This window comes from Stappia sp. (assembly GCF_040110915.1).
In the GTDB taxonomy this organism is placed as follows: Bacteria; Pseudomonadota; Alphaproteobacteria; order Rhizobiales; family Stappiaceae; genus Stappia.
This window is the reverse complement of sequence record NZ_CP157793.1, coordinates 226,893-340,202: the sequence shown is the minus strand read 5'-3', so window position 1 is coordinate 340,202 and position 113,310 is coordinate 226,893. Positions and strand designations below refer to the sequence as shown.

The following is a 113,310-nucleotide window of genomic DNA, read 5'->3' as shown; positions in this document are numbered from 1 at the left end:
CCGGCGCGTCCTCGCTCTCGCAGATCCGCAGGCGCTCGACGAAACTCGTCACGCGCCGGTCGATGGCGTTGAGCGTGCCGACGACCTTGGAAATGCGCTGTCCGGTGATGTCCTGGAAGGCACAGGCCTCGAACACGCCGATCATCTTGTCGTTGACCATCTCGCGATAGGCCTCGGGCGACATGTCGTCCGCGCCCATGATCGTTTCCGCGGCTTCCATGATCGTGTGGGTCGCGGATTCGGTTGCCTCGACGATGGCGTCGAGCTCCTTTCCGGCTTCCGGGATCTGGTTGTTCGTCATGTCGTGGGGGCGCAGGTGCACGATCTCGACCTTGAGCCGCGAGATCTCGTCGGCAATCGCCTTCAGCTCGGCGGTGACGGTCGGCTGCACGGCCGCGAGAAAGTCCCGCATGGAGCCGGTCATCATCTCGGCGAGATGAATCACGTCATTGAGGGTGACATCGCCGTCGCGATCGCGATTGTCTTCCAGAAACGCGATCAGCCCGGCCACGTCTTCCTTCTTCAGAGCGCCCATACCACACCTTCTTCTTTTGTTCTGGCTTCTTTGGTTCCGAACACGCGGGCGGGCTACCGCTTCCCCGTGGCACCGGCACGGCACAGCGGTGCAGGGGTGCGAGATCCCGTCTGCGTTCCATCCGCGCAATGGCCCATCGGTCATGGGCCATCGGCGACGGGCACGACATCTGCCGGCAAGCGCTCCCCCTGCCCGGGGAGCCCGCGATGGGGGCATGTCGGACCCTGGTGTCGCGCGGCGCGCACCGCTCCCGCCACCGGCGGCGGGTCCGCCGGTGCTGCGAGGGGCGCGTCGCGGCCGTGTCGCCGGTCAGTCGGCGAAGACGGCCTCGATCTTGCCCTTCAGCGTCTGCGCGTTGAACGGCTTGACGATGTAGTTGTTCACGCCGGCCTTCTTGGCCGCGATCACGTTCTCGGTCTTGGATTCGGCGGTGACCATGATGAACGGCGTCTTGCAGAGACCGGAGTCGGCCCGCACCTGCTTGAGCAGCTCGTAGCCGGTCATCGGCTCCATGTTCCAGTCGGAGATGACCAGACCGTAGCGGCGCTGCTTCATCTTCTCCAGCGCTTCGGTCCCGTCCGCCGCATCGTCGATATCCTCGAAGCCCAGCTGCTTCAGCAGATTGCGAATGATGCGGATCATGGTCTTGTAATCGTCCACCACGAGGACCGGCATCTGAACATCAAGGGCCATTGTCTACTCCATACTGTCAATCTGCCCGACCCGTTTGAACGGGCGTTTGATGCTTTCTGTTCTTCAGGAGGAAGACACACCGGGTGTCCCCGCCTCCCCACGCTGGCCAACAGTAGTCATGCGGGCCTGAAAACTCCGTTAATGTACGCAAGGTCGCATCGCCGAAAGCTCAATTGCACGGGACGGCCCCGGCTCCTAGCCTTGTGTCCGATGCCCGTCCGTCACCGAAATCGAAAGGATCCGGTTCATGCTAACGCTTCAGACACTCTACTTCGAAGACCTCGCGGTCGGGCAGAGCGAAAGCCTGGTCAAGACCGTAAGTTCTTCGGATGTCATCGGTTTCGCCGAAGTGTCTGGCGACCGGAATCCGATCCACCTGTCCGAGCATTTCGCCGCGCGCACGCCGTTTCGCACGCGCATCGCGCATGGGCTCTACACCGCCAGCCTGATTTCCGCGGTGCTGGGAACCCGCCTTCCCGGCCCCGGCGCGATCTATCTCTCGCAGACGCTCAATTTCCGCGCGCCGGTGCGAATCGGCGACGACGTCACGGTGACGGTCACCGTCGCCGAACTCCTGGAGAAGGGCCATCGCGCCCGGCTCGCCTGCAGTTGCGCGGTGGACGACACCGTGGTGCTTGAGGGCGAGGCCATGGTGAAGGTGCCCTCGCGCGCCGAGATGGAGGCCGGCGACCCGCGCGGATGACGCACGCCATGCGCGCGGCTTGACCTTTTTCGGCGGAATGGGCAGGGTCTCGCCGCTGTCGCGGCCTTTCGACCCGGCGCGGCTCCCCTGCGGCGTCGTGCGGCGGGTTTGGCCGGACGTCCCCGTTTCCTCCGGCCGCCGGCCGGCAGCTGGCCCGTACCGCATGACCGATTCCCTTTCCGCTGGTTTCCTCGCCGTCGACGATCTCGATCGCTTTCCGCCGGAGTTGTCCGGCGGCGTCGTCGCCATCGGCAATTTCGACGGCGTGCATCGCGGTCACCGGCGCGTTCTGGAAACCGCGCTGGAGGCGGCGCGGGCGCGCGGCGTGCCGGCCTTCGCCATGACCTTCGAGCCGCATCCGCGCTCGGTGTTCAATCCCGACAAACCGGTCTTCCGCCTGACCCCGCCGGCGCAGAAGGCCCGCGTGATCGCCGCGACCGGGCTCGACGGGCTGTTGTCGGTGCCCTTCACGCGCGACTTCGCCGGGATCGAGGCGGAAGCCTTCGTCGACCGGATCCTGCAGGACCGTCTCGGCATCGTTCACGCGGTCACCGGCTACGACTTCCACTTCGGCCGCGCCCGGCGCGGCACGCCGGACTTCCTGCGCGAGGCCGGCGAGGCCGACGGCTTCGGCGTGACCATCGTCGCCGCCGAGACCGACGAGGGCGCGGAGGCGATTTCCTCCAGCCGCATCCGCGCGGCCCTCGCCGACGGCGACGTGGCGCTCGCCAACGCGCTTCTGGGATACCGCTGGTCGGTGGAAGCCGAGGTGCGCCACGGCGACAAGCGCGGGCGCGATCTCGGCTATCCGACCGCCAATCTGGCACTCGCTCCGGAAACCGATCTGGCGCACGGAATCTACGCCGTGCGCGTCGAGGTCGACGGGGTCTGGCATGACGGCGTGGCCAGCCATGGTCGGCGGCCGACCTTCGACAATGGCGCGCCGCTTTTCGAGGTGCATCTGTTCGATTTCGCCGGCGATCTCTACGGCACAACGATCCGGGTGATGCTCGCCGCCTATATTCGCGGCGAGGCCCGCTTCGACAGCGCCGAGGCCTTGATCGCGCAGATGGACCGCGACAGCGCGGAGGCCCGCGCGGCGCTGGCGAGCCTCGTGCCGCTCGGGCCGGTCGATCTGGCGCTCAACGGTTTTCCGGCCTCATGACCACGTCCCTTCCGGTCGGCGCCCCGAGCGCTTCCGTGATGCGCGGCATCGGGCTGATGAGCTGCGCCATGCTGCTCGTGCCGATGATGGACACGGTCGCCAAATATCTCACCGACACGCTGCCGCCGCTGCAGATCGCGCTCGGTCGGTTCGGGTTCCAGATGGTCTTCGCCTGGCTCACGGCGGCGATCGGCCCCGGGCTCGCCGCGCTCAAGGCACCCCGGCTGTGGCCGCATCTGCTGCGCGGCTTCTTCCTGTCCGGCGCGGCCGCGTGTTTCTTCACCGCGCTCAAGACCATGCCGGTGGCCGACGCCATCGCCATCTTCTTCGTCGAGCCGATGATCCTCACGGTGCTCTCGGCCGTGCTGCTGCGCGAATCCGTCGGTCCGCGCCGCTGGACGGCGGTCGCCGTCGGCCTGGTCGGCGCGATGATAATCATCCGTCCGGGTTTCGCCGCCTTCGGCGCCACGGCGCTGCTGCCGCTCGCCGCCGCCTTCCTGTTCGCGCTCTATCTGGTGACCACGCGGCGCCTGTCGGGCGAGGGCTCGATGCTGAGCGTGCAGTTCACCGCGGGGCTCGGCGGCGTGCTGCTGCTCGGCGGCCTGTCGCTCGCCGGCACGCTCGCCGGGGTGGAGGACGCGCGGCCCCTGATGCCCAACCTGCCGGCCTGGGGCCTGCTGGCCATTGTCGGCGGCATCTCCTTCTTCGCGCACGGGCTCATCGTCAAGGCCTTCGCCGCCGCGCCCGCCTCGGTGCTCGCGCCCTTCAACTATCTGGAGATCGTCAGCGCCACGCTGTTCGGCTATCTCGTCTTCGGCGACTTTCCCGACGGACCGACCTGGGTCGGCATTGCCCTGATCGTGGGAAGCGGCATCTATATCGCGCATCGCGAACACCGGCTGAGCCGGGCCGAGCTTGCCGCCCGCGCGGCGCGCGTCGGGCCGCCGGACTGACCGCGGAACCCGTTTCGACCACCAAGGAATACCCCTGACATCGACCGCAGACATCGACCGCAAACAAGGAGCCTCAATGACCGGTCCACGCCTCTGGGGCGCCCGCCTGTGGGGGCCGCGCAGCCGCGACATCCTGATCCTCGCCCTTCTCGGCATGGCGCTCGACCAGGGCTTCAAGCTGTGGATGCTCTTCGGCTACGACATCGCCGCGCGCGGCCGGGTCGCGCTGACGCCGTTCTTCGATCTGGTGATGGTGTGGAACTACGGCGTGTCCTACGGGCTGTTCCAGCAGGACGGCGATCTTGGCCGCTGGCTTCTGGTCGCCGTCACCCTGGTGATCAGCACGGTGTTCTGGGTGTGGGGCGCGGCGAGCCCCCATCGCCTCACCGCCATCGCCTTCGGCCTCGTGCTCGCCGGGGCGCTTGGCAACGGCATCGACCGTGTCGTCTACGGGGCGGTCGCCGACTTCTTTCATTTTCACGTCGGCGACTTCTCCTGGTACGTCTTCAACCTCGCCGATGTGTGGATCGTTGCCGGCGTCGCGCTGCTGCTGTATGACAGTTTCCGCAAGCGGCCCTAATGATGCCGCAATACCGCCCTTTGTGTAGCGGGGCAGGATCGGGGTGCGCCACATCGAGGCGTCGACCCGGGGCGCCAGACGATGTCCGGACATGGAAACCTCCGAAGGCATCGTGTGCGACCGTGCCGATCCGCCGCGTTTGTGACATGCGCCGGTGCGCGCCCGACAACGGGTGCGGCCTCCGCCGGCCCCGAGCAAGGACCGCCGCCGTGCCGATCCGCCTGACCATCGACCGCCCGTCCCGCCGGACAACCGGGCCCGTGCTGGCCGCCGTCTTCGGCGCCCTGCTCCTGGCCGGCTGCCAGACCGGATCCGACGGCTTCAACGACGGCAGCGACATCGACGAGGCGCCCGACGCGGCGCTGGTGCGCGGCCTGATGGAGGGGCTGGGCGCCGTCGACGGCCGCAGCGAGGCGAAGATCGAATACAAGCCCCGTGCGCCGCTGGCCATGCCGGCCCGGGCCGATGCCCTGCCGCCTCCCGAAGAGCCGGAAACGGTCGCCAACTGGCCGGCGTCCAACAAGGATGCGGAGATCGCCCGCATCCAGGAAGTCTATCGCAACACCGGCCGCGGCTCCGCCGAACTCGACGGCGACGGACGCAGCACCACGGTCCAGTCGCGCGGCATCCAGCAGCTTGCGACAAGCGGCCGCGAGCGCGACATCCAGAACGAGATCCGCAACGAGAACCGTCTCGAGAACGGCCGGATGAACCCGGCCGACCTCAACAAGCGCGTCGGCGCGGCAAAGACGGCCTCGGCCTTCACCGCCGACGGCACGCCGGTGCGCCGCTACCTGATCGAACCGCCGGTCGAGTTTTCGACCCCCTCGGCCGATGCCCCCATCGTCGCCCCGGACCGCGTGGACCGGCGACCCGAGATCAGCGCCACCGAGCAGATCATGAACGGACGTTCGGCGCGCACGGTCCAGTAACGGATACGGACATTCCGCGGCCCGGGGCCCGGTCAGATGTCCGGGCCTTGTGCCGCCAGAGCATGCCCCTGTCTGCCGCCGTGCCGCGCCAAGCGCCCGGCCGGACGGGGCGCGCCGACACCCTGGTGGCCGCGACGGCGCGCGACCAGATCGCCCCGCCTCGCGACCGATGACACAGATGACGATCACACCGATGACCTTGTGACGGCCGACGTCGGGACGGCCGGCCTGTCGAGGGATGACCTTACGAAAATTTCACGCGCCTTTCGGCCCCGGCTTCCTATATCTGAGGCTGACGCGCTTGCATCAGGGCGGCGGCACGGTCGACGCGGCCCCGCCCGCCGCATGCGCTCCCGTTCTCGTTCAGGGTCCTGCGTCTCCTTGAGCGTGCGTTCGTGGCGGGCGTCCGATCCGGGCCTCGCCAATCCCGTTACCGGAGGTGCCCCGTGCCGCAGTCCGCTTCGCCGCAATCCGCTTCCCCCACGTTTCGCCGGCCGCTGCTCCGCCGTCTCGCTCCGCTCGGCCTGGCGCTCGCGCTTGTCGGTGCCCCGCTCGCCGGCGTGCAGGCGCAGGGACCGCTGCAGGCCGCCGACGCGGCCGCCTTCGCCGAGATCCGGATCGGCGGCGAGCTGTCGAGTTTCACGCTCGACAACGGGCTTGAGGTGCTGGTGATCCCCGACAATCGCGCGCCGGTTGTCACCCACATGATCTGGTACAAGGTCGGCGCGGCCGACGAGCCGGAAGGCATGTCGGGCATCGCGCATTTCCTCGAACACCTGATGTTCAAGGGCACGACGAACAATCCGGACGGGGCCTTCTCCAAGCGGATCGCGGAGATCGGCGGGCAGGAAAACGCCTTCACCTCCAACGATTACACCGCCTACTTCCAGCGCGTCGCCAAGGAACACCTCGGCGAGATGATGGCACTCGAGGCGGACCGGATGGAAAACCTGATCCTCAGCGACGCGGTGGTCCTGCCGGAGCGCGACGTGATCCTGGAGGAACGGCGCAGCCGCGTCGACAACGACCCGAGCGCCATGCTCGGCGAGACGCTCGACGCCGTGCTCTACGTCAATCATCCCTACGGCACGCCCGTGATCGGCTGGCCCGACGAGATCTCCAGCCTGACCAAGGACGATGCGATCGCCTTCTACGATCGCTTCTACACGCCGAACAACGCGATCCTGATCGTGGCCGGCGACGTGAGCGCCGACGAGGTGCGCCGGCTCGCCGAGGAGACCTACGGCAAGGTCGCGCGGCGCGCGGAACCGGGCGAACGCCAGCGGCCCCGGCCCCAGCGCGTGCCGGGCACGCTGGAAATCGACTACGCCGATCCGCGCGTGAACCAGCCGAACCTGCGCAAGGCCTGGGTGGTGCCGAGCTACACGACCGCCGAGGGCAACACGGCGGCGGCCCTCGACCTGCTGTCCGAGATCCTCGGCGGCGGGCCCACCAGCCGGCTCTACCGGGCGCTGGTCGTCGATCAGGGCATCGCCGCCTCCGCCGGCGGCTGGTACCAGTCGAGCGCCCTCGACGACAGCCGCTTCCTCGTCTACGCCGTGCCGAGCGACGGAACGGCGCTGGAAGACGTGGCCGAGGCCACGCAGGGGGTCATCGAAACGCTGATCGCCGAGGGCGTCACAGAGGCCGAGCTGGAGCGCGCCAAGACCGGGCTGCTGTCGTCCGCGCTTTACGCGCAGGACAGCCAGTCGAGCCTGGCGCGCATGTTCGGGGTCGCCCTGACCACCGGCTCGAATGTCGAGGACGTGCGCGACTGGCCGGCCAGGATCGCCGCCGTGACGGCGGAGGATGTGCGCGCCGCCGCCGAGGCCTTCCTCGCCGCCCGGCCGGTGACCGCCTATCTGCGCGGCCAGGCCGACGCGGATCAGGCCACCCGCACACAGTAAGCGCGCCCTTGCCCTTTCAGACCGACATGCTCAAGGAGACATCCAGCATGGGGATCTCGTTCGCCGCCCGCCGCGACGTCACGCGTTCGCGCCTGCCGCTCGTTCTCGCCGCCGCGTTTGCCTCGCTGGCGCTGCTGCTCGCACCCGCGCCCGTCCGGGCAGTTGAGATCCAGGAGGTGACGACCCCCTCGGGCCTCACCGCCTGGCTCGTCGAGGATCACACCGTTCCCATCGTGGCGATGAATTTCGCCTTCGACGGCGGGTCCACGCAGGACCCGCAGGACAAGGCGGGGCTCGCCAACCTGCTGTCCGCCACGCTTGACGAGGGCGCCGGCGATCTGGACTCCCAGGCCTATCAGGCCCGGCTTCAGGACCTGGCCGTGCGGATCGGCTTCGACGCGGGACGCGATGCCTTCTACGGCTCGCTGCGCACGCTGACGCCCAATCTCGACGAGGCCTTCGACATGCTGCGCCTCGCGGTGACGGAGCCCCGCTTCGACGCGGATGCCGTGGAGCGCATGAAGCGGCAGATCGTCGCCGGGCTGCGCCGCGAGGCCAAGGATCCCGATGCCATCGCCGGGCGCACCTGGGCGGAACTCGCCTTTCCCGACCATCCGTACGGCCGCCCCTCCGCGGGCACCGAGGAGAGCGTCGCCGCGCTGTCGCCCGACGACCTGCGCGCCCTGCACGGCCGGATGTTGGCGCGCGACACGCTGACCGTCTCGGTGGTCGGCGCGATCGACGCCGAGCGGCTCACGGCCCTGCTGGAAGAGACTTTCGCCGCGCTTCCGGAGACGGCCGACCTCGTGCCGGTGGCCGATGTGACGCCGCTGACCGGCCTGCGCGAGGCGGTCACGCTCGACGTGCCGCAGACCGCGATCCGCCTCGGCTATCCCGGCCTTCAGCGCGACGATCCCGACTTCATCCCGGGCTTCGTGATGAACCACATCCTCGGCGGCGGGGCATTCTCGTCCTGGCTCTACGAGGAAGTGCGGGAAAAGCGCGGGCTTGCCTATTCGGTCGGCTCCTACCTGGTGCCCTACGATCATTCCGGCATGCTGATGGCGGCGACCGGCACGCGCTCCGATCGGGCCGAGGAGTCGCTGGCGATCATCGACCAGCAGATCGCCCGCATGGCGGACGAGGGGCCGAGCGCGGAGGAACTGGCCAAGGCCAAGGCGTTCCTCACCGGCTCCTATGCCCTGCGCTTCGACACCTCGGGCAAGATCGCCAGCCAGCTTCTCGGCATCCAGATGGAAGAGCTCGGCATCGACTATATCGACAAGCGCAACGATCTGATCGAGGCGGTGACGCTCGACGACATCCGCCGCGTGGCGGCGCGGCTCCTCAAGGACGTGGAGCCGGTGGTCGTGACGGTCGGCGGCGGGTCGAGCTGAGGCGCCTTGCGCTTCGGATCCTCAAGCCGGGGATCCCGGAGATCAAAGATCGGAAACAGGATGCTGGGCCGCCTCGGGCGGCCCTTCTTTTTCGTCACCGTCCTGCGTAAACGCGGATCATTCGGCGGCGCGGCGCATCGTTCGGGGCGGCTGGCCCTTCAGGACTTCCGGGCGCACCGGGCGCGGCGGCGAGAACAGATAGCCCTGGCCGAAGCGCACCTCCAGATCGAGAACCTCGAGCACCTGCGCTTCCGTCTCGATGTGATCGACGATGAGTTCGATCGCGAAGCGGCGCAGGAGATCGCCGAGATCGTCCGGGTGGATGTGGCTGTCGGGCATGCGCTCGTTGCCGATCAGACGTGAGGCATGGAGCTTCATGTAGCGGAAGCCGCGCTCCGACAGCGTCTTGAAGTCGCTCTTGAGATCGGTCACCCGGTCCATCGAGAAGCGGAAACCGAGGTCGGCGAGCGCCGCCAGGCTTTCCAGCTCCAGAGCGCCCATCTCGGCGACGTCGCGCTGCGAGAACTCGAAGATCAGCTGATCGTCGAAGCCCTCGTTGGTGCGCAGGAAATCCAGAAAGCCGGGGAAGAAGCGTTCGTCGACCAGCGTCTGCGCCGACAGGTTGACGAAGAGGCCGGAGCGCCGGTTGCGGCTCGTCAGCCGGCGCAGCACCTGGATCGCGCGGAACAGCATCAGGTTGTCGATCGCCGGCATCATGCGGGCTCGTTCCGCCTCGTCGATGAAGTCGACCGGCTCCAGATAGACGTCATTGGCGTCGCGGATGCGCGTCAGCGCCTCATAAAAGCGCACCTGCCGGTTGGGCAGGGTCACCAGCGGCTGCAGGAAGAGGTCCACCCGATTGTGGTCGAGCGCGTCGCGGATGGTCTCGCGCAGGGCCGGATCCGGCGGCGCGGGACGCGGCGGGCTCGGCGGCATGGGCGCCCGAAGCCCGGCCTCGGCGCCACCTCTTCCCCGCTCGGGATGGGCCCGCTCGGGATGGGCCCGCTCGGGATGTCCCCGTTCGGACTGCCCCCGCTCGCCCGGATAGGGCGCCGCCCGCTCCGGCTCGCCTTGCGGATAGGCGTCCGCATGCGCCACCGGCTGGCGCTCGTAGCCGATCGCCCGCGGCGCCTCCTGATACTGGCCGATGCGCTCGGGCGCGGGGCGCTCGAGCAGCTTGCGATCCTGATCGTCGATCCGGTCTTCCATGCCGGCCATGGCCTCGGCCATCTGCTTGATCAGGCTGCCGAGCACCTCGACCTCGGCGAAGAGCGGATCGATCTCCTCGCGCGTGCGGCGGGGCAGATTGGTCTCCATGCCGGTCATGCGACCCTCGAGATTGCCGATGTCCTCGTCGACCTCGAGCACCCGCTCCTCGAGTTCGGCCACCCTGGCGCTGACCTCGCCGCGCTCGCGCTGCCGGGTGAACACCAGATGCACCACGATCATCGTGCACAGAAGCGCGAGCGCCAGCGACAGCGCCTCGCCGAAGGGCCGCGCGAACTGGAACATCATGATCGTGGCCACCGAGGCCGCGATCACGCCCATGCACAGGAATATGAAGATGGTCGTCGCGCGTGCCATGCTTGTCCGTCGGCCCCAGCCGAATCACCGTGTTCCCAATACTGCCTGAATAAGGCGATTCTTCCGAGTCTCCACCCGCATGGCACGCTTCGTGCCGGGATCCGCACACGTGGCCCCCTCGCCGCGCGTCCGGAGTTTCGCGAGCTTGACCTTCCCCTTGCCGGAAGGCCCAGCTTCGCAGGTAGCGTTCCCTGTTCCCGTTTCAGGAGACACACCCATGATCGAAGTGCGGATCGACGGCCTTGCCTGTGGCGGCTGCGTCAAGGCGGTGGAAAAGGCCATCGCGACAACGGACCCGGCGGCGCGGACGCAGGTCGACCTCGCCAGCGGCACCGCGCGGATCGAGACGGCGCGCCCGCGCGCGGAGATCGTCGCGGCGATCGAGGCGGCGGGCTACGACGTGCCGCAGGCCTGATCCCGGGCAAGCGTCAAGGCCCGCGGGCATCGTCCTCCGGCACGTCGAGCATGCCGTCGACCAGATGCAGGCGGCGGTCCATGCGCGCGGCGAGATGCAGATCGTGCGTGACCGCGACGACCGTCTTGCCGTGATCGTCGACCAGGCGGCGCAGCGTCTGGAACACCTGCTCCGAGGATTTGGTGTCGAGACTGCCGGTCGGCTCGTCGGCGAGGATCACCGGCGGCTCGTTGGCCAGCGCGCGGGCGACCGCGACCCGCTGGCGCTGCCCGCCGGAGAGCTGGATCGGATGCTTGTGCGCGTGATCGGCAAGGCCGAGGTCGTCGAGCAGTTCGAGCGCGCGCGCGCGCATTTCCGGCCGCGTCAGCCGGCCGAGCTTGCGCATCGGGATGGTAATGTTGTCGATCACCGAAAACTCCGGCAGCAGGAAATGGAACTGAAACACGAAGCCGAGCTTGGACAGACGGATCCAGGCGCGCGCGCTTTCCGACAGCAGATGCGTCGGCTTGCCCTCGATCAGCACCTCGCCGTCGCTGGGGCTGTCGAGCAGGCCCAGCAGATAGAGCAGCGACGATTTGCCGGAGCCGGACGGTCCGGTGATGGCGACGAATTCGCCTGCGCCGATGGCCAGATCGACATCATGCACGAGGGTGACCGGAACCGGACCGGGCAGGATGCGGGTCAGCGCGCGGGCCTCGATCAGCACGGGTGCGGCCGCGTCGCGCGGGCGCCCGTGCGCCTGTTCGGCCGCCGAGATCGGGCTCATGAGGCCCCCCGGATGATGTCGACCGGATTGAGCTGCGCCGCGCGGCGGGCCGGCATGTAGCCGGCGATCCCCGCCGCGAACAGGGCGAAGCCGCAGGCGATGGCGTAATGCACGACGCTGTAGTGGAGCGGCAGCCGCGTGAACTCGACATTCGTCTGTACATCGAACTCCAGCGAGCCGAGCACCAGACACAGCACATAGCCGAGCCCGGACCCGAGGATCGAGCCGAGCACCCCGATCAGCAGCCCTTCGGCGAGAAAGACGCGGCGGATGTCGGCCTGTTCGAAGCCCAGCGACTTGAGAATGGCGATGTCGCGGACCTTCTCGTGCACGATGGTCGAGACGATGGTGAAGATGCCGAAACCGGCGACCAGCAGGATCGCGCCGACGACGGTGTACATGATGATGTTGCGCACCATCAGCACCTCCATCAGGCTCTCGTTGGCTTCCTGCCAGGAGGTCGCGCGGTACCCGGTCATGCGCTCGACGCGGGCGGCGACGTCCCGCGCGGCGTTGACGTCGTCGAGGCGGATCGACAGGCGGTTGATCGCATTGGGCCGGCTGAACAGCACCTGCGCCGTCTTGAGCACGACATAACCGGTGCCCTCGTCGGCCTGGGTCACGCCGGTGTGGAACAGTCCGACGATCTTCAGCCGCCGCACGCTGCCTCCGGCGGTGGAGGCGGCCACGGTGTCGCCGACCGCCGCGCCGAGCTTGGATGCCGCGCCGTCGCCGATGACGATGCCGTTGAGATCGGCGGCCAGATCCGTGAAATCCCCGGTCAGCATGTCCTCGCCGATGGTCGAGACCTTCAGATGCGCCGCCGGATCGACGCCGGTGAGCGCCACCGCCACGTCCTTGCCGCCGTAGCGCAACACCGCCTGCCCCGACAGCGAGGCGGCCATATGGCCCGGCAGCCAACTTTCCAGCATCGCCTCGAGACGCACCGGATTGCGCAGGCCGCGGGTGTCGTCGTCGGGGCGCGCGCCGATCACATTGACCGCATCGAAGCGCGCGGCGGACGGCGGCGGGTCGGGCGCGCGCCGGTCGTCGGTCACCTCGACATGGGGAATGGCATCGACCAGCGTCTCGATGAAATCGCGCTGCGAGCCTTCCATCAGGGCCGCCATGGCGATGGAAAACCCGACGCCCAGCATGACGCCGAGCACGGAGACCACGCTCTGGCGCAGCCGTCCGGCGACATGGGTCATCGCGATGGCGAAGGTCAGCGACACGGCCGCCCCCCGCACAGGCTCCGCGTCCCGGCGCGCGACGGCCGGCTCATCGGGCGGCCTCCCCGCCGGACGCCCCCCGGTCTGACGCCCCCCGTTCTGACGCCACGGCGCGCCGGCCGGGCGCAAGTCCCTCCTGCCACAGGGCGACGACCCGGTCCTCCCTCGTCAGCCCGTCCAGGATCTCCACATCCGCGACCCCGCGAATGCCGACCGTGACCGCGCGCTCGGCCAGGCGGCCGTCGTCCTCCAGCACCAGCACGCGGTCACCGTCGAGCGCGGCGAGCGGCACCAGCATGGTTTCCTCCACGACGCGCACGACGATGTTGACGTCGGTGGTCATGCCGATCATTAGCGGCGGTTCCTGCGGAAAGGTCAGATACACCCGATAGGTCTTGAGCACCGGGTCGCCCTTCGGCGTGATGCGGTCGACCACCGCGTCAAAGGTCTGATCGGGAAAGGCATCGGCGCGCACCACCACCGCCTGCCCCGGTGCGACGAGCGGGATGTCTTCCTCGTTGACGTCGGCGATCACCTGCAGCGGCCGGGGCTGTCCCACCCAGAAGAGAACCGACCCGGGTTCGGCCACCTCGCCGACCTCGCCGTCGCGACGCAGGACCATGCCGTCCATGGGCGCGCGCAATTCATAGTCGGTGAGGCGCGCGGTCTGCGCGGCGACCAGCGCGACATTGCGCGAATGATCGTTTTCCGCCTGATCGAAGGCCTGCTGGGACACGACGCGCCGGTCGAGCAGCCCGGCGGCCCGCTCCATCTGCTGCTTCGACAGGCGCGCGCGGGCTTCCAGCTCGGCGAGCGTGGCGCGGGCGTCGGAGGCGTCGAGCCGGCCGAGCACCGTGCCGCGCGTCACTTCCCGGCCCTCGCAGGCGCACAGTTCGACGATGCGTTCGCGCAGCAGGCTCGTCACCTTGGCCCAGCGCACCGGCTCCACGACGCCGGTCGCATAGACCACATCGGCGGCCGATCCGCTGCGCGGCGTCACCACCTCCACGACCGCCGGCCGGTCCGTCCACCACCAGGCCGCGCCCGCGCCTGCGGCAAGAAGGCCCAGGATCACGACAAGCAGGAAAAACCGTTTCATGGAGTCTGACGCTTTCGCGGGTGCGCTTGGGAGCGCTGGCGGGAACGCTCTCGCGGGTTGCACGGCACCGTCGCGATACCGCAACGGCGGAGGGAGCCTATCACCGCCCGCCGGCCGACCCTATTCGCAAAAGACCGGAAAGGCGGAAACAGCCCCGGTTTTCAATGGAAACCGTTTGTTTACCATGTGCTCGCAGAATCCAACGGCAAATCAATTCGATGCCGATTTGCCGGCATGCAGGAAAAGGGGGTCGCCACGGCATGGAATCCATGCATGGCGCTGAGGGGCACATTCGGCTCGCCGTTCTCGACGGCGACGGCACGACGCGCAACCTCGCGGGATCTGTCATCGACGCAATGGACCATCCTTGCGCCGCGCCGATGGCCTTTCACAGTTTCGAACCGTTCTATGCCGCCAACACGCAGTCGCAGCCGGACGTGATGATCGTCGACCTCGAGGCGCTGGCGGAGGATGGCTATCTGTCGCGTCTGGCGGCCGCGCATCCGCAGGCGCTGCTGATGGCGGTGAGCAACGGCGCATCGCTCACCCGCAGCCTCGCGGCGATGGAAGCCGGCGCCCACGACGTGATCTCGCTTCCCGTGGATCCGGCGACGGTGGCGGAGAAGATCGACCGCTTCCTGGTGCAAAGCGCGCGCACCGACGCCAAGCGGCGGGCGGCGGCGGGCCGAAGCGCCGCAGGCCGCACGCCGGCCGGCGAGGCCCCCGTCGAAGCCCCGGTCGAGGCCTATGTGTTCGAGGGCTTCGTCGGCGGATCGGCGCGCATGCGCGACGTCTACGACCAGATCTGCCGGATCGCCCCCTCCGCCGCGCCCGTCTTCGTGACCGGCGAGTCCGGCAGCGGCAAGGAACTGTGCGCCCAGGCCATCCACGCCCGCTCGACGCGCGCCGACAAACCCTTCATCGCGATCAATTGCGCGGCCATTCCCGCCGATCTGATGGAAAGCGAGATCTTCGGCCATGTGCGCGGCGCCTTCACCGGTGCCACGGACGCCCGCGCGGGTGCGGCCGAGGCCGCCGACGGGGGCACGCTGTTTCTCGACGAGATCGGCGAGATGGACCTCGCCCTGCAATCCAAGCTCCTGCGCTTCGTGCAGACCGGCACGGTGCAGCGCATCGGCGACACGACCCAGCGCCGCGTCAACGTGCGCATCGTCTGCGCCACCAACCGCGACCCGCAGGCGGAGATCGCCGCCGGCCGGTTCCGCGAGGATCTGTTCTACCGGCTGCACGTGCTGCCGATCCGCCTGCCGGCGCTGCGCGACCGGCGCGAGGACATCCTGCCGATGGCGCGGATCTTTCTGGAGCGCTTCGCGCGCGAGGAGGGACGTGCCTTCTCCGGCATCGCGGGCTGCGCCGGCGAGAAACTGCTCACCTACGACTGGCCGGGCAACGTCCGCCAGCTGGAAAACAGCCTGCGTCAGGCGGTGGTGATGCACGACGGCGAGGCGCTCACCGCCGACATGCTGCCCGCCTTCCTGCTCGGCGAAGGGCTGTCCTCGCGGCTCGACCCGATGCCGGCGCCCTCCTCGTCCGCGATCCGCACCCGCCCGGTCGAGATCGAACCGCTGTGGGCGCAGGAGCGGCGCATCATCGAGGATGCGCTCGCCGCCTTCGACGGGAACATCGCCAAGGCGGCGGCGGCGCTCGAGATCTCGCCGTCCACGATCTACCGCAAGCGGCAGTCCTGGAACGAACGCCTCGCGCCGTCCGGCGGAGCGCGATTCACCGCCTTCGCCGGTTAAGCTTGTCGCCGCCCCCCGGGCCGGTCTATACGGTGCACCGCGCAAAACGCGCGCGTGCAGGGCATAGCCGGGCGGGGAGAACGATGGCCAAGCGGGATTTCACGACATCGCGACGCGAGCGGGCGCGCACGATTGCCGCGACGCTGCTGCTTGCGGCCCTGTCTCTTCCCGCCGTGGCCGACGATCGGGCAGCCGCGCTGTCGTCATCCCTGCCGCCGGCGCTTGCCGAGGCGCAGGCCCGGTTCGCCGAGGCCTGGGCGGAGGCGCCGCTCGCCATCGCGCGCGGGCTCTTCGTGGAGGGCGAGGTGACGGGCTTCGGCCAATACACCCCGCGTCCCGACGCGACCTTCGCGCAGGACGACACGCTGATCGTCTATGTCCAGCCCGTCGGCTACGGCTACCTGGAGAGCGCGACGGGCCATGCGATCCGGCTGACCGCCGATTTCGAAGTGGCCAACGCGTCCGGTCAGATCCTGGCCGCGCAGGAGCGTTTCGCCACGCTGGAAAGCGACGCCCGCGACAGGCAGCGCGAGTTTCACGCCACCCTGCGGTTTCGCTTCGACGGCTTGCGCCCGGGCGCCTACACACTGACGACGCGGCTCAGCGATACGGCGACGGGCGAGAGCGCAAGCCTCGACCTGCCCTTCACCGTGACGGCGGACCCGGCTCCGGCCGAGTGAGGCCGCGCGGCGAGACGTCGCCGGATGAGAGCCGCCATTCAGGCCCACCATTCAGGGCCGGCGTTGCCGGGACCGCGCGTGGCGATCACTTCGACAGCCGCAGCTTGCTGATTTCCTCGGCGAAGCGCTCGAAGGCATCGACCAGATCGGAGTTCGAGCGCGCGTCGATGGCCATGTTCGGGCTGCTGGCGCAGCGGCGCATCATCTCCCGCGTGTCCGGATCGTTGATCTGGAAGGCCACCGTATAAACCGAAATGCCGTCCTTCTTGGCGTTTTCGCAGGCGAGCGCGGTGCGCTGGTCCATCGCGTTCTCGATCTCCCAGGTGTCGTCGACGCCGTTGCCCATGCGCTCCTCGGTGCCATACCCATAGGCCCCGATGCTGGTGCGGTTGAACGAGTTCTGCCCCTGGTAGAAATTCTCACCGTCGGAGAGAACGATCATGATGCGGACGTGTTCGTCGTCGGAATTCGGCCGCACGACGCGCCCGCTCGTGAAAGGCGGGGTCGGCGACAGCATCCGCCAGCCCCACATCACGCCCTGGTGGATGTTGGTGCTGCCGTTCGCCTGCATCCGCTTCAGGTCGTTGAGGATCGCGTTCTTGTTGATCGTGAGGTCGGTCACCGGGCGGGTGCGGCAGTTGTAGTTCGGTCCCTTCGTGTAGCTGTTGCCGAAGGACCTGTTCTGATTGCGGTACTTGCACATGCGCTCCTGCGCATATTCCCAGAGCGGCAGGCCGAGCTTGCGGGCCTCCTGCCAGATGTTCTTGTCGCAGCCGCCGGAATAGTCGCGGATGTAATCGTTCTGGTGGCGATCCCAGCCGCGGGTGAACTGGCCGTCCGGCTCGTCGGGCGCAAACATCGGCACGAAGAGGGTGGCCGGCTTGCGCCGGTCGGGCACCTCGTCGGTCACGTCATAGGGAACGGGGCGGGATTCCACGCAGCCGAGCCACGGCGTGCGGTTGAGCTGCTTGAACAGGGTGAAGCGGCTCGGCCTGCCGTTGTAGAAGTACTGGCTCTCGAATTCGTCCGGGTCCGGCGTGCCGTCGGCCCGGGTCTCGAAATTGATCCAGTGGATGGGCGACAGTCCCTCGCGATCCATCCAGGGTTCGTTCTCCTTGTCACCGCCGATGTTGACGAAGGAGGTGAAGGGCACCAGGCCGATCTTGACCCGGTCCTTCTTGTCGCCGTTGTCGTTGAGCGCGAACAGCGTCTCGGCGAAGTCCTCGGAGGCGGTCTTGAGCGTCCTGAGCTTGCTGCCGCCCATCGAGCCGGAATTGTCGAGCACCATCACGACATCGAAGGTGCTCTTGCCGATCACCGTCTGGGACTGCACGCCGACGTCGAGCGTTTCCTTGCCCAGCACCCCGCCGAACATGGTGCCGACGCCCTGCGTCGCCTTGACCGTCACCGTGCCCTTTGACACCGAGACGTCGAGATCGACGTCGCCGCCCTTGTAGATCGCCCCGAAATAGGCTTCCGCATTGGCCTTGACCTTGGCCTCCGACAGTCCGTCGCTGTCGTAATTGGCGGCCAGCGCCGTCGCGTCCACCGCCGCCTGGAGGCTGGACTTGACGTTGTGCGCGCGCAGGAAATCGACGCCCGCGCCGATGATCAGCACCACCAGCCCCGCGACGATGGCAAAGATCACCACGATGCCGCCGCGCCGGTCGCGCCAGAACTGCCGAAAGGGATTGCGCACTTTTGTCATGCGCAAAGGATACGAGGGACCTCTTACGAAGAGGTTGACCGACGCATGCGCATTGCGAATGCGCGGCGCCCTTCGCGCCGCGGCAGGCGCAGTTTGCCGAGGTCGAAAAATCTCGCGCGAAGATCATTGACAGCGATTTGGGCGCATCCTACATCAGGCGCGCTGTTAGCACTCTCATTCAAGGAGTGCCAACGTGGTCTGCGTTCGCTCCCGCACGGCGCGTGTCCGGCGGGCAGGAGGAGTACCACGCTGGCCAGAAAAGGAAAGAGCACGACATGAAGTTCCGCCCTTTGCATGATCGCGTCGTGGTCCGCCGCGTCGAGTCCGAGGAAAAGACCGCCGGTGGCATCATCATCCCCGACACCGCCAAGGAAAAGCCGCAGGAAGGCGAAGTCGTCGCCGTCGGCCCCGGCGCGCGCAAGGACAACGGCGAGCTGATCACCCTCGACGTCAAGTCCGGCGACCGCGTGCTGTTTGGCAAGTGGTCCGGCACCGAGGTCAAGATCGACGGTGAAGACCTTCTGATCATGAAGGAAAGCGACATCATGGGCGTGGTGGGCTAAGCCGCACCCCGTCTTTCCCCCGCCCGGGCGCGACACCGCGCCGCCCGGCGCCCGCAGGGCGCCGCAGCACGCGGCAAGCGTCGTTTCGCGCCGGACGGATCCCAGACTTATCAGGAGAGTAACGAAAATGGCTGCCAAGGAAGTCAAGTTTTCCGCCGATGCCCGCGAGCGCATGCTCAAGGGCGTCGACACGCTCGCCAACGCGGTGAAGGTCACGCTCGGCCCGAAGGGTCGCAACGTCGTGCTCGACAAGGCCTTCGGTGCCCCGCGCATCACCAAGGACGGCGTGTCGGTCGCCAAGGAAATCGAGCTTGAGGACAAGTTCGAGAACATGGGCGCGCAGATGGTGCGCGAAGTCGCCTCCAAGACGAACGACGTCGCGGGCGACGGCACCACCACCGCGACCGTGCTGGCCCAGGCGATCGTCAAGGAAGGCGCCAAGGCCGTGGCCGCCGGCATGAACCCGATGGACCTGAAGCGCGGCGTCGATCTCGCCGCCCAGGCCGCGGTGAAGGATCTGGAGGCCCGCTCCAAGACCATCACCACCTCCGACGAGGTTGCCCAGGTCGGCACCATCTCGGCCAACGGCGACAAGCAGGTCGGCGACGACATCGCCAAGGCGATGCAGAAGGTCGGCAACGAGGGTGTGATCACCGTCGAGGAAGCCAAGTCGCTCGAGACCGAGCTCGAGGTCGTCGAGGGCATGCAGTTCGACCGCGGTTACCTGTCGCCGTACTTCGTGACCAACGCCGAGAAGATGATCGCGGATCTGGAGAAGCCCTACATTCTCCTGCACGAGAAGAAGCTCTCCAACCTGCAGGCCATGCTGCCGATCCTGGAGTCGGTCGTGCAGTCCAGCCGTCCGCTGCTCATCATCGCCGAGGACGTCGAGGGCGAGGCGCTCGCCACCCTCGTGGTCAACAAGCTGCGTGGCGGCCTGAAGATCGCCGCCGTCAAGGCTCCGGGCTTCGGTGACCGCCGCAAGGCCATGCTCGAGGACATCGCCGTCCTGACCGGCGGCACGGTGATTTCCGAGGATCTCGGCATCAAGCTCGAGAACGTGACGCTCGACATGCTCGGCACCGCCGAGAAGGTCGAGATCACCAAGGAGACCACGACCATCGTCGATGGCGCCGGCGCCAAGGAAGACATCGAGGGCCGCGTCGCGCAGATCAAGGCGCAGATCGAGGAGACCACCTCGGACTACGACCGCGAGAAGCTCCAGGAGCGCCTGGCCAAGCTCGCCGGCGGCGTCGCGGTGATCCGCGTCGGCGGCGCGACCGAGGTCGAGGTGAAGGAGAAGAAGGACCGCGTCGACGACGCCCTCAACGCGACCCGCGCGGCCGTGGAGGAAGGCATCGTCCCGGGCGGCGGCACCGCGCTTCTGCGCGCCAAGAAGGCCGTCGAGGGCCTCACCTCCGACAACCCGGACATCATGGCCGGCATCAAGATCGTGCTGCGCGCGCTTGAGGCCCCGATCCGCCAGATCGCCGAGAACGCCGGCGTGGAAGGCTCGATCGTGGTCGGCAAGATCCTCGAGAACCCGGACGAGAACTTCGGCTTCAACGCGCAGAGCGAAGAGTACGTCGACATGATCGCGGCCGGCATCATCGACCCGACCAAAGTCGTGCGCACCGCGCTCCAGGATGCGGCCTCCGTCGCCGGCCTGCTCATCACCACCGAAGCGATGGTGGCCGAGCTGCCGAAGAAGGATGGCGGCGCGCCGGCGATGCCGGGCGGCGGCATGGGCGGCATGGACTTCTAAGAAGTCCATCGGAACCGCCCATTGCTCCAGATGCTGAAACCGGCAACAGCCGGTTTCAGCTATGCCAGGTCGAAACCGGCAACAGCCGGTTTCGAGGGCGGCAGGGACTTCTGAGAAGTCCATCGGAACCGACATTTGCGGAAAGGGCGGCCTGCTGGCCGCCCTTTCTCGTTTTGCCGGGCAAATCCCCTCGCCGGGCGGGGCAAACCTTGACCGGCACCGTAGGCAAAGCAGTGCGAACCGGCCTATGGTTCCGATGGATCGCGACGGCCCACTCCCTTTTCGAAGACACCTGCACCATGACCAGCGACACCGACGCCCGCCTCGAAAAACTCGAAACCGATCTCGCCCATGCCCAGCTCGCCATCGACGAGTTGAACGATGTGGTGACGCGGCAAGCCGGGCAGATCGATCTGCTCACCCGCAAGCTCGCCGCGCTCGAAGACCACATGGACGAGCTGGAGGACGCCAGCGCGCGCAATGCGCCCGGCGTCAAGCCACCGCATTACTGACCCGCCGCAAGGAGCTTCCGCGCGGGGCCTCCACGCGCAAACCATGACACCGACGGTTGACGCGGGCGCCGTCGCCGCGCCATCAACGAGCCGATGACCCAGTTCCTGCCCATCGCCGCGCTTCTGGCCGGCTCCGCCCTCCTTCTGCTCGCCGGCGGGCTGCACGGCCTTTTGCTGCCGCTGCGCGGCTCCATCGAGGGCTTTTCGGACACCGCCCTCGGCCTGCTGGGAACGGGCTGGGCAATCGGCTATGTCGCCGGCTGCCTGCTGACGCCGCATGTGGTGAAGCGCGTCGGCCACATCCGCACCTTCGGCGTGTTCTGCTCCACCGCCGGGATCGTCGTCCTGCTCAACCTGCTGATCCTGCATCCGGCCGGCTGGGTGCCGCTCAGGGCGCTGTCGGGATTCTGTTTCGCCGGCGCGGCGATGGTGGTGGAAAGCTGGCTCAACGAACGCGCCACCACCAACACGCGCGGACGGATCTTCGGCCTCTACACGATGATCAATCTGGCCGCGACGACCATCGGCCAGATGCTGCTGACGCTCGGCGATCCGGCGGGCTTCGTGTTCTTCGTGGTCGGCTCGATCGTCTATTCGCTGGCGCTTCTGCCGACCGCCCTGTCGACGGCCGCCGCCCCCGCCCCGCTCGCGCAGGCCGAGCTCGACATCACCGCGCTCTGGCGCAACTCGCCGGTGGCGGTGATCAGCATCTTCCTCGTCGGCGTATCGAACAGCGCCTTCGGCACGCTCGGCGCGGTCTACGGGCGGCAGATCGGCCTGTCGGTGACCAGCATCGCCACCATGATGTCGGCCGCGCTGCTCGCCGGCGCGCTGATCCAGATCCCCGTGGGTCTGCTCTCCGACCGCATGGACCGGCGCTATGTGCTGATCGCCATCGCGGCGCTCGCCTGCGCCATCGGCGGCATGCTCGCGGCCGGCGGGCTGCTGCCGCCCGGCCTCGTCATCGCTCTTGTCTCCGCCTTCGGCGGCATGATCTACGCCATGTATCCGGTGATCGTCGCGCATGCGAGCGACCACGCCGCGCCCGGCGATTTCCTCAAGGTGAGCGGCGGCCTGCTGCTGATGTTCGGCATCGGCTCGGTCATCGGCCCGCTCGCCGCCGCGCTGGTGATGAGCGTGACGACCCCGCAGGGCCTGTTCGCGGTTACCTCCGTTGCCCATGGGGCGCTGTTGCTGTTCGCCCTGTGGCGGATCACACGGCGCGAGGCCATCGCGCCGGCGGACCGCGAGGACTTCGTGGCGATGGCCTCGGCGGCCCGTTTCGCAACGCCCGAGACCATGGCGCTGGACCCCCGCGCGGAAGCCGACACCACGGACCCGAGTGAGCCGCCGGCCGAGGACCTGGACGACGATCCGCGCAGCTGACCCGCGACAAACGTCTTGCACGGGCCGGCCGGCCATGGCACAACCCATCCGTCATCAAGAGAAGGGCTGGCGCCCTCGCCAACCTGCCCGCCGGGCAAGGTGGTTTCCCTGACGGACGGACGCAACGGATCGTTCCGATTGCGCACCGCTCACGGGGATGTGGCCGCATCTGCGGCAACGAAGCGGCTTCGAGACGATCCCCGCAAACGCGCCAGTCCTCCTCGGGAAACCGAAGGAGGATTTTTTAATGGTCACCCCCGCCGCGTCCCCAGCCGCGTCCCTCACACCGTCCTCCGCCTCGTCCGAAAGCCGCGCTGCCGACGGTTGTCCTGAGCCGCAGGGGCAGCGCCGCGAACGCGAGCCGGCACGCATCCTCCCGGCGCAAGGGCGCGCAGGCCCCACGCTGGCGGAACTGCGGGTGCTGGCGCTTGGAATGCGAATGACCGGACTCGCCGCCTCGGCTTTGCGCGAAACCGGGACTGCTCAGACCGGCAGGCTCTCCGCCGCGCAACGCTCCGCCCGACTGGCCGCCCAGTTGCGCCTGTGGGCAAGCGGCTGCCGAAAGGCGATCGACGAGCCGCTGCTGCGCGACATCGCCGCCCGGCACCCGGCGCAGGCCCTCGCGCTCTTCACCCGGTCCCGGAACGCGGCAAGACCACGTTCCGCCCGGCGTTGAGCCTCAGCCGGAGAGCAAGGCCATCTCCGGCACGGGACGCGGGCGCCCCTCGTCATCGACGGCAACGAAGGTGAAGGTGGCATCCGTCACCTTCTCGCGCCGGCCGATATTCTGGCGCAGCGCCCAGGCCTCGATCGCCACCTTCAGCGAGGTCCGGCCGACGCTGCCGATCGCGCAATAGACGCAGAGCACGTCGCCCACCTTGACCGGGCGGATGAAGGTCATCCGCTCGACGGAAATCGTGACAACGCGCCCGGCGGCGCGCTGGCCGGCGGCGATCCCGCCCGCCAGATCCATCTGCGACAGCACCCATCCACCGAAGATGTCCCCGGCCGCATTGGTGTCGGCCGGCATGGCCATGGTGCGCAGCGTCAGCTCGCCGACCGGCGCCTGCGTCTCGATCTCCTCACTCACCCGACGTCCTTTCCCAGAGCATTTCTCGTGAATGCTGAATCACTCGAAATGCTCCATGTCTCTGTTTTTCCGCAATTTCGCGAGCGCGAAAGTCTCCGACTTTGCTGAAATTGCTCCAGGGCCGCCCGCATCGGGCGACCTGCGGTTCCTGTGAGCAAACCCTACCGACGGTCGCGCCGCTTGCCAACGCTTCGGCCCGGGCCGCCGGGGCCGCTCACAACATTCACATCTTGATATCTATCAATGCAGTCGGGCCCACGTCCGACACACTGGTGCCTGTCCCACAATCGCGCGGAGGCTCTCATGTGTATGCCCCTCAAATTCTTCTTTTCACTTGCGCTTTGTGCCGGCGTCCTCGCCGTCGCTCCCCTCCCCGCGGCCGCGCAGACGCCGGGCCAGGGGATGCAGGGGCAGGGAATGCAAGGCTGGGGCCAAGGTCAGGGCCAGGGTCGCGGCATGGGGGCCGGCATGGGAATGCGCGGCGACGGCGGCGCCATGCAGCGCTTCGCGATCCTCGACGCCAACGACGACGGACGCATCAGCGACGACGAGGCCGCGGCCCAGCGCGAGGCCGTCTTCTACGCCATGGACGCCGACGGCGACGGCAGCCTCACGCAAGAGGAATACATGGACGTGCGCATGGGGCCGGGTCAGGGCCGCAATCCGGAGCGCATGCAGGCGCGCCAGGAGGCCAAGGCCGCCCGCTTCGCCCCGATGGACGCCAATGGCGACGGATCGGTGTCGAAGGCGGAATGGATGGCCGCCGGCGAAGAACGCTACCGGGCCTCGGACACCAACTCCGACGGCGTCGTCACGCCCTGGGAGTTCCGTGCCCAGCACCGGCTGCGCTGATCCGCACCAACCCGGCTGCAGAGATGCAGACATGAAAACGGCGGGACACAGGTCCCGCCGTTCGCTTTCGTCTCTCGGGCCTGGAAGTGCCGCGCCGGGTCAGGCGGCAGCGACCTCGCCCAGGAACCGGTCGATTTCGGCCTTGAGGGCGTCGGTGTTCTGGCTCATGGCGCCGGAGGCGTCGAGCACGGTGTCGGCGGCGGAGCTGGTGCGCTCGACCGTCTCGGCCAGACGCTCCATGTTGCCGGTCACCGCGCTGGTGCCCTGGGCGGCCTGCTGGACCGAGCGCGAGATGTCGCTGGTCGCCGCCCCCTGCTGCTCGACGGCCGAGGCGATCGAGGTGGTGTAGCCGTTCACCTCCTGCATGATCTGCGCGATCTCGCCGATCGCCGTCACCGCCTCGCCGGTCGAGCCCTGGATCGCGCCGATCTGCGCGCTGATCTCTTCCGTCGCCTTCGACGTCTGGGTGGCGAGTTCCTTGACCTCCGCCGCGACGACCGCGAAGCCCTTGCCGGCTTCCCCGGCGCGCGCCGCCTCGATGGTGGCGTTGAGCGCCAGCAGGTTGGTCTGCTCGGCGATGTCGGTGATCAGCTTGACCACCTCGCCGATCTTGCTCGCTGCCTCGGCGAGGCCGGCGATCTTCTCGTTGGTGGCATGGGTGCCCTCGGTCGCCTGCGCCACCACCTGGGTGGTCTGGCCGACCTGGCGGGAGATCTCGGCGATGGAGGCCGACAGCTCCTCCGCCGCCGAGGCCACGGTCTGGACGTTGGAGGTCGCGACGGAGCTTGCCTCGGACGTTTCGCTGGCGCGCTCCGCGCTGTCCTGCGCGCTGGCCGACAGATCGCGCGCGGTGCGGTCGAGGCCGGCCGCCGTCTCGCCCACCGTGCCGATCAGACCCTGAACCGTCTCGCGGAACCCGCCGATCAGGTTCTCGATGCGCTTCTGGCGCTCCATGCGGGCCTTTTCGTCCTCGCTCTGCGCGGCTTCGAGACGCTGGCGCTCGATGGCATTCTCGCGGAACGTGGCGACGGCACGGGCCATGGCGCCGATTTCGTCCTTGCGCTCGCTTTCGTCGACGTCGACCGACGTGTCCCCGTCGGCCAGCCGCTGCATCACGCCCGTCAGGCGGGCCACCGGGTTGGCGAGCATGCCCGCGCCGAACCACACGATGCCGAGCGCGGCCAGCAGCATGGCGGCCGAGATGGCGAGCATGGTGTTGCGCGCCGTGACGGCGCCGGCGACCATGGCGGCGTGCGGCACGTCGATCGCCACGTACCACTTCTCATCGAGGCCGGGGAAGGACACCGGCGCCACGGCCAGGAACCGCTCGCCGAAGCGCTTCATGGCGTGACCCGACGTCGCGCCGCCGAGCATTTCCAGGACGGAGGCATCGGTTACGGTCTGGCCCAGCTTTGACGTATCGGCATTGGCGACCCAGAGATTGTCGCCGCCGATCAGATTGACCTCGCCCGCGCCGAAGGGGCGATGGGCGGACATGATCTCGGCCAGCTTCGCGAGCGACAGATCCGAGGTGGTGATGCCCACGGCCTCGCCGTTCTGGCGCACCACCCAGCTGATGGTGCTCATCAGCACTTCCTTGCCATCGATCGGATAGGCGTAGGGCGGCGTGATCAGCGAGCGGTTTTCCCGGATCGGCTTGTCGTACCAGCCTTCCGTGCCGGCTTCCTTGGTCATGACCAGCTTCTCGGTGGTCACATTGCCGTTCGCGTCGAAATAGAAATAGGGCACGAAGCGTCCCGAGGCGTCGGAATACTTGTGGGTGGTGAAATCCGCGTCGCGCCCGTCCAGCTTGTTGGGCTCGAAGGCCAGCGTCATGCCGACGAGATCCGGATTGGCCTCGACCGTTCGGATCATCAGATCGCCCAGACGGTCGCGATCCTGCATGCCGTTGGCAAGCAGGCCTTCGACGGCGGCCGCGGACGTCTTGGCGACCGTGGCGTAGGGTGTGATCTCGCCCGCCACATCCTCGGCATAGGCCGACAACAGCGCGCCGGCCTCGTTTCGGGCGGCCTTTTCCATCGCCGAACTCATCACGAAGGAGCCGGACAGGGTCACGCCGGCGAGAGACACAAAGAACAACGCTCCGGCGCTGAGAAGCAATTTGTTCCGGATCGTCAGGTCGGAAAACCGCATCACGAGACACTCCATACTGGCCCGAGGAGGCACGACAGTTGTCCCGGAGTAGCCGATGCGGACTTACCGCCCTCTTAATCTACGTGACTACACAGCAATAAACCCAAGCAAAAAGGCATGTATTGACAATCTTAAAGAGAATATTTTTCAGCCATGCAACTCATGATCATCGAAGCGCCACATGATCGTGACGGTTTCGAATCGCCTCCGACGTCGCGGCCCGCCTACAAGGCCGAGGCCTGCTCCAGCCATTCGGGTTTCTCCAGGCAGTAATAGCCCGAGATCCGGCTGATCGTTCCCGCGCGCTTCCAGTCGTTCAGCACGCGGCTGACGTTCTCGCGCGCGGCGCCGGCCATGTTGGCGATATCCGCCTGCGACAGCTTGTAGTGGATGAGGATGCGCCCGTCGTCCAGCCGCTTGCCGAAGGTTTCCGACAGTTGCAGCAGCGTCTGCGCCACGCGCCCGGGCAGCGGTAGAAAGGACCGCGCGGCGAGCACATCGTTGGCCTGCCGCAGGCGCTTTCCGACGATCGACAGCATGTGGCGGTAGAGCGCCGGGTTCTGGTCGGCGAAGCGCTCGAAGGCATGTTTGTCGATGAAGGCGAGGCGGGTGGGTTTCAGCGCGGTGACGGTCGCGGAGCGGGCCCGCCCGTCGAGCAGCGCGAGTTCCCCGACGATGCTGCCCGGCCCCATCACCGCGAGCAGTTGCTCGTCGCCCTCGATGCTGACGATGGAGACCTTGAGCGAGCCTTCCAGGATCGCGTAGCAGCCGTTGCCCGGATCGCCGGCCTCGAAGAGGATCGCGCCGGGCTTCACCGACATCGCACGCGCCAGCGCGGAGAGCCCCGAGGCAAGCTCGCCGTCGAGCCCCTCCATCGAGAAGCTGTTTTCCAGGAACGATCGCACTTCCAGCATGGCCCCGCCTCATCCGTCCGCGGGGAGGCTGCCCTCCGCCGCCGCCTTCGCGTCTGTCGCGCACGTCCACCCTGCCCCGGTCGCGCGTCGCGGGCCATCTTACCGGCTTGGCGGTCAGGACAAAGCCCAATGTGTGACGACCGTCACGGCAACGCAAAGTGGCGCATGAGAGGGTGGACCAGTCGCAAGGCGCGGCTTCCCTGACCTCGCACGCGCCCTGCGATTCCCGCAACGCCCCGAAAATCCGGTTCCCCATTTCCCCGCGGGGGAGCCGGATTTCGCGCAGGCCCTGGCCGGGCGCGCGGTGCCCGAAGGCGCGATGCGGCTTCAAGACAAGGTCACCGGCGCGACGCGGATTCAAAACAGGAATGTGTCGGTTTCGACCAGGAGCAGGGGAAACGCCTCGCCCGACAGGAAGGCAAGCTGCGCCTCGCGCACGTCCTGACGGGCCAGCGGCTCGAGCCGACGCAGACGGTCGTCCACCGTTCCGGGACGGCAGGTCACGACGGCCAGATCCTCCACACCGGCAAGCCCCCGGCGCAAATGGGTTTGCTGGGCCTCCGCGCCCGCCACGTCCGGAAAGGCCGGCCCGCGCGGCAGGACCCGCAGCGTGTAACGTTCCGCGAACCGCCGGAAGCGGCGGGCGAAGCGGGCCTCCACGCCGCCGTCGGCCCGCAGGCGCGGGGTGACGATGAGCGGACGGTGGCGCCTGAGGCTCGCCGTTCTCAGCACCACATGCGCGACCCTCGGCAGCGCCAGAAGCTCGTCGGCGACATGCAGGAAGTCCGGCGGCCGCTGGTAATATTCCTCGAAGCAGGTGAGCTGCGCCTCGACCTCGTCCACCAGAACGTCGCGCGGCACGAGCCGCAGCGCGTCGCGCAGGCGCCACCAGCCGCGCCCCGGCAGCGCCTCGCCGAACCGCGACCGCCCCTTCACCGACAGCGGCGCATGCGGACGGGTGAGCGCCAGCGTGACCCCGACCCGCGTGCGATGGGGCGCGGCGTCCACGCAATCGCGCAGCGGCAGATACTCGCGCGACCACAGATCCGAGACGACGAGACAGCCGACCGCCGACAGCCGGCCCTCGGCGACGAGGCCGCGCAGCGCCCGGTCGACCCCGAACGCCAGGCCATAGTCGACGGATGTCAGCAGGATACGTTTCATGGAGGATACCTATGCGCCTTGTGCGCCCGCCTGCCAATCCGCCAAACGACCGACCGGGCGCGCGGGCGCGATCAGGGCAGCGGATAGAGGGGATCGCGCGGATCGCCGGTCGGACGGGCCACGCGGTAGACAACGAGATCCTTGAGCGGCGTGCCGCGCACCGCGCGGGTCACCGTCGCCACCCGTTCGACCTCGCCGAAGCGTGTGCGCAGGTGCGCCGCGCCGGGATCGCGGCGGGCCTTGACGACGAAGAGCGCCGGCTCGGCAACGCGCGAGGCGGCAAGCGGCGGCTGCATCACATAGCGGATCCGCTCGGTGAGCTGCTCGACGGGCAGATCGTCGCGCAGCTGGAAGGCGAGCTGCGCGTTGAGCCCATAGCCCCAGGTGGCGATCCAGCGCGCGTCGTGACGCTCGGCAAGATCGAGGATTTCGGCGCGCACCGCCGGCCAGCCGCGCGTTTGATGGGTCGGATCCTTGCGGGCAAGCGCGCCGGTCAGCGGAGAAACGGCATGCACATAGACAAGAGCGGAGACCGCGAGCCCGAGGACCACCGCACTGCCTGCCACCCCGCGCCACAGCCGCGCGGCCCGCTGCGGCGGGTCGGCGGCCACGAGCGCCGCCATCATGGCAAGTGCCGGATAGAGCGGCGCGGGCCAGTTGCCCTGCACCCGGGAATGGAAGGAGTGCAGCAGCAGATAGGAGAAGAATGGCACGCAGAGCCACAGCAGCAGCCCCGCCGCCGGGTCGCCGCCGCGCGCACGCCCCACGACCCGGGCAAGACCGAGACCGGCGAGCACCGCGACCAGCGGATTGGCAAGGCCGATCACGGCGCCCAGAAACTCGAAGACATACTTCAGCGTCCAGCCGCCCGGCACCGCCCGGCCGAACTGTTTGACGAAGGACGCCCACTGGTGATCGGCGTTCCACAGCACCACGGGCAGCACGATGAGAACCGCCAGCAGCCCGCCGGCCCACAGCTGCCAGGCCCGCCACCAGATCCGCGCCGCCGGCACGAAGACGAGCCAGAGCACGATGCCGGCGCCTAGAAAGAGAACCGAATACTTCGATGCCACGCCCAGCCCGGCGAACAGGCCGACGGCGAGCCACCACATCGGATTGCCGCGCGCCGCGAGTTCCGCGAGCGCCCACATCGCCAGCCCCCAGAAGAAGACGGACGGGGCGTCCGGCGTGGCGAGCAAGCTGCCCACCCCGATCAGCAGCGAGGCGTTGAAGAAGAGCACCGACCAGCCGGCGACGCGCGGGCCGAAGAGCAGATGCGCGGTGCGCCACAGGGCGGCGGAGCCGATCAGCGCCGAAAGCACCGCCATCAGCCTGAGGCCGAGCGCCGTGTCGCCGGCCAGCTGCTGGCCCGCCCAGACCCACCAGCCGATCATCGGCGGATGGTCGTAATAGCCGGTCGCAGGAGAAAGCCCCCACAGGCGGTAATAGGCCTCGTCCTCGGCAAGTCCGGCCTGCGCGGCCACGACAAGCCTGACCGCCGCCAGCACCAGCACCAGAACGGCGAGCCCGCCGGGCCGCAGCCAGACGGGCAGGTCTTGCGCCGCCACGACGGGAGACGCGGAGGCGCGCAGGATGCCGGTCGCCGTGATGGTCGCCGTCATGGTCGCGGGCGCCTCAGGTCTTGCGCCAGGTGAGCACGGAGCTTGCGGCGTAGTTCCACACCGCGCCCACCACCGCCCCGGCCGCGCCCGCCAGGCCGATCAGGATGCGCCCGGAATCCTCCTGATGGATCAGCGAGGCGACGCCGACATTGGCGACCACGCCGATGCTGCACACCAGATAGAAGGTGAAAAGGCCGCGCAGCGCCGAGAAGCCGCGCAGCCGCCGGTCGCGGTAGGTCAGCCGGTTGTTGAGATAGAAATTGGTGGTCATGGCCACGAAGGTCGCGGCGACCTGCGCGATCTCGAAGGTCAGGCCCGACGCCTCGATGAAGGTGAAGAGCGCCGCCATGTGCACCAGCACGCCCGAGGCGCCCACCATCATGAACATGAGAAAGCGCACGGACACGAGATCGCCAACCAGCTTGGACAAGATGAGCCCCAGAAAATCGAGCGCGACCAGCGTATCGAGCTTGCTTTCCCCGTGCAGGCGCTCGCGAAACACGAAGGGAAGCTCGACGATGCGCAGCGACCCGCGGGCGCTGGCGACGATGTCGAGCAGGATCTTGAAGCCCTGCGAGGAGAGCTGCGGCGCAAGCCGCTCCACTTCCCCGCGACGGATCATGAAAAAGCCGCTCATCGGATCGGAGAGCGAGACCTTGAGAAACAGGCGCGCCAGCCGGTTGGCCAGGCCGGAGCCGGAGGCGCGCACACCGGTCAGCCCCTCCCCGACCGCGCCGCCCTCCACATGACGGCTCGCGACCGCAAGGTCGGCCTCGCCGTCGCGCAGGGCCGCCAGCATGCGCGGCAGCAGCGTTTCGTCGTGCTGCCCGTCGGCGTCCATCACCGCCACATAGGCGGCGGAAGACGCCAGCATGCCCTCGATGCAGGCGCCCGACAGGCCGCGCCGGCCGACGCGGCGGATGACGCGGATGCGGGCATCGCGCGCCGCCATCTCGCGCGCCAGATCGGCCGTGCCGTCCGGGGAATTGTCGTCGACAACGATCGCCTCCCACGGCACGCCGGCAAGCGCGACATCGAGGCGCGCGATCAGCACGGGCAGGTTGTCGCGTTCGTTGAAGGTCGGCAAAACCACGCTGAGAACGGCGGTGGTCGCCGCATCGCGCGCATCTTTACCATATGGCGCGGGCCCGGACGCGTCTTCACCGTATGGCGCGGGCCCGGGCGCGCCGGTGCTGGACGGCGCGGGCCCGGGCGCGCCGTCGCCGGATGGCGCGGACCCCTCCGCCTGCGGATCCGTCTTCGCGGCAATCAGGGAAGGCGATGCACCGTCGACCGGCATCCAGGTCTCCAGAGGTCCAAAACAGGGATCGACCCGCGCAGGGACGCCAGGGGTCGCGGCACAGGGGTTACTGCACGGGCGGATCGCGTCACACGCGCTCCGACACGCCGCCCCGCCACGCGGACACCCGTCCGGCACGGTCGCGCGGGACCATAGTCGGAACGCCGCTCATTGCAAGCTTCGCATGAAAGGGCAAGTTTTGCATGAAAGAGGCCCCGCGCGCGGGCCGCTGTTTCGCCACGTATGGTGAACGCGGGCGCGGCGCCTTGCCCGCAGGGGCCGTTTCGTCTAGGAAACCGGCAATCTACCTGAAGTTTCCCCGGACCCGCGCGCTGTTCAACCGGCCCTCAGGGTCCACCGCCCACACCCTTCGATATCCGAGCGAACGGACACGCACCACCCATGGCCAAGTCCAAACCGAGCAAGCTCAAGGCGCGCCTGCCGCGCGGCTTCGCGGACCGCTCCGCCGACGACATCCGCGCGAGCGAGGCGATGCTGGCGAAGATCAAGCGCGTCTACGAGCGCTACGGCTTCGATCCGGTGGAGACGCCGGCCTTCGAGTACACCGACTGCCTCGGCAAGTTCCTGCCCGACACCGACCGGCCGAACGCCGGCGTGTTTTCCGTTCAGGACGACGACGAGCAGTGGATGTCCCTGCGTTACGACCTGACCGCGCCGCTCGCCCGCCATGTGGCGGAAAACATCAACGACATCCAGATGCCCTATCGCACCTATCGCTCGGGCTGGGTGTTCCGCAACGAAAAGCCCGGGCCGGGCCGCTTCCGCCAGTTCATGCAGTTCGACGCCGATACGGTCGGCGCGCCGGGCGTCCAGGCGGACGCGGAAATGTGCATGATGATGGCCGACGCCATGGAAGCGCTCGGCATTCCGCGCGGCCAATACGTCATCCGCGTCAACAACCGCAAGGTGCTCGACGGCGTGCTGGAAGCGATCGGGCTTGGTGGCGAAGACGAGGCGGAGCGTCGCCTCACGGTGCTTCGGGCCATCGACAAGCTGGACAAGTTCGGAGTGGAGGGCGTGCGCCTGCTGCTGGGCGACGGCCGCTGGGATGGTGGCGCACAAGGAAAGGGAGATTTCACCAAAGGAGCGAGGCTGAGCGAGAATCAAATTGGGTCTGTTTTGAGTCTGATTTACGCTCAGGAGTTCGCATATCGGCCGTTGAGCGAAGATGATGATGATATTCTCGATCTATATGAGGACTTTTCCAAATTTTCCTTGGCCGACAAAAATTTTTCTCTAAGACCTTTTCCGGAGTTCCGCGAAAACATTAAGAAACTCATTGCAGAAGGCCAAAAGACTGTATTCTCAAAATTTTTCGTCTTAGCTGAATCGGTATTTGGAGTATTTTCAGAAAGTAAAACTTTTAAAGAAGGCATGATTGAACTAGATAGAACCATAGACTTATGCCTTTCCTGCGGTTACGAGGCGGACCGAATTCGAGTGGATGTGACTTGTGTGCGCGGGCTCGAGTATTACACCGGCCCGGTCTACGAGGCGGAGCTTCTGTTCGACGTGACCAACGAGAAGGGCGAGGTCGTGCGCTTCGGCTCGGTCGGAGGGGGCGGGCGCTACGACGGTCTCGTCAAGCGCTTCACCGGCCGCGACGTGCCGGCGACGGGCTTTTCCATCGGCGTGTCGCGGCTGATGAGCGCGCTCAAGAACCTCGGCAAGCTGGAAGCCACCGCCATTCTCCCGCCGGTGCTGGTCACCGTGATGGACGGCGACGCGGCCGCGCTCGCCCGCTATCAGGGCCTGACGCAGACCCTTCGCGACGCCGGCATCCGCGCGGAAATGTACCAGGGCAACTGGAAGAAATTCGGCAACCAGCTCAAATACGCCGACCGGCGCGGCTGCCCGCTCGCCATCATCCAGGGCTCGGACGAGCGCGACGCGGGCGAGGTGCAGATCAAGGACCTGATCGAGGGCAAGCGGCTGTCCGGCGAGATCGCGGACAATGTCACCTGGCGGGCAAGCCGGCCGGCGCAGGTCAGCGTCGCCGAGGACGCGCTGGTGGAAACGGTGCGCGCCATGCTCGCCGCGCATGCTGAAGATGCGAGCCGGTCGCATGCCGAGGATGCGAGCCGGTCGCATGCCAAGGATGCGAGCCGCTCGACGGGAGAGCCTTCATGAGCCAGGACGCCTATGCCGGATTGCGCGGGCTCTTCGCCGAGGCCGGTCACCAGCCGGTGACGCCGGCGATCCTGCAGCCCGCCAAGGTCTTTCTCGACCTGATCGGCGAGGACATTCGCGGGCGCATGTATCTCACCGCCGATGCCTCCGGCGCGGAGATGTGCCTGCGCCCGGATTTCACCATCCCCGTCTGCCGCGCACATCTGGAGCGCGACGATCCGGCCGCGCCGGCGCGCTACAGCTATTGCGGCCCGGTCTTCCGCCAGCGCCGCGAGGGGGCCGGCGAGTTCATGCAGGCCGGGGTGGAGTGCCTGGGGCGCACCGACCTGGAAGAGGCGGACGCCGACATTCTGGCGCTCGCGCTGGAGGCGAGCGCGCATCTGGGCGTCGACGACGCCGCAATCCACATCGGCGACGAGGGCCTGTTCCGCGCCGTGCTCGACGGGCTCGACTGCCCGCCGGTGTGGAAGCGGCGGCTCGGAGACCTCTTCGGCGAACGCGCCCGGCTCGACGCGGCGCTCGCCGCCATGGCCGGCCCCTCGGAGACCGGCACACAGGACACGGGCGCTGAAGAACGGGGCGCGCTCGCCGACATTCTCGAGGGCGTCGATCCGGCGCGCGCGCAAGCCGCGGTCGCGGATCTCCTGCGGCTCGCGGGCTCGCGTCCGGTCGCGGGACGCACCGCCGCCGACATCGCCGAGCGCATGCTGGAACAGGCGATGCTCGCCCATCATGACGCGGCCACGACGCGCGCGGCGGAGATCGTGACGCGCTATCTGGCGATTTCCGGGGCACCGCGCGCGGCGGCGGACGAGGTCGAGCGTTTCGCCGCCGACGCGGGTCTCGACCTCACGGACGCGCTGGCGCGCTTCACCGCCCGGCTGGACAAGCTGGAGGCGCACGGGCTCGACCTCGCCACGCTGCGCTTCGCCGCAGATTTCGGCCGCCGGCTCGACTATTACACGGGCTTCGTCTTCGAGATCCATTCCGCCTCGCGCGCCAGCGCCGGGCAGATCGTCGGCGGCGGACGCTACGACCGGCTGCTGGCCCTGCTCGGCGCCAGCACCCATATTCCCGCCACGGGTTTTTCCATCTGGCTCGATCGGATCTGAGACCGTCATGACGCCCTTGCTCATCGCCGTTCCCTCCAAGGGCCGGCTTCAGGACAACACCCACGAGTTCTTCGCCCGCGCCGGTCTGCCGGTGCGCCGCCCCGGCGGGGCGCGCAACTATCGCGGCCGGCTGGGCCGCTTCGGCGCGGAACAGGCGGAGATCGCCTTTCTCTCGGCTTCCGAGATCGCGCGAGAACTGGCCGGCGGTCAGGCGCATTTCGGTGTCACCGGGCTCGACCTGGTGCATGAAAGCATCGCCGAGCCCGACAGGGCCGTGCATATCGTGACGCCGCTCGGCTTCGGCTTCGCCGATGTGGTGGTCGCCGTGCCGGATGCCTGGATCGACGTCGCGACCATGGCGGATCTGGCCGATGTCGCCGCGCATTTCCGCGCCCGCAAGGGAACCCATCTGCGGGTCGCGACCAAATACGTCACCCTCACCCGCCGCTTCTTCGCCGAGCATGGGCTGTCGGACTACCGGATCGTGGAAAGCGCGGGCGCCACGGAAGGCGCGCCGGCGGCCGGCAGCGCGGAGCTGATCGTCGATATCACCACGACGGGCTCGACGCTCACCGCCAACCATCTCAAGGTGCTGGACGACGGCGTGATCCTGAAGAGCCAGGCCCATCTCGTCGCCTCGCTGACCGCCGAGTGGACGCAGGCGCACCTCGACACCGCGCGCGTCATCCTCGACCGGATCGCGGCGGAAGAGCGCGCGCGCGGCGTGCGCGAGATCCGCGCGCTGGTGCAGGCGCCGGAGTTCACCGCCCGCGCCGCCGGCGAGCAGTTCGGCGCGGTCGCCCCCTTCGGCACGCAGGTCGGCCAGCCGCTGCTGCTGCATTGCCCGGCCGACCGCGCCGCCGATTGCGCCACCATGTTGCGCGACCACGGCGCGCCGCATGTCAGCGTGACGACGCTCGACTACGTCTTCGGCACGCATAATCCGCTGCATGCGCCGCTGGCGGAGAAGGTTTCGGGCTGACCGCTCGCGTCCGACCACGCAGCCGTGCGCCGGGAGACGACACCGCAGGGAGGTGGCAATGAGCGATCCGGACTTTCTCTTTTTCGGACTGACGCGGCTTTCGGCCGAAATCCGCGCCGGCCGCCTGTCGTCGCGCGAGGTGATGCAGGCCACGCTGGAGCGCATCGCGCGGATCAATCCGCGGATCAACGCCATCGTCTCGCTGCGCGACGCGGAGGATCTGCTCGCCGAGGCCGACCGATGCGATGCCGAGCTTGCGGCCGGCCGGTCGCGCGGGGCCCTGCACGGCATCCCGATGGCGGTCAAGGATCTCGCCATGACCGCCGGGATTACCACCACCATGGGCTCGCCGATCTTCGCGCGTCAGATCCCGGCCGAGGACAGCCTGCATGTCGCGCGCCTGCGCGCGGCCGGCGCAATCCTCATCGGCAAGACCAACACGCCCGAATTCGGGCTCGGCTCGCACACCACCAATCCCGTTTTCGGCGCCACCGGCAATCCCTACGATCCGACGAAAAGCGCCGGCGGATCGAGCGGCGGCGCGGCGGCCGCGCTTGCCGCCCGGCTCCTGTGCGCCGCGGACGGCAGCGACATGATGGGCTCGCTGCGCAATCCGGCCGCCTTCACCAACACCATCGGCATGCGCCCGAGCTACGGCCGCGTGCCCGGCGGGCCGACGCCGGAATGCTTCTTCGACACGATGGCCACGGACGGGCCGATGGCGCGCAGCGTCGCCGATCTCGCGCTTCTGCTCTCCGTCCAGGCCGGCTTCGATGCCCGCGCGCCCCATGCGCTCGACGGCGACGGATCGGAGTTCGCCGGCGATCTCACCCGCGACGTCTCGGGTCTGCGGATCGGCTGGCTCGGCGATCTCGACGGCTACCTGCCCTTCGAGGACGGGATCCTCGATCTCGATCGCGCAGCCCTTCGCGTCTTCGAGGACCTCGGCTGCCACGTGGAGGACGCCGCGCCTGGCTTCGACCCGGCGCGCATCTGGGACGCCTGGACCACCTTGCGCAGCTGGCGCGTGGCGGCGAAGCTCGGGACGCTCTATGACGATCCGGCCCTGCGCGGCCAGCTCAAGCCGGCGGCGATCTGGGAAATCGAACGCGGGCGCGGCCTGTCGCTCGCCGACCTCGAAAACGCCTCGCTCGCCCGCAGCGCCTGGCATCGCGCGGCCCTCTCCCTGTTCGAGCGCTACGACTATCTGGTCGCGCCGAGCGCCCAGGTCTTCCCCTTCGACGTCACGCTCGACTGGCCGGCGGAAATCGCCGGGCGGACGATGGACACCTATCATCGCTGGATGGAAGTTGTGATCGGCGTGAGCCTGCTCGGCCTGCCGGCCGTCGCGCTGCCGGCGGGCTTCGGCGCGGCCGGTCTGCCGACCGGGTTTCAGCTCATCGGTCGGCCGCGCGACGACCTCGGCACGCTCAGGCTGGCGCAGGCCTATGACGCGGCGACGCGCTGGCCCGAGCGGATGCCGGAGCTGGCGTAGGCGCCGGACGGCCCCGACACCTGAGCACGACGCAGACACAGGCAAGGCTGGGGTCGAAAAGAAAAGGAGACCGCCCCGGGGGAGAGCGGTCTCCATATCGGGTGGCCGATCGGGGTGGACCTCCCGTGAAGCCCGGCCAGGGTGGATGACGGCGGATCGGGAACGGCCGTCAGAAGCCGGACTTCAAGGTGGATTACGCTACGTGAGAGCGGGCGGATCACGCGGAGGCAGATATTTTGTTTTGCCCGCGCCGCGCGCGTGTCAGTCGCGCCGGTCCGCGTAACGCGCCTCTTCCTCGTAATAGGCGTCGAAGCCGACCGCCTTGCGCAGATCGGCGAAGGGCAGAAGCGCGGCATCGGGATGCTGCCCCGCGGCCATCGACGCAAGCGCGCCCTGCATCGCCTTGATCGCGGCGGAGAGCAGCGTCAGCGGATAGGCGGCCAGCCGGTAGCCGATGCGTTCGAGCTCGGCCTGCGGCAGGAGCGGCGTCTCGCCGCCTTCGACAAGGTTCGCCATATGCACGCCGGGGACCTCGCGGCAGATGGTCTCCATCTCGCCGACGGTCTTCGGCGCCTCGACGAACAGCAGATCCGCGCCAGCGGCCGAGAAGGCGCGGGCCCGCTCCAGCGCCTCGTCCAGCCCATGGCCGTGGCGCGCGTCGGTGCGCGCCATGATGAGGATGTCCGCCCCCTCCTCGCGCGCATCGACAGCCGCCTTGACCCGGTCGATCGCCTCGTCGCGCCCGACCACGAGCTTGCCCCTGGTATGGCCGCAGCGCTTGGGCGCGAGTTGATCCTCGATCATGATGCCGGCGAAACCGGCCTGCGCGTAGCCCTTCACCGTGCGCTTGACGTTGAGTGCGTTGCCGTAGCCCGTGTCGCCATCGCCGATGATCAGTGCCGAGGTCGCGGCGCAGACGTTGCGGCCCTGATCGACCATCTCGCCATACGAGATGAGCCCGGTGTCGGGCAGCCCCAGACGGGCGGCGGAGACGGCGAAGCCGGACATGAAGCTCACCGGAAAACCCGCCTCGCCGATCAGCCGGGCGGACAGACCGTCGAAACAGCACGGCATGGCGGTGAAGGGAGTGGCGTCGAGATGCGCGCGCAAGCGCGCGGCGGGTGTCAGCATGTCGAAGGCCTTTCGTCGAACGCAAGGGCAGCAAGGGGCACCACGGCCAGGCGCGGTCGCGCCCGCCGCTACAGTTTGAAGGGGATATAGAGCACCAGGTCTGGCCACCAGAAGATCAGCAGCACGCTGGCCAGCATGATGAGAAGGAACGGCCAGACGCCGCTCGACACCTCGCCCATCGTCGCCTTGCCGACCGCCTGGATCACATAGAGGTTGAGGCCCACCGGCGGGGTGATCAGCGCGCATTCCACCATCACCACGAAGAAGACGCCGAACCAGATCGGATCGAGGCCGAGCGCGAACAGGGCGCCGGAGAGCACCGGCACCATGATCAGCATCATCGACAGGGCCTCCAGGAACAGTCCCATCACGAGAAGCACCAGCGCCACCAGCAGCACGAACATGCCGGCGGTGGAGATATGCTCCGACAGGAACAGCGAGATGTCCTGGGGAATGCGATAGAGGGTGATCGCCTTGCCGAAGACCTTGGCGCCGGCGACGATCAGCAGGATCGCCACCGTCGTGGTCATCGCCTCGGCCACCGCGTCGCGCAGCTTCGGCCAGTCCAGCGTTCTGAGAACCAGCCCGACGACGACGAGCGCGCCCAGAAAGCCGACGGCGGCCGCCTCGGTGGGCGTGAAGAGACCCGTGTAGATGCCGACGATGACCAGCGCCGCGAGCGCCACCGTCGGCGATGCGCGCAGCAATGTCGACCAGCGCTCCGCCCAGGAGGCCTTGGGGCTCGGCTCGTAATCGGAGGCGAAACTCGCGTAGATCACCGACCAGGCGATGAACAGCGTCATCAGCAGCAGGCCCGGCCCGATGCCAGCGAGAAACAGCGAGATGATCGATTCCTCGGTGATCACCCCGAAGACGATCATCGGGATCGACGGCGGAATGAGGATGCCAAGCGTGCCGCCGGCGGCGAGAAGGCCCAGCACGAATCGGCGCGGATAGCCGCGCCGGGTCATCTCGGGAATGGCGACGGTGCCGATGGTCGCGGCGGTGGCGACGGAGGACCCGGAAATCGCGGCGAAGATGCCGCAGGACAGGATGGTGGCGACCGCCAGACCGCCCGGCCAGTGGCCAACCCAGGCCTGCACGGCGGCGAAAAGGTCGCGGCCCACGCCGCCCTTGAGCAGCACATTCGACATCAGCAGGAAGAGCGGCACCGCCACCAGCACGAAGCTGTCGGCCGCCGACAGAAGCCCCTGCGGGATCATCAAGGGCGAAAAGCCGCCGAAGATGAGCAGACCGAAGCCGAGCCCGGCCAGCGCGAAGGCGACCGGAACGCCGATCAGCAGCAGCGAAAACAGCGCGACGAGAATGAGGATCGTGGTCATCGGCGCCTCAGTGATCGATCCGGCGCGCGCCGGAGGTGTCGACGCCTTGCACGATCACGCGAAAGGCCTCGGCGAGCGCCTGGAGGGCGAGCAGGGCGAAGCAGACCGGGATCGACGCCTGCGCCCACCACGCGGGAAGGTCCAGCATGGAGCCGGTGGTGCGGCCGCGCGTCAGCGAATCGAGCGCGATGCCACCGCCGTAGTAGAGAATGGCCAGCGAAATCGCCGCCACGAAAAGCAGCACCGCGACCTCCTGCGCACGGCGCAGGCCCGGCGAGAGGTGGTCGGTCACGAGCGTGATGACGATATGCTGCCGCCGGTGGATCAGGATCGCGGCGCCGGCGAAGGTCGCCCAGACGAGGAACAGGCGCGACAGTTCCTCCGCCCAGATGGTCGGCATGCCGAGGTAGCGCATCACCACCTCGTAGCCCAGCATCAGGGCGATGAGAAAATAGCCCCAGGCGGCCGCGGCACCGGCGAAGCGCGAGACGGCATCGATCATCCGCAACATGACGGTTTCCGTGTTTCGGTGGGCGTGAGGGCGCGTGCCGGAGCGGGCATTGCCCGCCCCGGCGCGGCCCGAAGCGCGATCAGTTCTGCAGGGCGCGGGCGGCTTCCAGCACCTGCGCGCCGAGCGCGCCGGAATCGGCCAGATACTGATCGTAGACCGGCTGTGCGGCCGCCTTCCAGGCCTCGACGTCCGCCTCGCTGAGCTGATGCACGGCCATGCCGTTTTCCTCGGCCATGGCGAAGGCTTCCGCCTCGATCTCCGACATGCGGTCGCGCACGTCCTGCTCGGCGGCGCGCGCGGCCTCCATGATCCAGTCGCGATGCTGCTCCGGAAGCCCCTGCCAGAAGTCCTCGTTGACGACGACGATGAACTCGATGTCGGCGTTGTTGGTCACCGTGATCGTATCCATCACCTCCCACAGCCGCCGGCTCTTGACGCCGGACACGCCGGTCATGCCGACATCGACCGTGCCGCGCTGATAGGCGATGTACTGCTCGGAGCCGGAGATCAGCGTCGGCGCGCCGCCGGCCGCCTTGATCCATTCGCCGAGCGTCTTGCCGAAGACACGCACCTTCTTGCCTTCCAGATCCGCCGGGGTCTTGAGCGGGCCGCCGTTGGACAGCAGCACGACGCCGCCATAGGCCTGCCACCACAACACGCGGCTGCCGGTGCCCAGGATCGCCTCGTCGAGGGGCTTGCGCACCGGGCTGTCCGGCGCCACCGCCTTGCGCACGAGTTCCTCGGTGTTGAGCAGGAACGGCATGTAGAACAGGTCGACCGCCGGCACGTCGCCGACGTAGCGCGTCAGCGAGGCCACGCCCATCTCGATGGAGCCGGAGCCGACCGCCTGCGGCACCTCGCTGTCCTTGTAGAGCTGCGCGGAATCGTAGATCTCGACGGCGATCTCGCCGCCGGAAATGTCCTCCACCTTCGACTTGAACACCTGCAGGTTCTGGCCAAGGTGGCTCTTCATCGGCAGCTGCAAGGTGATCCGCAGCGTCGTCTCGGCGGCAAAGGCCGAGGACACGGTGGCGGCGAGCCCGAGCGCGGCGCCCAGCGCCAGCCCCGTGGCAAGATGGGCAATCTTCATCGCTTTTCCTCCCATTCGGCATCCGTCTGCGGGATGCCTTGTCACTTTTCTTTCGCGGCCGCGTCCTTCTCCGGGGCGCGCCCAACAGCCGGCCGGGTCGAGCGCACGGCGCGCGCTCCCGACCGACGTCGATGACCGACGCCGATGACCGGCGCGGATCGCCGGCGCGGATCGCCGGCGTCCTGGCCTGATCCGGAGGATGACGACAGAAACGGCGCGTCCGGCCACCCCCCGACAGCCGAAGCGTGCACAGCCTAGACAAGGAAGCGCTGGTTTAGCAACAATTTATAAGATATGTATTACAAGTTGTATTGCCGTCACGCAGGACGCGGGAAGGCCGTTCGCTCGGCCTCCACCGCGGCCCGGACGCAACATCCCTCGAGATGATCGTTGACCAGCCCCATCGACTGCATGAAGGCGTAGATCGTCGTCGGACCGACGAAACTCCAGCCGCGCCGCTTGAGGTCCTTCGACAGTGCCTTCGAGGTCGGCGTATGGGCGAGCGCGGCCAGGCTCGCGTGATCGCAGACGGTCGGCCGCTCGGTTTCGGGCGGCTCGAAGCGCCAGACATAGGCCGCCAGAGAGCCGGCCTCCGCCGCGAGATCGCAGGCGCGGCGCGCGTTGTTGAGGGTCGATTCGATCTTGCCGCGATGGCGCACGATGCCGGCGTCGCCCAGCAGTCGCTCCACGTCCTCCGGCCCGAATCGGGCCAGCGCCTCGAAGTCGAAACCGGCGAAGGCGGCGCGGAAATTCTCGCGCTTGCGCAGGATGGTCAGCCAGGACAGGCCGGACTGGAAGCCCTCCAGGCAGATCTTCTCGAAGAGCCGACGGTCGTCCGCGACCGGACGCCCCCATTCGCTGTCGTGATAGGCGAGATAATCCGGCTTGTTGCCATGCCACCAGCAGCGCAGGCGCCCGTCGTCGCCGCGCAGCAGGCCGGCTGGCACATTCCCGGCGCCCGCTGCCTCCCGGGTCATGGCGTCTGCCGTGGTCGCGGGCTCTCGTCGATCTGCCATTATCGCTTCCGTTCCCGCTCCCGCTATCGCCCCCCGGATCGACGAGACAGCGCGCCGCCCGATTGAGTTCTCTATTTGTTCACATTTTCACCGGTGCCGCAAGGGCCGAACGCGCGCGTTCACAGGCCGTGACGAAAGATCGGAGCGATGACGGAAAGGGAGGCGAATCGGCCCCGCGATGCCTGCGCCGCGACACCCGATACGGGGATCGGGCGCAAGCGGCCTCAGGCGAAGAGCGCGTCGATGTCGTCCTGGCTGGCGACGCCGTCGTCGATGTCCAGCGACGGACCGTTGAGCAGGGCGGCATCGCCCTGTGCCGCCGGGCGCGCGTCCGGTTCGATGGACTTGAAGCTCTCGATGCCGCCCCAGATCTCCATCATCCGCACGATGCGGTCCTCGATGAAGCGCAGCGTGCCGATGACCTTGGTGATGCGCTGGCCGGTCAGGTCCTGGAAATTGCAGGACTCGAAGATCTGCACGACCTTCTCCTGAATGTCGCTGGCCAGATCAGCATCCTGGCCGCTCAGCCGCGCGCCGAGCGTGTTGGCGGTTTCGTCGATGAACTCCGCCGCCGCGAGGATGTTTTCCGTCGCGCCCTCCGTGCCGCTGACCACCGCGTCGAGTTCGTTGGTGACGCGCGTCATGTCCTGGCTCTCGGAGCCGGCGGTGTGATGCAGCGTGGCGATCTCGCGCTTGGTCTTGGCGATCGCCTCGTAGATCGAATCGAGTTCGGCCTTGAGCTTGATCGCCTCGCCCAGTTCCGCCTTGAAGGTGTCGAGCATCTTGCTGCTCACCTCCTCGCTCGGGCGGATCAGCTCCTTGATGGAGGCGATCTCGGCCAGCAGTTCCGCATGCTGGGAACCGGACGATTCGGCCGGCGACGCCCCGGAGCCACCGTTGCGTTGCAAGAGGCTCTCGGCGGTGAATACTCGTCTCGTCGCCATCATCGCGTTTCTTGTCTCCACATATCGGACCGGTGGCTTCCGTGCGTGTTACACCGGGTATAACCGGCGAGGTTTAAGGAATTGTTCCTCAAGCCCGACCCGAAATTGTCGTTTTGAAACGACGAGCCATTTTGTATGGTCGGCTGCTGGATTGCCGCTGTCACCTGAACCGGAACCGAATCGTGCGCCGAGCCGTCATTCTCCTGTCCGCCTGTCTTTTCGGCCTGGTTCTGACGGCGTCCGCCACGCCCGGAGCGGCGCGCGGCACCTCCTACACGTTCTCGACCGAAGAGCTGATCGACGGCTTCATGAAGACCGTGTTCGGGCTGGAGTACCGGTCCTGGAGCTGGCAGCCCTATCTGGTGAAGAAATACGTCGGGCCGGTTCGCTTCTACGTGCACAATCACGCAAGGCGGAACCGCAAGCCGATCGTCTACCGCTTCATCGGCGATGTGGGACGCAGCGTCCGCGGACTGGCGACCACCGTCGTCGCCGATCCGGCGGAGGCCAACTTCCACATCTATGTGGTCGACCGGGACCAGTATCGCGATGTCGTGCGGCGCTACATCTACAAGGATCCGGACGCCGACGTGCCCGGGCGGTGTCTGGTGCGGGTCGTCTCCGACAGCCGCGGCATCTCCCAGTCGGCGGCGGTGATCGTCTCCGACGAGGGCGACTTCCTGTTCCGGCGCTGTCTCGTGGAGGAACTGCTCCAGGGGCTTGGCCCGATGAACGACGATCCGGCGCTTGCCCATTCGGTGTTCAACGACCGCTCGCGCCACAGCCGCTTCACGGCCTTCGACAAATACATCCTCAACATGCTCTACCACAGCCGCATCCGCCCGGGCATGCGGCCGAAGCAGGTGGAGCCGCTGCTGCCGGCGATCGTGCGCGAGGTCCGGCCGCTGGTGAACTGACCCGGCCCGAACCGACCGACCCCGACGACCCGGCCGACCCGCCCGCGGCGATCCGGTTTCCATCGATTCACGCTTCATTGACCACGTCGGGAAACCGGGCGCTAACCACGTGCGCGAAAATGCCGGCCACGACCCGCCATGGTTTACGATTGTCTGCGCCTGCGCCGCCTATCCTCTTTGCCGGCGGTGCGCGAGCGTTTGTCGCGCGCCGCGCTTCAGCCGGTTCCGACGAAGAGGTTGCGAGTACGTCGATGCACCCCTTGCGAATTCTATCCCTCGCGCTGGCGTTGGCATGCGCGCCTGCCATCCTCAGCGCCACGCTGGCCAGCCCGGCCAAGGCCGACACGCGCGCCGGCGCCCCGCCGCTGCTGCTGAGCCCCGATCTGACCGAACCCTGGATCCTGCAGCTGCAACCGCACCGGCGCAGCGTGCGGCCCCAGGTGGCGCCGCGCCAGATCCAGCGTCCGCGCCATGCGGCCGTGCGCCCTTCCGCGCCCGCCAAGCCGCAGTCCCGGCGCCTCGCCATCGATCCGCGGTTCCTGCCGACGACGGTCGCCTACAACGGCCCGGAAAAGCCCGGCACGATCGTGATCGACACCGAGGCCCGCTATCTCTATCTGGTCGAGCGCGGCGGGTTCGCCCGGCGCTACGGCGTCGGCGTCGGACGCCCCGGCTTCGAATGGGCCGGCACGCACCGCGTCACCCGCAAGGCCGAGTGGCCGGACTGGCGTCCCCCGGCGGAGATGCGCAAGCGCCAGCCGGGCCTGCCGAAGTTCATGCCGGGCGGCCCCGACAATCCGCTCGGCGCCCGCGCGCTCTATCTCGGCTCGACGCTGTACCGCATCCACGGGTCGAACGAGCCCTGGACCATCGGCCGCGCCGTGTCCTCGGGGTGCATTCGCATGCGCAACGAAGATGTGGTCGACCTCTACCAACGCGTGCCCGTGGGCGCGACGGTCAAGGTCATCTGACACGACAGGCGACCGGCGCGCCCGCCGCGCGCGCCGGCCGGTCCGACATGCCACACGCGTGTTGCCGATTGCCGCCGCCGCGCCGATGAAACGCAGGCGTGTCGTTTCCCTTTGCACCCCTGTCAAAAGTTCCTATAGTCTCCACACGGCATTCGTGTAACGCCCGCTGGCGCCGCCAGTTGCGGGGAGGCCCATGACGGAACGCGACACCTCAAACCCGCAGACGCCCCCAAGACCCGGTCAGGATACGGACGCGGGCGCCAAAGGGCGACGGCCGGCGGACGGGATCGCCGCTCCTTCCGCCGAGGAAATCCGCGCGGCGCTCGCCGCTCTGCTGGCGATCCCGGCTTTGGCGCGCGCGCCCAAGAGCAGCCGCCTGCTGACGTATCTGGTCGAGACCCACCTTCGCGGCGCGGCGGAAGACCTTACGGAAACGGCCATCGCACGCGCCGTCTTCGAGCAGGACGCCGCCTTCAACCCGCGCAGCAATCCGATCGTGCGGGTGAACGCCTCGCGGCTGCGCAGCCTGTTGCGCACGCATTACGCCGGCGCCGGGAAGAACGCGCCCGTCCAGATCCGGCTGGCCAAGGTCGGCTATTCGCCGGAGATTTCCTATGCTCCGAGCCATGCCCCCGACGCCACGACGCGTCCGCCGGCCACACCATCAGAGACCGACGCCGACGGAACCGGCCTCCCTCAGCCCGATGCCGGGCCGGAGGTGCGCGACACGCGGGCGCAACAGCCAACGCGCCCGGTGGAGCGTGGCGAGGCAACCGCGACCGGAGCGGACGTGCCGATGCCGGCCGGCGCGTCTTCCCCTGCCGACACGGAGGGTGCTGCGCCCGCAGCGAGCCTCTCCGCCCTGCTGCGCGCCCGCCTTGCCGCGCCCGCCTCGCTCGGTGCGGTGCTCGCCTTGACCCTTGCCGCAGTGGTCGTCTCCATCGCCTATACCGAGCTCGCGTTTCACACCCATCCCGGCTGCACGACGGCGTCCGGCGAGGAGGCACTCGCCCCGCTGGCCTTCGGCCCCCGGAGCTAGGCAGCGCGGCCGGCCGGGGCGCGAGGGGGCGTTTGCCAGACGCAGCGCCTGCCATTAGAAAAACACCGGCTGAAAACCCGCGCCAGCCGGACACGACGCGGACGCAACGGTGGCCTGACATCCAGCGGGCCCTGGTCGCGCCGTTGGACAGCACGTGGCCGGCAGGTGGATCAATCACCCGAGGGACTTGCCATGAAACACCGTTTGCCCCGTGTCGTTCCGACCCGTCGTCTGACCGTCTGCATGCTTGCAGGCGTCCTTGCCCTGTCGGCGCTGGCCGCGAGCGCGCACGAAGGAGCGACCGGCCTCGTCAAGGAGCGCATGGACTCCATGTCGGCCATCGCCGAGAGCATGAAGGCGCTCGGGGGCATGGTGAAATCGGGCGAGGTCGACGGCGCGCAGGCCGCCGCGCTCGGGGCGCGCGTGGCGGAGGAGGCGCGCAAGGTGCCGGACCTCTTCGCGCAAGAGGAACTCCAGCCGATGAGCGAGGCCCGTCCCGAGATCTGGCAGGATTTCGCCGACTTCACGGCCAAGGCCGAGGCCATGAGCGCCGCCGCCGCGACGCTCGCCGCACAGGCCCCGGCGACGCTCGACCGCGCCACGCTGGGCAAGGCGCTCGGCGACATCGGGGCGACCTGCAAGGCCTGCCACGAGGTCTATCGCGTCAAGAAGAACTGAGCCCGCGCATCGGCAACGGACCGAGGCGTCACTCCGCCGCTTCGACGGCCGGCGCCGGCGCGACCCGCCCGGCGAGCGGCCCCTCGGCCAGCGCCTGCGGCACCGGACCGCCATGCACCCAGTCGAGCAGCTCGGCCGTGTGAACGACCGGCAGGTCGGTGCCGCCGCCGATCTGGGTCATGCAGCCGATGTTGCCGGTGGCGACCAGATCGGGCGTCGTGCGCTCGATGTTCGCCACCTTGCGGTCGCGCAGCCGACGCGCGATCTCCGGCTGCAGGATGTTGTAGGTCCCGGCCGATCCGCAGCACAGATGGCCCTCCGGCACGTCGCGCACGGCGAAACCCGCCGCCTTCAGCAGGTCCTTGGGCTGGCGCGTGATCTTCTGCCCGTGCTGCATCGAACAGGCCGAATGATAGGCCACGGTCAGATCGGGCCGCAGCGCCGGCGCCGGCAGATCCAGCGTCGCCAGATACTCGGTGATATCCTTGGCGAGCGCGGACACGCGGGCCGCCTTCTCCGCATAGGCCGGATCCTCGCGCAGCATGAAGCCGTAATCCTTGATGGTCGTGCCGCAACCCGACGCCGTGATCACGATGGCGTCGAGCCCCTTGCCCTCGATCTCCGCCGTCCAGGCGTCGACGTTGCGCCGGGCATCGGCCAGCGCGCGCTCCTCCTTGCCCATGTGGTGGACGAGCGCGCCGCAGCACCCCTCCCCCTTCGGCAGGACCACCTCGACGCCGAGACGTGTCAGCAGGCGGATCGTCGCCTCGTTGATGTTGGGGGCCAGCACCGGCTGGGCACAGCCCGACAGGAGCGCCACGCGCCCCCGCGGTTCGGGGGCGGCGCCCTCGAAGGTCGCCGGTCCCTCCATCGCCGAGCGCAGCGGCGCGCGCGAGGGGGCAAGCTCGAGCATCGCCCCCATCTGCGCCATCGGGCCGCCCAGGCGCTTGAGCACCCCGGCGAAGGGCCGGGCGAAATAGGCCCCGACCAGCGACAGACGGAAGCGGGCCGGATGCGGCAGCACGAAGGCCAGCAGATTGCGGATCATCCGCTCGGACAGGGGGCGGCGATAGGTTTCCTCGATATGCGCCCGCGCATGATCGACCAGATGCATGTAATGCACGCCCGACGGACAGGTGGTCATGCACGACAGGCAGGACAGGCAGCGGTCGATGTGCTTGACGGTGCGCGCATCCGCCGGGCGGTCGTTCTCAAGCATCTCCTTGATCAGGTAGATGCGCCCGCGCGGGCTGTCGAGCTCGTCGCCGAGCAGCGCGAAGGTCGGACAGGTGGCGGTGCAGAACCCGCAATGCACGCATTTGCGCAGGATCTTTTCGGATTCCGCGATCTGCGGATCGGCCAGCTGGTGGATCGAGAAATTCGTCTGCATCCGCCCCGGTTCCTCTTCCCTCGTCGATTGCGGCACCTTGCCGAACATGAACGCAAGATTGCGATCTGCGTCACAGCCCGTTCAGGCAGCCTGCTCTAATCCTGCTCTCCAAGGCGAGGCACAGAAAACGCCCTGGAGGACTTGCAATGCACATGACCCGGAAACTCTTCGTCGCATCGGCGCTCTGCGCCGCGCTCACGTCCACGGCCTCGGCCAAGGACTGGATCGAAACCGTCCAGCTCACAAAGGATGGCATCGACGTCGTCCCGATCGAGGTCTCGGCCAATGCCGGCGGCTACACGACGATCAAGACACCCAGCCACCGGTTTCTTCTCAGGCTGCACGCCCGCGCCACCAGCGGCGAACGCATCGTCGCCATGAAGCTCGGCGCCTACAAGGGGGTGCGCTATTTCGAGGCGAGCGGCGGGAATTGGAACCAGACCTTCACCGGCCGCAACGTCGGGGCCGGCACCAAGCGGACGGTGACCCTCGAGACCCGTCCCGTCATCCCGACCGCCAGGATCACCTGGCACGGTCCGACGCCCCGGCAGGCCTGCGAGGCCAATCTGGCGAAACAGCGAGCGAAGGGCCTGCGCAAGTCCGAGGTTCTCGCGAAGACCTGGACCGTGACCGCGCATGCCACCTTCGAACTCGACGCCGTCGCGGCGCGCAAGGGCAAGGCGCAGAGCAACAAGTGGTCGCTCGCCAACACCACCAACCAGCGCGACGGGCTGACCTACCCGCTTCAGGTCCGCTGCAACGCGGGGCTCAGCAAGAGCTCCTGACCGCCGCATCGCGCAAGACCGCGCCGGCCTGCCGACGCGCGCTCCGCCCCGGCTCCCTCCGAGGGGCCGGGGCGCGCAAGCGCGACCCTCAACCGCTCCCGCCCTGAAGCCACGGGCGTCCCGGGGCATCACGACCCCATCCGTCCCGGATTGAGCACGCCGTGGGGGTCGAACTGCGCCTTGAGGCGCGCCGACAGGGCCGCGAGCGGCTCCGCTTGCGGCTGGAACACGGGCACCGAGGTGCGCACAGGCGCGGGCGCGCGGATCAAGGTGGCATGTCCGCCACCGACGCGCGCCACGCTGTCCCGCACCGCGTTGGCGCAGGGATCGGCGCCTGCGATCGACACCCAGACGAGCCCGCCCGACCAGTCGCAATAGGCTTCGTGCGCGACCGTCTCGGCCAGATCGGCAAGGAAGGTGGCGCCCGCCGTCGGCGCGACCGACACGCGCCAGACGAGCGTGTCCGCTCCGACGAAGGGCCGCACGTCGCGCACCGCCCGCCACAGGGCCCGCGAGGCATCGCCGTCCACGCGGACGACGCCGCCGCGCCCGCCGAGCAGCGTCTTCAGCGCCTCGAAGCGATAGTCGACGGAGGGGCCGAACCCCTCGAGCCGCAGCAAGGTCGCCGGACCGTCGGCCAGCGGATGGCCGTCGTCGGCCAGCCGGGCCGCGATCCCCGCGGGCAGATGCGCTGCGGCCGAGACTTCCGCCGAGGACCCCATGGCCGCCGTCATGGCGGCGGTGGCCTCCGCTCCCGCCGGCCCGGTGAGCACGAAGGTCGCCTCGGTCTGCGCGCGCGGCTGGACTTTCAGCGTGATCTTCGTCGCGACCGCCAGCGTGCCCCAGGAGCCGGTAAGGGCGCGCGGCAGGTCGTAGCCCGTGACATTCTTCACCACGCGGCCGCCGGACTTGAAGATCTCGCCGCGCCCCGACACCGCCTCGATCCCCAGGATGTGATCGCGCGCCGCGCCATGCTTCAGGCGTTTGGAGCCGGCGAGATTGCAGGCCACCAGACCGCCAACGGTCCCCTCCCCCGCCGGCCGGCCGAGCAGCGGGCCGTAGTCGATCGGATCGAAGGCAAGTTCCTGATCGTGCGCCTCCAGCGCCGCCTCGATCTCTGCAAGCGGCGTACCGGCCAGCGCGGTCAGCACCAGTTCGGCCGGCTCGTACAATTCGATGCCGGAAAGCGCCGACAGGTCGAGGACGTGTCCGGCCTGCACAGGACGGCCGAGCGCGCGTTTCGAGCCGGTCCCGACCACCTCGAGCGGCTGGACCTCGGCCGAGGCCCATTGCACGGCGTCGCGGGTTTCCTCCGCCGTGCGCGGTTTGAACGTGTCAGGCATCGAAAAGCCCCTCAGAAGCGCGGAATGTCGGGAAAGGGAAGCTGTCCCTTGTGCACATGCATGCGGCCCAGTTCGGCGCAGCGGTGCAGGACCGGAAACACCTTGCCCGGATTGAGCAACTGCTTGGGGTCGAAGGCGCATTTGACGCGCTGCTGCTGCTTGAGGTCGTCCTCGGTGAACATCTCCGGCATGAGATCGCGCTTTTCGATGCCGACCCCGTGTTCGCCGGTCAGCACGCCGCCGAATTCCACACAGAGCGTCAGGATATCGGCGCCGAAGGCTTCCGCCGCTTCGAGCTGGCCGGGCTGGTTGGCGTCGTAGAGGATCAGCGGATGCAGGTTGCCGTCGCCGGCATGGAACACATTGGCGCAGCGCAGGCCATGCTTTTCGCCCAGCGCACGCATGCGGGTGAGAACGTCGGGAAGCGCCTTGCGCGGGATCGTGCCGTCCATGCACAGATAATCCGGCGAAATGCGGCCCACCGCCGGGAAGGCCGCCTTGCGTCCCGCCCAGAAGGTCAGCCGCTCCTCCTCGCTGGTGGAGACCCGCAGCGACGTCGCCTTGTTGCGTCGGGCGATCGCCTCGACCTCGCCGAGCAGATGGTCGACCTCGGCCTCGGGTCCGTCCAGTTCCACGATCAGCAGTGCGCCGGCCTCGCGCGGATAGCCCGCGTCGACGAAATCCTCCGCCGCGTTGATCGCCAGTTCGTCCATCATCTCCATGCCGCCGGGAATGATGCCGGCGCCGATGATGTCGGCGACGCACTGGCCGCCGTCCTCGCTGGTCGGAAACCCGATCAGCGCGGCGCGCGCGGTCTCCGGCTTCTGCAGGATACGCACCGTCACCTCGGTCACGACGCCGAGCAAGCCTTCCGACCCGGTCATCAGGGCGAGCAGGTCGTAGCCCTCGCTGTCGAGATGCTTGCCGCCCAGCCGGATCACCTCGCCGGTGACCAGCACCATCTCCAGGCCGAGCACGTTGTTGGTCGTGAGACCGTACTTCAGGCAATGCACGCCGCCGGAGTTTTCCGCGATGTTGCCGCCGATGGAACAGGCGATCTGCGACGAGGGATCGGGTGCGTAGTAGAAGCCGAGATGTTCCACCGCACGGGTGATGCCCAGATTGGTGACGCCGGGCTGCACCACGACGGCGCGATTGTCCGGGTCGATGTCGAGCACCTGGTTGAACTTCATCATCGACAGCAGCACGCCGTCGCCCACGGGCAACGCCCCGCCCGACAGCGAAGTCCCCGCCCCGCGCGGCACGACCTTGACCTCGTTTTCGTGGCAGTAGCGCAGCACGGCGGCGACCTGCTCGACCGTTTCGGGCAGCACCACGACCAGCGGAAGCTGGCGGTAGGCGGTCAGCGCGTCGGTCTCATAGGCGCGCATTTCCACCTCGGCGTCGATGACGCCCTCGCCCGGAACCAGCGCGCGCAGGGCCCGCACGATCTCGGCGCGGCGGGCGAGCACATCCCCATCCGGCTTCGGCATGGCGATCCCAGTCATCGGACGATCCTCCCTGATGCGGTTTTGCCTCTGCGAAATGCAATCCGCCTCGATTTTGTGCGCGTACAATAAGGTCGAGACGTGCTGACCCGCGCAAACAGCCTGACGCGCTCACTCGAGCGCGACCAATCTTGGCAGACCGACGCTGGGTCATAAATCGTTGAAGGCAGACAAGAACCAATTCTGGTGCGTTGAAAATGAGCAGCTTTCCGGACATGGAAATCTTCGCGCGGGTGGTTGGAGCCGGCAGCATGTCGGCGGCGGGGCGCGAAATGGGTCTGTCTCCGGCCGTGGTCTCGAAACGTCTCCGACGTCTCGAGGACCGGCTCGGCACCCGCCTGCTGCAACGCACGACGCGCCAGCTCGCGCTGACCGAAGCCGGGCAGGGCTACTACAAGCGGGTCGTGGCGATCCTTGCCTCGGTGGAGGAGGCGGAAGCCTTCGTGACGCGCCGCTCCGCGATGGCTCGCGGCACCTTGAAGGTCAGCGCGCCGACGTCCTTCGGCCGCATGCACATCGCGCCGCATCTCGCCTCCTTCCTGGCCGACAACCCCGATCTCTCCGTCAATCTCGATCTCAGCGACGAAATGATCGACATCGTCGGCGAGGGCTACGATCTGGCGATCCGGATCGCGGAGCTCGAGGATTCCAGCCTCGTCGCCCGCCGTCTCGCCCCCGTGCACCGGGTGTTGTGCGCGGCGCCTTCCTATCTGAACCGCTGCGGCGCGCCCGCCTCGATCGAGGATCTGCAGGCAAACCACGCCTGCCTTGCCACCACCCAGCAGGACATCTGGCGCCTGGCCGGACCCAACGGCAGCGAGCTGGTCCGCACCGGCGGTCCGATCCGCACCAATTCCAACGAGGTGGTGCGCGAGGCGCTGCTTGCCGGTCTCGGCGTCGCTTTGCGCTCCACCTGGGACGTGGGGCCGGAGTTGCGCGAAGGCAAGCTGCGCATCGTCCTTCCGGACTATCGCGCCACCAAGGACGTCGGCCTGCATGCCGTCTACCCCAGCCGGCGCTTCCTGCCGGCCAAGGTGCGGGTCTTTATCGATTTTCTCGCCAAGCTCTACGGTCCCGCGCCCTATTGGGATCGCGGTCTCGACGAGTGGCTGCGCCCCCAGACGGTCACCGCGGCGGCGGCCGAATGAGGAGGGTAACGTCCCTGGATGGCGGGAAACACTTGCGACAAAACGCCCGCGAGGGGTGACGTCGCGCCGGATCGTGCTAGTGTCCGTGATGCTTGAAGACAGGCGATCGGGCACATACGGTCCATCCTGTTGCACACGAAAGTCTCGGGAGACAAGTTCATGAAACAACTGATGTTGCTTGCCGGTGCCGCCGTCCTGGCGATGAGCGCGAGCGCCTATGCCGAAGGCGACCCGGCGGCCGGCGAGAAGGTGTTCCGCAAGTGCCAGGCCTGCCACATGGTCGGCGACGACGCGAAGAACCGTGTCGGCCCGGTGCTGAACGGCGTCGTTGGCAACTCGTGGGGTCACGTCGAGGACTACCGCTATTCCAAGGCCCTTCTCGAGGGCAAGGAAGAGGGTCGCGTCTGGGACAACGAGACGCTCGACGCCTATCTCACCAACCCGAAGGACGTGATCCCGAAGGGCAAGATGGCCTTCGCCGGTCTGCGCAAGGAAGAAGAGCGCGCCGACGTGATCGCCTATCTCTCGCAGTTCAACGAAGACGGCAGCACCAACTGACGCCCGCCCCCTGACGGGGCTGAAGATATCGGCGCCGCAATTGCCGAAGAAAGGGCCGGACATGTGTCCGGCCCTTTTGCGTTCGATCGCCCTCACCTGTTTGCGGTTGTGGTCGTGAATCACTCCGCACCCTCGCGGTCGTCATGGTGTCGGCGGATGCGGCGCACGAGCAGGAAGACCGAGGCCAGCACCACCGGAACGGCGAGGCCGGTCAACACCCCCTGCGACGGCAGGTACGGCCCGACGGGCGTATCCGTGAGCGCCTTGGCGAGATAGGCGAACAACCCGACCACATAATAGCTGACGGCGGCCACCGACAGGCCCTCGACCGTTTGCTGCAGGCGCAGCTGCAGCCGCGCGCGCCGGTTCATCGCGGCCAGTTGGCCGCGGTTCTGCTCCTGCAATTCCACATCGACGCGGGTGCGCAACAAGGTGGCGGCACGCGCCAGCTTGCGCGACAGGTTCGCCTGACGCTCCTCGATGGTCTCGCAGGTGCGCATGGCGGGCGCGAGCCGCCGCGTCAGGAACTGCGTGAAGGTGAAATGGCCCTCGTGGAACTGCTCGTCGAGCACCTCCAGCCGCTGCTTGACGATCAGGTAATAGGCCCGGCTCGCGCCAAAGCGATAGGCACTCGCGGCCGCCCCCGCCTCCAGATCGGCGGCCAGCCGGGTCAGTTCGTCGAGCAGTTGCCGGTTGGCGGTCAACCCCTCGCTGGTGCGCATGCGTTCGGTGATCGCCAGCAGCCCATCCTCGATCTCGCCGACCTTGGGCGCCTGACGGTGTGCCTCGGTCAGGCCCAGCATGGCGAGCGTGCGATAGGTCTCCAGCTCGATCAGCCGCTGCGTCAGCGCGCCGGCCTGGACCTGACTGAGCGACTGGTCGCCCACCAGGATGCGCGTCAGGCCGTCCCGGTCCTGCCGGAAGTCGGTGGCGATGATCGCCGCGCCCTGATCCACCTGCGAGGCGGACAGGCTCGCCTGCTCGAAACGCTCGAACTGACGTGCGAAATACGGTCCCTTCGCGCTGACGAAATCGCAGCGCACCGCAACCATCAGCGGTCCCGGCGCCCGAAAACGCGCGCCGAAGGGATGCCCGCGCGGCGCCGCGTCCACATCGTCGGATTCGTCCAGCGGCCCGTCCCAGGAATAGGTGATGAATTCGCCGTGACGCTCGCGCCGCAGGATGCTGTCGCCGATCTGCACCATGTGGTGCCGCGACGCCCTGCCCGGCCCCTGAACGCCCACCGACTGGCAGTAACCGGCGAACCAGTCGCGATCGGCCTCGACGGCGGATGCGTCCACGATGAAGCCGTAGCGCAGGAAGACCCGGGCGCCGGACAGGGGATGAAAAGGGCGGGCATGCACCTCGCCGAGCACCAGCGCGCGCGCCGGATGCCCCTCGAACGCCGGCAGCCCGTCGACCCGTCCGCCCGTTTCCGCTTCATCCGCCATGGTTTTCGCCCGCCTCGTCTGCCTGCACCGCAAAAACGACGAAGGCCGGCGGTCGACCGGCCTTGCGCCTGTTTCGATACTAGCTCACGCACGCGGCCCTAAAGCAATGCGTTAGGGAGCCACAGGACGATCCCGGGGAACAGGATGCACAGGCCCAGGCCGATGAGCTGCAGCAGGACGAAGGGGATGATGCCCTTGTAGATCTGCTGGATGCTCACCTCCGGCGGCGCCACGCCCTTCATGTAGAACAGGGCGAAGCCGAAGGGTGGCGTGAGGAAGGATGTTTGCAAATTGGTCGAGACCAGAATGGTGAACCAGATCAGCGCCACCTCCCCGACGCCCTCGAAGCCGGCCAGATGATCGCCGAAGTCGAGCCCGGCGACCACGGGGCCGAACACGGGCAGCACGATGAGCGTGATCTCGATCCAGTCGAAGAAGAAGCCGAGGAAGAAGATCATGCCCATCAGCACGAACAGGATGCCCCACGGCCCGACGCCGGCCCAGGCGATGAACTCGTCGATCAGGTGTTCGCCGCCAAGCCAGCGGAAGACCAGCGAAAAGCACGTCGCGCCGAGGAAGATGCCGAACAGCATGGCCGCCGTCAGCGCCGAGCGGTGGCACACGTCGGTCAGAACCTGGAGGCTCAGCTTGCGATTGAGGATCGCGAGCACCGTGGCCCCCACCGCGCCGACGCCGGCGGCCTCGGTCGGCGTGGCGATACCGCCGAAGATCGAGCCCAGCACCACGACGATCAGGAACACCGGCGGCACGAAGCTCTTGAAGATCATCGTCCAGAATTCGCCCCGGGTTGTCGGACCGATGTCGTCGGGCAAGGGCGGTGCCAGATGCGGCTTCCACCGGCACAGCACCAGAATGTAGAGCGCATAAAGCGCGGCCAGCACCAGACCCGGAATGATCGCGGCGATGAACACCGTGCCGACCGGGATCGACATCAGATCCGACATGATCACCAGCATGATCGATGGCGGAATGAGGATGCCGAGCGTGCCGGACGAGGCGATCGTTCCGGTGGCGAGCGGGATGTTGTAGTTGCGCTCCATCATCACCGGCAGCGCGAGCAGCGTGATCATCACCACCGAGGCGCCGATGATGCCCGTGGTCGCGGCCATGATCGTGCCCATCAGGGTCACCGACAGCGCAAGCCCGCCCGGCACGCGGCGGGTGAGCACCTGCAGACAGTGAAGCAGGTCCTTGGCGACGCCGGATTTCTCAAGCATCGTTCCCATGAAGATGAACATCGGGATCGCCACCAGCACCGGGTTTTCCATGGTGCTGCCGAAGATCCGGTTCGGAATGATGACGAGGCGGGCCACGTTGAAGGCGCCGAGTTCCTGCGCCAGGAAGGCGAAGCCGAGGCCGATGCCGCCGAGGATGAAGGCCACGGGAAAGCCGGTGAACAGCAGCATCCCGAGCGCGATGAACATGAAGATCGGAAGAAGTTCCACGAAAGTCATTGCAGCGTCTCCCGATCAATCCGTTATCGGACCCTTGGAGGCCACGTCCTCCGGAAGGTCGGCGTGATGCGTGCCCGCGTAATCCCCGGATTCCGCCTGCAGATGCGCCGGCCCGAACAGGAACACGGCGCAGCGGAAGGCGGCGGAAAGCCCTGCGGCGAACAGGAAGGCGAAGCCGATCGGGAGCATGGACTTGACGACCCAGCGGTGGCTCAGGCCGGTCTGCGCGGCCGACACCTCGCCGATCTCGTAGGACTTCGAGGCGAAGACCCAGCCGAATTCGACGATCAGGTAGCAGTAGGTCAACAGGAACGCGACGATGCCGGCGAACTCCATCCAGACCCGGGTGCGCGGTTTCATGCGGTCGCGGACGAGCTCGATGCGCACATGGGCGTCGTAACGATAGGCAAAGCCCAGGCACAGCAGGAACAGCACCGAATGCAGGTGCCATTGCAGCTCCTGAAGCTTGGTAGAGTCGAAGTAGAAGGCCGAGTCGATGATGTTGTTGTCGAAGTCGAGCATCTTGCGCTGCGACACATCGTAGAAGATGACGATCATCATCGGAATGAAAAGCCAGGCCGCGATCTTGCCGACGCCGACCACGATCCGGTCGATGTCGTCCGAGGCGCCGAGCATCGTCTCGAAGGAGGCGGGCGCATGACGTCGGACCATCAGCAGCGTCAGGGCGAGAATGAGCAGCGCGCCGATGAAGCCGGAGGCCCCGTCATAGACCCTGAAGAAGCCCCGCGGGTTGACGTCCATCATCTCCAGGATCGCGGAAAACCCGTCCGGCGTGATCGCGAAGACGAAGGCGGCGAACACCATCCCGGCAAGCGCCAGCGACAGGCGGGCGCGCATCAGCCCGCCGATCACGCACAGGATGAAGCCCACGGCGCACAGCACGTAGGCTGGAATGCCGAGGCCGAAAAGCGCGAGTATCGACAAGGCGATACCGGCCAGACAAAGCAAGAGTGGCATGAGGAACGCACCTTTTTCCGAACGACTGGCTCCCGAAGGAAGCGGCGCAGCCTGTCCGTCCCCGCGCGAGGGCAGCCTCCGGACGACCCGCCCGCGCCGGCCGGGCGCGGAACCGGGGCACGGCCGAAACGGCCCGTCAGGCACACGGCCTTCGCACGCAAAGAGGTCGCGCCGGAGATCTCCCCGGCGCGACCGGCGTCGCGGCTATCGGATTACTGGAGGTACCCGAGTTCCGACCAGATCTTGTACTGCTCGCGGAAGTTGCTCAGCGACTCCCAGGCGCGGGCGAAGTTCGGGTTGGCGGCCTTTTCTTCCTCGACCACCTCGTCCCACGCGGACCGCAGCGTATCCAGGATCGCGGGATCCCAGGACTTGATGTTCACGCCCTTTTCCTGCAGCTCGGCGAGCGCGGCCGGCTGGATCGCCTCGCCCTCGGCGATGCCGTAGGTGATCTGGGCGTCGCACACGGTCTCGAACACCGCCTTGGTCTGCTCGTCGAGCGCGTCCCACTCGTCCTTGTTGAGCATCAGGTCGAAGATCGTCGACTGCTGGTGCCAGCCCGGGAAGTAGTAGTATTTGGCGACCTGATAGAAGCCGAGCTTCAGGTCGATCGCCGGCATGGAGAACTCGGTGGCGTCGATGGTGCCGAGCTCGAGCGCGGGGAAGATGTCGCCGCCGGCGAGCAGCTGCGTCGACACGCCGAGCTTCTGCATGACCTTCGCACCGAGACCGAAGAAGCGCATCTTCAGGCCCTTGAGGTCGTCGGCCGAGGTGATCTCGTTGCGGAACCAGCCCGACGCCTCCGGCGCGATCACGCCGCAGGCCAGCGACTTGATGCCGTATTGCGCGTAGATCTCGTCGAACAGCTCCTGCCCGCCGCCGAACTTCATCCAGGCGATGTATTCGGACGCGCGCGGACCGAAGGGCACCGCCGCGAAGAGCGCGAGCGAGGAATCCTTGCCCGTCCAGTAGCCCGGCGTCGACCAGCCGGCCTGCACCGCGCCCGACGCCACGGCGTCGAAGGTTTCCAGCGCCGGCACGATGGCGCCGGGCTCGTGGAACGTCAGGTTGATGGCGCCGCCGGAGACCGCGTTCAGGCGCTCCGACAGGACCTTGCCGAGCGTGCCGAGCTGCGTCAGCGAGCCCGGATAGGTCGACTGCATGTCCCAGTTGAGATTGTCGATGGCCATCGCGGGCGACGCGACGGCAAGCGATGCCGATACGGCAAGTGCTGAAGCAAGTTTCTTCACTGGACCTCTCCTCCCAAAGTCAGTCCTGCCATTTCAGGTCTGACGGCCGTGCGTCGAACACCGACCGCCCCCCGGGTCCGCGCCTGCGCGCACCCATGGTCCAGCCCCGCGCGCCTGCACGGGCCCGAACCGTCAGTCGAAGCCGGGGCCCCTTCCCTTCCGTTGCGTTCCCCTCCTGAAGGCACGCCGGAAAGACCGCGGAAACACCCGGAAACTCCGGTCACCGGCGCCGGCCTCCCAACCGGACAACCGCCTGACATTAATTGGATAACAATATTGACCACTCAAAGCAACACAGAATAGATTGACCGATATCGACAAGAACGGGTCAAACTATACTGCAATGCAACAGAATTTTGTTGCATTGCAATGAAGAACGCTCGAGCGGCACGATGATTTTCCGGAAGATTCAGCACAATCGCACGGCGGACGCGGTTGTCGATCAGGTGGAAGAGCTGATCCTGCAAGGGGTGCTGCGTCCGGGCGAGCGGTTGCCCTCGGAGCGCGAGCTGGCCAAGAAGGTGGACGTGTCGCGCCCGATCCTGCGCAATGCCCTCAAGACGCTGGAGGAGCGCGGATTGCTCGCCACCCGGCATGGCGGCGGCACCTATGTCGCCGACGTGATCGGCACCGTGTTTTCCGAGGCCGTCGTCGAGTTGGTCCGCCGCCATCCGCCCGCCATCGCCGACTATCTGGAGTACCGCCGCGAGATCGAGCGCACCACCGCCCGCTTCGCCGCCAACCGCGCGACGGAGGCCGACCGGGAGATCATCCGCGACCTCTTCGAGGCGATGGAGAAGGCGCACGAGCAGGAGGATTTCGCCGAGGAAGCCGAGCTCGACGTGGAGTTCCATCAGGCGATCGGCGAAAGCGCGCATAACATCGTGCTGCTGCACACGCTGCGCTCGTGCTACCGGCTGCTCGCCGACGGCGTTTTCTACAATCGCGCACAGCTCTATCGCTATCCCGGCTCGCGCGAGCGCTTGCTCGAGCAGCACCGCGCCATCTACGATGCGGTGATGCGCGCCGACGCCCAGGCGGCCGCCGACGCGGCGGTCGCGCATATCGACTATGTCGAGCAGGTCGTGCATGAGGTGGCGCGCACCGGCACCTGGAATCACGTCTCCGAAATGCGGCTCGAGCAGCGCATCGACCAGAAGCAGGAAGACAGCAAGCGACGGCGCACCGCCCGCCGTCCGACAGAGGAAGTCCCGACCCCATGACCGCATCCGCGCCGGCCGGCGCGCCCTCGCAAGCCGATCCGTCCGCCGCCTCCGCGGTTCGCCCGCGTGTCGGGCTTTTCGTCACCTGCCTCGTGGACCTGTTTCGCCCGAGCGTCGGCTTCGCGGCGGTGAAGCTGATGGAGGATGCCGGCTGCATCGTCGAGGTGCCGGCGGCCCAGACCTGCTGCGGCCAACCGGCCTTCAACTCCGGCGACCGCAAGGATGCGCGCGACATCGCCGCCGCCGTGATCCGTGCCTTCGAGGGCTACGACTATATCGTCGCGCCCTCGGGCTCCTGCGCCGGCATGCTCAAGAAGCATTACGCCGAGCTCTTCGACGGGGACGCGGACGCGACGGCCCGGGCCGAGGCCTTTTCCGCCCGTGTGTTCGAGCTGGTGAGCTTTCTCACCGACGTGCTCGGCGTCACCGGCGTCGAGGCGCGGTTCGACCGTCCGGTGACCTATCACGACAGTTGCTCGGGCCTGCGCGAACTCGGCATCCAGGCCCAGCCGCGCAAGCTGCTCGCCTCCGTCGCGGGGCTGGAGCTGAAGGAAATGCGCGACGCCGACGTGTGCTGCGGCTTCGGCGGCACCTTCTGCGTCAAATATCCCGACATCTCCAACAAGATCGTTGGCGAGAAGACGGCGACGATCGCCGAAAGCGGCGCGGAGGTGCTGCTGGCCGGCGATCTCGGCTGCCTGATGAACATGGCCGGCAAGCTCAAGCGCGAGGGCAAGCCGATCGAGGCGCGCCACGTGGCCGAGGTGCTCGCCGGCATGACCGACCACCCCGCCATCGGCGAGGGGACGCGCGGCGGCTAGCGCGCGACGACAGTCAACGGGCTCGAGGGAGCAGGGACATGCAGATCACCTCGCCGGTCTTCAAGGACAATGCGCGCGCCGCGCTGGACGACGCCATGCTGCAGCGCGCGCTTGGCAACGTGCGCTCCGGCTTCATCGGCAAGCGCGCCAAGGCCGCCGCCGGGCTGCCGGAGTTCGACGCGCTGCGCGACAACGCCCGCGACATCAAGGATCACGTGCTCGCCCATCTCGACCTCTATCTCGAGATCTACGCGGAAAAGGTGGAAGCCGCCGGCGGCACAGTGCACTGGGCGGAAACGGCGGAGGACGCGCGGCGCATCATCCTCGAGCTGTGCCGCGAGAAGAACGCGCGCACCGTCACCAAGGGCAAGTCGATGATCACCGAGGAGATCGGGCTCAACGACTTCCTGGAGGAGCATTCCGTCACGCCGGTGGAGACGGATCTCGGCGAATACATCATCCAGCTGCGCGGCGAGCATCCAAGCCACATCATCGCCCCGGCCGTGCACGTCAACAAGGACCAGGTCGAATCGGATTTCCGCCGGGTGCATACGCATCTCGATCCGGCGCGCAATCTGGAGGAGCCGACCACGCTGCTGGGCGAGGCGCGCTCCGTCCTGCGCGAGAAATACTTTCAGGCCGACATCGGCATCACGGGCGCGAATTTCCTGATCGCGGAGACCGGCACCTCCGTCATCGTCACCAACGAGGGCAACGGCGATCTCACCCAGATCCTGCCGAAGACCCATGTCGTCGTCGCCTCGATCGAGAAGATCGTGCCGACGCTGGAGGACGTGTCGCAGATCCTGCGCGTGCTGGCGCGCTCGGCGACCGGGCAGGACATGTCGGTCTACACGACCTTCTCCACCGGTCCGCGCCGCGCGGAGGACCCGGACGGGCCGGAGGATTATCACGTCGTGCTGCTCGACAACGGGCGTTCCGCCATGCTCGGCACCGAGTTTCAGGACATGCTGCGCTGCATCCGCTGCGGCGCTTGCATGAACCATTGCCCGGTCTATCACGCGGTCGGCGGCCATGCCTACGGCTGGGTCTATCCGGGCCCGATGGGCGCGGTGCTCACCCCGTCGCTGGTCGGCGTCGACCAGTCGGGCCATCTGCCCAACGCCTCGACCTTCTGCGGGCGCTGCGAAAGCGTGTGCCCGATGCGCATTCCCCTGCCGAAGATGATGCGCCATTGGCGCGAGCGGGAGTTTTCCCGCAATCTCACGCCGGCGACGGCGCGCACCGGGCTTGGGCTCTGGGCGTTTTTCGCCAAGCGGCCAGCGCTCTATCAGGCCGCCACCCGGCTGGCGATGGGGGTGCTCGGCCGCCTGGGGCGCGCGAAGGGGCGCTTCGCCGCGCTGCCGCTCGCCGGCGGCTGGACGAAGTACCGCGACCTGCCGGCACCGGAGGGCGAGACCTTCCAGGCCCAATGGGCGAAACGGAGAAACGCGGCATGAGCGACGCCCGCACCGCCATTCTCGCCAAGATGCGCAGCGCCATGGGCCGCAAGGCCGACGACACGGCGCGGCGCGCCGCCGTCGCCGACCGGCTGCAGCGCGCGCCGCGCGGGCTCATCCCGGAGCGCGGCCGGCTCGATCCCGCTGCGCGCGTCGATCTCTTCCGGCAGATGGCCGAAAGCGTGCAGGCCAGCGTGGATCGCGTCGCCTCGGGTGAGGACGTTCCGGCCGCCGTCAGCGCCTATCTGAAATCGAAGAACCTGCCGCCCGAGATCCGCATGGGGAGCGATCCCCGGCTCGCCGCCCTGCCCTGGGACGGCCAAGCCCATCTCGTCATCCGCTCCGGCGCGGCCGAGGGCAGCGATCTCGCCACCGTCTCGCATGCGCTCGGCGGCGTGGCGGAAACCGGCACGCTGGTCCTGACCTCGGGGCCGGACAATCCCACCACGCTCAACTTCCTGCCCGAACACCACATCGTGGTGCTGGAGGCAGGCGACGTCGCCGGCGACTACGAAAGCGTCTGGGAGCGGGTGCGGGACACCTACGGCAAGGGCGTCATGCCGCGCACGGTGAACATGATCACCGGACCGTCGCGCTCCGCCGACATCGAGCAGACGCTGCTCTTGGGCGCCCACGGACCCCGCGCGCTGCACATCGTGATCGTCGGCTAACGCCGCTCGCCGGCTGACGCGGCGCGAGCAAATGATCTTGCGCTACTGGATCTTCCGCTTCTTCGCCTTGGCCTCGTAGGGGTTGTCGCCCTTGCGGTAGGTCAGGCGGATCGGCGTGCCCGGCATGTCGAAGGTCTCGCGCAGGCCGTTCACCAGATAGCGCGTGTAGCTTTCGGGCAGCGCCTCGGGGCGCGAGCAGAAGACGATGAAATGCGGCGGGCGGGCCTTCGCCTGCGTCATGTAGCGCAGCTTGACGCGGCGCCCGGCCACGGCGGGCGGCGGATGATGCACCAGCACCCCGTCGAGCCAGCGGTTGAGCCGCGCGGTCGACACGCGGCGGTTCCACACCCCATAGGCGCGGAAGGCGGCCTCGAACAGCTTGTCGAGCCCGCGACCGTGCAGGCCGGAGAGCGTCACGATCTCGACGCCGCGGATCTGGTTGAAATAGCGCTCCGACGCATCCCTGATGGTCTGCATCGCCTCGGCGCGATCCTCGATCAGGTCCCACTTGTTGACGGCGATGACCAGGGCCCGGCCCTCGCGGGCGACGAGTTCGATGATCTGCAGGTCCTGCTTCTCGAAGGGCATGGTCGCGTCGAGCGTGACGACCACCACTTCCGCGAACTTGATGGCGCGCAGCGCATCGGCGACGGAGAGCTTCTCGAGCTTCTCCTGCACCCGCGCCTTGCGGCGGATGCCGGCGGTGTCGAACAGCTTGACGTGCTTGTCGCGCCACAGCCAGTCGACGGAGATGGAATCGCGGGTGATGCCGGCTTCCGGCCCGGTGAGCAGCCGTTCCTCTCCGAGCAGCCGGTTGATGAGCGTCGACTTGCCGGCGTTCGGCCGGCCGACGACGGCGACCCGCAGCGGCTTGCGCGCCGATCCGGCCGCCGCCTCGTCCGGGGTCTCGCCCTCGGCGTCCACATCCACGGCGATGTCGGTGACGGCCTCGGCGAGCGGCGCCGCTCCCTCGTCTCCCGCCGCCTCGACAATGGGCGCCAGCGCGTCATAGAGATCCGCAAGGCCCTCGCCGTGTTCGGCCGACAGCGCGATCGGATCGCCGAAGCCGAGCCCGAAGGCCTCGTAGAGCCCGGGTTCGCCGGCCCGCCCCTCCGCCTTGTTGGCGACGAGGATCACCGGCGTGTCGGTCTTGCGCAGCAGATTGGCGAAATGCGTGTCGCTCGGGGTGATGCCGGCACGCGCGTCCACGACGAAAAGAACCGCATCGGCTTCGGCGATGGCCTCTTCCGTCTGCGCGCGCATGCGCCCTTCCAGCGTGCGCGCGGCGGCTTCCTCCAGCCCCGCCGTGTCGAGGATCGTGAAGCGCAAATCGCCCAGCCGCGCGTCGCCGGCGCGCCGGTCGCGGGTCACGCCCGGCGTGTCGTCGACCAGCGCCAGGCGCTTGCCGACCAGGCGATTGAACAGCGTGGACTTGCCGACATTGGGCCGTCCGATGATGGCGATCTTTGCAGACACGAGGGTGTTCCCGTGGACGACCGGCCGGCCCCGGACGACCCCGGGCGACCACCCGGGGCAGCCGTCAGGGCCGGGACCGGCGCCGCGTCAGTTGAAGGCGACGACGTCGCCCTTCGAAGTGATCGTGACCATCCGTCCCCCGGCGAGGATCGGCGTCACGAAGATGTCTTCCGAGGTGTTGGCGGTGCCGAGAATGCGCCCCGAGGCGGCGTCGACCCGCACGAGGCGGCCGTCGCTCGACACGGCGACCAGCACGCCGTTGGCGAGCACCGGACCGGCCCAGTTGATGCGCGACTTGCGCCGCCCCTCGACATTGGGCAGGACCGCGCGCCACAGCGGCTCGCCGGTCTTGCGGTCGAGCGCGATCATCCGGTCCTCGATGTCGATGAGGAACAGCGCGTCGCCCGACACGACCGGGGTGTGCAGCGAGCCCACGTCCTGGCTCCAGAGCCGCTCGCCGGTCGACAGGCGCGAGGCCACGACCCGCCCGGACACGCCGGAGGCATAGACCACGCCGTCGGAGATCACCGGGCTGGCGGACACATCGGAGAAACCGGAGACCGCACGCGTGCGGTAGGAGCGCGTCACGCCCTCGATCCACTTCGGTTCGCCGCTCTTGACGTCGAGCGCCATGACCTCGCCGGAGGTGAAGGGCACGATCACCGTGCCGCCGGCCACCGCCGGGTTGGCGAAGGCGAGCAGACCGCTGCTTTCGGCGATCCCCGTGTAGGACCACTTCTGTTCACCGTCGCCCTGCGCCATGGCGTAGATGTCGCCGGTCTGGGTGACGGCGAACACCGTGCCGTCGGCCGCCGCCGGCGCCTGACGCGCCGGAGCGTCGATGTCCTTCGTCCACAGCACGCTGCCGGAGGCCGCGTCGAGCGCGACGAGCTGGCCGTAGCCGGTGGCGGCGAAGACCCGACCGCCATCGACGGCGACACCGCCGCCCGACGCGACGTCCCGCTCGCCCTCGGGGCGCAGGGACCGGCGCCACAGTCGCCCGCCGTTGGTCGACAGGGCCGTCACGTCGCCGTTCTGGTTGTAGACGAAGATCCGGCCGTCGGCCGACACGGGCCGCGCGGCGATGCGGACGCTGCCGGAGAACATGCCGCCGCCGCTGCCGCCCGCGCTGGCGCGCCAGGCGCGCGCGCCGGTGACATTGGCCGAGACGTTGCCGGGATTGTTGGCCGCGTTGCCCGCGCCCTGTCGCCACGCGACGGCGGAGGCCGATCCGATGCGGGCGCTGCGCGCGGTTGCCTCGGACGCCGGATCGACGTTGTCGAACAGCGCCTCGCGCTCACCGGGGAGAATTTCCTCGCGGTTGAAGGGATTGAGGCCCGAAACGGCCGCGCATCCGCTCAACGCGAGCGCCGCGCCGATCACCAGCGCGTTGGTCCATGTCCGTGCCGTCATTACGAATCCGCCTCGTCCGCCGGCGTGCCTTCGGCCGCGTTGAGAAGCTCCTGAAGGGTGCGGGCGCGCGCGACCACATCGCTCGGCGCGGTCTCGCCGTTCAGGATCGCTCCGGTCCAGCGGCGTGCCGCCGACGTGTCGCCCGCCTTCCAGGCGGCCAGCGCCAGCACTTCGCTCGCCAGGAACCGCCAGGCGTTGTCCTCGCCCGTCAGCGGCTCGACGCGGTCCGCGACGCCGGTGTAATCGCTCGTCTCCAGCGCGAGATATCCGGCGCGCAGCCGGGCGACGTCACGCAGAAGATCGTCCTCGCCGCTGTCGGCGACGAAGGCATCGAAGGCGGCAAGCGCTCCGGCCGTGTCGCCGGCCTCAGCCTTCAGACCCGCCATGCGCAGCCGCGCCAGCGCCGGGTATCCGCCCGTCGCGTCGCTCAACTCCGCCAGACGCCCCTCGGCCGCCGCGTGGTTGCCCTCCTCGGCGAGCCGCACGGCCTCGAGGAAGACGTCGCCGGAGGCCTGGGCCTGGGTCTCGCGCCAGTAGATCCAGCCGCGGTAGGCCGCGGTGCCCGCGACCACCACGACGGCGAGCGCAATCACATAGATGCCGAACCGGTCCCACAGGCGCTTGTAGCGCTCGTGCCTGATTTCCTCGTCGACCTCGCGAAAAATGTCCGACATGTAGTGCGATTTCCCGGCTGTCTCGTTTTCATCACGCGGCGTTCGCCACGCGTCCTGTCATCCCGCGACCCGCGCCGCGCGGCGCCACATTATCCATTCGTCCCGGCACTGGCAAACGCCCGTTGCCGGAGCCGGCGTGCACCGCCGCGCCCGCCGGCAGGCCGTTTCCCTCGCGTGCCTTCATGGCGCAAGTGAGGCGGGGCGCGCAGCCTGTCCTTACGCGATCACGGGCACGCCGAACAGCCATTCATGCAGATAGAAGGCAAAGACGACATAGAGCGCCAGACCGGCGACCACCGCGATCACATCGCCGCGCGAGGAAATCCGCAGCGCCGCAGCCCCGCCGATGTCGCCGCGCTTCTTCAAGGAGATCCGGTCGACGATGCCCCAGGCGAGAAAGCCGCCGAAGAGGACGACCGACGCGATGTCGCCATTGGCCAGCAGATGGGCGAAGGCCCAGATCTTCACCGCAAGGACCATCGGGTGCTTGAGCTTCGCCTTGATGTGCCCGGTTGGCGCATAGGCGGCGACCAGCAGGATGAAGACCGGGATCATCAGCAGGAGCGTGACATGCGACAGCCAGACGGGCGGGCTGTAGACGAGCGCCGGGCCGGCCGCGCGGGCCGCGCCGTAGCCCTGCACGATCAACACCAGGCCGATCAGCGAAATCAAGGAAAAGACAGCCTTGTAGGGCAGTTCGCCGAGCCGCTGGCGCAACGGGGCCCGCAGGGCGGGACGCATCGGCAGGGCGTGAATTCCGACAAACAGGATCAATCCGGCAATCAGCATGGTCATGGTCGTGGCTCTCCCTCACAGCCGGCGCAACCGGTCATGCCTCCGGAATGCCTGCCCCGCATGGCGCGGTCAAGCCGGCGTTTTCGCCGCCCGCCCCGGCATTGCGATCCTCCCTTGCCTGTGAAACCCTTGGACGCGACGCGCCGCCCCTGACGCCAGCCGCCCGAGGGGCGCGGGAGAACGCCGGCCGCCGGAGGTGAAACGGTGATCGATCCCCAGGAAGCCCGCGCCCGGCTGCTCGCGCGCAAGCAGGAGCTGGAAAGCCTGAGCGCCCTGTCGCGCTCGATCAGCAGTCGGTCGGTCGGCTGTCGCGCATGGACGCCCTGCAGGGTCAGGCCATGGCCCAGGCGTCGGAGCGCAGCCGCGTGGCCGAACTCGCGCGCATCGCCGCCGCCCTCGTCCGCCTCGACGCGGACACCTACGGCGACTGTCTCTCCTGCGGCGAGGAAATCGCGGACAAGCGTCTCGGCGTCGATCCGGCGGCGACGCTGTGCATCGCCTGCGCCCGCTCCAGCGGCGCCAGGTAACCCGAAAAAACCCTCTTGCGGGCGCAATCAGGCCCCAGTCGCGGGGGAGAATCGGCTATGCAAAAGCAGACGGACCATCGGGAACGGGACGACGGCGGGATGACGGACAGGGATCGGCGCGAAAGCCCACGCCACCGCACCCTGAAGGGCGGCAGGATCGTCCTGGGGCTGAAGAACATCGTCTACGACTGCCGGGTTCGAAATCTCTCCGAAAACGGCGCGCTTCTGATTCTCCCCAATACGGTGGAGATCCCCGACCGTTTCGAGCTTCGGATCGTCAACGAGGACATCCAGGTTCAGGCCGTGGTGCGCTGGCGCACCGGCACGCAGCTCGGCGTTCAGTTCGAGACCGACGACCGCTGACGCTCCGATGCCGGATACCGAAGCCATTCCGGCGCGACGACGCGCGGCACGAAATCGGGGACGATCATGAAACTCGTCGTGACCGGCAGTTCGGGGCGGGTCGGACGTGCCATCGTGCGCGCGCTTGCCGGAGACCACGATGTCGTCGGTCTAGATCGCACGCCCTTCCCGACAACGCGGGTGACGGCCGACATCTGCGATCCAGGCGCTCTCGAAGCGGCTATGGCGGGTGCCGACGCGGTCATCCACGCCGCCGCGCTGCATGCGCCACACGTGGGCCGGGTATCCGACACCGAATTCTGGCGCATCAATGTCGACGCGACGCGAACCCTTGCGGAGTGTGCCCGCCGGCTCCACATCCCGCGCGTGGTGTTCACCAGCACCACCGCGCTCTATGGCAACGTCGTCGAGGCGACGCGCTGCGTCTGGATCGACGAGGCCACCGCGCCACAGCCGAGAACCATCTATCATCGCACGAAACATGAGGCCGAGCGCGCGCTCGCGGAGCTTGCCGGGCCGCGTTTGGCGGTCCGGATCCTGCGCGTGGGGCGATGCTTCCCGGAGCCGGTCAACCGGACGGCCGTGTATCGCCTTCATCGCGGGGTCGATGTGCGGGACGTCGCCGTCGCCCATGCGGCCGCGCTGGTCAATCCCGGGCCGGCTTTCCAGTGCCATGTCGTCTCCGGACGCGTCGCGTTCCAGCCGGACGATTGCGAGGCTCTGGCATGCGGGGCCGACGCCGTCATCCGCAACAGATGCCCTGAGCTCGCCGACGCGTTCGACCGGCGCGGATGGCCACTTCCCACCTGCATAGACCGGGTCTACGCCTCTCGCTCGGCCGCCACCGACCTCGCCTGGCATCCGCGCCACGGCTTCGCTGAGGTTCTGGCGCAATTCGACCGGCAATGCCCGGAGGTTCTGCCGCCGGACTGGCCGTGAGCGCCCACCGGTGCGCGCCGTCCACGCGTTGACCGCCGGACACGGGTCGCTTTTCCCTTGACCCTCCCTTCGCTGGAACCCTCACGCTCACCTCAATCCCATATGGATCGAGGAGATCGCCATGAACGCTCCGATCACATCCGTCGCGGCGGACAGGATCACGCTGCCGATCGAAGGCATGAGTTGCGCGTCCTGCGTCGGGCGCGTGGAGAAGGCGCTGACCGCCGTCCCCGGCGTTGCCGAAGCCAATGTCAATCTCGCCACGGAAACCGCCAGCATCGCGCTGTCGGAACCGGTGTCGCGCGCAAGGCTCGCCGAGGCCGTGAGCCGCGCCGGCTATGAGGTGCGGGAAAGCGCCGGCACCATCGACCTCGCCATCGAGGGCATGACCTGCGCCTCCTGCGTCGGGCGCGTGGAAAAGGCACTGAACGCCGTGCCCGGCGTCACCTCGGCGCACGTCAATCTCGCCACCGAACGTGCCCGGGTGGAGGGCACGGCCGCGCGCGACGATCTCGTCGCCGCCGTCGCCGCGACCGGCTACGAGGCCCGCGTGCTCGACACGGCGGCCTCGGCCGACGAGGGTCTGGCGGCCCGCCGCGACGCCGAGGAAGCCCGGCTCAGGCGCGATGTGATGCTGGCGGCCGTCGCCACGCTGCCGGTCTTCGTGCTGGAGATGGGCTCCAAGATCATTCCCGGCGTGCACGACTGGATCCTCGCGACCCTTGGCCAGCAGACCAACTGGCTGCTGCAGTTCGCGCTTACGGCCTTCGTCCTGGCCGTGCCGGGCCGGCGCTTCTACGTGCACGGGTTTCCCGCCCTGCTGCGCGGGGGCCCGGACATGAACTCGCTGGTCGCCGTCGGCACGGCCGCCGCCTTTTCCTACTCGCTGGTGGCGACCTTCGCGCCCGCCCTGCTTCCGGCCGGCACGGTCAACGTCTATTTCGAGGCCGCCGCCGTCATCGTGACGCTGATCCTGATCGGCCGCTGGCTGGAAGCGCGCGCCAAGGGCCGCACCTCGCAGGCGATCCAGCGGCTCGTCGGCCTTCAGGCCAAAACCGCCCGCGTGCGCCGCGAGGGCGAAACGATGGAAATCGCGGTCGCCGACGTGGCGCCGGGCGATGTGGTCGAGGTGCGCCCCGGCGAACGCATCCCGGTCGACGGCACCGTCTCGGACGGCGAGAGCTATGTGGATGAATCCATGATCACCGGCGAGCCGGTGCCGGTGGCCAAGAGCGCCGGCGCGACCGTCGTCGGCGGCACGGTGAACCAGACCGGCGCGCTCGCCTTCACCGCCACGGCCGTCGGCGCCGATACGATGCTCGCCCAGATCATCCGCATGGTGGAGGAGGCGCAGGGCTCCAAGCTGCCGATCCAAGCGCTGGTGGACCGCGTCACCCTTTGGTTCGTGCCGGCCGTGATGGCCGTGGCCGTCCTGACCTTCGCCGTCTGGCTCGCCTTCGGCCCCGAGCCGGCGCTCAGCTTCGCGCTGGTCAATGCGGTCGCCGTGCTCATCATCGCCTGCCCCTGCGCCATGGGTCTGGCGACCCCCACCTCGATCATGGTCGGCACCGGGCGGGGCGCGGAAATGGGCGTGCTGTTCCGCAAGGGCGAGGCGCTGCAGCTGCTCAAGGAAGCCCGCGTCGTCGCGCTGGACAAGACCGGCACGCTGACCGAGGGCAAGCCGGCCCTCACCGACCTGGAAACCGCCGGCGACACCCCGCGCGAGACGGTGCTCGCCCGGATCGCCGCCGTCGAGGCGAAGTCCGAACACCCGATCGCCCGCGCCATCGTCGCGGCGGCCGAGGCGGAGGGCCTCGATGTGCCCGAGGCCAGCGGCTTCAAGTCCCTCACCGGGCTCGGCGTGACGGCCACGGTCGACGGCGCGACGGTCGAGATCGGCGCGGACCGCTACATGGCGCATCTTGGCCTGTCGACCTCCGTCTTCTCCGATACCGCGGACCGGCTCGCCAATGAGGGCAAGTCGCCGCTCTATGCCGCCATCGACGGCAAGCTTGCGGCCATCGTCGCCGTCGCCGACCCGATCAAGGAGACGACGCCCGAGGCGATCAGGACCCTGCACGATCTGGGGCTGAGCGTCGCCATGATCACCGGCGACAACCGGGTGACCGCCTCGGCCATCGCCCGGCGGCTGGGGATCGACGACGTGATCGCCGAAGTGATGCCCGACGGCAAGGTCGAGGCGGTCAAGCGCCTCAAGGCGACGCACGGGCGGCTCGCCTTCGTCGGCGACGGCATCAACGATGCCCCGGCGCTCGCCGAAGCCGACATTGGCGTCGCCATCGGCACGGGCACCGATGTCGCCATCGAGGCGGCGGATGTGGTGCTCATGTCCGGCAGCCTCTCCGGCGTGCCGAACGCCATCGCACTGTCAAAGGCGACGCTCGGCAACATCCGACAGAACCTGTTCTGGGCCTTCGCCTACAACACGGCGCTGATCCCGGTGGCGGCCGGCGTGCTGTGGCCGGCTTTCGGCGTGCTGCTGTCGCCGATGCTGGCCGCCGGCGCGATGGCGCTATCCAGCGTGTTCGTGCTCGGCAACGCGCTGCGCCTGCGGCGCTTCGCCGTGCCGGCGGGCTGACCCGAGCGTCCCGCCCGGCGCAGGAAACGCGCCGTACAGGTCCTCCGACCTGTGACAGGCCACCCGGTGGGTGGCGGAGCCGACCCGGCGCAGGGCCGGCTCCTCGCTGCGACACAGCGCCGTGGCATGCGGACACCGGGTGTGAAAGCGGCAGCCGGACGGCGGATTGGCGGGGCTCGGGATCTCGCCCGTCAGCTTCACCGCCTTGCCCTTGTCATCCGGGTCGAGGGAGGGGATCGCCGACAGAAGCGCATGGGTGTAGGGGTGCCGGGGTGCGGAGAACAGCGCGTCGCGCGACCCGACCTCGACGATCTGCCCGAGATACATCACCGCGACCGTGTCGCAGGTATGGGCGACCACCGACAGATCGTGGCTGATGAACAGAAACGTCAGCCCGAGCTCCCGCTGCAGCGCCTTGAGCATGTTGAGAATGTCGGCCTGGATCGACACATCGAGCGCGGCGACGCTTTCATCGGCGACCAGAAACTGCGGATTGGCGACAAGGGCGCGCGCGATGGAGATGCGCTGGCGCTGCCCGCCCGAGAACGCATGGGGAAAGCGGCGCAGATGCTCCACATTGAGCCGGCATTTCGCCGCGATGTCCCGCACCCGGGCGTCCGTTTCCTGACGCGAGCGCGTGAGCTTCATGATCTCCAGCGGCTCGGCGATGATGTCGCGCACCGTCATGCGCGGGCTCAGCGCGGCGTAGGGATCCTGAAAGATGAGCTGCGCCTTGCGCCGGAACGCCTTTTCCTGCGCGCGGCTCATGGTGGCGATATCGAGTGTCTCGCCGTCGCCGCCATGAAAGGCGATCGTCCCGCCGCTGATCGGCGCGGCGCGCAGGATCGCCCGCCCGAGCGTGGTCTTGCCCGATCCCGATTCCCCGACCAGACCGAAGAACCGGCCGCGTGGGATGTCGAGCGAAACGTCGTTCACCGCCTGCACCGCGCGCCGGGGGCCAAGCAGCCCGCCGCGCACGGGAAACCGGACGCTCAGATTGCGGATCTCGACCAGTGTGTCATGTGCGCTCATGCCACCGCCCTTCCCGGGGTTTCGTCCAGCCGCAGACAGGCGCCACGATGCGTGTCGGCAAGGACGCGCATCGCCGGAACCTCCCGCGCGCATCGCGCTTCCAGCGCCACCGGGCACCTTGTGTGGAACACGCAGCCCGAAGGCCGCTCGAGGGGACTTGGAATGTCGCCCGGCACCGGGACCAGCGGCGAAGCCAGATCATCCAGTTTCGGCAGCGCGTTGATGAGCCCGCGCGAATAGGGATGGGCCGGGGTCTTGAGCACCGAGCGCACCGGTCCCTGCTCCACGGTCTTGCCGAGATACATCACCGTCACGCTGTCGGCGGTCTGCGCGATGACACCCAGATCGTGGGTGATGAAGAGGATCGCCATGTCGAACTCGGCGACCAGATCCTTCATGAGGTCGATCACCTGGGCCTGGATGGTGACGTCGAGCGCCGTGGTCGGTTCGTCGGCGATCAGCAGCTTCGGGCGGGTCGACAGGGCGGTGGCGATCATCGCGCGCTGACGCATGCCGCCGGAGAGTTCGAAGGCGTATTGGCCGAAGCGGGTCGGCGCATCGGCGATGCCGACACGCTCCAGCATGTGGATCGACAGGTCCTTCGCCTCGCGCCGGGTCATCGGCCTGTGCAGCGTGAGCTGCTCGACCATCTGCTCGCCGATCGTGATCGCCGGTGCGAAGGAGGCCATCGGCTCCTGAAAGATCATGGAGACCGCATCGCCGCGCACCTTGCGCAGGGCCGCCGCCGTCTTCAGCGACAGGACGTCGACCGGCCCCTCCTCCAGGTTCAGCGTGATGCGGCTTCGCGGGTCGTAGATCGTGTTGCCGGGATTGAGCTGCATCACGGATTTGGCCGTGACGGACTTGCCCGACCCGGACTCGCCGACGAGCCCCATCACCTCGCCCGGACGCAGCGAGAAGGACACGCCGTCGACGGCGGTGATCTCGCCCTCGTCGGTGCGGAAGCGCACCGACAGATCGTCGACTTCCAGAACCGGTTTGTCGGCCATCAGCGGCGCTCCTCATGCGGGTCGGCCGCGTCGCGCAGGCCATCGCCGACGAAGACGAAGGCCAGCACGATCACGACGAAGATCGGAACGGGGATGAAGTACCAGGGATAGTTCAGCAGCACGTCCACCCGCGTGACGTTCTGCAACATGACACCGAGCGAGTTCACCGGATCCTTCAGCCCCAGTCCGATGAAGGACAGGGCCGTTTCCGAAAGGACCATGTAGGGAAAGGAAATCACCAGATCGACGATGATGTAGCTGGTGAAGGAGGGCAGCAGATGCCGCCGGATCGTATGCGCCGGCGAGGCGCCGGCCAGCCGGGCGGCGAGCACGTAGTCGGCGGTGCGCTCCGCCAGGATGTGGGTGCGCACGCGCCGCGCCAGCGTCGGCCAGCCGACGAGACCCAGGATCATGGAAATGAAGAAGAAGCGCGTCTCCGCCGACCATTCCTGCGGAATGAAGGCGGCGAGCGCCATGAAGAGCGGGATGGTCGGCACGGTGCGCACCGCGTCGGTCAGCGCCTGGCACACGGTGTCGATCCAGCCGCCGAAATAGCCCGAGACGCCGCCGATCACCAGTGCCAGGGAAAAGGCGATCAGCACACCGAGCGTGCCGACCGACAGCGACACCCAGATGGCATGCAGCGTGCGGGAGAAGATATCCTTGCCGGTGGCATCGGTGCCGAACAGGTGAATGAAGCCCGTCTCGACGCCGAACAGATGCCGGTCGAAGGCGATGCCCGGCAGGGAAAGGTCGAAGGTCTCGCCGGGCAGATCCCAGGAGATCGCCCCGACGCGATATTCCCATCCGCGCGGCAGGAAGGTCAGGTAATCGCGCGTCCCGGTCTGGCGCGTCACCCAGCGAAAATTCGTGTCGGCGCCGCGATAGCGCTCGACCTTGTGAATGAAGGGACGCAGGGAGCAGCCGTTCGCATCGCAAAACCGCGGGAGCTGCGGTGCGCCGTTGGTGTAGTCCGCATTGCGCCCGGCGATGGTGGGATCGTACGGCGAGAGGAAGGGCGCGAAGACGCCACAGGCCACGAAGACGCCCAGCACAAAGGCGGCGAAGATGGCGGCGCGCTTCTTCTTGAAGCGGGCGAAGATCAGCTGGCCCTGCGAGGCGGTGAAATAGGCCTCGCCGCGCCTGGACGCTTCGGCGACAGGCGCCGCCGGCTCGCCCTGCATATCGGTCGCGATCATCCGCTCCTCCCTACATGAGCCCCGCGCGGACGCGCGGATCGATGACGGCCAGCACGATGTCCGTCAGAAAGTTGACGGCGACGATCGACGCCGTCAGCAGAAAGATGATGGCACCGGCGAGCTGCTGATCGTTGGAGCGGGCGAGTGCGTCGAGCAGCAGCGACCCGGCTTCGGTCAGCGTCAAGACCGCCGCGACGATCGGCAGATCGTTGAAGATCCGGTTGAGGTCGAAGCCGATGGAATTGACCACCGGACCAAGCGAATGGCGCGCCGGATAGCGCCACAGCAGCCGCGCGCCGGAAACGCCCCGCGCCCGCGCGGCCGTGACATAGAGCTTGTCCTTTTCATCCGACAGCAGCGCGCGCACGGTCTGCAGCTGGATCGCCGTCGCGGACCAGGCGAGAATGCCGATGGGCAGCCACACCCGGCTCATCAGGTCCAGCACCTTGTCGAGCGACCACGGCGCGTCGCGGTATTGCGCGCTGAACAGGCCGGCCAGCGTGTCCTGGAACAGCACGGTCGAGGCGAGCATCACCCCGAGCGCCAGGAGAAAGTTGGGCAGCGCCAGCCCCAGGTAGCTGACAATGCGCAGCCCCGTGTCGAAGGCGCCGCCGCGCATGGTCGCCGACAGGATGCCGACGGGAATGGCGATCAGATAGGTGAGCACCAGAGCCGCGACGCAGATGCCCAGCGACAGCAGGAACTTGTCGCCGATCAACTGGTTCACTTCGACGCGCCACAGACAGCTCTCGCCGAAATCGCCGCGGGTGAAGACGCCCCAGACCCAGCCGCCCCAGCGCTCAAGGAAGGGACGGTCGAGCCCCATCCGGATTTCCTCGGCGCGGATGTCGGCCTCGGTGATGATCTGCCCCTGGGTGGACTTGTAGGCGATGTAGCGCTCGGCGCAATTGCCCGGCACCAGTTCCATCAGCGAGAAGACGATGAAGGAGACGAGCAGCAGGGTCAGCAGCGCCATGCCGGCGCGCGTGGCGATGAAGCGGACGAAGGCGGCCATGGATCGAGTTCCCCACGATGCGCGGCGACTGGACGGGAAAACCGGGTGCGGGGGAAGCCCCCGCACCCGACGTCGGATCGCGGTCAGTCCCGGGCCAGGAACCACTGCTGGGTCCGGTAGGGATAGGCCCGGTAGTACTCGTAGGACGCGGTTTTCGGCGTCTCGAAGTTGCCCAGGTCGTTCGAGCGGTAGATCGGGCTCGGCGCGACCACGGTGCCGATGAAGAGGAACGCATCGAGCTGGGCCTGGATCAGCTCCGCACCGAGACGGTTGGAGGCGTCGCTGCCGATCTCATGCGTCTGCCACTCGGCGACCTTGGCCGCCATCTCGCCAACCCATGCCGGCGGCTCCACGCCTTCCGCGCCCTCGGTCTCGAGGTACTGGGCCCACAGCATCGCGTTGCGATGGCCGAAGTAGTCGCCGAAGGGCGGGACGAAGAGCTTGTTGTCGCCCTGGACGACCGGCAGCGGCTGCCCCTTGTCCCAGGCCAGGACATCGAGTTCGTTCGCCGACTGGGCGGCACGATACTCGTCCGAGGTCACTTCCTTCACCACGGTCTCGACGCCGATGTCCGACCAGTTCCGGGCCACCAGTTCGGCGACCGTGGTCGGGATGCCCTGCGTGGAGAACTGCAGGTTCAACGTCAGCTTCTTGCCGGAGGGAAGATCGCGCAGGCCATCGCCGTCACGGTCGGTCAGACCGATGCCGTCGAGCAGGGCGGCCGCGCGCTCGGGATCGAAGGCGGTCGCGTAGCGCGCCTGGTCCGCGCTCGCGAAGGGCGGCAGCGGATCGAAGGCGAGGTACTGACGCGGCTCGCCGAGATCGAAATAGGCCACCGAGTTGATCTCGGCGCGGTCGATGGCATGGCTCATCGCCACCCGGAAGTCGCGTTCGTTGAAGAGCGCGCGCTTCTCCGGGTCGTTCGCCGTGACGTTGAAGGAGAAGGTCGGCATCGAGATCTGCGGCCGCAGGTCGACCGTGTAGTCGCCGGCTTCCTGCTTGTCGAGCAGCGTCGGAGCGTCCGGCAGCGCCACGGACTGTGCCTTGTAGTCCACCTCGCCGTTGATCAGCTTGAGCAGACGGACTTCGTTGTCCGGGGCATAGGTCTCGGCGATCTCGCTGACGTAGGGCAGCTGGTTGCCGGCGGTGTCCACCATGTGGAAGAAGGGGTTGGCGACCAGACGGCGACCTTCGGTCGTGTCTTCCACGACGATATGGCTTTCCAGCGTCGGCACGACGGCGGCCGGCAGCTTGGCGACGGCCTCGGGCGCCTTGAGACGCGGCGAGGGCACGTCCTTCCAGTCGGATCCGCTGTAGTAGAGTGCGATCAGCTCGTAGCCGGTCTCGAAGCCGAGCTCCTGCGCCAGCTTGTCGGCGTCGGGATTGATGTCGGGATGGAACCTGCCGAGGAAATGGCGCGGCTGGAAGGGCTGGGCGAAATCGGTGGCGAGGGTCGCAAGCAGGCCCGGCTTCGGCGCCGCCATGCGGAACACCACGGTGACATCGTCGACCGCCTCGACCTCGATGGGCTTGCCGCCGGCGACCCACAGATCGCGCGGCTTCTCGACCACGTTCGGGTTCATCGTCATGTCGTTGTACCAGAAGGCAACGTCATGCGCGGTGAAGGGCTGGCCGTCCGACCACTTGTGACCGGCGCGCAGCGTGAAGGTCAGTTCGGTGAAGTCCTCGTTCCAGGCCCAGCCCTTGGCGATGTTGGGAACGATGGTCACCAGATCGTCGGAGAAGCGCACCAGATTGACATGGCGCAGCGACAGGACTTCCGACGTGCCGGCCTCGGTGGCGTTGGACAGGCCGTTGAACACGCCGCCGTAGCGGCCGATCTCGGCATAGGGCGCGACGACCAGCGGCTCGCGCGGCAGGCGCTCGGCCAGCGGCGGCAGCTGCGACGGGTTGCCGGCGATCCGGGCGTTCAGATCGGCGATTTCCGGGTTCTCGGCGAAGGCAAGCGTGCAGCTCGCCGCGGCCTGGAACTCGGCCAGTTCGAACTGCTGGGGGTAGGTGCTCTTCAGACCGCCCATGTCGGCGACGGTGACGGCCGGGCAATCGGCGTGGGCGAACGCGGTCAGCGCCAGCGTCGCGACGCCGGCAAGCAGGATCTTTTTCATTGCGGGCCTCTTCGGGGCAAGGATGGCATCCGCACGGAGGTGGCGCGGACACAGGCCTCATAGGGTCCCGACTTGACAGCGACGTGACATCTATTATGGACGTACCATAACGATAATTTCACACTTATAACTAGACAGCATCCGGGACCGACGTCCGCGGGCCTGGGACCTCGCCCGGCCATCCGACGTACCAGGACATCGCGCCACGACCAGACATCGCGCCACGACCAGACATCGAGACAGGGCCAGACAAGACGACGGAAAGAAACCATGTCCCGCCGCTCCGCCTCCGCCAGCACGGTGGAGAAAAAACCCGCCGTCGCGCCCGGCGACGAAACCGCCATTCGCCGGTTGCGGGTGTTTCTGGCGGTGGTCGACGCAAAGAGCTTCTCGCGCGCCGCGCGACGTCTCGGGGTCAGTCAGCCGGCCGTCACGCAGCAGGTGCGCGCGCTGGAGGACAGTCTGCGCACCCAGCTGTTCACACGCCATGGCCGCACGGTGGCGCTCAGCGAGGCCGGGGTGCGGGCGGCGCGCGTGGCGCGCGATCTGGTGCTGCAGATCGACGGCGCCTTCACCGAGCTGCGTGGCGTGACCGCGCAGCCGCAGGTGTTGCGCATCGGGTTTTCCGCGCCGCAGATCGCCATGCCGGTCGCCAGCCGGTTCAAGGCCAGCTACCCGGCGGTGGATCTCGAGTTCGTCGCCGCCAACACCGGCACGCTGCTGGATCAGGTGCGCTCCGGCGAGTTGGACGTCGCATTCGTCGGACTGGAGCGACCGGTGTCGCGGTTTCATTGCCGCTTGATGTTCCACCAGCCGCTGATCGCCATTGTCCCGCCCGACGATCCCTGGGCGGACCGCGGGTCGATCCCGCTTCAGACGCTGTGCGCGCGCCCCTCGATCGTGCGCGAAACGGGATCGTTCACCCGGCAGGTGCTGATGGACGCGGCGGCGCGCGCGGGGCTCAGGCCCAAGATCTCCTATGACGTCGCATCGCGCGAAGCCGCCTGCGAGGCGGTGGCGCAGGGCCTCGGCATCTCGACGGTGCTGAAGCGCGAATGCCCGCACGACAACCGTCTCGTCCGGCTTGCGATCGACGACAACGCGATCCAGGCGGGGGAGTATCTGGTGGCCGGCAAGACGGCGGCACGCCTGCCGCCGGTTTCCAACCTGCTCTACATCCTCGACCTCTGGGACGAGGAGACGGCAGGCGCGGCAAAGGGCACCCGGGCCCCTGCCCGCGACCACTGACACGCCGCCCGGCACGCCGCGCGGGCGGGGCCCCGCACGCGCGACCCGTCAGGTCCGGGCTTTTTCGAACGCGCGCCAGGCCTCTTCGAAGCGCGCGAAATCGAAGCCCGGCGCCCGTGCCGCATCGAGCACGATGCGCTCCGTCGCCAAGAGCTTGGCGATCGCCTCTTCCAGCCGGGCGATCTCCCCTTCCGGGATCGCGACGGCGCCGTGCCGGTCGGCGTGGATCAGCGCGCCGGGACGCACGATCATCCCGTGAACGGTCACCGGGATGTCGATCTCCGTGACATGCACGAAGCCGTGGCTGACGCCCACCGATCCGGCCACCACGGGAAACCCCTTCGGCAGATCGCCCAGATCGCGCATCACGCCGTTGGTCAGCGCGCCGGCCAGACCGAAGCCCTTGTGCACGGTGGTGTTGATCTCGCCCCAATAGGCGCCGATGCAATTGGGATGGTCGATGTCCTCGATCACGGCGAGCGAGGGGCGCGGACCCTCGGCCATGTAGCGATAGTAATCCATGCGGCGCGCGCGCACGACCTCCGGCGGATCCTGCGGCGGAGCCAGGGCCGAAATGCGGGCCGTGCGGGCAAAGCCCACGATGGGCGGTTCATCGGGGGCCGAACACTGCATGGTGCCGCGCGTGAAGTCACTGAAGCCGCGCTTGCCCTGCGCCACCTCGATGGCGTTGCACACGGTCGGCGTGTCGACGCGCCGCAGCACGTCGAGAAGCGAGGAAGACAAGGTTGTCATGCGGCCTCCTGCAGCCAGCGAACAAGCGCCGCCGTGGTCGTTTCGGGTTGTTCGAGGGTTGGCAGGTGGCCCGCCGCCTCGACGATTTCGAAGGTGCTGTGCGGCACAAGCGCGTGCAGCAGCTCATGGCGCGACACCGGACAGAGCCGGTCGTCGCGCCCGCACAGGACCAGCGTCGGCGCGCGATAGGCCCGCAGCGTCTCGCACTGGTCGATGCGATCGCGCAAGGCCTTCGACTGCGCGACGAAGACCTCGGGACCGAGCGCGCGGGCCATCTCCAGACACAGGTCGGAAATGCCGTTGGGATCGGCGGGGTCGTGCAGATAGTTCGGGATCATCACATCGCGCATGACGGCGTCCAGCCCGCCGGCCTCGACCGCCTCGATCTGGGGCCCGCGACGCGCCTTCACCTCCTCCGCCTCCGCCAGCGGATTGGTGTCGAGAAGCGCCAGCCGCGCCACCCGTTCCGGGGCCTGGCGGACCAGTTCCATGGCGAGGATCCCGCCCATGGACAGGCCGGCCAGCGCGAAGCGCGGCGGCGCGCAGGCGAGAATGTCGCCGGCCAGGCCGGCCATCGTGTCCCGCCCGGCGACGGGCATCGTCATCACCGGCGCAAGAGACGACACGGCGGCGATCTGCGGCGCAAAGAGACGCGCGTCACACATCATGCCGGGCAACAGAACGAGGGGCGTCATGAAACCTCCAGCGCGGGAAAGCACGCCCGGATGCCGAGACGCATCCGGGCTGGCGGCGACGCGCCGGTCTCCGCCGCGTGGCCGCCAAAGTCGTCAGCCCACCCAGGTCGGGCCGGCCGGATCGTCGGTCGCCGTGACGCGATAGAGGCCGGCCTCGCCGGTCATCGACGGCGCGATGGCATGGGCCTCACCCGGGTTGAGCAGGCAGGTATCGCCGGGATTGAGCACCGTCTCGCCGCAGGCGTGACGCAGCTTCCAGTGTCCGCGCACCGGCATCAGAACCGTGTGCCTGTCGCATGTCGTCATCTCGTCGGGGATCGAGCCGCGCGTCAGGAAATCGACCGCGAAGCCGGGCCGGTCCCGGAGAAGCGCATCCGGGCCGATGACCCGTGCCGGCCTGTTTGCCGCCAGCGCCAGCAGGTCGAGATAGCGCGCGACATAGTCGCGCACGACCTTCTCCACCGGCACTTCCGGGAACGCCTTGAGAGCCTCGTCGTCGAGCAGCGGCATCGGCGCGACGCCCTCGGGCAGGGTCTCACCCTTCTTGCTGTCGTACAGGACGCCGTTTTCCCCCAGCACGAGGCCATGCGCGCGCGCGTCCTCGATCACCTGCGGCGCCCAGGTCACCCCGCCGCCGGCATCGTCGCCGCCGAGGATCGCCATGATCATCCCGTAGTCGGTGCCGATATTCTCGAAGCCGCGGAAGATCCCGGTCGGAATGTTGAAGATATCGCCTTCCTCGGCGATGAACTCCCCGGCGGTGCCGTGGCGTCCCCAGAAGAAGCGCCACCGCCCCTTGAGCACGAAGAACACTTCCGCCGTCGTGTGGCTGTGCAGCGAATTGCGGCACTTGGGCGGCTGCCCGGCGGCGCCGATGTTGAAGCCCGGCGTCTCGCGGATATGGACGTACTGGTCCGGGCTTTCCGAGACGCCGCCGCCGATGATCGTGAAGTTTTCCTTCTGGTCGCTGCCCGGCGTATGGGCGTCGATGAAGGCGGTCTTGCAGGGGCGCAATTCGCCATAGCGAACGATGCGCGAAGCAATATCGGACATGATGTCCCTCTTTGTCTGGAATGGACCCGTCAATCGGCGGTCCAGCCGCCGTCGATCATCAAGGCCGTGCCGGTGACGAGTGCGGAGGCATCGGAGGCCAGGAACTGCACGGCCCCCATGATGTCCTCGACCTCTCCAACCCGGCCCAGTTTGATCTTCTCCTCGATCCAGGCCCGGCGCTCCGGCTGGTCGAACGTCGATTGCGTCAAGGCGGTGCGGATGAAGGTCGGGCACACCGTATTGACGCGAATGCCCGCCTTGCCCCACTCGATCGCCATCGACTTGGTGAAGCCCTCCACCGCATGTTTCGTGGCCGCGTAGACCGCGCGGTCGATGCCGCCCACATGGGCCATCTGGCTGGAGACATTGATCAGCGATCCGGGTCGCCCGGCCGCCAGCAAGCCGCGCGCCACCGCGCGCGTCAGGAAATAGGCCCCCTTGAAGTTGAGCGCCGACACCGCGTCGAAATCCGCTTCGGTGGTTTCCGTCGCGGGCCCATGCCGGGCGAGCCCGGCCGAATTGACCAGAACGTCGAAGGGCCCTGCCGCCTCGATGGCCGCCTCGCTCGCCGACACATCCGCGACGTCGAGCGTCATCGCCTCGGCGGACTGTCCCGCCGCCCGCAGCGCGGCCACCAGCGCCGCCAGCCTGTCGGCGGAACGCGCCGCCACCACCGTGTGCGCCCCCGCCTGGGCCAGGGCGGCCGCGCACGCGAGCCCGATGCCGGAGGAGGCACCGGCGACGAGCGCGCGCTTGCCATCGAGCCGGAACCCCGGCGCGACCGGCAATGGGATCTGGGAAGCCTCGTTCATGTCTCGCTCACTCCCGGTTTCGCCTGCGCGTCGTCCCGCGCTCGACCAGAACGCTGTCGATCTCCACCCGCGTGCGCTGCAGCGACTTGCCCTCGATCAGGCGGATCAGCATGTCGACGACGGCGTCGACCATCTCGTTGGCCGGCTGGCGCAACGTCGTGAGATCGAACATCCGCCAGGCGGCCATCTTCACGTCGTCGAAACCGACCACCGACACATCGGCCGGCACGCGCAGGCCAAGATCGTGGATGAGCGCTTCCATCACCGCGAACGCCATGTGGTCGTTGCCGACGAAGACGGCGTCCGGCCGGTCCGTCCCGCCGAAGATCTCGCGCGTCGCCGCCATGGCGGTCTCGCGATCGTAGCGACCGTCGACACAGGCGGCCGGTTCCAGGCCGTGGCCGGCGAGCCCGTCGAGGAACCCCCGCATCCGGTCGACGCCGGTCAGCGACTTCTGCCACCCCGAGATATGCGCGATCCTGCGATGGCCGAGCCCGACGAGCAGGTCGGCCGCCTTGCGCCCGCCCGCGTAGTTCGTCGCCGTCACCGCCGGAATCGAAAGGTCGTCCTGCCCCCGGTTGAACAGCACCAGCGGTATCCCGGCGCCTCGGATTTCCTGCGTCAGCCGCAACGTCGTGCTGACCGACGCGAGGATGATGCCGTCGACCTGATGGGCCAGGAGATCCTCGACCGCCAGATCGACACTGTCTTCCTCGTTCGACGCCGTGAAGATGATGATGTGATAGCCAAGCCCCTTCAGCGCGCGAGAGAGCAGCTCGATGGCCTCGGCGTAGAAGGGATTGTCCAGATAGGCGACCACCAGGCCGACCACATTGGACCGCCCCTTGATCATGGCGCGCGCCAGCGTGTTGGGCCGATAGCCGAGCTTTCGGGCGGCGGCCTCCACCCGGGCGCGCAGCTCCGGCGAGACCCGAGCTCCGGCCGTGAAGACGCGGCTCACAGTCGGCTGGCTGACGCCGGCCGCGCGCGCCACATCCACGGAGGTGACCCGGTTCTCGCCCATCGCCTGCCCCCGTCCTCAGCCGCGCACGGCGGCCGCGCCGCCATAGGGCACATTCTCGCCCCCGTAGCGACGCACCCGCAGATTGCACTGCTCGGCATGGCCGACGAAGCCTTCCAGCAGGCACAGCCGCGAGCCATAGGCGCCGATTTCCGCCGCCGCCGCGTCGGTGGTGATCTTCTGGTAGGAATGCGTCTTGAGGAACTTGCCCACCCACAGACCGCCGGTGTACCGGCCGGCCTTCCTGGTCGGCAGCGTGTGGTTGGTGCCGATGACCTTGTCGCCATTGGCGACATTGGTGCGCGGACCCAGAAACAGCGCGCCGTAGCACGTCATCTTCTCCAGGAACCAGTCGTCACGATCGGTCATCACCTGAACATGCTCCGAGGCGATGTCGTCGGCGACCGCGAGCATCTCCTCATAGGTGTCGCAGACGATGACTTCGCCGTAGTCTTCCCAGCTCACGCGCGCCGTCTCGGCCGTCGGGAGAATGCCGAGGATGCGCTCGATCTCCGACAACGTCTCCTCGGCCAGCTTGCGCGAATTGGTGACCAGAACCGCCGGCGAGTTGTAGCCGTGCTCGGCCTGCCCCAGCAGATCGGTCGCGCAGATTTCCGCGTCCACCGTTTCGTCGGCAATCACCATCGTCTCGGTCGGTCCGGCGAAGAGGTCGATGCCGACGCGGCCGAAGAGCTGGCGCTTGGCTTCCGCCACGAACGCGTTACCCGGCCCCACCAGCAGATGCACCGGCGCGATGGTGTCGGTGCCGATGGCCATGGCGCCCACGGCCTGGATGCCGCCCAGCACATAGATCTCATGCGCGCCGCCCAGATGCATGGCGGCGATCACCGCCGGGTTCGGCTCGCCGTTGAACGGCGGGGTGCAGGCGACGATGCGCGGCACGCCGGCGACCGAGGCGGTCGCCACCGACATATGCGCGCTGGCGACCATGGGGAACTTGCCGCCGGGCACGTAGCAGCCGACCGACTGCACGGGAATGTTCTTGTGACCGAGGATGACGCCGGGAAGCGTTTCCACCTCGATGTCGGTCATGGAGTCGCGCTGCGCCTGGGCGAAGACCTTCACCTGCTCCTGGGCGAAGCGAATGTCGGCCATGTCCTGCGGGCTGACCTTGGCGATCAGCGCGTCGATCTCGTCCCGGGTCAGCCGATAGCTGGCGCGGTCGTAGCCGTCGAACTTGTTCGCCAAGTCGCGCACGGCCACGTCGCCGCGTGCCTCGATGTCCCTGAGCGTCGCCGCCACGACATCCGCGGTGCGCGCGTCATCGGCGGCCCGGTCCCCTTCGGGCTTGCCGCGCTTGAGATACTCGATGGTCATGAGGGAGTCCTTTCGTTTCCGCCGCGCCTTCAGGCGCTCGCTTGCTCTGCCCGCCGGGCCGGATGGCGGGCGTCAGCGCCCGTATCCGAGCAGCGTCTCTGGCAGCACCAGCGACAGCCACGGCACAAAGGTGATGATGAGAAGGGCCACGACCATCGCCGCCACCCAGGGGAAAATCCGTCGCGCGATCCGGTCGAAGGGAATGCCGCCGACCTGCGCCGCCATGAAGAGATTGGCGCCGAGCGGCGGGGTCACGAAGCCGATGGCCAGCGCCACGATCATGACAATGCCGAAATGCACCGGGTCGACGCCAAGCTGCAGCATGATCGGCAGCAGAACCGGCGTCAGGATGACGATGGCCGCCAATGTCTCCAGGAAGGTGCCGACAATCAGCAGCAGCACCAGCGCGGCCAGCAGCACGACGTATTTGCTGTCGGTCAGCGACAGCACGAATTGCGCCAGCTCGGTCGGGATCTTTTCCAGCGCGATGATGCGTCCGAAGGCGACCGAGGCGCCGATGATCACCAGCACCGACGACACCAGAAGGGCCGATTCCAGCATCATCTTCGGCACGGCCTTCAGCGGCAGCTCGCGGTAGACGAAACAGCTGACCACCAGCGCATAGACCACGGCCACGGCCGAGCTCTCGGTCGGCGTCACGATGCCGGAATAGATGCCGCCCAGCACGACCAGAGGCATGGCCAGCGCCAGCTTCGCCTGATTGAGCGCCGCCAGCAGGCTGCCGCCTTCCATCGGCTCGGCCCGCCCTTCATGCAGCGCCCGGCGGCGATGCAGGATGTTGTAGACGATCAGCGTCAGCGCGATGACGATGCCCGGCACGATGCCGGCCATGAACAGGGCCGTCACCGAGACGCCGGCCGCCACCGCATAGACGATCATCACCACCGAGGGCGGGATCATCACGCCAAGACCGCCGGCGCTCGCCACCATCGCCCCGGCGTAGGCCCGGTCGTAGCCGCGCTCCACCAGCGCGGGAATGAGCGCGAGACCGATGGCCGCCACGGTGGCGCTGCCCGTGCCGGAAATCGCCGCGAAGAACAGACACGACATGATGGTCACCGTGCCGAGATCGCCGGGCGCCCGCCCGAAGGCCCGATCCGCGACCGCGATCAGCCTGCGGGAAATGCCGCCCTGCGCCATCAGGCTGCCGGCGAGCGTGAACAGCACCACCGCGATCAGCGTGAAACTGTCGATCCCCGACACCAGACCGAGGGCATACATGTCGAAATTCAGGAAGGGGATATAGGCGATGGCCAGCAGGCTCGCCGCCCCCAGGGCGATGCCGATCGGCACGCCGATCAGCAGAAAGAGAAAGAAGCTGCCGAAGAGGATCGCGGTTGTCATGATCAGATATCCGTTTGCGGCCCGAGCCGCATGTCGCCGGCCACCACGACCCGCCACAGCGACTGCAGCAGCCGCAGGCTGCTCAACGCGCCGGAGAAGACGATCGCCATGTAGAGGATGCCGAGCGGCCACTCGGTCGAGGACAGGATCTTGCCCCAGCCGAACGCCTTCTGCGTGATGACCACGCCCAGCCAGCAGACGACCACGGAATAGATCAGAAAGATCAGCTCCGACAGCGCGAACACCCAGCGCTGAAGCGCCTGCGGCATCATGTCGAGCAAGACGGTGACCCGCATGTGCCGCCGCTCGCGGATGGCATAGCTGACCCCGAAATAGACCATGTAGACGAAGCAGAAGCGGGCCAGTTCATTCGCCACCGCAATGGAGGTGGAGAAGGCGAAACGCGCCACGACATCGGCAAAGACAAGCGCGATGATCGCGCCCAGCATCGCGACAATCACGGCCGGCTCGAACCATTTCTCAAGCGCGCGCATCGCCCCCTCCCCATTGCCCGACGGGTGCCCTCGAGACCGCCGCGCGGATTACCGCGACACGGCGGCCATGAAGGTGTCGTAGAAGTCGTCACCGACCTTGGCGCGGATATCCGCCTCGATGGCCTTGTTCATGACCTCGCCGAGACGCGCCTTGTCGGCCTGCGGCAGTTCGTTGACCTTCAGGCCCGCCTCCTTCAGCTGCTCCAGCGTTTCGGCATTGGCGGCGGCGGTGAGGTCGCGCTGCTTCGCGAGCGTCTCGCCCGCAACCTCGCCGATCAGCGCACGGTCTTCCTCGTCGAGGCTCTGGAACCACTCCAGATTGGCCATCCACAGTTCCGGCCAGTAGATGTGGCCGGTCAGCGACACGTAGTCCTGAACCTCGAAGAAGCGTTCCACGATCATGGAGCTGAGCGCGCTTTCCTGCCCGTCGATCAGACCCTGCTGCAGCGAGGAGTAGATCTCGCCCCAGGCGAGGGGAACGGGCACGGCGCCGACCGAACGCCAGGCCTTGATCGCGATGGGATTGTCGGCCGAGCGCATCCGCAGACCCTCGAAGGCCTCGAAGCTGTCGAGCGGCGCGCGGCTGTTGGTGAAGCTGCGGAATCCGAGCTCCATGAAGCCCATGTTCTTCAGGCCGCGCTCTTCCATCGCCGCGGCGAGCACCGCACCGGCCTCGCCGTCGAGAAGGTCCCGTGCCTCCTGCTCGTTCTTGAACAGCAGGAACTGGTCGAGCACCGCCAGTTCGTCCACTGCGGCGCTGAGATGCACCGAGGCGCCCGTGGTCATGGTGATGTTGCCGGACTGCACGAGCTCGGTCATCTCCTTGACGCTGCCAAGCTGGCCGCCGGGATAGATCTCGACCTCGATGCCGCCGTTCGAGCGCGCTTCCAGCTCGGCCTCGAAATAGGCCAGCGCCTGATGGATCGGCGAGCTTTCCGGAGTGGCATGGCCGATGCGGATCGTGGTGTCCGCAAAGGCCGGCGCGGCCGCGAGGACACCAACTCCCAATGCGATGACGGATGCGATTTTCACGAGCGCTTCTCCTCCTCAAGACGCAGATTCAATGTTTGTGAATTCGTATTCAAGGACTCAAATCATATAATTCGAGCACCTGCAAGCGCATTTTGAATACGTATGCAATCCTCTGATGCGCCTGGCCGCAAAATCGGCAGGGCACCGGTTGGCGCGACGGCCAAGAATCATGGATCGGATCAAGGATGGGACCAAAGACGGGAACAGCAACGGGATCGCCGGAGTAACGGGATCGCCGGAGTGATGCCCGGGCGCTCGCCGAAGCCGACACAGGCGTGGCGATCGGCACAGGCACCGATGTCGCCATGGAGGCGGCCGATGTGGTGCTCATGTCCGGCAGTGTGACGGGCGTTCCGGCCACATAGCCGGCGCGGGGTCTTTTGAGACGCGGGCGATTATGCAACCCTTGCGCGGCCGCATGTGGCGACCGCCGGCGAGATTACGGGAGGGATCATGGTCGATATCGCGAGTCTCGGCGCGATTGGTGTCGCGTTCTTCGTTGCCGCGGCGGCGCCCGGCCCCGCGACGCTCGCTCTCGCGACCGTCTCCATGCGCGCGGGGCGCCGGTCGGGTCTGGCCTTCGGCGCGGGTCTTTCGCTCGGTCTGGCGGTCTGGGGCGTGGTGGCCGCCACGGGTCTCGGGGCGCTGCTTCAGGCCTCCAGCCATGCGCTGTCGGCCCTGAAGCTGCTCGGCGGCGCCTATCTGCTCTGGCTCGCCTTCACCTCGGCGCGCGCGGCTTCCCGTTCCAGGGGTACCCCGTCCGATGTCGGCGACACCCGTCGCGGCTTCCGTCGCGGACTGCTGCTCAACCTCTCCAACCCGAAAGCGATTCTGGCCTGGATGGCGGTGCTGGCGCTCGGGCTCGGCGACGGCAACGCACTCGACGCGGTCGCGCTGGCCACCGGGCTGTGCATGGCGCTGGGGTTGCTGATCTACACCGGATATGCGGTGGTCTTCTCCACGCCGCGCGCCATGGCGATCTACCGCCGCGCCCAGCGCGGGATCGAGGCGGCCGCGGCGGGGCTCTTCGCCCTGGCCGGCGTCGGCCTCATCCGCTCCGCCTTCGCCCGAAGCTGAGCGCCCCGCAGGGCGACGGGCCGGCCACGCCGTGTGCGACGCCCGTCGTCAGGCCGCCCGTGCGCGCAGACCGGACGGATTGCCTTTCAGCGCGCCGGCCCGCTGGTCATGTGGATCGAGCCGGCGGATCACCGCCAGATCCTCCACCGTCGGCGCCGGCGTCTCACCCAGTTCCGGCGCGCGCAGCAGTTCGAAGCCGGTGTTCGCGGCAACCTCCTCAAAGCTCACGCCCGGATGCAGCGACAGGACGCGCGGGGCATGGTCCGGCCCGCCGAAATCCATCACGCACAGCGGCGTGACGACACGTCCGATCCGGATGTCGGGGCGTCGCGCGCCGGCCGGCCAGAGCCGGTCGCTGTAGCCGGCGCTGCACACGACGTCGACCTCGCCCGGCACGAAGGTTCGCCGGTCGTGGGTCGTCACCAGCATGGAGTTGCAATGGCTGATGCTGTTGCCCGGGAACCCGCGCACGCCGAGCATCTGCACCTTCGGCTTCCGGAAATCTCCCAGACACGAGATGTTCGCCTGGGCGAAGCGGTCGATCTGCACGGGCGTCACCATTGCATGCCGGCGACCGGACCAGAGGCTTTCGAAGATACGGCCATAGGGAAACCAGCCCGCATGTCCGGGCCGGTCCTCCGGCGCGCAGCCGAGCGGCACCGGGTCCTCCACGGCGAAGGCCTCGCCGTCGGTCAGCAGAAGCTGATCGTTGAGGCGCAGCTTGGCGAGACCGGCGGCGATGCGCGGCAGCGTGCCGATGCCGTTGGCCATCACCTCCCCGTCGTCCGCCCAGGCCCGGGCCGCGGCGACGATCATCAGTTCCGCCAGGGTGAACGTCTCGGCAGTGGTCATGGCAGCGCCTCACAGGTTCGGGATCGACAGGTTTCGGATCGCCTCGGCACCGCCCACCCGGTCCAGATAGGTCGGTTCGTCGGCGCCGACGAAGTCGCGCATGTAGGCCGCCCAGCCATCCTCCCGGCGCGCGCCGTCGCAATAGGCCTTCAGATGCGGCATGTCCCAGCCATAGGCGTCATGCGCCGTCGTGGGATGGGCGCCGAAGGGGGCCGCGACCACCGTCTCCACCAGGGAGCGGTCGAACAGGCTTTTCTGCGCGCCCTGGGAATGCGTCCGGTCCAGCCGCTCGCACACATCCTCCGCCGACACGATCACACGGTCGGCGGCGCGCGCGATCAGATTGTCGAAATAGGGGTCGTGCCCGTCGGTCTGCACGTTGCCGCGACGGTCGGCCCGGCTGACGTGGACCAGGGAAACGTCGGTCCGCAGCGCCGGCATCGCCACCAGCACCTCGCCGTCGCCATAGGGCGAGGCGACCAGGCGAAGATCGGGATTGTGGGTCAGCACATCGGTGCCCATGCCGAGGCGGGTCGGCGCGAAGGGCACGCCCTCGGCCGCCGCCCTCAGGCCGAGCAGGAACATCCCCTCGTCGAGTTCCATCACCTCGATCGCCCCGGCCTCGCGCGCCTTTCGGAAGTAGGGCTCCAGCGGGATCTTGTCGAGCGACACGAAGCCGTAGATCACCTTGCGCACCTTGCCGGCGGCACACAGCATCCCCACTTCCGGACCGCCATAGGCCACCAGCGTCAGGTCCTTCAGATCCGACCGAAGGATCTCACGCACCAGCGCCATCGGCTTGCGCCGCGCCCCCCAGCCGCCGACGCCAATCACCATCCCGTCCCGCAGACGGCCGATGGCCTCGCGCAGACTCTTCCGTTTGTCCATACCCAGAACCCGTACTCGCCGTTGTCGTTTCGCGGACGGTCGTCCGCCATGTCCCGGAGAGGCTAGAGCCGCGCGGCGTCTCCTTCATCGTCCAACAGGACGACCCCGACAGCGAAAGCTCAGGTCGCGAGAAACGCATAGCGCTGGAGGGTGTCGGCCACGCAGGCCGGCTTGTCCCCGCCCTCGACCTCGATCTCCATGCGCACCTTCGTCTGGACCACGCCCTCGCCGACGGGCCTGGCGTCGAGCAACTCGCCACGGGCGCGGATGCGCGACCCGACGGGCACCGGCGCGGGAAAGCGCACCCGGTCGAGACCATAGTTCACGCCCCAGTCCAGATTGTCCGGCATGAAGAGATCCGGCAGAAACAGGTTGGTCAGCGACAGCGACAGGAACCCGTGGGCGATGGTCCCGCCGAACGGCCCCTCGGCCGCGCGCTGCGGATCCACGTGCAGCCACTGGAAATCCCCGGTGGCCTGCGCGAACAGGTTGATGCGCTCCTGGTCGATGGTCAGCCAATCGCTGGGACCGAGCGTGCGGCCGATGGCGGCGATGGCCTCGTCGGCCGAGCGAAAACGGAATGTCATGCGCTCTTCCCCCTCACGCGTGCTGACTGGACACGGAGACCACTTCGCCGACCATGTAGGAGGCATAGTCGCTGGCCAGGAACATGATCACATTGGCCACCTCCCAGACCTCGGCGGCCCGGCCGAAGGCCTCGCGCGCCGCAAGCTGAGACAGCACCTCCTCGGGCGCCGAGCGTTTGAGGAAGTCATGCATGGCGATGGAGGGGGAGACGGCGTTGACGCGAATGCCGTGCTCCGCCGCTTCAAGCGCGCTGCAGCGCGTCAGCGCCATCACCCCCGCCTTGGCGGCGGCGTAATGCGCCTGCCCCTTCTGCGCCCGCCAGCCGAGCACCGAGGCGTTGTTGACGATGGTGCCGCGCCGGCGGGACATCATCGCCCGCAATCCCGCGCGGGTCATGCGGAAGGTGCCGTTCAGCGTCACGTCGAGCACCCGGTGCCAGTCCTCGTCGGTCATCTCCACGACCGGTTTGACGCCGCCCAGACCGGCATTGTTGACGAGCACGTCGATGCCCTCCATCGCCGCGTCGGCCTTGCCGATCAGGCCCTGCACCTGCTCCTCGACGGTGACATCGGCGAGTTGGCCGGCCACCGGGGTCTGCGGCGCGATCTCCTGCAAGGTCGCCACCGCCTCCTCGAGGCGGCGCGGATGAATGTCGGAGATGGTCAGCGCCCGCGCGCCTTCTTCCAGCGCGCGGCGGGCGGTGGCGAAGCCAATGCCCTGTCCGGCGGCGGCGGTGATCAGAACCGACCGTCCCGCGAGCAGTCCATGGCCGGGAACATACGGCGGGGCGACGGCCGGGGCGCGGTCAGGCGAAGTATCAAGATCCATGTCGGGTCATCCTCGGGTCTTCGAGAAATCGGCGGGACGGCCCTCGGCGACGAAGGCATCGCGGGCCGCCTGGGAATCGGCCATCAGATAGGCCTGCGCGGTGAAGCCCTGCTCCCAGCGGTAGTGCGCCTCGAGATCGGTCGCCTCCACCCCGTTGAGGGCCTCCTTGGCCAGCGCGATCATCGTCGGGCTCTTGGCGGCGATCTTCTCCGCCAGCGCCCGCGCGGCGCCGGCAAGCTCGTCCCGGGGCAGAACCGCCTCGATGCCGCCCAGGCGATACGCCTCGCGCGCGTCGACCGGCTCGCCGGTGAAATACATCCGCCGCACCTTCTGCAGCGGAAACAGGCGCCGCAGATGCGCACCGCCGCCCAGCGCCCCGCGGTCCACCTCCGGCACGCCAAAGCTGGCGCACTCCGACGCAAGCACGATATCCGCCGCGCCGCAGATGCCGATCCCGCCGCCGAGCACATAGCCATGGGCGGCGGCGATCGCCGGCACCCGCCCCCGGTGGATGGCGCGGAACGTGTCGTAATTGCCCCGGTTGACCTCGACGATCCGCTCCGGATGGCGCTGCAATTCCTTGATGTCGACGCCGGCGCAGAACCCGCGCCCCTCCGCGCGGATCAGAAGCACCCGCACCCGGGGATCGGCGTTCAGCGCGTCGACCGCTCGCGCCAGCGCGGCCCAGCCGGCGCTGTCGAAGGCATTGACCGGCGGTCGGTTCAAAACGATTTCGCCGATATGGTCGGCGACCTCCACGGCAAAGGGCGTGCTCATGCCATCGCTCCCCGTTCCGGCGCGTCGCAGGGGCCGGGATCCATCCGCCGCAAGGCGGCCAGCCGTTGCATCGCCTGCGTGACAATCCCGGCGATCAGCGCCTCGCAGCTTTGCAGCTCGCCGATCAGCGCCGCGACCTGCCCGGAGGGCAGCAGCCCGCCCCGGGTGTTGCCGGCGACGAGACCCTGTTCCACCAGGCGCGGCAGGTTCGGGGCCATCACGGTGGCGGCGAAGCCCGCGTCGCCGGCCCGGAAGGCGCGCAGCGCCAGCCGCAGCATGTCGGCATGCCCCATCCCCTGCGCGCGCCCCCAGGACAGGGCATGACGCAGGCTGGCGACGAAGCGCGCCGGGGCGCGCATCCCTTCCATGCGGCGCAGTTCCTCGTTGTCGATAAAGCGCTGCGGCAGACCGTCGACCGCCTTCGACACCCGGATCGCCGCCGGATCGGCGGTCTTGAGGTAGCGGGCGAGCGTTTCCGGATGCACCGGGCTTTCCCGGGTCAGGAGAAAGCGGGTGCCCATGGCGATGCCGTCCGCGCCCCAGGCGAGCGCGGCGGCCAGCCCCCGCCCGTCGTAGAAGCCGCCGGCGGCGACCACCGGCACGTCGACGGCATCGAGCACCTGCGGCAGAAGCAGCGAGGTCGGCACCGATCCGGTATGCCCGCCCCCTTCCCCGCCCTGCACGGTGATGATGCTGGCGCCCAGTTCAACCGCCCGCACGGCGTGTTTCACCGCACCGACGGTCGGCATGCACTCGATCCCGGCATCGCGGAACCGGGCGATGGTCGCCGCGTCCGGGCCGCGCCCGTAGCTCACCGCGCGCACCCGGTGCCGCAGGATCGCCTCGATCACTTCCTCCGCATTGGGCTGGAACATGTGGAAGTTGACCCCGAACGGACCGTCCGTGGCCGCCTTGACGGCGGCGATCGCGGCGTCGATTTCCCCCGGCGGGATCGAGGCGGCGGCCAGAAAGCCGAACCCGCCGGCATTGGTCGTCGCCGCCACGAGGTTCGGGTCGGCCACCCATCCCATCGCCGTTTGAACCACCGGATAGCGGCACCCGAGCGCCCGCGTGAGGCGTGTTTCCAGCCCTTGCCCGATCATCTCCATCGCCTCATGTCCCCGTCTCCCCCGGTGTCTTCATGTGTCGGCAGCGCATCGCCGGACCGCCCGCCCTCAGTTCGCACGCCCTCAGTTGAAGACGCGCCCCCCGTTCACGACGAGCGTCTGGCCGGTGATGCAGCGGGCCTTGTCGCTGGCCAGAAACACCGCCGCGTTGGCGATGTCCTCCGGCTCGCAGAGTTCGCCCAGGGGGATCGCGTCGCGGGCGCGCTCATAGGCGTCCTTGGGGATGCGCTGCATCGCGCGCGTGTTGGTGGGACCGGGGCAGATCGCGTTGACCGTCACCTTGTGCGGCCCCAGTTCGCGGGCGAGCGCGCGGGTGAAGCCGAGCACCCCGGACTTGGCCGCCGCATAGTCGACGGTTCCGATATCGCCGTTGAGGGCGGAGTCCGACGATATCGAGATGATCCGCCCCGCTCCGCGCGCCCGCATCCCCGGCACCACCTGGCGCGAGCAATGCAGCGTGGCGCCGAGCGAGATATCGATCACGAAATCCAGCGTGTCGCCTTCCGCCAGATAGAACTCGGAGTAGCGTTCCCGCGCCGTCTGGCCGAGATTGTTGACCAGCGTGTGCACCGGCCCGAGCTCCGTCTCGATCCGCGCGAAGCCGGCGGCGACATGCGCCCGGTCCAGCAGATCGCCCTCGATCACCATGACCCGCGCGCCGCGCGCCCGCGCCTCCTCCGCCGTCGCCATCAGGGCCTCGCCGTCGCGGTCGAGCAAGGCCAGATCCGACTGTTCGGCCGCGAACCCGAGCGCGATCGCCCGGCCGATGCCATGCGCCGCCCCGGTGACGGCAACCACTTTTCCCCTGAAATCCCCCGTCATTTCGCTCCCTTCCTGCGATCTCGTTTCGTCATGTGTCATGAGCCATGCCGCGCCGCCCCGAGCCCCACCCCCGGTGCTCCGTCGCTCCTCCGCCCGCGCCGTGGCACCCCGTCATCGCGGCGCGCCCCGGGCCTGTCCACGCGGCTCGCGCGGCATGCCAAGGCCCTGTTCCGCAATGATATTCAACTGGATCTCGTTGGTGCCGCCGTAGATCGTCTCGGCTCTGGAGAACAGATACATCTGCTGCAGGCGGGCGATCTCGGGCTCTGTCGCGTGCGCGGCCGCCTCCGGCCCCAGAACGTCCATGGCCAGTTCGCCAAGCCCGCGATGCCAGTTCGACCAGTCGTATTTGTAGCCAAGGGCCTCGGCCCCCGCCTCGCCGCGCTCGGCCGCGCCGAGGATCTGCAAGGCGCCGTGGCGCATCGCCCGCAATCCGGCCCAGGCGCGCCCCAGCGCCTCGGCATGCTGCATGGGCTCGGCCACCCGGCGCGCCAGCGCGACGATCGCCTCCAGTTCGCGCGCGAAGCCCATTTGCTGACCCAGGGTCGAGATGCCGCGCTCGAAGCCGAGCAACGCCATGGCGATGGACCAGCCCTCGCCCGGCGCCCCCACCGCGTCTTCCTTGCGCGCCACGGCGGCGTCGAAGAAGACCTCGTTGAACTCGCGGCCGCCGTTGATCTGCCGGATCGGCCGGATGTCGATCCCCGGCTGGTCGAGGGGCATCAGCAGCAGGATCAGGCCGTCGCGGCCGCGCGATCCTTCCTCGGCCCGGGCCAGCACGAAGATCCAGTCGGAAAGATGCGCGAGCGAGGTCCAGGTCTTCTGTCCGTCCACGATCCAGTCCCCGGACGCAGGATCGCGGCGGGCCCGGGTGCGCAGGCTCGCAAGATCCGACCCGGCCCCCGGCTCCGAATAGCCCTGCGCCCAGAAGACAGTGCCCTGCAGGATCCCGGGCAGGAAGCGCGCCTTCTGGTCCTGCGTCCCGAAGGCGGCAAGTGTCGGCGCCAGCAGCCCCTCTCCGATGTGCCCCAGACGCCCCGGGCCGCCCGCCCGGGCATATTCCTCGTTGAAGATCACCTGATCGCGCACCGACATGCCGCGCCCGCCGAGCGCCTTCGGCACGCCCAGACAGGTCCAGCCGCCCGCCGCCAGACGCCGCTCCCAGGCCTTTCGCAAGTCCGGGAGGGCATCGCCGTCGCCGGCTCCGCCGCGCCCGCGCAGAGGCGCGAAATCGCCGGTGAGGTTGTCCGCCATCCAGATGGCCACCGCCTTGCGCAGCGCGGCCTCGCCGCCGCCCTCGGCCCCGCCGAGCGGAAGCGCGGAAAGCCGCCGGTCGATCAGATCCCCGCCGCACGCCCGGAATGCAGCCTCCGGGGGACCGCACAGGGCCCGCATGGCGGTGGCGCGCTTGAAGAACAGATGCGGCGCATACTCCCAGGTCATGCCGACGCCGCCGTGAAGCTGGATTGCCTCGGCACTTGCGGCGAACAGGGCCTCGCAGGCCATCGCCTGGGCGACGCGGGCCTCGGCTCCCGCGACCGCCGCCGCATCCCCGTCGCCCGTGCCGGCTCCGCCGTCGAGACGGTCGAACGCCAGCGCCGCGCCGTCGATCAGCGCATCCACCCGGTTCAACCGGACGAAGAGATCCGCCATCCGATGCTTGATCGCCTGATAGGAGGCAATGGTGCGGCCGAACTGGCGACGCTCGGCGATATAGTCGCGTGTCAGCGTGAAGGCGCCGCGCGCCGCGCCGCTCATCTCGGCCGCGCGGGCGAGCCGCGCCCGGTCGTTCGCCTCCCGGCACCGGCGCCGGAAACCGGCGCCTGCGTCCAGAACGGCACTGGCGGTGAGGCGCAGGCCGTCCAGGCGCAGCCGGCCCGTCGGCTGCGTCGCGTCCATGGGCGCGCAGGCCTCGCGGCGGTCCGCCAGCGCCTCGGCGTCGAGCGCGAAGAGCAGCGGTTCGCCCGCGCAGAGCGCCGGGACCAGCACCAGATCCGCCTCCATCAGATCGGCGAACGGACCGCCCCGGCCCGCCAGCACATAGGTCTCGCCGGCGCGCTCGGCGTGAAAGGGGGACGTGTCCCAGCAATCGCCGGCGCGCGTGCCGCCCTGCGGGACCACGGCGCGCAGGCGTCCCTCCGCGATCCGCGACAGCCACGAATCGCGGCCCGCGCCCGGCGTCGCCGCCGCCAGGATCTGCCCGGCGACCGCCACCGTGCTCACGTAAGGAACCGGCGTCAGCACCCTGCCCAGTTCCCGCGCGACCGCGACCAGCGCGCGCATGTCGGGACCCAGGCCGCCGCATGCGTCGGGCAGGCCGACGGCGGTGACCTGCAACTCCGCGGCCAGCCCCCGCCACACGGCGCCCGCCTCGCCGCCGTCCGAGACCCGGGCCGCCGGCTCCAGCCCGCCGGAGCGCTCCAGAAAGCGCGCCACCGCATCTCGGATCATCGTGTGTTCATCGCTCGATAGCGTGTCCATGGGTCTTCCCGGATCTGCCTTGTTCCACCGTCCATCAGCCACGCCGGACGCCGTGCCGCATCGTCCATATGCAGGATGGAGCCTTGACCGACGGCGCGCAATCCGGCGCCGCTGCGCGCGGCGCGCGCATGCCCCGCGCGTTCGGATGCCGACACATGCGAATGCGGGCACACAAAAAAGGGCCGCCTGGCGGCGGCCCTCCTCCCGGTCTGGCACGGCCGTGCCCGTGGGTTTCCGTCAGTCGCAGTGGGCGCGTCGGGTCAGCCCGTCCTCGCGCGGCGCGAAGGCATCCTCGACCACCGTCAGCGTTTCCGACGACGGCAGGAAATGGGTTTCGCTGCTGGCCTCGAAAGTTCCCAGCATGTTGTCCATCGAGGACGCATTGGCCTCGATCCAGGCGGCGATCCGGTCGCCGTCGGTCGAACCGGCCCCTTCGATCGCCGCCTTCAGGATGAAGGGCTCGATGTAGTAGGGGATGATCGAGGAACTGCCGCCGAGCCGCTCGAGATCGCTCACCGTGTCCTTCGCGCGCTTGTCGAACCTTGCATAGTCGGAGGCCCCGACCGGATCCCCCTCGCAATAGGTCATGCCGACGAATTGCACGCTGCGGACACCGTCGAAGGCCTCCTCGCCGAGAACCCTGGCGTTTCCGACGGCGAAATTGGTCATCGTCAGACTGCCGAACACCGGCACGTCCCACCCGATTTCATCTCGGTTCTGCAGGAACTTGCGGGCATCGTCTCCGAGCGAGTTGATGATCAGCACGGCCTCCGCGCCGCTCGAGCGCAGGGAGAACAGCTGCGGCGTCATGTCCTCCGTGCGGAAGGCGAATTCCTGCACCTCGACCGGCTCCAGCTCGCGCGTTTCCAGATAGCGGATCATCTGCGCGACGGCATCCTTCGACATGCCGCCATTGTCGGAGATGATCGCCAGTCTGGTCAGTCCCAGAACATCGAGCGCATAATCGATGTTGGGGATCATCTGCGCGAGACCGGTGGGCGAGTTGGAGAAATGATAGGGCGCGGCCTGGGGCGTCAGCGTCGCCGAGGACGCCGCCGTGATCTGCGCCAGGTTCGCCGCCGTCGTGACGGCGGTCACCGGGATCACCTCCTGACTGGTCACCGGGCCGACCATCGCCGCGATCCGCTCGTTCTCGATCAGCCGCCGCGCCTCGCCGACCGCATGGGTCGGATCCGTCAGCGTGTCGGCCAGAATGAACTCCACCGGCCGCCCCGCGATGCCGCCTTGGGCGTTGATGTCCTCCACCGCCATGCGCCAGCCGATCTCCGCCACCTTGCCGATGGAGGCGCCGGTCCCGGTCAGGGAGACCATGCCGCCAAGCTTCAGCGGTTCCGCCGCGCGACCTTGCGTCGATACGAGCGCCATCGCCATCGCGGCGCAGAACCCGAGCCACCTTCCATTCCCGATCATGGTGTCTTCCTCCTTCAGACCTTTGGTGTTGGTGTCGTCTCCGGCTCTCTCGCGCCGGGGCGCGCTGGCGGCGGGGCTTGGCCCCGCTCCGTCAGACCGCGACGCCGACGCGGCCCGCCAGTTCCTCCCGCAGGCGCTGCTTCTGCACCTTGCCCTGCGCGCTCATCGGCAGGGAGGTGCGGATCTCGACCGCGCGCGGACATTTGAAGTTCGCCATGTTCGCCCGCGCCCAGGCGATGATCTCCTCCTCACTCGCCGTCTTGCCGGGACGCAGGATGACGAAGGCCCGGCCCACCTCGCCGAGACGCTCGTCGGGGACGCCGATCACCGAGACGACGCCGATCGCCGGATGACCGCTGAGAATGCGTTCGATTTCCGCCGGATAGCAGTTGAATCCGCCGGTGATGTACATGTCCTTCAGCCGGTCCTCGATGCGCAGATTGCCGTTCGCGTCGAGGACGCCGATGTCGCCGGTATGCAGCCAGCCGTCGGCGTCGATCGTCTCGCGGGTCGCGACCGGATCCTCGAAGTATCCCTTCATCACCGAGTAGCCGCGGATCACCACCTCGCCCGGCTCGCCGTCCGGCACGAACGCGCCGTCCGCCCCCATGATGCGCACTTGCGTGTCGGGCATCGCCCGGCCCGCGGTCCTGGCGATCACCGCATCCGGATCGGATGCGTCGCACATGGTGCCGAAGCCGCCGCACTCGGTGAGGCCATAGCCGCTCACCACGCCCTCGAACCCGAGATCCTCCCGCATGCGCCGGACGAGAACGTCCGGCACCGACGCCCCGCCGGTCACGCCGAGGCGCAGCGTCCGCGTGTCGAACGCGGCCAGCCCCGGATGCTGCAGCATGCCGTGAAAGACCGCCGGCGGACCGGGAATGACGGTGATGCCGCTGTCCTGCACCCGCCGCAGGATTTCCTCCGCGTCATAGGTCAGATGCGGGATCAGCACCGCGCCGCGCATCATCGAGACGATGGCGCCGCAGCGGTAGCCGAAGGCGTGGAAGAACGGCGGGATGACCAGCACGCGGTCGTGCTCGCGGATCCCGACCCTCGTCGCCCAGCCGTCGATGCCGCGCAGGCACTGGCGATGGGCGTACATCACGCCCTTCGGGTAGCCGGTGGTGCCGGAGGTGAACAGCATGTCGCACAGGTCATCCGGCCCCACCGTGGCCTCGCGCGCGGCCTGGTCCGCGTCGGAAATCTCGTCGCCGGCGGCCAGAAACGCCTCCCAGTCGCGGTCGCCGCCGCGCGGACCCTCGAAGACGACGACCTCCCGCAGCCGCGCCCGCGTGTCCGGCTTCAGCTGATCGGGATAATAGCGGTCGAGAAAGTCGCCGACGGAGAACAGAAGCGACGTGCCGCTGCGCTTGACCAGATCGGCGATCTCGCCGCCCTTGAAGCGGGTGCTCGCCGGCACGAGCACGGCGCCGGCGCTGACGAGGCCGAGCGCGGTCACGAACCAGCGCCAGCCGTTCGGCGCCCAGATCATCACCCGGTCGCCCTTCTCCACGCCGGCCGCCATCATCGCCTTGGCCATCCGCCGGCGCATGGCGTCCAGTTCGACGAAGGACAGTGTCATCCCGGCGTCCTCGACCGCCAGCCGGTCGCCATAGACCCGCGCGGCGCGGGCGCACAGCGCCGGGATCGTGGTGAACCTCCATTGGTCGTCTTCTGCTATCATTTCGTCACCCGTCGCGGGGCGCGCGATGCGCGCCGCTCGCCCTGAAATTGCGTGAACGCCCCGATCGGACGCAACTCCTGCCGCTCTCGCCGGTCTTGCCGCGCGCGGAGAGCGGGGCGGCGCGGGAGCCGGGCCGCGCGGACCCGTGTCCCGCACCGCAAACGCGCGTCAAACGTGCGCGTCTGCCGTTTCCTTCAGGACGACCTCCGGCGATGTGGCCACATAGAGACCGTCGATGGCGGCGGTCTTCTGCAGGAAGGTCAGACCGTTGAGGGCGTCCATGAACTCCATGGTCTGCTGCCGCGTTTCCTCGCCGACCTCGGCCGCCCCGCGCCGCATGTCGACCCCCAGGCGCAGCTTCTCCGACACCTTCTTCGCAACCACCTCGCCGTATTGCCCGTCGCGGACATCGTCGAAATCGGCGCCGCCGGAGACGATGCTCACGAAGGCCTTCTTCATGTCGCCGTCGGCATAGTCCTTCGAGGTGAGACGCTGCGCCTCCCAGAAGTATCCGTCCTGACCCCGACCGAGGTCATAGAAGGACGAGACGAGCATGAGGAACCGGAGGTAGGCCTGTCGATAGCTGGTCTCGAAGAAGTTGACGGCCCGGTCCTCGGCGACCTCGCCCTTCAGCACGCTGGCGATGCAGGCTCCGGCGATCAGGCTGGACACCATCGCCAGATGCACGCCGCTCGACAGCAGCGGGTCGAGGAAACAGGCGGCATCCCCGCACATGAAGTAGCCGGGGCCGGAAAACCGGTCGGAGGTGTAGGAATAATCCGTCTCCATGCGCACCTCGCGGCGCGTGGCGTTGGCCAGGATGATCTGCGCCTCGGGGTGTTCCGCGAGCGTGCGGTCGTAGATCTCCTCGTTGCTGCGACCGGCCGCCCGCTCCTTGCGCAGATGGTCGTGTCTCAGCACGATGCCGACGCTCACGGTGCCGTCGTGCAGCGGAATGAACCAGATCCAGCCGGCCTCGATGGAGATGATGCGCGTGGAGCCCTCGGGCAGATCGTCATAGTTCAGGTCGCAGCCGGTCCAATAGGACCAGATCGCCACGTTCTTGAAGGCTTCGTGGAACTGCCGGCTACGGGTGTACTCGGTGGCCATCACGCCGCTGCGGCCCGAACAGTCGACCAGATACTTGAAGCGGATCGTGCCCTTGCTGTCCTTGGTCCGGTCATGAAAATCGGCGCTGACGGCCCGCCCGTCCTCGAAGTTGATCTTCGTGACCTTGACGTTCTGATGCACGCTGGCACCCGTCTCGCCGGCGTGGTCGAGCAGCAGTTCGTCGAACTCCGAGCGCTTCACCTGATAGGAATGCGTCGGCGCGCCCTCGACCTCATCGAAGCGAAACGACCATTTCTCGTTGCCCCAGTTGAAGTAGCCCCCGGGCTTCTCGACGAAGCCATGCGCCTTGATCTTCTCTCCCGCGCCGATGATGTCGATCATCGGCATCAGGGAGGCGAGCAGGGATTCGCCGATGTGATAGCGGGGAAAGGTGTCGCGCTCCAGGACGTTCGTCCTGATCCCGTTCTGCGCCAGGATGGTCGCCACCGTCGATCCCGCCGGTCCGCCTCCGATGACGAGGACATCCGTTTCATACTGTTTCATCTGAGCCTCCTGGAGAATTTCGTCGTCTGAAACCGGATCCCCAAGACATCGGGGACCCTTTTCCTTTCAGGACCATGGTCCGCAAGACGGGGACGCCCGGTCGCGACGACGGCAGTCGCATCGTCTGTCCGCGCGGCCTCGGGGCCGTGCCCGTTACCAGAGCGTGGGGCCGAGCTTGCGACAGGCGATCGAGCGCGCCTTGTCGTCGGGAAGATGGCCGAAGAAGTTGAGATTGGTCACACAGATGCTGTCGTCGCCGAAGGCGAGGCTGGCCGGCGCGCCGAGCGGCGCCTGCAGCGGTTCGCCGAGCTGTTCGCGCCGGCCCGCGTCCGGGCTCACCTTCCAGATTTCGCTGCGCAGGGTCTCCGTCAGGTAGAAATTTCCCTGCGGATCGACCTCCAGGCCGTCCATGTTGTCGTAGCCGAAGGTCAGCATCTCCGCCTTGCCGGCGCTGCCGTCGGCCTCGATCGGCACCTTGACCAGCATCGGGATCCCGCCCGTCACGCCGAACAGCGCGCTTTCATCCGGCGCCAGGGCAATGCCGTTCACGCCGACGGGATATCCGCTCAGCGATTTGCCGGCCGGGTCGAACAACGGGTCCTTCGACCACAGCACCGCGGACTTTTCCTCGGGGTCGATCTTCCAGATCCCCTTCAGGCTGAGATCGGACAGATAGATGCTGCCGTCGGAGGCGACCACCGGATCGTCGGGAAAGCAGAACGGATAGCCGTCCGCTCGCGTCACCACGGGCTCCACCTTCCCGCTCGACAGGGTCACCGCGTAGAGACCCGACCGGGTCACGGTCGCATCGCCGCAGGCCTCGACGGAAAGCTCGGCCTCGGCCGGCCAGGGAAAGCGCTTGGAATACTCGGAGAAGGCGACATAGAGCGTGTCCTCGCCGTCCCAATCGATGCCGACGGTGCTGCCCTTGGCCTCTCCGATCACCGTCCGCAGATCGGCGATCTGCTCGACCGTGCCGTCGGCGGCGACCTGCATCACATGGCCGGAGTGAAACAGGCTGACGTAAAAGCCGCCCTCTCCGTCGTCGACGAGGCCCTCCGGCGCGTCATCGAATTGCGCCAGAATGCGCCACTCGGAGGCGGCAGCTGGGCCCGCCAGAAGGGACGTGGACAGAAAAAGCGTGAAAAACAAACCGAGGCGACGTGACATGAACTCCTCCCTTTGCGCAGCATGCAATTCAGGATTGGTCCGTTTCCGCTTTACCGCATCGTCTGTTTGGGTGAGCGGTCCGGCAGCCCTCCGGCTCGTCTATTCGGGTGATTGTCCGCGTCCACTCCTTGCCTAGGGTGCCGGCCCCTGGCGCGTTCTGTGAAGAGGTCCGAACCATGCCCGAAGCCTATATCGTCGATGCCGTGCGCAGCCCCGTGGGCCGCAAGAAGGGGGCGCTGGCCACGCTCCACGCAGCCGATCTCGGGGCGCACCCGATCAAGGCGCTGATGGCACGCACCGGCATCGACCCGGCCGCCGTCGACGACGTGATCTATGGATGCGTGGAAACCATCGGTCCGCAGGCCGGCGACATCGCCCGCACCTGCTGGCTGGTCGCCGGTCTGCCCGACCATGTGCCCGGCGTCACCGTCGACCGGCAGTGCGGCTCCTCCCAGCAGGCGCTCCATTTCGCCGCGCAGGCCGTGATGAGCGGCACGCAGGATCTCGTAATCGCCGGCGGCGTGCAGAGCCTCAACACCATCCCGATCGGCGCGGCCATGACGGTGGGCGCGCAATTCGGCTATCCCGATCCTTTCAGCACCTCGCCCGGCTGGCACGCCCGCTACGGCGATCAGGAGGTCAGCCAGTTTCGCGCCGCCGAGATGATCGCCGAGCACTGGAACTCCTCGCGCGCGGAGATGGAGGCGTTTTCGCTCGAAAGCCACCGGCGCGCCATCGCCGCCATCGACGGCGGCCTTTTCCGCAATGAGATCGCCCCGCTCGACGGGTTTTGCGTGGACGAGCCGCCGCGGCGCGATACCTCGCTGGAGAAGATGGCCGGCCTCGAACCGCTGATCGAGGGCGGACGCGTGCATGCCGGCGTCGCCAGCCAGAACAGCGATGCGTCCGCGGCGCTGCTGATCGCCTCGGAACGGGCGGTCCGGGACCATGGCCTGACGCCCCGCGCCCGCATCCACCACCTCTCCGTGCGCGGCGCCGATCCGGTCTGGATGCTGACCGCGCCGATCCCGGCCACGCGCCACGCGCTGGAAAAGACCGGCATGAAGATCGCCGACTTCGACCTGTTCGAATGCAACGAGGCCTTCGCCTCGATCCCGCTGGCCTGGATGAAGGATCTCGACGTTCCGCATGAAAGGGTCAACGTCAACGGCGGGGCCATCGCCCTCGGCCATCCGCTCGGTGCCACCGGCGCGCGGCTGATGACCTCGATGCTGAACGAGCTGGAACGCCGCAAGGGCCGTTTCGCCCTGCAGACCATGTGCGAGGGCGGCGGCCAGGCCAATGTGACCATCATCGAGCGCCTTTGAGCCATGCGCGCCCGCAAGATCCGATCCTCCCGACACAGGAGCCTGACGCCGTGATCGCATCCAACCTGTCCGATGCCGACATATGTCTCGACGGTCGCGTGGCGATCGTCACGGGCGGAACCCGCGGCATCGGAGCGGCGATCGCCCGCGATCTTCTCGCCGCCGGGGCCGAGGTCGTCGTATGCGGCCGCAGCCAGCCGGACGGCCTTCCCCGGGCCGGCGACCGCACGGCGCGGTTCCTGCCCTGCGACGTGCGCAAGCACGAGGAGGTGGCCGGCTTCGTCGACGCGGTCGGCCGGGAGTTCGGTCGCATCGACATTCTGGTCAACAATGCCGGCGGCTCGCCGGCGGTGGATGCGGCGACCGTCTCGCCGCGCTTTCACGAGGCCATTGTCGCGCTGAACCTGACGGGCCCCGTTCATCTGTCGCAAGCGGTGACGTCCTGGATGCGCGGCGGCCGCGACGCCGGTTCCATCGTCAATATCGCCAGCGTCTCGGCGATCCGGCCCTCCCCCGGCACCGCCGTCTACGGCGCCGCGAAGGCGGGGCTTCTGGGTCTCACCCGCAGCCTCGCCGCCGAGTGGGGCCCCGACATCCGCGTCAACGCCATCGTCGTCGGCCTGGTGGAAACGGATGGGGAGGTCGAGGCCTATGGCAGCGAGGCCGCCCGCGCCGCGATTGCCGCCGCGCTGCCGGCCCGGCGGATGGGGCGTCCGGAGGACATCGCCAAGGGCGTCGTGTTCCTGTGCAGCCCGATGGCCCGCTACATCTCCGGCGCGACGCTGGAGATCCATGGCGGCGGCGAAAAACCGCTGTTTCTCGATCAGGTGGAGCGGCTCGGCGGGCTTTGACCTGCCGCCTCCCCCGCACAGGGGCGGGCGTCGCCCGCTCCCGCCGCGTCCCGGTCCTATTGGCCGTAGACCGGTTTGGCCGCGGGCTTTTCCGCCGTCAGGGCCGCCACTGCCGCGCCGATCTCCTCCGCCTGCCATCGCCTGCCCCGATCCCGGCACGGGCCGTCGGCCCAGCCCCGGGCCAGCGACAGCCGCCCGCCGAGCAGTTCGAACACCTCGCCGGTGACATCCCCCGAACGCGCGGAACAGAGCCAGGCAATCAGCGGCGCGGTGTTTTCCGGCGCATAGAGATCGAAGTCCCCGTCCTTGCGCGACATCGCCGCGCCGAAGGCTTCTTCCGTCATGCGGGTGCGGGCCTGCGGCGCGATCGCGTTGGCGGTGATGCCGTAGCGCGCCAGTTCGGCCGCCTGCACCAGCGTCAGTCCCGCGATGCCCGCCTTGGCGGCGGAATAGGCGCTCTGGCCCATGGAGCCCTGCAAGCCGGCGCCGGACGTGGTGTTGACGATGCGCGCGGCCACCTCGCGCCCCGCCTTGGCCTCGGCCCGCCAGTGGTCGACCGCATGACGCGTCGTGCAGAAGTGGCCGCGCAGATGGACCCGCATCATCGCATCCCACTCCTGCGGGGTGGCCGACACGAACATCCTGTCGCGCACGAAGCCGGCGTTGTTGACCACCGCATGCAGGGCCCCGAAGCTGTCGAGCGCGGCCTCGACAATGCGCTTGCCGGCGTCCCAATCGCCGACGTCCTCGCCGTTGGCGATCGCCCGTCCGCCGCCGGCGGTGATGTCCGCCACGACCTGCTCCGCCGGGTTCAGGCCGGCTTCTGCCGCCTCGCCGTGGTTGCCGACCCCCAGGTCGTTGACCACCACGGCCGCCCCCTGGCGCGCCAGCTCGAGCGCATAGGCCCTGCCGAGCCCCCGTCCCGCGCCGGTGACGATCACCACGCGATCCTCGCAAATCCCCATCATGCCGTCCTTTTCATTGGCGTCGTGTCCGTCTCCCGGACCGGCTGCGGGAACAGCCGGTCGGGCCCGAGCGGGGCGGAGAGCACCCGTTCGGCAACCCGCTGGCGGTGATACTCCGGCCCGCCCCAGCGCCCGGTGAGCGACAGCGCGCGCTTCAGATAGAGGTGCACGTCGACCTCCCACGAATAGCCCATCGCCCCATGCACCTGCAGCGCGGTGCGGGTGGCCAGTTCGGCCGCCTCGCCCGCCGCCAGCAGCGCATGGGAGATGCGCGCCCGCGCTTCCATGTCCTCCGGCGGGGCGCCCGGTTCCGGGGGAACGAGCGCGGCGGCCGCATGCACCACCGGGCGAGCGAAGGCGATCTTCACCTGCGCGCTCGCGAGATGGTGCTTGATCGCCTGATTGGCCCCGATCGGCCGGCCGAACTGGTGTCGTTCCTTCGCATAGGCGACGGCAAGGTCGACGCTCGCCTGGGCGAGGCCGACGAGCTCTGCCGCCGTGAACACCGCGCCGCGTTCGGCGGCCCGGGCCAGCAGCGTGCGGCTCGCCTGCGGCCCGGCGATCCGCACGCCGGCCTCTGGCGGCGCGCTCACCGTGAAGAGCTGGCGCAAGGGGTCGATGCCGGGTTGCTGAACCCGGACGGTGTCCGCGCCCGGCACCAGACGCAGGCCGTCGGGCCCCGGCAGGACCACCGCCTGCGCCGCATTGGCCGCGACCACCCAGGGCGTCTGCGGATGCGCCAGCGCGAGGAACGCGCCGTCCTCCAGGCCGCGCGCCAGCGCCTCGCCGGCGGCCGTGCCCTCGCACGCACTCAGGAGCGGCAGCACGACGCCGGCGTGGTCGACGAGCGGCTCGGGCAGGCAGGCGTAGCCGCAGGCCTCCGCGATCTGGACGAAATCCGGGCCGCCAAGCCCCAGGCCGCCGGCCTCTTCGCGAACCAGCACGCCGGCCACGCCAAGCGCGAGAAGCTTGCGCCAACGATCCTGATCGAAACTGCAGACGGCGCCGATCCGGCTGCGAAGCGCCGCCGATCCGCATTCGCGCAGCAGCGCGTCGCGCACCACGTCGGCCATCATCGTCTGTTCCTCGCTGAAGGCGAAGTTCATGGAGCGTCCCTCCTATGCGCGCGGCAACCCAAGCAGCCGTTCGGCGATGATGTTGCGCTGAATGTCATTGGTGCCGGCGTAGATCGGCCCGGCCAGCGAAAAGAGGTAGCCGTCGAGCCAGCGCCCGACGTCGCCGGCCGCCGGCGCGGTGGGCAACAGCTCCGCCCGCGCGCCCAGGATCGCCAGCGCGGTCTCGTGCATCGCGATGTCCATCTCCGACCAGAAGATCTTGTTCAGGCTGGCCTCGGCGCCGATGCCGCCGCCGGCGATCAGCCGCGACGCGGTGGCGTAGACCGAAAGCGCATAGGCCTCGGCGGCCATCCAGGCCTGCGCGACCGCGTCCCGCTGGGCCGGGCCGCAGGTCTCGCGGTTGGCCTCGTAGAGCTCCACCAGCCGCCGCGCCGTCATCTGGAAGCGGGCCGGGCTTCTCAGCATCAATCCGCGTTCGAAGCCGGCGGTGGCCATGCAGATCCGCCAGCCCTCGCCTTCCGCCCCCACCCGGTTCTCCACCGGAACCCGCACCTCGTCGAGAAAGAGTTCGGCGAAGCCGGTCTCGCCGTTGATCTGGGCAATCGCCTGACGGCGGACACCCTCCGCGTCGAGCGGGAAGAGGATCAGCGACAGGCCCTTGTGCCGTTCGCTGGCGGGGTCGGTGCGGAACAGGCCGAAGGCCCAGTCGGCCATCACCGCCCGCGACGACCAGATCTTGTGTCCGGACAGCAGATAGCTGTCGCCGTCGCGCACCGCTTTCGCCCGCACCGCGGCGAGATCGGAGCCGGCCTGCGGCTCGGACCAGGCCTGCGCCCAGATTTCCTCGCCATTGGCCATCGGCGGCAGGAAGCGCGCCTTCTGCGCCTGCGTGCCATAGTCGATCAAGGTGGGGCCGAGCAGGAAGATGCCGTTCTGGTTGACCCGCTGCGGCGCGCCGGCGGCGTAATATTCCTCCTCGAAGATCAGCCAGCGGATCAGGTCCAGCCCGCGGCCGCCATAGGCCTCCGGCCAGGTGACCATGCCCCAGCGGCCGGCGTTGAGCCGGGCCTCCCACTCCCTGTGCGCCTCGAAGCCCGCCCGCGTGCCGTCGAAGGAGGGGAGCGGTTCGTCCGGCACGTTGGCCGCCATCCACTCCCGCACCTCCGCGCGAAAGGCCAGTTGATCGTCCGTATAGCGCAGGTCCACCGTCAGCCTCCGTTTTCCGCCTTGTTCGCCGCCGCCATGGCGGTGCCGTCGAGCCCGGCCAGCCTGTGTCCGGTCGCCAGTTCGTTCTGGGCATGGGCGAAGTGATGCATGTGGTAGACCGCATCCATGCCGGTGCGCTTGCCGCGCAGATCCTCGACATGGTTCACGGCCTGCTTGATCAGCCAGGTGCCGAGCGGCGGTCGCTCGGCGAGCTTCGCGGCGAGCCCGTCCACCTCGTCCCGCAGCGCCTCGCGCGCCACCACCCGGTTGACCATCCCGAAGCTTTCCGCCCGCGCGGCACTCATCCGCTCGCCGAGCAGCAGGAATTCCTTGGCGACGCGCGGCGGCAGCTCGAACGCATGCGCGAAATACTCCACGCCGGGAATGCCCATCCGCACCACCGGATCCTGGAAGAAGGCGTCCTGCGACGCCACGATCAGATCGCACACCCAGGCGAGCATCAGTCCGCCGGCGACGCAGGCGCCCTGCACCATGGCGATGGTCGGCTTCGGACAGTCGCGCCACCGCCGGCACATGCCGAGATACACCTCGTGTTCGCGCGTATAGAGGAACTCCGCGCCCGACCGCCCGACATGATCGGGCAGCAAGAGCCGCCGGTCGAAGCTGCGCTCGACGTCGCGGCCCGGCGTGCCGATGTCGTGTCCGGCGGAAAAATGCTTGCCCTCGCCGCCCAGCACGATCACCCGCACCGCGTCGTCGTCGACCGCCCGCCTGAAGGCGTCGTCGAGCGCATAGGTCATCTGTGCGTTCTGGGCATTGTTGTAGGCGGGCCTGTTCATGGTGATCCAGGCGACCGCGCCCTCGACCCGGTAGAGGACCGGCTGGTCGGTTTCATACTGCGGCGGCGGGCTGTCGCGATCCGGCATGGCGCGCTCCTGTGGCTTCGCTGTCTGGTGCCATCAGGGATACCGCGCCCGCCCGCCCGCCTCATCGTCCGATGGGACGACATCAGGCGGACGCGCGGCGCGGCCGGCGATCAGCGTCCGGCATGGGCGCTCTGGCGCGCCGCATGCATGCTCGAAAGCTTGCGGTCCAGCTCGCCGGCGGGGCACTCCAGCAGAACCTCGCCGCGCTGGACGATCATCGCGCGGTCCGCGTAGGGAAGGCTGATCTTCACGTGCTGGTCGACGATGACGACCGCCGTTCCGCTCTGCGCCCAGCGCCGCAGGAACGCCAGGATCGGCGGCAACAGCGCCTGCGCCACCCCGAGCGACGGCTCGTCGCACAACAGCACGCGCGGCCGGGCGACGAAGGCCTGCCCGAGCGCCAGGATCTGCTGCTGGCCGCCGGACAGATCGCGCGCCAGCGCCCGGGAGCGCTCCTTGAGGATCGGGAAGACCTCGTAGATCTCTTCCAGCGAGTGCGCCAGATTGGCCCGGTCGTCGGGACGGGCGGCCACCCCCATGCGCAGGTTGTCGTAGACGGTGAGTTCGGGAAAGACGCGGTGCCCGTCCAGAACCAGCCGCAAGCCCGCGCGCGCCGCGGTTTCCGGCGCCATGCCGGTGATCGGCTTTCCGTCCAGCTCCACGCTGCCTTGCGAGGGTTTGATGAAACCGGCGATCGCGCGCAGCAGCGTGGATTTCCCGGCTCCGTTCTCGCCGCCGATCAAGAGGATCTCGCCGGGCTCGGCCCGGAGCGAGATGCCGCGCAGCACCGGAATGTCCCCGTAGCCGGCGACCAGGTTGCGAACGTCAAGCATGGCTGCCTCCGACGAAGAGATGCTGAACCGCCGGGTCCTTGGCGAGCGCCTGCGGCGGCCCGGAAGCCACGACCCGGCCCGTCTCCAGAACGGTGATGCGGTCGGCGATGTCCCAGACCAGGTCGAGATCGTGCTCCACCAGGATCACCGCCATGCCGAGCCGCGTGCTGAGCTGGCGCAGCAGGCGGGAGAACTCGGCCCGCTCGGCGGGCGCGAGCCCCGCCGCCGGTTCGTCGAACAACACCAGCGCCGGATCGGCGAAGACCACCCGGATCACTTCCAGAAGACGCCGCTGGCCATGCGCCAGCAGGGCCGGATTGTCCTCGCCATAGGCCTCGCGAAAGCGCTCGGCGAGCCGGGCCATCTGCGGGTCGAGCGGCGTCGCCCGGGCATCGAGGCCAAGCTGCATGTTGGCCCATACCGACACGTCGGTGAAGATGCGCGGGGTCTGGAAGGTTCGACCGAGCCCCATCCGGGCGACGCCGGTGGCATTCAGCCGGGTCACGTCGCGACCACGAAAGCTGTAGCTCCCGTCATCCAGCCGGCTGAACCCGGAAACGATGTTCAAAAGACTGGTCTTGCCGGAGCCGTTGGCCCCGACCAGGCCATGCACCTCGCCGGGGCGCACCTCCAGATCGACCCTGTCGAGCGCCACGACCTGCCCGAAGCGCTTGACCGCGCCCCGGACCTCGAGAATGGGAGGCGCGTCCGCCGGGGCCGGGCGCGGCGCGACCGTCTCCAGGGTTTCGGAGAAGGGCGCGAGGCGGAAGCCCTGCTCGCCGCCGCCGCGCTGGAAGCGCTTGCGGCGCCACATCTCGACGGTGCCCACGAGGCCGTCGGGAAAGGCGATCACCACCGCCAGCGTCAGGAACCCGTAGATCAGCAGCCGGTATTCGACGAGCTGCACCAGCAGCACATTGGGCACGATGTAGATCACCCAGATGCCGACGATCGGTCCGAGCAGTTGCCCGCGCCCTCCGACGACCACCACGAAGAACAGGGTGAAGGACAGTTCGATGATGAAGGCTTGCGGGCTGATGAAGCCGACGGTGGGCACATAAAGCGCCCCGCACAGGCCGGTGCCGGCCGAGACGATCATGAAGGCGAGCGCCCGCATGGCGCCGGGGCGCACCCCGAGCGCACGCGCCGCCTCTGCGCTTTCCGCCGCCAGACGCATGCGCCGCCCCAGCCGCGCGCTGCGGATGCTGTAGTGCAGCAGAAGCGCGGCGATCGGCACCGCCGTCACCAGCAGCGTCAGCCCGCTCAGACCGAACACCAGGGGTTTCGTCAGGGCCGGAATGTAGAGGCTGATGCCGTTGATGCCCCGGGTGACGCCGTCGAACTGGATCAGGAGCTGGGGAAAGACGATTGCCGCGCTCAGGGTCGCGAAACCGAGGTGGAAGCCCTGGACCCTGAGCGCGGGCAAGGCGAACAGCAGCCCGCCCAGCATGGCGGCGCCGACCGCCGCCACAACGCCAAGCGCCAGCGGCGCCCCGTGAATGCCGCTGGCGATCGCCAGCCCATAGGCGCCGAGACCGAGGATCGCGCCCTGGCCGAAACTCTTCTGCCCGGCGTCGACGAACAGGAAGTTCTGCAGCACGGCGACCGCGATCAGGATGTTCACCAGCTGAAACGTGTGCTCCCAGTAGGAATTGCCCAGAAGGCTCGGCCCGATCCCGGTCAGCAGGATCAGCAGGATGCCGAGGCGAAGCTGAAGCCCGTCGGAGCGGAAGCGCCCGCGTGCGGTGGGCAGGGACACCTGCGGCCCGGCGGCCTCGGCGAGACTGTCGTTCTGGCTTGCCATGGTGCTACACCCTGCGCGCGGTCGCGCGTCCAAACAGGCCCTGCGGCCAGAACATCAGGATCACGACGAGCACGATGAGCGAGGCGAGGTCCTGATAGGCGCCGCCGACCTTGTACGCCATCAGCATCGCCATCACGCCGACGAGCGGGCCGCCGATCAGGGCGCCGGTGTTGTTGCCGATCCCGCCGACGACCGCGGCGATGAAGCCGTTCAGCACATAGCGCAGCCCGGCGTCCGGGCTGACGGAGATGATCGGCGCCACCATGAAGCCGGCGGAGCCGGCGATCATGCCGCTGATGCCGAAGGCGAGGAGTTGCAGTCGACGCACGTTGAGCCCGGCCGCGCGGGCGGCGTCGAAGTCCTGCGACAGGGCGCTGATCGCCAGTCCGGTGAAGGAATGGCGCAGGAACCAGGACAGCAGGAGATACCAGCCGATCATCACGGCGATCGCCAGCAGAAAGGCGCCGGGCGTCTTGACGCCGAAGATCTCGAACGCGGGCGTTACGCCGCCGACGGAATAGGCGAACGGCCCGTAGATCAGCATCAGGATCGCCGCGATGATCACCGAGACCGAGACGGTCGAGATCATCCAGCTGTCCTGCTCGGTGGTGTTGCCGCGCAGCGGCAGCAGCGTCAGCCAGCCCTGCATCGCCACGAAAACGGCGATCACCACGCTGGTGACCGCGAGCATCGCGAGCCACATCGGAAAGCTTGCGTTGTTGGCCAGGAGATAGGCCGCGAACCCCCCGAGGATGAAGATGTTGCCTTGCGCGAAATTCAGGATGCGCGTGGCGTTGTGAACGATGTTGAAGCTCATCGCGATGATCGAGAACAGCGCGCCGATGGCCACGCCTCGCACCACGATGATGGCGATCTCACTGAGCATTTTCCTCCCCCTTAACTCCCGGCACTCAAGGCCTTCGGCGCTCTTTTCGCGAGCATTTCGGTCTGCGTTCCCGAGATACCGGCCCGTTTTTGTCCACCCGACGTCCGGCCGTCCGACGTCCGCCCTCCTCTTGCCGTCCGCCCCCCTCTCCGCGTCCGGGATTCGGCCGCTTTGAAAACCCGACAGCGGCGCGAACGGCCGGCGCCCGACGCCCGTCGGACCCGTCGGACGACGAACGCGTATCGTCACAGCATGCTTGGAAAGTGCGGGACAGG

Annotated in this window: 102 protein-coding genes and 1 riboswitch (1 of these 103 cut by a window edge); of the genes, 39 read left to right on the top strand and 63 right to left on the bottom strand. The window is 68.3% G+C overall.

Annotated elements, in window-relative coordinates; genetic code table 11:
* Both ABL312_RS01530 and ABL312_RS01525 read right to left on the bottom strand, forming a co-directional pair.
* A protein-coding gene (locus ABL312_RS01530; protein WP_349359614.1) for a protein phosphatase CheZ crosses the window boundary here: on the bottom strand, positions 1-535 show its 5' portion. It extends 143 nt beyond the left edge of the window; 535 of the gene's 678 nt are visible here — the first part of the coding sequence; the start codon lies at positions 533-535; its stop codon lies off the left edge, out of view.
* A 309-nt stretch (positions 536-844) separates the two neighbouring features.
* The gene (locus ABL312_RS01525; protein ID WP_349359613.1) at positions 845-1,228 is read right to left on the bottom strand and encodes a response regulator; all 384 of its coding nucleotides are present in this window, start codon (positions 1,226-1,228) and stop codon (positions 845-847) included.
* A gap of 247 nt (positions 1,229-1,475) precedes the next feature.
* On the opposite strand from ABL312_RS01525, the gene ABL312_RS01520 reads away from it, so the two are divergent.
* The 7 genes from ABL312_RS01520 to ABL312_RS01490 all read left to right on the top strand — a co-directional run bounded on the left by ABL312_RS01520 (position 1,476) and on the right by ABL312_RS01490 (position 8,865).
* On the top strand, positions 1,476-1,931 hold the full coding sequence (locus ABL312_RS01520; protein ID WP_349359612.1) for a MaoC family dehydratase: 456 nt from the start codon (positions 1,476-1,478) through the stop codon (positions 1,929-1,931).
* Positions 1,932-2,094: 163 nt separating this feature from the next.
* Positions 2,095-3,096 (top strand): bifunctional riboflavin kinase/FAD synthetase, encoded by a 1,002-nt coding sequence (locus tag ABL312_RS01515; protein ID WP_349359611.1) that lies wholly within the window; start codon positions 2,095-2,097, stop codon positions 3,094-3,096.
* On the top strand, positions 3,093-4,049 hold the full coding sequence (locus ABL312_RS01510) for a DMT family transporter (RefSeq protein ID WP_349359610.1): 957 nt from the start codon (positions 3,093-3,095) through the stop codon (positions 4,047-4,049). Before ABL312_RS01515 ends, ABL312_RS01510 begins: the two co-directional genes overlap by 4 nt.
* Before the next feature lie 76 nt (positions 4,050-4,125).
* Positions 4,126-4,629 carry a signal peptidase II gene (lspA, locus tag ABL312_RS01505; protein WP_374730165.1) on the top strand — a complete coding sequence of 168 codons (504 nt, stop codon included), beginning with the start codon at positions 4,126-4,128 and terminating at the stop codon, positions 4,627-4,629.
* A 209-nt stretch (positions 4,630-4,838) separates the two neighbouring features.
* Complete coding sequence (locus ABL312_RS01500; RefSeq protein WP_349359609.1) at positions 4,839-5,561, top strand: hypothetical protein; 723 nt, start codon at positions 4,839-4,841, stop codon at positions 5,559-5,561.
* A gap of 446 nt (positions 5,562-6,007) precedes the next feature.
* Positions 6,008-7,468 carry a pitrilysin family protein gene (locus ABL312_RS01495; RefSeq protein WP_349359608.1) on the top strand — a complete coding sequence of 487 codons (1,461 nt, stop codon included), beginning with the start codon at positions 6,008-6,010 and terminating at the stop codon, positions 7,466-7,468.
* Positions 7,469-7,515: 47 nt separating this feature from the next.
* Complete coding sequence (locus ABL312_RS01490) at positions 7,516-8,865, top strand: pitrilysin family protein (RefSeq protein WP_349359607.1); 1,350 nt, start codon at positions 7,516-7,518, stop codon at positions 8,863-8,865.
* A 117-nt stretch (positions 8,866-8,982) separates the two neighbouring features.
* On the opposite strand, the gene ABL312_RS01485 is transcribed toward ABL312_RS01490, so the two are convergent.
* Positions 8,983-10,449, bottom strand: a complete 1,467-nt coding sequence (locus tag ABL312_RS01485; RefSeq protein ID WP_349359606.1) for an EAL domain-containing protein — start codon at positions 10,447-10,449, stop codon at positions 8,983-8,985.
* A gap of 217 nt (positions 10,450-10,666) precedes the next feature.
* Between ABL312_RS01485 and ABL312_RS01480 the strand changes: the two genes are divergently transcribed.
* Positions 10,667-10,864 carry a heavy-metal-associated domain-containing protein gene (locus ABL312_RS01480; RefSeq protein WP_349359605.1) on the top strand — a complete coding sequence of 66 codons (198 nt, stop codon included), beginning with the start codon at positions 10,667-10,669 and terminating at the stop codon, positions 10,862-10,864.
* 13 nt (positions 10,865-10,877) lie between these two features.
* Here ABL312_RS01480 and ABL312_RS01475 read toward each other — a convergent pair whose 3' ends face one another.
* Genes ABL312_RS01475 through ABL312_RS01465 form a run of 3 tightly spaced genes read right to left on the bottom strand, consistent with a single transcriptional unit; the run spans position 10,878 to position 13,961 of the window.
* Entirely contained in the window at positions 10,878-11,630 is a 753-nt protein-coding gene (locus ABL312_RS01475; RefSeq protein ID WP_349359603.1) for an ABC transporter ATP-binding protein, read from the bottom strand.
* On the bottom strand, positions 11,627-12,865 hold the full coding sequence (locus ABL312_RS01470) for an ABC transporter permease (RefSeq protein WP_349359602.1): 1,239 nt from the start codon (positions 12,863-12,865) through the stop codon (positions 11,627-11,629). The genes ABL312_RS01475 and ABL312_RS01470 overlap by 4 nt, the downstream gene beginning before the upstream one ends.
* A gap of 46 nt (positions 12,866-12,911) precedes the next feature.
* Positions 12,912-13,961 carry an efflux RND transporter periplasmic adaptor subunit gene (locus ABL312_RS01465; RefSeq protein ID WP_349359601.1) on the bottom strand — a complete coding sequence of 350 codons (1,050 nt, stop codon included), beginning with the start codon at positions 13,959-13,961 and terminating at the stop codon, positions 12,912-12,914.
* A gap of 260 nt (positions 13,962-14,221) precedes the next feature.
* Here ABL312_RS01465 and ABL312_RS01460 point away from each other — a divergent pair, with 260 nt between their 5' ends.
* A complete protein-coding gene (locus tag ABL312_RS01460) occupies positions 14,222-15,724 on the top strand; it encodes a sigma-54 dependent transcriptional regulator (RefSeq protein ID WP_349359600.1) in 1,503 nt (500 codons plus the stop codon).
* Positions 15,725-15,807: 83 nt separating this feature from the next.
* Positions 15,808-16,404, top strand: coding sequence for a hypothetical protein (locus ABL312_RS01455; RefSeq protein WP_349359599.1), 597 nt, complete (start codon positions 15,808-15,810; stop codon positions 16,402-16,404).
* Between the two features lie 85 nt (positions 16,405-16,489).
* On the opposite strand, the gene ABL312_RS01450 is transcribed toward ABL312_RS01455, so the two are convergent.
* The gene (locus ABL312_RS01450; protein ID WP_349359598.1) at positions 16,490-18,112 is read right to left on the bottom strand and encodes a TadE/TadG family type IV pilus assembly protein; all 1,623 of its coding nucleotides are present in this window, start codon (positions 18,110-18,112) and stop codon (positions 16,490-16,492) included.
* A 275-nt stretch (positions 18,113-18,387) separates the two neighbouring features.
* Between ABL312_RS01450 and groES the strand changes: the two genes are divergently transcribed.
* The 5 genes from groES to ABL312_RS01425 all read left to right on the top strand — a co-directional run bounded on the left by groES (position 18,388) and on the right by ABL312_RS01425 (position 23,014).
* Positions 18,388-18,675 (top strand): co-chaperone GroES, encoded by a 288-nt coding sequence (gene groES, locus ABL312_RS01445; protein WP_349361315.1) that lies wholly within the window; start codon positions 18,388-18,390, stop codon positions 18,673-18,675.
* A 127-nt stretch (positions 18,676-18,802) separates the two neighbouring features.
* Positions 18,803-20,440, top strand: coding sequence for a chaperonin GroEL (gene groL / locus ABL312_RS01440; RefSeq protein ID WP_349359597.1), 1,638 nt, complete (start codon positions 18,803-18,805; stop codon positions 20,438-20,440).
* 299 nt (positions 20,441-20,739) lie between these two features.
* On the top strand, positions 20,740-20,952 hold the full coding sequence (locus ABL312_RS01435) for a SlyX family protein (protein ID WP_349359596.1): 213 nt from the start codon (positions 20,740-20,742) through the stop codon (positions 20,950-20,952).
* Positions 20,953-21,045: 93 nt separating this feature from the next.
* Positions 21,046-22,338, top strand: a complete 1,293-nt coding sequence (locus ABL312_RS01430) for an MFS transporter (protein WP_349359595.1) — start codon at positions 21,046-21,048, stop codon at positions 22,336-22,338.
* 46 nt (positions 22,339-22,384) lie between these two features.
* A riboswitch (SAM-I-IV-variant riboswitch) is annotated at positions 22,385-22,530 on the top strand.
* Positions 22,531-22,585: 55 nt separating this feature from the next.
* Entirely contained in the window at positions 22,586-23,014 is a 429-nt protein-coding gene (locus tag ABL312_RS01425) for a hypothetical protein (RefSeq protein ID WP_349359594.1), read from the top strand.
* 3 nt (positions 23,015-23,017) lie between these two features.
* Here the strand turns inward: ABL312_RS01425 and ABL312_RS01420 are convergent, their stop codons facing one another.
* Entirely contained in the window at positions 23,018-23,374 is a 357-nt protein-coding gene (locus tag ABL312_RS01420) for an acyl-CoA thioesterase (protein WP_349361314.1), read from the bottom strand.
* Positions 23,375-23,845: 471 nt separating this feature from the next.
* On the opposite strand from ABL312_RS01420, the gene ABL312_RS01415 reads away from it, so the two are divergent.
* Positions 23,846-24,280: an EF-hand domain-containing protein gene (locus ABL312_RS01415; RefSeq protein WP_349359593.1), complete on the top strand. Its 435-nt coding sequence runs from the start codon at positions 23,846-23,848 to the stop codon at positions 24,278-24,280.
* Between the two features lie 99 nt (positions 24,281-24,379).
* Here ABL312_RS01415 and ABL312_RS01410 read toward each other — a convergent pair whose 3' ends face one another.
* The 5 genes from ABL312_RS01410 to ABL312_RS01390 all read right to left on the bottom strand — a co-directional run bounded on the left by ABL312_RS01410 (position 24,380) and on the right by ABL312_RS01390 (position 31,227).
* Positions 24,380-26,434, bottom strand: coding sequence for a methyl-accepting chemotaxis protein (locus ABL312_RS01410; protein WP_349359592.1), 2,055 nt, complete (start codon positions 26,432-26,434; stop codon positions 24,380-24,382).
* Positions 26,435-26,658: 224 nt separating this feature from the next.
* The gene (locus ABL312_RS01405) at positions 26,659-27,348 is read right to left on the bottom strand and encodes a Crp/Fnr family transcriptional regulator (protein ID WP_349359591.1); all 690 of its coding nucleotides are present in this window, start codon (positions 27,346-27,348) and stop codon (positions 26,659-26,661) included.
* A 357-nt stretch (positions 27,349-27,705) separates the two neighbouring features.
* Positions 27,706-28,512 (bottom strand): ChbG/HpnK family deacetylase, encoded by an 807-nt coding sequence (locus tag ABL312_RS01400; protein WP_349359590.1) that lies wholly within the window; start codon positions 28,510-28,512, stop codon positions 27,706-27,708.
* 71 nt (positions 28,513-28,583) lie between these two features.
* On the bottom strand, positions 28,584-30,134 hold the full coding sequence (locus tag ABL312_RS01395) for a glycosyltransferase family 39 protein (RefSeq protein WP_349359589.1): 1,551 nt from the start codon (positions 30,132-30,134) through the stop codon (positions 28,584-28,586).
* A 13-nt stretch (positions 30,135-30,147) separates the two neighbouring features.
* A complete protein-coding gene (locus tag ABL312_RS01390; protein WP_349359588.1) occupies positions 30,148-31,227 on the bottom strand; it encodes a glycosyltransferase family 2 protein in 1,080 nt (359 codons plus the stop codon).
* A 609-nt stretch (positions 31,228-31,836) separates the two neighbouring features.
* On the opposite strand from ABL312_RS01390, the gene hisS reads away from it, so the two are divergent.
* Genes hisS through ABL312_RS01370 form a run of 4 tightly spaced genes read left to right on the top strand, consistent with a single transcriptional unit; the run spans position 31,837 to position 37,174 of the window.
* Positions 31,837-33,585 (top strand): histidine--tRNA ligase, encoded by a 1,749-nt coding sequence (gene hisS / locus ABL312_RS01385; protein ID WP_374730164.1) that lies wholly within the window; start codon positions 31,837-31,839, stop codon positions 33,583-33,585.
* Positions 33,582-34,697, top strand: coding sequence for an ATP phosphoribosyltransferase regulatory subunit (locus ABL312_RS01380; protein WP_349359587.1), 1,116 nt, complete (start codon positions 33,582-33,584; stop codon positions 34,695-34,697). Before hisS ends, ABL312_RS01380 begins: the two co-directional genes overlap by 4 nt.
* Positions 34,698-34,704: 7 nt before the next feature.
* The gene (gene hisG / locus ABL312_RS01375) at positions 34,705-35,679 is read left to right on the top strand and encodes an ATP phosphoribosyltransferase (protein ID WP_349359586.1); all 975 of its coding nucleotides are present in this window, start codon (positions 34,705-34,707) and stop codon (positions 35,677-35,679) included.
* Between the two features lie 58 nt (positions 35,680-35,737).
* Entirely contained in the window at positions 35,738-37,174 is a 1,437-nt protein-coding gene (locus ABL312_RS01370; protein WP_349359585.1) for an amidase, read from the top strand.
* 261 nt (positions 37,175-37,435) lie between these two features.
* Here the strand turns inward: ABL312_RS01370 and ABL312_RS01365 are convergent, their stop codons facing one another.
* From ABL312_RS01365 to ABL312_RS01340, 6 genes are all read right to left on the bottom strand, one after another.
* Positions 37,436-38,305, bottom strand: a complete 870-nt coding sequence (locus tag ABL312_RS01365; protein ID WP_349359584.1) for an isocitrate lyase/PEP mutase family protein — start codon at positions 38,303-38,305, stop codon at positions 37,436-37,438.
* A gap of 68 nt (positions 38,306-38,373) precedes the next feature.
* Entirely contained in the window at positions 38,374-39,648 is a 1,275-nt protein-coding gene (locus tag ABL312_RS01360) for a TRAP transporter large permease subunit (RefSeq protein WP_349359583.1), read from the bottom strand.
* Positions 39,649-39,655: 7 nt separating this feature from the next.
* Complete coding sequence (locus ABL312_RS01355) at positions 39,656-40,159, bottom strand: TRAP transporter small permease (RefSeq protein ID WP_349359582.1); 504 nt, start codon at positions 40,157-40,159, stop codon at positions 39,656-39,658.
* A gap of 79 nt (positions 40,160-40,238) precedes the next feature.
* Positions 40,239-41,249: a TRAP transporter substrate-binding protein DctP gene (gene dctP, locus ABL312_RS01350; protein WP_349359581.1), complete on the bottom strand. Its 1,011-nt coding sequence runs from the start codon at positions 41,247-41,249 to the stop codon at positions 40,239-40,241.
* 317 nt (positions 41,250-41,566) lie between these two features.
* Positions 41,567-42,226, bottom strand: coding sequence for a DNA-3-methyladenine glycosylase I (locus tag ABL312_RS01345; protein ID WP_349359580.1), 660 nt, complete (start codon positions 42,224-42,226; stop codon positions 41,567-41,569).
* Positions 42,227-42,489: 263 nt separating this feature from the next.
* Positions 42,490-43,173 (bottom strand): protein phosphatase CheZ, encoded by a 684-nt coding sequence (locus ABL312_RS01340; protein WP_349359579.1) that lies wholly within the window; start codon positions 43,171-43,173, stop codon positions 42,490-42,492.
* A gap of 218 nt (positions 43,174-43,391) precedes the next feature.
* On the opposite strand from ABL312_RS01340, the gene ABL312_RS01335 reads away from it, so the two are divergent.
* From ABL312_RS01335 to ABL312_RS01320, 4 genes are all read left to right on the top strand, one after another.
* Positions 43,392-44,126 carry a DUF2927 domain-containing protein gene (locus ABL312_RS01335; protein WP_349359578.1) on the top strand — a complete coding sequence of 245 codons (735 nt, stop codon included), beginning with the start codon at positions 43,392-43,394 and terminating at the stop codon, positions 44,124-44,126.
* A 251-nt stretch (positions 44,127-44,377) separates the two neighbouring features.
* Complete coding sequence (locus tag ABL312_RS01330) at positions 44,378-45,097, top strand: L,D-transpeptidase (protein WP_374730163.1); 720 nt, start codon at positions 44,378-44,380, stop codon at positions 45,095-45,097.
* Between the two features lie 193 nt (positions 45,098-45,290).
* Complete coding sequence (locus ABL312_RS01325; RefSeq protein ID WP_349359577.1) at positions 45,291-46,136, top strand: hypothetical protein; 846 nt, start codon at positions 45,291-45,293, stop codon at positions 46,134-46,136.
* Between the two features lie 243 nt (positions 46,137-46,379).
* The gene (locus tag ABL312_RS01320) at positions 46,380-46,814 is read left to right on the top strand and encodes a cytochrome c (protein ID WP_349359576.1); all 435 of its coding nucleotides are present in this window, start codon (positions 46,380-46,382) and stop codon (positions 46,812-46,814) included.
* A 28-nt stretch (positions 46,815-46,842) separates the two neighbouring features.
* Here ABL312_RS01320 and glcF read toward each other — a convergent pair whose 3' ends face one another.
* A complete protein-coding gene (gene glcF, locus ABL312_RS01315) occupies positions 46,843-48,204 on the bottom strand; it encodes a glycolate oxidase subunit GlcF (RefSeq protein ID WP_349359575.1) in 1,362 nt (453 codons plus the stop codon).
* A gap of 152 nt (positions 48,205-48,356) precedes the next feature.
* Between glcF and ABL312_RS01310 the strand changes: the two genes are divergently transcribed.
* Positions 48,357-48,989 carry a hypothetical protein gene (locus ABL312_RS01310; protein WP_349359574.1) on the top strand — a complete coding sequence of 211 codons (633 nt, stop codon included), beginning with the start codon at positions 48,357-48,359 and terminating at the stop codon, positions 48,987-48,989.
* Between the two features lie 128 nt (positions 48,990-49,117).
* Here the strand turns inward: ABL312_RS01310 and ABL312_RS01305 are convergent, their stop codons facing one another.
* Complete coding sequence (locus ABL312_RS01305) at positions 49,118-50,332, bottom strand: FAD-binding protein (RefSeq protein WP_349359573.1); 1,215 nt, start codon at positions 50,330-50,332, stop codon at positions 49,118-49,120.
* An 11-nt stretch (positions 50,333-50,343) separates the two neighbouring features.
* On the bottom strand, positions 50,344-51,840 hold the full coding sequence (locus ABL312_RS01300) for an FAD-linked oxidase C-terminal domain-containing protein (protein WP_349359572.1): 1,497 nt from the start codon (positions 51,838-51,840) through the stop codon (positions 50,344-50,346).
* A gap of 197 nt (positions 51,841-52,037) precedes the next feature.
* Between ABL312_RS01300 and ABL312_RS01295 the strand changes: the two genes are divergently transcribed.
* On the top strand, positions 52,038-52,988 hold the full coding sequence (locus ABL312_RS01295; RefSeq protein WP_349359571.1) for a LysR family transcriptional regulator: 951 nt from the start codon (positions 52,038-52,040) through the stop codon (positions 52,986-52,988).
* Positions 52,989-53,147: 159 nt separating this feature from the next.
* Entirely contained in the window at positions 53,148-53,546 is a 399-nt protein-coding gene (locus ABL312_RS01290) for a cytochrome c family protein (protein ID WP_349359570.1), read from the top strand.
* A gap of 119 nt (positions 53,547-53,665) precedes the next feature.
* Here ABL312_RS01290 and ABL312_RS01285 read toward each other — a convergent pair whose 3' ends face one another.
* The 4 genes from ABL312_RS01285 to ABL312_RS01270 form a co-directional block, all read right to left on the bottom strand.
* Complete coding sequence (locus ABL312_RS01285) at positions 53,666-54,997, bottom strand: DUF3422 domain-containing protein (protein ID WP_349359569.1); 1,332 nt, start codon at positions 54,995-54,997, stop codon at positions 53,666-53,668.
* Positions 54,998-55,095: 98 nt separating this feature from the next.
* Entirely contained in the window at positions 55,096-56,472 is a 1,377-nt protein-coding gene (locus ABL312_RS01280) for a TRAP transporter large permease subunit (RefSeq protein WP_349359568.1), read from the bottom strand.
* A 15-nt stretch (positions 56,473-56,487) separates the two neighbouring features.
* On the bottom strand, positions 56,488-57,450 hold the full coding sequence (locus ABL312_RS01275; RefSeq protein ID WP_349359567.1) for a TRAP transporter small permease subunit: 963 nt from the start codon (positions 57,448-57,450) through the stop codon (positions 56,488-56,490).
* 212 nt (positions 57,451-57,662) lie between these two features.
* Positions 57,663-58,700 carry a TRAP transporter substrate-binding protein gene (locus tag ABL312_RS01270; protein WP_349359566.1) on the bottom strand — a complete coding sequence of 346 codons (1,038 nt, stop codon included), beginning with the start codon at positions 58,698-58,700 and terminating at the stop codon, positions 57,663-57,665.
* Between the two features lie 392 nt (positions 58,701-59,092).
* On the opposite strand from ABL312_RS01270, the gene ABL312_RS01265 reads away from it, so the two are divergent.
* From ABL312_RS01265 to ABL312_RS01250, 4 genes are read left to right on the top strand one after another with little or no spacing between them, the layout of a single operon-like run.
* Positions 59,093-59,923: an FCD domain-containing protein gene (locus tag ABL312_RS01265; RefSeq protein WP_349359565.1), complete on the top strand. Its 831-nt coding sequence runs from the start codon at positions 59,093-59,095 to the stop codon at positions 59,921-59,923.
* Positions 59,920-60,744, top strand: coding sequence for a (Fe-S)-binding protein (locus ABL312_RS01260; protein WP_349359564.1), 825 nt, complete (start codon positions 59,920-59,922; stop codon positions 60,742-60,744). Before ABL312_RS01265 ends, ABL312_RS01260 begins: the two co-directional genes overlap by 4 nt.
* A gap of 38 nt (positions 60,745-60,782) precedes the next feature.
* Complete coding sequence (locus tag ABL312_RS01255; RefSeq protein WP_349359563.1) at positions 60,783-62,204, top strand: LutB/LldF family L-lactate oxidation iron-sulfur protein; 1,422 nt, start codon at positions 60,783-60,785, stop codon at positions 62,202-62,204.
* Positions 62,201-62,875: a lactate utilization protein gene (locus tag ABL312_RS01250; protein WP_349359562.1), complete on the top strand. Its 675-nt coding sequence runs from the start codon at positions 62,201-62,203 to the stop codon at positions 62,873-62,875. Before ABL312_RS01255 ends, ABL312_RS01250 begins: the two co-directional genes overlap by 4 nt.
* A gap of 42 nt (positions 62,876-62,917) precedes the next feature.
* On the opposite strand, the gene der is transcribed toward ABL312_RS01250, so the two are convergent.
* From der to ABL312_RS01230, 4 genes are all read right to left on the bottom strand, one after another.
* Positions 62,918-64,351, bottom strand: a complete 1,434-nt coding sequence (der, locus tag ABL312_RS01245) for a ribosome biogenesis GTPase Der (RefSeq protein WP_349359561.1) — start codon at positions 64,349-64,351, stop codon at positions 62,918-62,920.
* 87 nt (positions 64,352-64,438) lie between these two features.
* Positions 64,439-65,764, bottom strand: coding sequence for a PQQ-binding-like beta-propeller repeat protein (locus ABL312_RS01240; protein ID WP_349359560.1), 1,326 nt, complete (start codon positions 65,762-65,764; stop codon positions 64,439-64,441).
* On the bottom strand, positions 65,764-66,438 hold the full coding sequence (locus tag ABL312_RS01235) for a tetratricopeptide repeat protein (RefSeq protein WP_349359559.1): 675 nt from the start codon (positions 66,436-66,438) through the stop codon (positions 65,764-65,766). The genes ABL312_RS01240 and ABL312_RS01235 overlap by 1 nt, the downstream gene beginning before the upstream one ends.
* Positions 66,439-66,654: 216 nt before the next feature.
* Positions 66,655-67,233 carry an NnrU family protein gene (locus ABL312_RS01230; RefSeq protein ID WP_349359558.1) on the bottom strand — a complete coding sequence of 193 codons (579 nt, stop codon included), beginning with the start codon at positions 67,231-67,233 and terminating at the stop codon, positions 66,655-66,657.
* A gap of 314 nt (positions 67,234-67,547) precedes the next feature.
* On the opposite strand from ABL312_RS01230, the gene ABL312_RS01225 reads away from it, so the two are divergent.
* From ABL312_RS01225 to ABL312_RS01210, 4 genes are all read left to right on the top strand, one after another.
* Complete coding sequence (locus ABL312_RS01225) at positions 67,548-67,760, top strand: TraR/DksA C4-type zinc finger protein (RefSeq protein ID WP_349359557.1); 213 nt, start codon at positions 67,548-67,550, stop codon at positions 67,758-67,760.
* A gap of 99 nt (positions 67,761-67,859) precedes the next feature.
* Entirely contained in the window at positions 67,860-68,123 is a 264-nt protein-coding gene (locus tag ABL312_RS01220; RefSeq protein ID WP_349359556.1) for a PilZ domain-containing protein, read from the top strand.
* A 66-nt stretch (positions 68,124-68,189) separates the two neighbouring features.
* Positions 68,190-69,062, top strand: a complete 873-nt coding sequence (locus tag ABL312_RS01215; RefSeq protein WP_349359555.1) for an NAD(P)-dependent oxidoreductase — start codon at positions 68,190-68,192, stop codon at positions 69,060-69,062.
* Between the two features lie 121 nt (positions 69,063-69,183).
* On the top strand, positions 69,184-71,661 hold the full coding sequence (locus ABL312_RS01210; protein WP_349359554.1) for a heavy metal translocating P-type ATPase: 2,478 nt from the start codon (positions 69,184-69,186) through the stop codon (positions 71,659-71,661).
* Here ABL312_RS01210 and ABL312_RS01205 read toward each other — a convergent pair.
* From ABL312_RS01205 to ABL312_RS01185, 5 genes are all read right to left on the bottom strand, one after another.
* Positions 71,596-72,693, bottom strand: a complete 1,098-nt coding sequence (locus ABL312_RS01205) for an oligopeptide/dipeptide ABC transporter ATP-binding protein (protein ID WP_349359553.1) — start codon at positions 72,691-72,693, stop codon at positions 71,596-71,598. The two genes, ABL312_RS01210 and ABL312_RS01205, sit on opposite strands and share 66 nt — an antisense overlap.
* On the bottom strand, positions 72,690-73,703 hold the full coding sequence (locus ABL312_RS01200; RefSeq protein ID WP_349359552.1) for an ABC transporter ATP-binding protein: 1,014 nt from the start codon (positions 73,701-73,703) through the stop codon (positions 72,690-72,692). The genes ABL312_RS01205 and ABL312_RS01200 overlap by 4 nt, the downstream gene beginning before the upstream one ends.
* Entirely contained in the window at positions 73,703-74,902 is a 1,200-nt protein-coding gene (locus tag ABL312_RS01195) for an ABC transporter permease (protein WP_349359551.1), read from the bottom strand. Before ABL312_RS01195 ends, ABL312_RS01200 begins: the two co-directional genes overlap by 1 nt.
* Before the next feature lie 10 nt (positions 74,903-74,912).
* A complete protein-coding gene (locus ABL312_RS01190) occupies positions 74,913-75,917 on the bottom strand; it encodes an ABC transporter permease (RefSeq protein ID WP_349359550.1) in 1,005 nt (334 codons plus the stop codon).
* Between the two features lie 83 nt (positions 75,918-76,000).
* On the bottom strand, positions 76,001-78,043 hold the full coding sequence (locus ABL312_RS01185) for an ABC transporter substrate-binding protein (protein WP_349359548.1): 2,043 nt from the start codon (positions 78,041-78,043) through the stop codon (positions 76,001-76,003).
* A gap of 270 nt (positions 78,044-78,313) precedes the next feature.
* Here ABL312_RS01185 and ABL312_RS01180 point away from each other — a divergent pair, with 270 nt between their 5' ends.
* Entirely contained in the window at positions 78,314-79,291 is a 978-nt protein-coding gene (locus ABL312_RS01180; protein ID WP_349359547.1) for a LysR substrate-binding domain-containing protein, read from the top strand.
* 48 nt (positions 79,292-79,339) lie between these two features.
* Here ABL312_RS01180 and ABL312_RS01175 read toward each other — a convergent pair whose 3' ends face one another.
* The 9 genes from ABL312_RS01175 to ABL312_RS01135 form a co-directional block, all read right to left on the bottom strand.
* Positions 79,340-80,044, bottom strand: coding sequence for an RraA family protein (locus ABL312_RS01175; protein WP_349359546.1), 705 nt, complete (start codon positions 80,042-80,044; stop codon positions 79,340-79,342).
* Positions 80,041-80,739: an alpha/beta fold hydrolase gene (locus tag ABL312_RS01170; RefSeq protein WP_349359545.1), complete on the bottom strand. Its 699-nt coding sequence runs from the start codon at positions 80,737-80,739 to the stop codon at positions 80,041-80,043. Before ABL312_RS01170 ends, ABL312_RS01175 begins: the two co-directional genes overlap by 4 nt.
* A 93-nt stretch (positions 80,740-80,832) precedes the next feature.
* A complete protein-coding gene (locus ABL312_RS01165; protein ID WP_349359544.1) occupies positions 80,833-81,792 on the bottom strand; it encodes a cupin domain-containing protein in 960 nt (319 codons plus the stop codon).
* 29 nt (positions 81,793-81,821) lie between these two features.
* Positions 81,822-82,604 carry an SDR family oxidoreductase gene (locus ABL312_RS01160; protein ID WP_349359543.1) on the bottom strand — a complete coding sequence of 261 codons (783 nt, stop codon included), beginning with the start codon at positions 82,602-82,604 and terminating at the stop codon, positions 81,822-81,824.
* Positions 82,605-82,611: 7 nt separating this feature from the next.
* Positions 82,612-83,628, bottom strand: coding sequence for a LacI family DNA-binding transcriptional regulator (locus ABL312_RS01155; protein WP_349359542.1), 1,017 nt, complete (start codon positions 83,626-83,628; stop codon positions 82,612-82,614).
* A 15-nt stretch (positions 83,629-83,643) separates the two neighbouring features.
* Entirely contained in the window at positions 83,644-84,963 is a 1,320-nt protein-coding gene (gene hisD, locus ABL312_RS01150; protein ID WP_349359541.1) for a histidinol dehydrogenase, read from the bottom strand.
* A gap of 72 nt (positions 84,964-85,035) precedes the next feature.
* Positions 85,036-86,328, bottom strand: coding sequence for a TRAP transporter large permease (locus ABL312_RS01145; protein WP_349359540.1), 1,293 nt, complete (start codon positions 86,326-86,328; stop codon positions 85,036-85,038).
* Between the two features lie 2 nt (positions 86,329-86,330).
* The gene (locus ABL312_RS01140) at positions 86,331-86,822 is read right to left on the bottom strand and encodes a TRAP transporter small permease (protein WP_349359539.1); all 492 of its coding nucleotides are present in this window, start codon (positions 86,820-86,822) and stop codon (positions 86,331-86,333) included.
* Between the two features lie 48 nt (positions 86,823-86,870).
* Positions 86,871-87,854 (bottom strand): TRAP transporter substrate-binding protein, encoded by a 984-nt coding sequence (locus ABL312_RS01135; protein ID WP_349359538.1) that lies wholly within the window; start codon positions 87,852-87,854, stop codon positions 86,871-86,873.
* Between the two features lie 453 nt (positions 87,855-88,307).
* On the opposite strand from ABL312_RS01135, the gene ABL312_RS01130 reads away from it, so the two are divergent.
* On the top strand, positions 88,308-88,931 hold the full coding sequence (locus ABL312_RS01130) for a LysE family transporter (RefSeq protein ID WP_349359537.1): 624 nt from the start codon (positions 88,308-88,310) through the stop codon (positions 88,929-88,931).
* 48 nt (positions 88,932-88,979) lie between these two features.
* On the opposite strand, the gene ABL312_RS01125 is transcribed toward ABL312_RS01130, so the two are convergent.
* From ABL312_RS01125 to ABL312_RS01070, 12 genes are all read right to left on the bottom strand, one after another.
* Positions 88,980-89,783, bottom strand: coding sequence for a ketoacid CoA transferase (locus tag ABL312_RS01125; RefSeq protein ID WP_349359536.1), 804 nt, complete (start codon positions 89,781-89,783; stop codon positions 88,980-88,982).
* A gap of 9 nt (positions 89,784-89,792) precedes the next feature.
* Positions 89,793-90,671 (bottom strand): CoA-transferase, encoded by an 879-nt coding sequence (locus ABL312_RS01120; RefSeq protein WP_349359534.1) that lies wholly within the window; start codon positions 90,669-90,671, stop codon positions 89,793-89,795.
* A 119-nt stretch (positions 90,672-90,790) separates the two neighbouring features.
* Positions 90,791-91,258: a MaoC family dehydratase gene (locus ABL312_RS01115; RefSeq protein ID WP_349359533.1), complete on the bottom strand. Its 468-nt coding sequence runs from the start codon at positions 91,256-91,258 to the stop codon at positions 90,791-90,793.
* Between the two features lie 13 nt (positions 91,259-91,271).
* Positions 91,272-92,087: an SDR family oxidoreductase gene (locus tag ABL312_RS01110; protein ID WP_349359532.1), complete on the bottom strand. Its 816-nt coding sequence runs from the start codon at positions 92,085-92,087 to the stop codon at positions 91,272-91,274.
* A 6-nt stretch (positions 92,088-92,093) separates the two neighbouring features.
* Positions 92,094-92,864, bottom strand: a complete 771-nt coding sequence (locus ABL312_RS01105; RefSeq protein WP_349359531.1) for an enoyl-CoA hydratase family protein — start codon at positions 92,862-92,864, stop codon at positions 92,094-92,096.
* Positions 92,861-93,973, bottom strand: coding sequence for a nitronate monooxygenase (locus ABL312_RS01100; RefSeq protein WP_349359530.1), 1,113 nt, complete (start codon positions 93,971-93,973; stop codon positions 92,861-92,863). The genes ABL312_RS01105 and ABL312_RS01100 overlap by 4 nt, the downstream gene beginning before the upstream one ends.
* Before the next feature lie 81 nt (positions 93,974-94,054).
* Positions 94,055-94,813, bottom strand: a complete 759-nt coding sequence (locus ABL312_RS01095; RefSeq protein ID WP_349359529.1) for an SDR family NAD(P)-dependent oxidoreductase — start codon at positions 94,811-94,813, stop codon at positions 94,055-94,057.
* Between the two features lie 111 nt (positions 94,814-94,924).
* Positions 94,925-97,294 carry an acyl-CoA dehydrogenase gene (locus ABL312_RS01090; protein WP_349359528.1) on the bottom strand — a complete coding sequence of 790 codons (2,370 nt, stop codon included), beginning with the start codon at positions 97,292-97,294 and terminating at the stop codon, positions 94,925-94,927.
* A gap of 237 nt (positions 97,295-97,531) precedes the next feature.
* Entirely contained in the window at positions 97,532-98,725 is a 1,194-nt protein-coding gene (locus ABL312_RS01085; protein WP_349359527.1) for an ABC transporter substrate-binding protein, read from the bottom strand.
* Between the two features lie 91 nt (positions 98,726-98,816).
* Entirely contained in the window at positions 98,817-100,415 is a 1,599-nt protein-coding gene (locus ABL312_RS01080) for a FadD3 family acyl-CoA ligase (RefSeq protein ID WP_349359526.1), read from the bottom strand.
* 168 nt (positions 100,416-100,583) lie between these two features.
* Entirely contained in the window at positions 100,584-102,029 is a 1,446-nt protein-coding gene (locus tag ABL312_RS01075) for an NAD(P)/FAD-dependent oxidoreductase (protein ID WP_349359525.1), read from the bottom strand.
* Positions 102,030-102,182: 153 nt separating this feature from the next.
* Positions 102,183-103,199 carry an SMP-30/gluconolactonase/LRE family protein gene (locus tag ABL312_RS01070; protein ID WP_349359524.1) on the bottom strand — a complete coding sequence of 339 codons (1,017 nt, stop codon included), beginning with the start codon at positions 103,197-103,199 and terminating at the stop codon, positions 102,183-102,185.
* Positions 103,200-103,375: 176 nt separating this feature from the next.
* Between ABL312_RS01070 and ABL312_RS01065 the strand changes: the two genes are divergently transcribed.
* Positions 103,376-104,527: an acetyl-CoA C-acetyltransferase gene (locus ABL312_RS01065; protein WP_349359523.1), complete on the top strand. Its 1,152-nt coding sequence runs from the start codon at positions 103,376-103,378 to the stop codon at positions 104,525-104,527.
* Between the two features lie 50 nt (positions 104,528-104,577).
* A complete protein-coding gene (locus tag ABL312_RS01060; protein WP_349359522.1) occupies positions 104,578-105,378 on the top strand; it encodes an SDR family oxidoreductase in 801 nt (266 codons plus the stop codon).
* A gap of 56 nt (positions 105,379-105,434) precedes the next feature.
* Here the strand turns inward: ABL312_RS01060 and ABL312_RS01055 are convergent, their stop codons facing one another.
* From ABL312_RS01055 to ABL312_RS01025, 7 genes are all read right to left on the bottom strand, one after another.
* Positions 105,435-106,346 (bottom strand): SDR family oxidoreductase, encoded by a 912-nt coding sequence (locus tag ABL312_RS01055; protein ID WP_349359521.1) that lies wholly within the window; start codon positions 106,344-106,346, stop codon positions 105,435-105,437.
* The gene (locus ABL312_RS01050; protein WP_349359520.1) at positions 106,343-107,449 is read right to left on the bottom strand and encodes an acyl-CoA dehydrogenase; all 1,107 of its coding nucleotides are present in this window, start codon (positions 107,447-107,449) and stop codon (positions 106,343-106,345) included. Before ABL312_RS01050 ends, ABL312_RS01055 begins: the two co-directional genes overlap by 4 nt.
* A gap of 12 nt (positions 107,450-107,461) precedes the next feature.
* Positions 107,462-108,625: an acyl-CoA dehydrogenase family protein gene (locus ABL312_RS01045; protein WP_349359519.1), complete on the bottom strand. Its 1,164-nt coding sequence runs from the start codon at positions 108,623-108,625 to the stop codon at positions 107,462-107,464.
* A 2-nt stretch (positions 108,626-108,627) separates the two neighbouring features.
* Positions 108,628-109,512 (bottom strand): enoyl-CoA hydratase, encoded by an 885-nt coding sequence (locus ABL312_RS01040; protein WP_349359518.1) that lies wholly within the window; start codon positions 109,510-109,512, stop codon positions 108,628-108,630.
* 110 nt (positions 109,513-109,622) lie between these two features.
* Complete coding sequence (locus tag ABL312_RS01035) at positions 109,623-110,345, bottom strand: ABC transporter ATP-binding protein (RefSeq protein WP_349359517.1); 723 nt, start codon at positions 110,343-110,345, stop codon at positions 109,623-109,625.
* The gene (locus tag ABL312_RS01030) at positions 110,338-112,149 is read right to left on the bottom strand and encodes an ATP-binding cassette domain-containing protein (protein WP_349359516.1); all 1,812 of its coding nucleotides are present in this window, start codon (positions 112,147-112,149) and stop codon (positions 110,338-110,340) included. The genes ABL312_RS01035 and ABL312_RS01030 overlap by 8 nt, the downstream gene beginning before the upstream one ends.
* Before the next feature lie 4 nt (positions 112,150-112,153).
* A complete protein-coding gene (locus ABL312_RS01025; RefSeq protein WP_349359515.1) occupies positions 112,154-113,035 on the bottom strand; it encodes a branched-chain amino acid ABC transporter permease in 882 nt (293 codons plus the stop codon).
* Positions 113,036-113,310 lie beyond the last annotated feature (275 nt).

Excerpts from the sequence above, each read along its gene's own strand:
- ABL312_RS01310 (WP_349359574.1), top strand. The coding sequence starts at position 48,357 with ATGACCCGGAAACTCTTCGTCGCATCGGCGCTCTGCGCCGCGCTCACG.
- ABL312_RS01345 (WP_349359580.1), bottom strand. The coding sequence starts at position 42,226 with ATGACCCGGGAGGCAGCGGGCGCCGGGAATGTGCCAGCCGGCCTGCTG.
- ABL312_RS01525 (WP_349359613.1), bottom strand. The coding sequence starts at position 1,228 with ATGGCCCTTGATGTTCAGATGCCGGTCCTCGTGGTGGACGATTACAAG.
- ABL312_RS01095 (WP_349359529.1), bottom strand. The coding sequence starts at position 94,813 with ATGACGGGGGATTTCAGGGGAAAAGTGGTTGCCGTCACCGGGGCGGCG.
- ABL312_RS01275 (WP_349359567.1), bottom strand. The coding sequence starts at position 57,450 with ATGCCACTCTTGCTTTGTCTGGCCGGTATCGCCTTGTCGATACTCGCG.
- ABL312_RS01105 (WP_349359531.1), bottom strand. The coding sequence starts at position 92,864 with ATGAGCACGCCCTTTGCCGTGGAGGTCGCCGACCATATCGGCGAAATC.
- ABL312_RS01035 (WP_349359517.1), bottom strand. The coding sequence starts at position 110,345 with ATGCTTGACGTTCGCAACCTGGTCGCCGGCTACGGGGACATTCCGGTG.
- ABL312_RS01485 (WP_349359606.1), bottom strand. The coding sequence starts at position 10,449 with ATGGCACGCGCGACGACCATCTTCATATTCCTGTGCATGGGCGTGATC.
- ABL312_RS01515 (WP_349359611.1), top strand. The coding sequence starts at position 2,095 with ATGACCGATTCCCTTTCCGCTGGTTTCCTCGCCGTCGACGATCTCGAT.
- ABL312_RS01210 (WP_349359554.1), top strand. The coding sequence starts at position 69,184 with ATGAACGCTCCGATCACATCCGTCGCGGCGGACAGGATCACGCTGCCG.
- ABL312_RS01130 (WP_349359537.1), top strand. The coding sequence starts at position 88,308 with ATGGTCGATATCGCGAGTCTCGGCGCGATTGGTGTCGCGTTCTTCGTT.
- ABL312_RS01450 (WP_349359598.1), bottom strand. The coding sequence starts at position 18,112 with ATGACAAAAGTGCGCAATCCCTTTCGGCAGTTCTGGCGCGACCGGCGC.
- glcF (WP_349359575.1), bottom strand. The coding sequence starts at position 48,204 with ATGCAGACGAATTTCTCGATCCACCAGCTGGCCGATCCGCAGATCGCG.
- ABL312_RS01205 (WP_349359553.1), bottom strand. The coding sequence starts at position 72,693 with ATGAGCGCACATGACACACTGGTCGAGATCCGCAATCTGAGCGTCCGG.
- ABL312_RS01455 (WP_349359599.1), top strand. The coding sequence starts at position 15,808 with ATGGCCAAGCGGGATTTCACGACATCGCGACGCGAGCGGGCGCGCACG.
- ABL312_RS01370 (WP_349359585.1), top strand. The coding sequence starts at position 35,738 with ATGAGCGATCCGGACTTTCTCTTTTTCGGACTGACGCGGCTTTCGGCC.
- ABL312_RS01325 (WP_349359577.1), top strand. The coding sequence starts at position 45,291 with ATGACGGAACGCGACACCTCAAACCCGCAGACGCCCCCAAGACCCGGT.
- ABL312_RS01285 (WP_349359569.1), bottom strand. The coding sequence starts at position 54,997 with ATGGCGGATGAAGCGGAAACGGGCGGACGGGTCGACGGGCTGCCGGCG.
- ABL312_RS01400 (WP_349359590.1), bottom strand. The coding sequence starts at position 28,512 with ATGAAACGTATCCTGCTGACATCCGTCGACTATGGCCTGGCGTTCGGG.
- ABL312_RS01125 (WP_349359536.1), bottom strand. The coding sequence starts at position 89,783 with ATGACCACTGCCGAGACGTTCACCCTGGCGGAACTGATGATCGTCGCC.
- ABL312_RS01420 (WP_349361314.1), bottom strand. The coding sequence starts at position 23,374 with ATGGCCATGCCGGCCGACACCAATGCGGCCGGGGACATCTTCGGTGGA.
- ABL312_RS01280 (WP_349359568.1), bottom strand. The coding sequence starts at position 56,472 with ATGACTTTCGTGGAACTTCTTCCGATCTTCATGTTCATCGCGCTCGGG.
- hisD (WP_349359541.1), bottom strand. The coding sequence starts at position 84,963 with ATGACCATCGAGTATCTCAAGCGCGGCAAGCCCGAAGGGGACCGGGCC.
- ABL312_RS01065 (WP_349359523.1), top strand. The coding sequence starts at position 103,376 with ATGCCCGAAGCCTATATCGTCGATGCCGTGCGCAGCCCCGTGGGCCGC.
- ABL312_RS01040 (WP_349359518.1), bottom strand. The coding sequence starts at position 109,512 with ATGCCGGATCGCGACAGCCCGCCGCCGCAGTATGAAACCGACCAGCCG.
- ABL312_RS01330 (WP_374730163.1), top strand. The coding sequence starts at position 44,378 with ATGCACCCCTTGCGAATTCTATCCCTCGCGCTGGCGTTGGCATGCGCG.
- ABL312_RS01030 (WP_349359516.1), bottom strand. The coding sequence starts at position 112,149 with ATGGCAAGCCAGAACGACAGTCTCGCCGAGGCCGCCGGGCCGCAGGTG.
- ABL312_RS01185 (WP_349359548.1), bottom strand. The coding sequence starts at position 78,043 with ATGAAAAAGATCCTGCTTGCCGGCGTCGCGACGCTGGCGCTGACCGCG.
- ABL312_RS01460 (WP_349359600.1), top strand. The coding sequence starts at position 14,222 with ATGGAATCCATGCATGGCGCTGAGGGGCACATTCGGCTCGCCGTTCTC.
- ABL312_RS01510 (WP_349359610.1), top strand. The coding sequence starts at position 3,093 with ATGACCACGTCCCTTCCGGTCGGCGCCCCGAGCGCTTCCGTGATGCGC.
- ABL312_RS01175 (WP_349359546.1), bottom strand. The coding sequence starts at position 80,044 with ATGACAACCTTGTCTTCCTCGCTTCTCGACGTGCTGCGGCGCGTCGAC.
- ABL312_RS01230 (WP_349359558.1), bottom strand. The coding sequence starts at position 67,233 with ATGACCATGCTGATTGCCGGATTGATCCTGTTTGTCGGAATTCACGCC.
- ABL312_RS01250 (WP_349359562.1), top strand. The coding sequence starts at position 62,201 with ATGAGCGACGCCCGCACCGCCATTCTCGCCAAGATGCGCAGCGCCATG.
- ABL312_RS01180 (WP_349359547.1), top strand. The coding sequence starts at position 78,314 with ATGTCCCGCCGCTCCGCCTCCGCCAGCACGGTGGAGAAAAAACCCGCC.
- ABL312_RS01490 (WP_349359607.1), top strand. The coding sequence starts at position 7,516 with ATGGGGATCTCGTTCGCCGCCCGCCGCGACGTCACGCGTTCGCGCCTG.
- ABL312_RS01475 (WP_349359603.1), bottom strand. The coding sequence starts at position 11,630 with ATGAGCCCGATCTCGGCGGCCGAACAGGCGCACGGGCGCCCGCGCGAC.
- ABL312_RS01480 (WP_349359605.1), top strand. The coding sequence starts at position 10,667 with ATGATCGAAGTGCGGATCGACGGCCTTGCCTGTGGCGGCTGCGTCAAG.
- ABL312_RS01265 (WP_349359565.1), top strand. The coding sequence starts at position 59,093 with ATGATTTTCCGGAAGATTCAGCACAATCGCACGGCGGACGCGGTTGTC.
- ABL312_RS01110 (WP_349359532.1), bottom strand. The coding sequence starts at position 92,087 with ATGGATCTTGATACTTCGCCTGACCGCGCCCCGGCCGTCGCCCCGCCG.
- ABL312_RS01380 (WP_349359587.1), top strand. The coding sequence starts at position 33,582 with ATGAGCCAGGACGCCTATGCCGGATTGCGCGGGCTCTTCGCCGAGGCC.
- ABL312_RS01075 (WP_349359525.1), bottom strand. The coding sequence starts at position 102,029 with ATGAAACAGTATGAAACGGATGTCCTCGTCATCGGAGGCGGACCGGCG.
- ABL312_RS01050 (WP_349359520.1), bottom strand. The coding sequence starts at position 107,449 with ATGAACTTCGCCTTCAGCGAGGAACAGACGATGATGGCCGACGTGGTG.
- groES (WP_349361315.1), top strand. The coding sequence starts at position 18,388 with ATGAAGTTCCGCCCTTTGCATGATCGCGTCGTGGTCCGCCGCGTCGAG.
- dctP (WP_349359581.1), bottom strand. The coding sequence starts at position 41,249 with ATGAAGATTGCCCATCTTGCCACGGGGCTGGCGCTGGGCGCCGCGCTC.
- ABL312_RS01415 (WP_349359593.1), top strand. The coding sequence starts at position 23,846 with ATGCAAGGCTGGGGCCAAGGTCAGGGCCAGGGTCGCGGCATGGGGGCC.
- groL (WP_349359597.1), top strand. The coding sequence starts at position 18,803 with ATGGCTGCCAAGGAAGTCAAGTTTTCCGCCGATGCCCGCGAGCGCATG.
- ABL312_RS01055 (WP_349359521.1), bottom strand. The coding sequence starts at position 106,346 with ATGATGGGGATTTGCGAGGATCGCGTGGTGATCGTCACCGGCGCGGGA.
- ABL312_RS01155 (WP_349359542.1), bottom strand. The coding sequence starts at position 83,628 with ATGGGCGAGAACCGGGTCACCTCCGTGGATGTGGCGCGCGCGGCCGGC.
- ABL312_RS01240 (WP_349359560.1), bottom strand. The coding sequence starts at position 65,764 with ATGACGGCACGGACATGGACCAACGCGCTGGTGATCGGCGCGGCGCTC.
- ABL312_RS01090 (WP_349359528.1), bottom strand. The coding sequence starts at position 97,294 with ATGGACACGCTATCGAGCGATGAACACACGATGATCCGAGATGCGGTG.
- ABL312_RS01145 (WP_349359540.1), bottom strand. The coding sequence starts at position 86,328 with ATGACAACCGCGATCCTCTTCGGCAGCTTCTTTCTCTTTCTGCTGATC.
- ABL312_RS01200 (WP_349359552.1), bottom strand. The coding sequence starts at position 73,703 with ATGGCCGACAAACCGGTTCTGGAAGTCGACGATCTGTCGGTGCGCTTC.
- ABL312_RS01290 (WP_349359570.1), top strand. The coding sequence starts at position 53,148 with ATGAAACAACTGATGTTGCTTGCCGGTGCCGCCGTCCTGGCGATGAGC.
- ABL312_RS01235 (WP_349359559.1), bottom strand. The coding sequence starts at position 66,438 with ATGTCGGACATTTTTCGCGAGGTCGACGAGGAAATCAGGCACGAGCGC.
- ABL312_RS01140 (WP_349359539.1), bottom strand. The coding sequence starts at position 86,822 with ATGCGCGCGCTTGAGAAATGGTTCGAGCCGGCCGTGATTGTCGCGATG.
- ABL312_RS01215 (WP_349359555.1), top strand. The coding sequence starts at position 68,190 with ATGAAACTCGTCGTGACCGGCAGTTCGGGGCGGGTCGGACGTGCCATC.
- ABL312_RS01225 (WP_349359557.1), top strand. The coding sequence starts at position 67,548 with ATGGACGCCCTGCAGGGTCAGGCCATGGCCCAGGCGTCGGAGCGCAGC.
- ABL312_RS01405 (WP_349359591.1), bottom strand. The coding sequence starts at position 27,348 with ATGCTGGAAGTGCGATCGTTCCTGGAAAACAGCTTCTCGATGGAGGGG.
- ABL312_RS01160 (WP_349359543.1), bottom strand. The coding sequence starts at position 82,604 with ATGAACGAGGCTTCCCAGATCCCATTGCCGGTCGCGCCGGGGTTCCGG.
- ABL312_RS01365 (WP_349359584.1), bottom strand. The coding sequence starts at position 38,305 with ATGCTGACACCCGCCGCGCGCTTGCGCGCGCATCTCGACGCCACTCCC.
- ABL312_RS01260 (WP_349359564.1), top strand. The coding sequence starts at position 59,920 with ATGACCGCATCCGCGCCGGCCGGCGCGCCCTCGCAAGCCGATCCGTCC.
- ABL312_RS01170 (WP_349359545.1), bottom strand. The coding sequence starts at position 80,739 with ATGACGCCCCTCGTTCTGTTGCCCGGCATGATGTGTGACGCGCGTCTC.
- ABL312_RS01080 (WP_349359526.1), bottom strand. The coding sequence starts at position 100,415 with ATGATAGCAGAAGACGACCAATGGAGGTTCACCACGATCCCGGCGCTG.
- ABL312_RS01190 (WP_349359550.1), bottom strand. The coding sequence starts at position 75,917 with ATGGCCGCCTTCGTCCGCTTCATCGCCACGCGCGCCGGCATGGCGCTG.
- ABL312_RS01465 (WP_349359601.1), bottom strand. The coding sequence starts at position 13,961 with ATGAAACGGTTTTTCCTGCTTGTCGTGATCCTGGGCCTTCTTGCCGCA.
- ABL312_RS01425 (WP_349359594.1), top strand. The coding sequence starts at position 22,586 with ATGGTCACCCCCGCCGCGTCCCCAGCCGCGTCCCTCACACCGTCCTCC.
- ABL312_RS01100 (WP_349359530.1), bottom strand. The coding sequence starts at position 93,973 with ATGGAGATGATCGGGCAAGGGCTGGAAACACGCCTCACGCGGGCGCTC.
- ABL312_RS01300 (WP_349359572.1), bottom strand. The coding sequence starts at position 51,840 with ATGACTGGGATCGCCATGCCGAAGCCGGATGGGGATGTGCTCGCCCGC.
- ABL312_RS01295 (WP_349359571.1), top strand. The coding sequence starts at position 52,038 with ATGAGCAGCTTTCCGGACATGGAAATCTTCGCGCGGGTGGTTGGAGCC.
- ABL312_RS01195 (WP_349359551.1), bottom strand. The coding sequence starts at position 74,902 with ATGATCGCGACCGATATGCAGGGCGAGCCGGCGGCGCCTGTCGCCGAA.
- ABL312_RS01255 (WP_349359563.1), top strand. The coding sequence starts at position 60,783 with ATGCAGATCACCTCGCCGGTCTTCAAGGACAATGCGCGCGCCGCGCTG.
- hisG (WP_349359586.1), top strand. The coding sequence starts at position 34,705 with ATGACGCCCTTGCTCATCGCCGTTCCCTCCAAGGGCCGGCTTCAGGAC.
- ABL312_RS01120 (WP_349359534.1), bottom strand. The coding sequence starts at position 90,671 with ATGGACAAACGGAAGAGTCTGCGCGAGGCCATCGGCCGTCTGCGGGAC.
- ABL312_RS01025 (WP_349359515.1), bottom strand. The coding sequence starts at position 113,035 with ATGCTCAGTGAGATCGCCATCATCGTGGTGCGAGGCGTGGCCATCGGC.
- ABL312_RS01430 (WP_349359595.1), top strand. The coding sequence starts at position 21,046 with ATGACCCAGTTCCTGCCCATCGCCGCGCTTCTGGCCGGCTCCGCCCTC.
- hisS (WP_374730164.1), top strand. The coding sequence starts at position 31,837 with ATGGCCAAGTCCAAACCGAGCAAGCTCAAGGCGCGCCTGCCGCGCGGC.
- ABL312_RS01410 (WP_349359592.1), bottom strand. The coding sequence starts at position 26,434 with ATGCGGTTTTCCGACCTGACGATCCGGAACAAATTGCTTCTCAGCGCC.
- ABL312_RS01070 (WP_349359524.1), bottom strand. The coding sequence starts at position 103,199 with ATGTCACGTCGCCTCGGTTTGTTTTTCACGCTTTTTCTGTCCACGTCC.
- lspA (WP_374730165.1), top strand. The coding sequence starts at position 4,126 with ATGACCGGTCCACGCCTCTGGGGCGCCCGCCTGTGGGGGCCGCGCAGC.
- ABL312_RS01320 (WP_349359576.1), top strand. The coding sequence starts at position 46,380 with ATGCTTGCAGGCGTCCTTGCCCTGTCGGCGCTGGCCGCGAGCGCGCAC.
- ABL312_RS01360 (WP_349359583.1), bottom strand. The coding sequence starts at position 39,648 with ATGACCACGATCCTCATTCTCGTCGCGCTGTTTTCGCTGCTGCTGATC.
- ABL312_RS01085 (WP_349359527.1), bottom strand. The coding sequence starts at position 98,725 with ATGATCGGGAATGGAAGGTGGCTCGGGTTCTGCGCCGCGATGGCGATG.
- ABL312_RS01435 (WP_349359596.1), top strand. The coding sequence starts at position 20,740 with ATGACCAGCGACACCGACGCCCGCCTCGAAAAACTCGAAACCGATCTC.
- ABL312_RS01165 (WP_349359544.1), bottom strand. The coding sequence starts at position 81,792 with ATGTCCGATATTGCTTCGCGCATCGTTCGCTATGGCGAATTGCGCCCC.
- ABL312_RS01305 (WP_349359573.1), bottom strand. The coding sequence starts at position 50,332 with ATGCCTGACACGTTCAAACCGCGCACGGCGGAGGAAACCCGCGACGCC.
- ABL312_RS01355 (WP_349359582.1), bottom strand. The coding sequence starts at position 40,159 with ATGTTGCGGATGATCGATGCCGTCTCGCGCTTCGCCGGTGCCGCGGCC.
- ABL312_RS01220 (WP_349359556.1), top strand. The coding sequence starts at position 67,860 with ATGACGGACAGGGATCGGCGCGAAAGCCCACGCCACCGCACCCTGAAG.
- ABL312_RS01395 (WP_349359589.1), bottom strand. The coding sequence starts at position 30,134 with ATGACGGCGACCATCACGGCGACCGGCATCCTGCGCGCCTCCGCGTCT.
- ABL312_RS01115 (WP_349359533.1), bottom strand. The coding sequence starts at position 91,258 with ATGACATTCCGTTTTCGCTCGGCCGACGAGGCCATCGCCGCCATCGGC.
- ABL312_RS01520 (WP_349359612.1), top strand. The coding sequence starts at position 1,476 with ATGCTAACGCTTCAGACACTCTACTTCGAAGACCTCGCGGTCGGGCAG.